Genomic DNA, 115,343 nt, shown 5'->3' on the forward strand with positions numbered 1-115,343 from the left:
ACTCTACGCGCTGGATGCGGACTCCGGCAAGCCGTGCGAGACATTCGCCAATAAAGGCGTACTGGACGTTAATCAGTGGAATACCCTGAACGCCAAATATCCGCTGTCGCTGCTGCAACCGCCTACCGTGGTCGGCAACCATCTGATTGTGGGCTGGGCAGGGAAAGACTGGGCCTATGCTGAAGCGCCTCCCGGCACGGTCTTTTCGATCAACGCAGAGACCGGCCAGCGTGAATGGACCTTCGATGCCATTCCGGCTGATATCCGCAAACGTACCGGCACCGCCAACGTCTGGACTCATATGTCAGCAGACGAAGCCCACGGCCTGATCTACCTGCCGGTTTCGTCGCCTTCGCCGAACTACTGGGGCGGCAACCGCGTTGACGCTATTCCGCTCGGGACATCCACCACCGCGCTGGATGTGAACACCGGTAAAGTGGTCTGGTCGCGTCAGTGGGTGCATCACGACGTGTGGGATTACGATATCAACTCCGCGCCGACGCTGATGGATATTACGGTCAATGGCAAGCAGATCCCCGCGCTTATTCAGGCAACCAAACAAGGCTTCCTGTTCGTGGTGAACCGCCTGACGGGTGAAGATGTCTGGCCAATCGAGGAACGTCCCGTACCGCAGGGCGATGGCTCAGTGCAGGGCGAGAAACTGTCTCCGACGCAGCCGTTCCCTACCAAACCCGCACCGCTGCTCGATCAGTCTAAAAAGCCTGAAATCTGGAAGCTGGCGGATATCGTTGGTGCCGGTCAGTGTTCACGCCTGTGGGATAAGCTGACCTATGAAGGTATGTATACCCCGCCGACGACCAAGGGCGAGGGCACGTTAACCTACCCGGACAGCGCCGGCGGCGTGCAGTGGGGCGGCGTAGCCTTCGATCCGCAGAACCAGATCGCGGTCGTTAACGTCTCCCATATCGTGCAGTACGTGAAGCTTTATAGCCGTGAAGACTATGACAAAGCGGATAAAGGCTCTGGCAACGAGAGTGGTTTTGCTCCGCAGGAGGGCGCGCCTTACGGCATGCGTCTTGACGTGGCGAATAACTGGCTCGGCATGCCCTGCTGGCAGCCGCCGTTTGGCGAGCTGGTGGCGCTGGATATGCACACCGGCGAGGTGAAGTGGCGTCGTCCGGTTGGCGCATCGCAGCAGTACGGCTTCTTTATGCCTGAAAGCTGGGGCTCGCCCACCATTGGCGGCCCGGCGGTGACCGCGGGCGGCGTTATCTTTATTGGCGCCTCAATGGATGCCAAAGTGCGCGCCTATTCACTGGAGAGCGGCAAAGAGCTGTGGTCCGATCAGGCTGAAGCGCCTGCCGTGGCTAACCCCTCTGTCTATGAATATAAAGGGCGTCAGTATGTGGCGTTCGTGGCAGGCGGTAATACCATCCTGAAAGATCAGGTGGGCGACCAGGTTGTGGTGTACGCGCTGCCGAAGTAAGGCCTTGAGTTGAGGCTGAGGCAGTAAACAGCAGTGGGGCAGCGATGCCCCACTTTTTTTGCTCCGTATTCAGCTACCGGATGCGCCTGCAGAGTCCATCATTTTTGACCGTAGGCCTGATTGCGTCCATTGCGCTTCGCCTGATAAAGCGCCTGATCAGCCTCACGTTTCAGCTGTTCTGCTTCTGAAGGATCGCCTTTGGATATCAGCGCAAAGTAACCCGCGCTGATGGTGACAACGCCCGGCGGCGTCTCTGTGGTTTCGTGAGCAATACCCAACTCCATAACCGACCTGACAGCCTCTTCAGCAACGATTTTCGCCTCGGAAAAGTCAGTGTTGGGCATGATAATCGCGAACTCTTCTCCGCCGTATCGCGCGACCACGTCGCCGTGGTACTGAACGCTGCCCTTAAGCGCCTGAGCAACATCCTGCAAACACTCATCCCCTGATACATGTCCATAGGTGTCGTTGTAGCGCTTGAAAAAGTCGATATCGATCATGACCAGCGCCAGCGGGTCGCCGGTTTTATGCGATCTCAGCAACGCCTGCTCCAGCAGCGCGTCAAACTGGCGGCGGTTGGCAAGCCCGGTTAAACCATCCACCAGCGCCAGCGACTGCAGCGTATGGTTAATGGTGGTCAGCTCGTCGCGGACGAAAGAGAGCTCGAGCTGGTTTCTGACGTTGGTGCCGACCTGGCGGAGCACCAGCACGCCGATGCCGTTGATAATGCCCAGCAGCGCCAGATTGAGCAGCACGTTCAGCAGATTGCCCGAGAGCCACGCCATACGAATGTTCGACAGATCGTAGCCAGCGGTCACAATCAGCGGATAACGTTCAAGCCGGGCGTAACCAAATACGCGTTCCACGCCGTCAAAGGATGAGCGCCACGTAGCATTGCCGCTGGAGGCCGCTTTAAGTTCGGTTTCGAACAGCGGACTGGTTGAGAGCATTTTGCCAATATAGGCATCGGAGAAAGGGCGGATATAAAGCGCTGAAGAGTCCGCCAGAATCAGTCCTAACGTGTCCTTTTCGCCCAGGGAAAAATAGCTGTAATACTGGCGGAAATAGTCTACCCGCACGGTCGCCAGCGCAACGCCGGCAAAGTTACCCTGCGCATCGTTAAGGCGAACGGAAACAGGGATCACCAGGTCGCCGGTCGAGCGGCTGCGTATAACGTGGCTGATCAACAAACTGGTATCGTTATGGGTGCGATGCCAGATGAAATAGTCTCGATCGGCATTGCTGGCGTTAGTCGGAATAAAATTGCCGGAAGAGGCAACCCAGTGTCCCGCCGTGTCGTAAATAAAAAGTCCGTGCAGCTGCGGCAGTTTACTTTGCTGCTCTTTGAGCTGATGCAAAAAAGCAGGCGTCGCAGCATAGTCGTTTCCGCGCTGCCTTAGCTGTCTGACCGCGTCCGCCAGCGTAATATCTACCTGTAGAATCGCATCCTCAGCCTGCTTTGCCAGAGAGACGGAAAGGTTCCGGGCGTCATCTTTTTTCTCAATGACTTTTTGCTGCCACGAGTTCCATAAAGACCAGGCATTGATGGCAATAACGAAGAGGCTCGTCAGCATTAAAAACATCACCATGCTTTTACCAAGCGACGTTCTTAACAGAGAGGAACCTGAAGTACGCAACGTATTCTTTCGCATATAAAAGGATGTGTGCCGGCAGCGATGATTAGTCAGGCATCATACAGTAATTACGCCGCTATTCTAATAGAGAGGAGGCGGGAGCGAGTTTTTATTTAAATTAGCCTGCTTCATTTAGGCGAGCGGCGCTTATCGTTGTGCGGCCCTGAATCTTATCGTCCCGCTATGTAATCGTCGCCTGCAGTCAGAATTTAATCTGATGACGCACCGACCCGCTTAAATGGCAAAAGCGGGCGCCACGCAGACTTTATTGATCTGTTACAGAATAAGCCTGACGCCCGTCGATTAAGGATTACCACTTCACGCCAAGGCCGGTTGAAAAGGTGCCTTCATTCAGATTATCGCGCGTGCCGTGCACCAGATTTTTGTGATAGCCGATATGCCATGTCGACCACGAGGTTAGCGAATAGCGCAAGCCGACCTCTGCATCCATTGTAAAAATACCGTCCTCGTCCAGCGAATGTCCAATATCCCCGTTGCTGTAAAGCGTCACCTTTTTCGCCAGCAAATAACGCTGATAATTCCAGCGTATGGAGGCGCCCAGGTGATCGTCGCTGCTCCCGTCGCTGTAACCGTAGCCAAAAGCGCCCGCCAGTATTGAAACGGAAAAAGAACTCAGCTCAGTGTCCCATAGCTGATAACCGGGACCGGTACCAATCAGCGCCTGGCGGGAAACATCTTCCACCCAGTCACGTTTATATGTGCCGCGCGTTTGCCAGAAATATTGTTCACGAAAAATGTAGTCAAAGGCATAGCGCAGGCTGTAATTATCCGTATTGACACTCTCATTTTCCTGCTCACGGTTGTAGGTCGCGCCAATATCATGCCGCCAGCGTCCCTGGCTAAGCTTAGTATTCAGCGAGAAATTATAATCATCGGTTTTAGTCGAGGATTTTTTTATATTCACGCCCGCGTCTATATTTCCTGTCCAGGATAGCGTATCGGTCCGCACTTTTTCTTTCATAAAATCGTCTATGCGTTTGACCGAGACTTTCTGCTGCTGACGCTCATCGTCGCGTCTTACCCAGACGTAACCGGGATCGCCCGCGGTTAAAGTAACGTGATAGTTCTCTCCGGTCTTTTTATTTTCCACCACAAAAGGGTTATTGCTGGCAAGGGTACTGACGGCGCTCCACGTTAAAGTTAGCGTGCCGCCATACTCCATATCCAGCCCCAGTTTGCCGTCGCTCAAATAGCGAACGGTGCCCGTCAGGCGGTCGCCATTATTCAGCCAGACGGTATCCGCCCAGGCGACGCTCAGGGTCCCTGAGAGCAATGTCGTCAGCAGTGGCGGTAACGCTTTTTTTATCGCCATAGTATCCGTTAGCGTTTTATGAAAAACAGAGTGTCGGGTCTCCAGCGCGTTATTGCCAACCCAGACCCAGACTTTTCTGTAACGCTACGAAGTCGACGGTGAGTTGCGTCTGGGCATTAATCTCATCCTGCTGGGCGGTCAGCAGGGTGCGTTCGCTGTCCAGATAGTCGATCAGGCTGGCAGCGCCCGCTTTATAGCGCTGCTGTACGAGCGAACTGGCGTGCTGCGCCGACGTGCTTACGCGATAGAGATCAACCACGTTTTGCCGCTGGTGGCCGTAGCGGGAGAGTGAGGAGTTGGCATCGCGTAACGCATCCAGCACCGTCTTACGCCACTGCGCTTCCGCTTCGTCGCGCTCCGCCTGAGCCTTATCGACCTGGGCGCGTACCCGGCCGAAATCCAGGAAGTTCCACTGCAGAAATGGGATCAGCATCCATGACATATTCTGCTTCTCAAGCAGTGCGCCCTCGGCCGTGCTGAACCCCAGGGTCCCGACAAGATTAATTTTGGGGAAGTAGTCCGCCTTATGTTCGCCAATCTCCGCCGTTTTCGCAGCAAGCTGGCGTTCTGCGCTGCGCACGTCCGGCCGGCGTTTTAACAGCGAGCCCGGATCGGAAACGTTAATGTCAGAGGGGAGCTGCGGCAGAGTGTCAATATTTGACAGCATGCCATCAAGCTCGCCGGGCGTTTTCCCAACCAGGAAAGCGAGCGTATCCAGATACGCATCGATATCCGCCTGCAAAGGCGACAGCTGAGACTGGGTTGTTTCAAGCTGCGTAACAAGGCGCTCTACATCGCTGTCGCTGGCTGTTCCCTGACGTCGTCTTTGCTGAGTAAGGGTGAGCATTTGCTGCTGCACCTCTACGGAACGCTTCAGTAACGCCAGCTGCTGTCGCGCACCGGCCAGCATCAGATAATTTCTGGCGACCTCTGCCGTGATGGAAACCTGCGCATCCGCAATGTTCGCCATGTTCGCCTGTTCCATGGCGCGGGACGCTTCAATCGCCCGGCGCGTACCGCCAAAGAGATCTACCTCCCAGCTGGCGTCAAAACTGGTGGTGTACAACGACAGCGGATTTTTTTCGCCTGTCGCCACGCTGTCGGGAAGATGCGCCCGAACCGCGGCGCCTGACGCCGACAACGAAGGATATTCATTGGCTTCATTGCCGCTCAGCGTCGCCCGCGCCTGACGTAGCCGTGCGCGTACGATGCCGATATCGGGGTTATTTTTTAACGCCTCGTCAATGAGCTGATTCAGCAGCGGAGCGTTTAGCGTTGTCCACCATGCTGACGCCGTCGGCGAGGTGGCGAAGCCTGTATCAGGAAGCCGGGCATATTTAGTGGCTTTAACCGGACTGGCGGGCGCATGGTAATCCGGGCCGACCGTACAGCCTGTCAGCACAGGCAGCAACATCAGCATGGTATAGGAGAGTTTATTGAATTTATTCATCATTTTTTCATCGAGCTGGAAGCGGCGCCGGGCTTATGCGGCGAGCGCAACAGGAAAGTAAGAGGTATACAGCAGATCAGGGCAAACCCCATCAGATAGAAGGTTTCTGAATAGGTCAGCACCAGCGCCTGTTGTTGAATCTGTTGCGCCAGCTGCGCCAGCGCCTGTGATGCTGAATAGGCCGCATCGCCGGTCTGGCTGAAAAATCCGGCGCTGCTTGCCGCCATTCTGTCAGTGACCAGCGGCGAATTTGCGCTGATAGATTCGCGGATAACATCGTTGTGGAGCTTGCTTTGCCGGTCGATAAATATGCCAACCAGCGCGAGTCCGACCGAGCCGCCGAGGTTGCGCATCATATTGTAAAGACCGGCAGCATCGGCCGCTTCTTCGGTGCGCACCGCCGCCATTGACGCCTGATTCAGCGGCATCATCGCCAGGATCTGTCCTGCGCCGCGCAAAATTTGCGACCAGAAAAAATCGTCGCCGTTGCTCTGCACGGTAAGCGTCGTGTCCAGGAAACAGCTCCACGCAAAGAAGCCGATACCGCATATGACCAGTAATTTAATATCGATTTTGGTCAATAGTCTGGGCAGAAAGGGCATAAGCAACAGGCTGGGTATGCCTGAAATCAGCAACACCATTCCGGACTGCTGGGCGTTATAGTCAGCTATGCCGCTCAGAAACTGCGGCAGCAGATATAAGATGCAGTAGAGAGCGATGCCGAGGATAAAAACGATGACGATGACGCTGAGAAAGCGAAAGTTAAACAGTAGCGACAGACGAATGACCGGCCTGCGTGCGGTAACCTGAGAGATCAGCAGCAGAACAAACCCGATCGCGCATACCACGCTAAGCCAGCAGATTTCGGTAGACTCAAACCAGCGCTCGCGCTGACCCTCTTCCAGCACCACCGTCAGTGAGCTAAGCGCCGCGCTGAGTCCCAGCACGCCAGTCCAGTCCGCGCGAATAAATTCAGTCCAGTTGGTTTCTTCTTTATTCAGGCCGTTTAACAGCAGAAACACCAGCGCCACGCTCACCGGCACGTTAATAAAAAAGCACCAGTGCCAGCTGATATTTTCTGCCAGCCAGCCGCCCATAACCGGGCCGAGTACCGGCCCCAGAATGACGATAAGACCAAATATCGACATGCCCAGCGGCAGCTGAGAGCGGGGCAGGCGGGTACGAATAATCATCTGCGCGGTCGGTATCATCGCACCGCCGGTAAAACCCTGCCCAATACGCCCTAACACCATCTGCGGCAGGCTTTCTGACAGACCGCAGATAACGGAAAACAGCGTAAAGAATACCGCCATCGAGATGAGGAAGTTTCGTAAGCCAAACACCCGGGTAAGCCAGCCTGCCAGCGGGATCATGACGATCTCGGACATCAGGTAACCCGTAGAGATCCAGGTTCCCTCGGTGCCGGTTGCGCCAAGCTCCCCCTGAATTTGCGGCAATGCCGAGTTGGTGATAGAGATATCAAGGGTGGCCAGCAACGCCCCCAGCGCACCGGCGATTACCGCTATCCAGTCCGACAGTGAGGCTTTCTCCGCCTCTTGCGACGTGACGCCAGCCGCACTCATTTTCCTGCACCCTGTTCATGGGTATCGACGTCGACCGTCACTGACATCCCGGGTAAGAGCCGCTTACGTTCCTCTGGCGAGGCGTTAATGCGGATTTTCACCGGTACACGCTGGACGATTTTAGTAAAGTTGCCCGTCGCATTTTCCGGCGGCAGCAGCGCGAACTGCGATCCGGTACCGGGCGAGAAGCTGTCAACCACGCCTTTGATGTTCAGATCCGGCAGCGCATCAACGTGCAGCGTAGCAGGCTGTCCAGGACGCATATTGGTCAGCTGCGTTTCTTTGAAATTAGCGGTCAGATAAATGTCGTTGAGCGGCACCACCGTCAGCATACGGGTACCCGGCTGCACATACTGGCCCACCCGGACGGTGCGGTTGCCGATCACGCCGTCTATCGGGCTGCTCACAAGCGTATTTTTAAGATCGATATCGGACTGCGCCAGACTGGCTCTTGATGACGCCAGTTCCGCTTCACTTTGCACGATTTGCGCTTTCAGCGTAGCAATCTGGGCGGAAGCGGCTTTTACCGCCGCGGCATTGGCGGCGACATCCGCTTGCGCGGCATCGCGGCTGCGCTTTAAGTCGGCCAGATGTTCGCTCGCTTCGGCACCGCTGGCGGCCAGCGGGCGATAGCGATCGTATTCATGCGAGGCATAACGTAACTGCACCTGGGCAGAGGCGTACTGAGCCTGAGCCTGTTCAATCTCAGCCTGCTGACGGGTGATATCCGCTCTTGCGCGTTCGATTGCCGCCTCACGGGCTTTAATCGTGGCCTGCATCTCATTGACCCGCGCCTGGTACTGGTCGTTTTCGATGCGAACCAGCGGATCGCCTGCTTTGACTAACTGATTGTCATTAACCAGAACGGCCACGATATTTCCAGATACCTTCGGTGCCAGCGTCACGCTGTCAGCCTGAAGATAAGCATCATTGGTCGATTCGGTATAACGCGTCAAAAAATACCAGACGGCGCAAACCAGCGCGATAACCACGATGGCAATCAGCAGGAGTAAACGCATCCGCTTGCTTTTAGGTTTGGGTCTGGTTACTGAACTGGAGGCATCACTGTGAGCGGGTGATGCTGAAGTGGCTACTGAAAGGTACAGCAAGGTAAACCTCTGTAAAGAAAATTATATCGCGTGATATAAATTGTCTGTGAGCTGAATTTATGTCAAGCGATATATTTTAAAACCCCGCAGATAACTGCGTATAATGCGCGTTCAGGCGACAGGAGGAGAGGCGTGTCGGGAAAAAATCTAAAGCCCTTAAGGCATTCAACAGAAAGCGGATATCACCGTGGTGAAGAGACGCGCCAGCGCATAATTGATGCTGCCATCGAGATTTTTGGCGAGCGGGGATTTAAGACGGCAACAACCCGGCAGATAGCGACGGCAGCCGGGGTGAACACACCTGCGTTACAGTATTACTTTGAGAACAAAGATGGGCTTTACCTCGCCTGCGTCGATTCACTGGCTAACGAGAGTTACGCTTTCTTCCAGCCGCTGCTGGAGCGCATTGAAAGCCCGGACGAGGATATGGATGTGGAGGAGTGCAAGACGCTTTTTTGCGCATTGCTCGATACCATGTTTGACCGCATCACCGGCAGCCAGAGCTCGCCCGGCAAGCGGCTATTTCATGCCCGTTTACAGATGGGCGATGGGCCGGAACAGGCGTTTGCGCTGATGCAGAAGTTAATCGGGAACAAAATCTTCCAGGCAGGTTTTCAGCTTATCGGACGTATTACCCAACAGCCTGTCAGCGCAGAAATCACTCGCCTGCGGACGGTTTCGCTTATCGGCCAGGTCGCGATGATACACGCTATGCAAAACACCGTGCTGACGCAGCTTAAATGGACACAATTTGATGACGCGCGCCTGACGATGCTGAAAGCGATCACCCGTGAACACAGCATGACGATGCTGACGAAGTGGCATCGGGAATCAGGCTCCTCCGAGGATGGGAAGAGGGATACTCTCTAAAACAGGGTGAGTGATTCGGAACGGCAAAGCGTGCGCCTGCGGTTCGCGGCGTGGTTTTGGTTGGCTTGATTGCAGATAAGTGTTCAGAGGCTGCGCGTCTCGCCTTTTTAGGACAACTGACGCATATTGGGTGCTCCTCAAGCCGGGCAGCATACCAGGATGTGAGGGACTTAACCTGCTAGCTGGCGCATGAAGACCTTGCTGCACATGCTGCTAATCGAGGCGAGGGGAAATAACCAAAAACCTAGTTGCCACGGCGCCGTTGCTTCTCTGCCAGCGCTTTTCAGTGACGATGATTATCAATTGTCAGACTTACGCGGTTTGCCCGACAGAAAAGCTCCGAATAGTGCACCGGTTTGTCGTTCTGGTCGTAAGCGATCTTGCTGATGCGAAAGAGCGGCTCGCCCAGTTCGCACTGAAGCCTGAGCGCTTCCGCTTTGGTGGCGGTAAAAATGTCGATGGTTTTTTTGTCGCTGACCACGCGGATATCATATTTTTCCTGAAACAGTTTATAGGTTGAAGCACCGACACTATAAACCTCATCAAAGCCAGGATAACGCGAGAGGGGAATCCACGAACAGTCGATAAACAGCGGCTCGTTATCAAGATACATTACCCGCAGCAAGCGAAACATCTCGCCGTTGCCAGGGATATTAAGCCTTTCGCAGAAGGGATCACTGCTGACAAGTTCCTGTTCAATGACCTCTTCACGCGTCGGTTTTCCCTGCGAGACGCCGAAATCGGTGAAACCACTTACCGTAAGCAGCGCGTTTTCAACCTTCTTGCTCTGCACAAAGGTTCCTTTTCCCTGCCAGCGGATCAACACGCCATCTTTTACCAGCTCAGTTATCGCTTTACGAATCGTAATGCGGCTGACGTTATACAACGTGCATAAATCGCTTTCGGTCGGGATTTGTTGACCCGGCAGGTAAAGGCCCTGCGCAATATCATCCAGCAAGCGCTGACGTACCGTGGCATAGAGCAATTGATGTGAATATCGCGCCGTCGCTGGCATGAATTGACCCTGACTGTTGAAAACAATGGAGATGATTATAGGAGGCTTTATGGCTGAGTCATAGGGGTTGGCGCGCGCAGCGTCACGCCAACGCAGGTATTACCAGGCGCCATGATAGCGCAGTGTCTGGGCGGCACATTGCGATCCCTGCTTCATGGCACGTGCGATTGGCAGGCCAGCAGCAATAGCGCAGAGAAAGCCAGCAATGTAGGAATCACCGGCACCCATCGTATCAACTACGTTCACCGGTTCGGGCGGCATGCGCCAGAACTGCTTACCATCCCAGGCGAGACTGCCATTTTCGCCCAGCGTGGCAATCGCGACGCCCGTGCCACACTCCACCACGGTTTGCAGTCGGTCACGCAGCCAGGCCGATTCGACATGCGCCGACGCAAACAGGTAGTCAAGATGCGGCGGTAAGCTCTGCCACAGCGGGCTTTCCCATTTATCGGCGAAGTCGAAGGAGACGATCCTGCCCGCCGCTTTTAGCGTCGGCAGCACCGACTCAGCGTGCCCCCAGATAGCGGAGTGGATCATCTCAAAGCCGTTGAGCCATGCTATATCTTCATTACTCACCGTAAAATCCGCCATTACGCCTTCGGTGTAATCGCCCAAAATGCGGTCGTTGTCGCGCAGTTCGACCTGGGTTTGCGCGGTCACGCCAGCTTTAGTGTGCAGATGAGAGATATCGACGCCCTGTTGCAGCAGGTCACGCTTCAGCAGCGCGCCATACGCATCGTCACCCACCCAGCTCACGCAGGCAGATTGCATGGCATAACGTCTGCTGTAGACCGCGACATTAACGGCGTTGCCGCCGGAAAAGGCTTTGTTGAGTTGAGGATAGATATCCACGCAGTTATCGCCGACCGTCGCCAACCGCATCATCCCGTCAGGCTGTGTCGTTTCACCTGCAGCCGCATCATCCTTTTTCATCTCGCTTCTCCTGATAGAAACGCCCGGCCTTCTTCAGGCCGGGCAAAAGGATTAATACTCAACCAATCCGCCGTAATAACGGCGATCGTCTGGGTTGTGATCTTTATAAATAGAGAGGTAATAGCAGAGCCACTCCATCGGGACGAACATCAGGAAAGGGGCCAGCCACGGATGTAACCCCTGAGAAATCTCCGCGTAATCAATCACAATCACGTTATTGGTGCGCTCGCGCACGAAGCGAATAGCACGTTCGGTAGTATGGCGACTCTCATCGCTGCCAAGCAAAAACAGGAAAGGCACGCCGGGCTCGACGACCTCCAGCGGCCCGTGACGAAACTCGCCGCTCTCAATCACAGAACCGTGCGTCCAGGTAAACTCCATTAAGGTGACAATGCCCTCTTTATAGCCAAGTGGGCGCAGCGGACCGGCCGATACGGTATAGATCATCGGCCACTGACTCGCCTGTTCGCCAAGTTGACGACCTTTGTCTTCCCATGTGCGCACCAGATGCCCCAGCGCCTGCGGCAACTTACGCAGGTCATTTTTGATTTTGCCGATCTCGGTATGTGGCGAGAGACGAGTAATCATCTCGATCACTACGCTGTAGCAGAGCAGCAGGTGAATCTCCCAGATGCAGTCCGCTTCATAGGCCAATACATGTTCAGCCGCCTGGGTTATCGGACTGTCGTGATGTTTGGTGAAGGCAGCCGTCAGCGCACCGCAGGCCGCGCCCAGCTCCAGCGCCTTAATCACCTCCTCAGTTTTACCGTAATCAGAGACGCCAATCACCGCGCAACGCGCATCGAGACGATGCGGCGTGTTATCGCAAAACTCCCAGCCGGAAAGCGCATAAACTTGCAGGCTTGAGAAGCGATCGGCAAGGTGCTTTGCCGTCTGGGCGGCATTGAGCGGTGAGCCGCAGGCGACGAAATAGATGCGGTCGATATCGCGCTGCACCATCTCATCAACGATAGCGTGAACGCGCGGCACATCCTGTGCCAGGATCTTTTCCACCTCCGGCACCATATTTTCAGTTACCAGAAAATCCACACTGCGTTTATCAATATTCAACATGAAACAACTCTCCAGGCAGGGTTAAGAAACGTGAGCCAGACGGCGATTGCGCTTTTCCCAGAAGGCGTAAGCGGGCAGACCGGTAGCGATTACAATCAGGGCGCAGATAAGCCCAGGAACAGGCGCCCATACGAATGTTGACGCCACAAGAATCAGGCTGGAGGCGATAGCGGCGAAGGTCATCAGACCGAAGGCGGGCGTGCGCCAGAGCGGTTTGTAATCTTCACGTTTGCGACACCAGATGATGGAACTGAAGGTGAGGGTGTTCTTAAAACACATCACCAGCGTGAAATAGCCGAGCAAGCTGGTGAGATCGGAGACAAAGATAAAGAAAATGCCGAGCGCGCACTGCAAAATGATCGAGACATCCGGCGTGTTGTACTTAGGATGAACGTGGGCGAAGCTTTTGAAAAAAAGTTTGTCTTTCGCCATCGCATATTCCAGCCGGGGCTGATACATCACACAGCTGGAGAGCGATCCGAGGATCACAATAATGGCCGTTACGGCGACAAAAATGCCCGCTATGCTGCCGAGACCCGGGATATAGGTGAGGGCATCGGAAATGGGCGTTTCGGATGCAGCCAGCTTGTCGAACGGCATGATCCCTGAAATCACCAGCGCTAACAGCGAGTAGAGCACCAGTACCAGCAGGCAGGAACCAATCAATGCGCGCGGCATCGTTTTGCCCGGGTTTTTAATTTCGCCGGTCATGTAACAGATCGACGCCATGCCGGTATAGGACCAGCTTGTGGCTGAAATCCCCGCCAGCAGTGCCATAAAGCCCGCCGTAGCACTGGTGGTTACCCTACTCTCCGCAACGACAAAGTTGTCACCTTTTAGCCAGAAGATGCCAATGCCGATCACGATTGCGAATGGAATGATTTTGGCGATGGTGATCAACGTCTGAAAGGTGGCTCCGCCTTCTACCGAACGCAGATGCAGCAGCATAAAAGCCAGTATCAGCCCGGTCGCAACCAGCTTGCCGCTCAGCGGGTCGAGTGGAATCAGAAAGCCCAGATTACTGACAATCGCCAGCGCCATGATAGAGAGTGACGGCGCATCATTCGCCCAGAAGCTGGCCCAGCCAGAAAGAAATGCCAGCGGACGGCTGCCAGCGTTTTTCAGGTAAATATAATCGGCGCCGTTTTCAGGATAGGCTGTGGAGAGTTCCGCATAGACACACATCTGTGGAATGACGATAAGCCCGCCAATTACAAATGCCAGCACGGTAAGCCACGGCGTGCCCGCCGCTTTTGCTACTTCTCCAACCGAAACGAAGATACCGGAACCGACGGTGGTTCCGACGGAAATTGCCAGCACGGCCCAGAAGCCGAGCTTGCGTTGCAGATCCTGGCCTTCCATATCGTTACCTTTTTTAATTTTCAGGGTTGTAGGGTTAAGAGCAGCTCGTCGAAATTACGCCAGCAGAAAGCCGCATGTCCCTGAACGGCTCGGGTCATGGAAAATCAGCCAAATGATTTAATAACGAGATGACTCATAACCAATATAACAACACATGATGAATAGGATTGGCGAGAGAGATCACAAATTCATCATAAGCAGAGATTGCGGAAGGTTATTACCAATTAACTTATTGATTAATGACTATATTAATTTCATTAAGAATGAAAGGGAGAGAGGGAAAGGCGAAGTCCGTATAAGCACTGAGGCACGCCTGACAGGCACGCATGCGCACCACACAGCGCGCGGATATCATAAAATATTTAACAGGGGCATGATGCTGCCCCTGTTCTTTTAATGCAGAACAACGTTAATTGCTGGCGCACTGATGCTGCCAGGGTCAGCATGCGAGGCGGTGAGGTAACCTCGCCAGAATGCTTCCCGTTGCTGAAGCGTTTTGCCCGATCGGTAGATATTCTCTGATCCATATCGATAAGTCCTGCGCTGGCAACAAAGATTTTTGAGCCTCAGAAATCAGTCAACAGAATGTGTTGTTTTACCCGCTGCAAAACCTTCTTATCGGAGAGCAGCCGCATCGCATTACTACGCCAGAAGCTGTTGAATGCGCTCTTTTCTGGGTAGTGGCGGCGTTGATGGCGCAATCATCGCGCAGGCGGACCGACGATTCTGGCTGAGTGTCAGGCAATCCGCGAACGTCAGGGGGGCTGCAAAGTCGGTTATGCCATCATTTTTAACAGCGTTAAAAGTGGCGCGGACAGGTCAGAAAGAAGCCCTGCCGCGGCCAGTTTGCGCTGACCGCAGCAGGCAGAACGATGACTATCAGTAACGATCCGGGACAATCATATTTTCCGGTACCGGATGGCGGGCATAATCTGCACGATGAATACGGGAGGGCAGCGTGATCCTGTCACTCTCTTCCGCTTCATACGGTACCTGCTTCAGCAAATGCGCAATACAGTTGAGTCGCGCTTTGCGCTTGTCTACCCCTTGCACCACCCACCAGCGCGCTTCCTCAATGTTGGTGCGCTCCAGCATAACCTCCTTCGCGACAGTGTAATCCTCCCAGCGGCGACGGCTCTCGAGATCCATCGGACTGAGTTTCCACTGCTTCAGCGGATCGTGAATACGGCTGAGGAAGCGGGTCTCCTGCTCTTCATCGGTAATGGAAATCCAGTATTTAACAATTTAAATGCCGCTGCGCACCAGCTGGCGCTCAAACTCCGGCGCGCTGCGGAAGAATTCCTGGTACTCCTCATCGCTGCAGAAGCCCATTACCTTTTCCACGCCGGCACGGTTGTACCAGCTACGGTCGAACAAGACGATCTCTCCGGCCGCAGGCAGATGCGCAACGTAGCGCTGGAAATACCACTGCGTGCGTTCGCGCTCGTTTGGCGCAGGCAGCGCGGCCACCCGGCAATAGCGTGGGTTGAGTCGCTGCATGATGCGTTTGATTACACCGCCTTTGCCAGCGGCGTCGCGCCCCTCGAAAATCACCACTAAGCGGTGGCCGGTGCGCACTACCCAGTTTTGCAGCTTAACCAGCTCGCCCTGCAAATGCAGCAGTTCGGAAAAGTAGCGACGCCGCCAGGCTTTCTGTTCCGCATCATCGCTGTTAGCCGCCGCGATATCTTCCAGTTCCAGCTCAAATGACTCGTCATAGCTGTCATAAAATTCCTGCAAAAGACGCGCGTCAAACATGTCGTTGTAATCAATTTGATGAGTAGCCATCGTTTATTATCCCTGTCGCGCAAAAATTACAGTGAAATCAAAAGCCAGTAGAGGACGGCGGAGAGCAGGGCAGCCGCAGGCAGCGTCAGCACCCAGGCCAGCGCCATATTGCGCAGGGTGCTCAGCTGTAAGCCGCTGCGGTTGGCCGCCATGGTCCCGGCAATGCCCGATGAGAGCACATGGGTGGTTGAAACCGGCATGCCGAACGCATCTGCCGCGCCAATGGTGCCCATCGCCACCAGCTGCGCGCTGACGCCCTGCGCATAATTAAGCGGATGCTTGCCGATCTTTTCCCCCAGCGTGGCGACGATGCGACGCCAGCCGACCATGGTGCCCAGACCCAGCGCCAGAGCGACGGCAATCTTGACCCATGCGGGAATAAATTGTGTCGCGGCATCCAGCGCGCTGCGCAGCGACTGCAGGTTTTGCCGGGTCGCAGCGGGCAAGGCCAGGGTAGCGTCGGCCTGCAGATGTTTAATGGTTTCTGCCGCCAGATACATCTCATTACGCAGCGCGGGAACCTGCCCGGCAGGCAGGTTCGCCATCGATCCAGAATGATTAAGCGTCGCGCCGATATTGCCTGCTACCTGCGCCAGCGCCGGCAGGACGTTAACGTTGCGCTCGCCGGTGCGCAGATAAGCAGTCAGCACAGCGTGCGGCTGACCGGCTGGTGCCAGCGGCGACAGCTGCTGCAGTTGCTGCTGGCTGCTCTGCGCCAGGGTAATGATATGCGGCACGCTCGACTGCGGTTCGGCGCGATTCAGGGAATAAGTTACCGGCAGCGCGGCGACCAGAATCAGCATAATCAGACCCATGCCTTTCTGTCCGTCGTTAGAGCCATGCGCGAAAGAGACGCCGGTACAGGAGAGCACCATCAGGCTGCGGATCCATAACGGCGGCGCGCCGTGGTTTTTCGGCGCCTGGTAAAGCGCCGGTTTTTTGATCAGCTGCTTCATGATCACCAGCAGCAGCGCGGCGCAGGCGAAGCCCACTACCGGCGAGAGGAGCAGCGCCTTACCGATATTCATCGCCTGTCCCCAGTTCACGCCGCTCAGCGCGCTACGGCCATGCATCATCGCATTGGCCACGCCGACGCCGATAATAGCCCCGATAAGCGTATGCGAAGAGGAGGCGGGCAGCCCCAGCCACCAGGTCGCCAGGTTCCAGATAATGGCGGCGAAGAGCAGGGCGTAGATCATGGCAAAGCTTTCGCTGCTTCCTGCCTGCAGAATAAGCTCTACCGGCAGCAGGGAAATAATGCCAAAGGCGACTGCGCCTGAAGAGAAGAGCACGCCAAGAAAGTTGAACACCCCGGACAAGACTACGGCCGTTGTGGGCGACAGCGAGCGGGTATAGATGACCGTTGCCACGGCATTCGCCGTATCGTGAAAACCGTTTACAAATTCAAAACCAAGCGCCGCCAGCAAAGCAATTGCTAACAGGATCAGCGGCAGCGAACCGCTAAAGCTCAGACCGGACTGCTGAATATCGCCAGCGAGATGGGTACCCGTAAAGAGCACGCCGAAAATGAGCGACACGATAAACAGCAACCGCGGTTTGTTACTCTGTTTTTTTGTGTGGGGTTCATCTGGCGAAAAGGGCGTTGCGGCGCCATTCAATGCCTGGGGTGTTACGTAATCACTCATCAGAAAAGATATCCTGTAGATCGCGAAAGCAGCTTAAAGCACAACGATTAGTGTGACTAACATATAAAGACTTTATGAAAGATTTATGACAGCGCTGTCAAAAAAGCGTCACATGAATGAAATCTTTTGCTATCGGGGATAAAAGAAGAGACCAGGGAAGCGCCCGAAATTCAGTTGCATAGGTATTTTTAAGCCAGACCATGGCCTTTATCCTAAAACTGCCACAGGCATCAAAGCCCTTTCAGAATGTCACGCTGCGTTACCTTACAGCTGTGTGCGTAATAATTAATTTTTTTTACCCATTTGCCAGAGCGTGCTGTCTTACCGGCGCCACTTATATTGGGTGATATCCACGCACCCTTAATAACGCTCTGCAAATTTTCGCCGGAGAGCGGCCACGACTTTGCGCTCACCGCTGGCCACTACCCACCCCTGAAACAGCCTGCACGCCTCAGACGGACGTGTTCGCTGTCTCTCCAGACCAACTCATCGGCATTAACCAGCAGTACGTACTGATACTTATGAACTGGATCAATATTGTTCAGACAGGCACCAGCGATCATAAGGATAACAAAGGACCTGATTTTAAAGCTTAACCGTGAATTTACATTATCTTTACAAAATTTAACAAATTATTAATCTCTGCATTCAATAAAATAGATTACTTTAGCAGCATATTAATTCCTAGAAGAACTATTAGCGTGCTTAACATAGTGCCACTGGCACCTGTTGAGCAGGCAATTTGGCAAACACCAACTGGAAGGCAAAATGAGCAAAAAACTTAACGGGGATAGCGCCTCGCGGCGAAGCTTTCTGCAAAAAACCCTGTCACTTATACCTCTGTCAGTTGTCGGCGGCAGTATTGCGCCTGTTAGCGTTCTCGCAGCAGACACCGACACAAAATCGGCTGGCGTTTCAGATCACTACGTGCCGACTTTTTTCAACAATGAAGAATGGCGTTTCATTCTGGCGGCCACCGATCGATTGATTCCCGGCGACAGTAATGGTCCCGGTGCTGTCAGCGAAGGCGTACCGGTTTTTATTGATAAACAGATGGAGCTCCCTTACGGGCATGGCCAGCTGTGGTATATGCAGGCTCCCTTCGCGAGCGCCGCGCCGGAACTGGGCTATCAGTCAAATCTTGTGCCACGCGAAACCTATCGCCGCGGTATTAAAGCCGTTAACGAACACTGCCAGCAGAAGTTTCAAAAAGTCTTCGCCGACCTCAGCCACGAACAGCAGGAAGATATTCTGCATCAGCTCGAAGCGGGCAAACTCATTTTTGAAGCCGTTCCCGGGAAGTTGTTTTTCCAACAGTTGCTGGAGAATACCCAGGAGGGTTATCTCGCCGATCCGATGCATGGTGGTAACCAGACGCTCGCCTCATGGAAACTGATCGGTTTTCCCGGTGCCCGTGCCGACTACCAGCAGGTGATGGATAACCCGAACAAGCCTTATCCATTGGGTCCGGTAAGCATCTCAGGGAAAAGGAGCGTTTAATCATGGCGATCAAAAAAGATCCGGTTGATGTGGTTATCGTCGGCTTTGGCTGGACAGGCTCGCTGATGGCGATGGAGCTTGCCGATACGGGACTAAAAATTCTTGCGCTGGAGCGCGGTGAACAGCGCGATACGTATCCTGATTTTGCCTATCCGCGCATCGTTGATGAACTGACCTATGGCGTACGCCTCAAGCTGTTTCAGAACGCCTCTAAAGAAACCGTTACCGTACGCCACACCTCCAGCGAAACGGCTTTGCCATATCGCCGCTTTGGTTCTTTTCTACCCGGAGATGGGGTAGGCGGAGCGGGCGTACACTGGAACGGCATGTTATGGCGGCCGCTGGAAGCGGACCTCAAAATGCGCAGCACTGTGATTGAAAAGTACGGCGCGGATTTCATTCCTGCCGATATGACCGTGCAGGATTACCCCTTTACTTATGAAGAGATGGAGCCTTATTTCGATAAGTTCGAAAAAATATGCGGCACCGCGGGTCAGGCCGGAAATCTCAACGGCGAAAAAGTCGAAGGGGGGAATCCATTCGAGGCACCGCGAAACAACCCTTATCCCACCAGAGCGCTCAAGCAGCAATATTCAGGCATTCTGTTCAGCAAAGCGGCTAAAGAGCTGGGATATGATCCCTTTCCGGTGCCAGCAGCCAACTGTTCCGAACCTTATACCAACCCCTACGGCGTGCAGTTAGGTGTTTGTAACTACTGCGGTTTTTGCGAACGCTTCGGCTGTTACAACTACTCCAAAGCCTCCCCGCAGTCCTGCGTACTGCCGGCGCTCTATCAGTACAAAAACTTTGAGCTACGCACACAGGCGCATGTCTTACGGGTCAATACCGACTCAACCGGAAAGCAAGCCACAGGTGTGACTTATATTGATGCTAACGGCCAGGAGGTCGAGCAGCCCGCCAGCCTGGTCGTACTAAGCGCCTTCCAGTTACATAACGTGCGGCTGTTGCTGCTTTCGCAAATCGGCAAGCCTTACAACCCTGTCACAGGCGAAGGCGTCGTGGGCCGTAATTATGCTTATCAGATGAACGGCGGGGTGAAACTCTTCTTTGACAACGAGACGCGGTTTAACCCCTTTGCCGCGACGGGCGCCACCGGGATGTTTATCGACAATTTTAACGCCGAAAACTTCGACCACTCTGCGCTGGGTTTCGTTGGCGGCGCGACGATCTCTGCCACCATTACCGGCGGGCGTCCGATTCAGCAGCTGGGCATTTCTGCTCATGCGCCTAAGTGGGGTTCCGGCTGGAAACAGGCCATCAAAGACGCTTATCTGCACACCATGAACGTCGGCTCCTCAGGCTCTGTGATGCCTTACAAACAGTGCTATCTCGATCTCGATCCAACCTATAAAGATCTTCACGGCCAGCCCCTGCTGCGCATGACATTCGACTGGCAGGAAAATGAGCTGAAGATGACGCATTTTGTCGGCACTAAGGCAGAAGAAATTACCAAGCAGATTGGGCCGAAGTCTTACGAAATGGGCTTCAAAAGCATGAAAGCGCATTACGATGTGCGTCCCTATCAGTCCACCCACACGACTGGCGGCGCCGTGATGGGCGACAACCCCAAAAACAGCGTGGTGAACAAGTACCTGCAGAGCTGGGATGTACCTAATCTGTTCGTGTTAGGCGCCTGCTGTTTCCCGCAGAACCTGGCGTACAACCCGACCGGCATCGTAGGCGCGACGGCGCTTTTCGCCGCGCACGCGATTCGTACACGGTATCTGGCCAACCCCGGACCTTTGGTTCAGGCATAACAAGGAGGGAAGATAATGAACATGCGTTTAAAAAAATTGATCCCTTTGTTATCCCTGACCCTGTTACCTCTTGTCAGCCATGCAGCAGACAGCAACGGTAACGTCAGCAAAGGAGAATATCTGGCAACGGCTGGGGACTGTGTTGCCTGTCATACGGCAGCAGGAGCAGAACCTTTCAGCGGCGGGCTGAAGATGTCGACACCGGTGGGGGCGATTTACAGCACCAATATTACGCCCGATAAAGCCACCGGAATCGGCGAATACAGTTATGCTGACTTTGCTAAAGCACTGCGTGAGGGGATAGCGAAAGATGGTCATCATCTTTATCCGGCAATGCCCTATACCGCTTTTGCCAAAATCAATGACGCAGATATGCACGCGCTGTATGACTACTTTATGCGGGAAGTTAAGCCCGTCAGGCAGGCCAACCGCGACAGCGATATTCCCTGGCCGCTCAACATGCGCTGGCCGCTGGCAGCCTGGAATATCGTTTTTCATGACGATAAGGTATTTCAGCCAGACAGTGGGCAGAGCGCTGAATGGAACCGTGGCGCTTATCTGGTGCAGGGGCTTGAGCACTGCGGCACCTGCCATACTCCGCGCGGTATCGCTTTCCAGGAGAAGGCGCTGGATCAAAAAGAGGCCGCTTATCTTACTGGCGGCACGCTGGAAGGATGGCACGCGCCGGACCTTACCGGCAGCCTGAAAAGTGGCCTCGGCAACTGGCAGCCGGCAGAGATCGTCACCTTCCTGCGAACCGGGCGTACCGATACCACTGCCGCTTTCGGCTCAATGACGGATGTGATTGAACACAGCACTCAGCATCTTAGCGATGCCGATCTGAAAGCGATGGCTACCTATCTGAAGTCGCTGAAAGCGGCCAGAGCGGATTCAGCCACGCCAGCTGCGGACGATAACACCACGGCAGCGCTGATAAAAGGCGATATGAGCCATCGCGGCGCGCAGGAGTATATGGATAATTGCTCAGCCTGCCACCGCATCGATGGCAAAGGCTATGCGAAGACGTTCCCGGCGCTGGCGCATAATAGCGCGGTGCTGAGCGACGATCCTGCTTCGCTAATCAGTATTGTGCTGCGTGGCGGCAAAATGGCGGTGACAAAAGAGGCCGTGACCGGTCTGACTATGCCGGATTTCGCCTGGCGTCTGGATGATCAGCAGGTGGCTGATCTGCTGACCTTTGTGCGTGAAAGCTGGGGCAACCAGGCGCCAGCGGTGACGGCAGAACAGGTTCAAAAGCTACGTAAGAATATCTCTACCGTTGAGAGAAAAGATCCGAACAAGGAGAACGAGCCAAATACCGGCCAGCCGCATCAGTAGGGGCTTACGTTTCGGTCCCAATGATTTTTATGTTAACGCCGGCAATGACCGGCGTTTCTTTCCTGATTTGTCATCGACGTTACGCCCGTTACTTTTGCTTTAATCGGCCGGTTTTCTTCATCCATCATGCGCAATTTAACATAACAATGATTAAACGAACTTTAAGCACCTGTAAGATGCCGAATCCGTTCAAAAGCCTGTGGCAAGCGTCATGCCTTTTAAGCAAGAAGCATGCAGGAAGGCTACGGGCTTCGAAAGGCAAAGCAGAAAGCGGCTGTAGGCTCGTAAAAAAACGCCCCTGTAAGAGCTGATGCCTCTGTATGGAGTTCATACAGATATGACATTTTCTGAGTGACAGGCTGGAGCCATACCGATAAAACTGATTTATTCACCAGCCGTCGATACGGCTATGACTTCAGCCCCTGCGGTCTCTTCTCTGTCTGTGGTCTGTTCAGCCGCCCAGCTTACTGAGAATGAAGGCGGCAAGGAAACCGCAGACGGTAATGAGCCCGGCATAGTCATGGGTCACTTCAAAGGCTTCAGGGATCATCGTATCTACCAGCATGGCAAGAATAGCTCCGGCTGCGACGGCTGTGGTAGCAGCCACCACGTCGGCTGAAAAACCCTGGAAAACGGTATAACCTGCCAGCGCGGCGAAGCCTGATATAACGGCAATTCCTGCCCATACGCCAAAAATATAACGCGCTGAGCGCCCCGCTTTCTTCATGCCAGCCGCGCTGGAGAGCCCTTCGGGTATGTTTGAAAGAAAAATGGCAATGACTGCAACCACGCTCACGGCTCCGCCATGAAGCATAGAGAGACCAATCACTATTGATTCCGGGATGCCGTCCAGCAAAGCCCCGACCGCGATCGCCATTCCGCTGCCATCCTGCTCCTGCTCAGAGGGCTGCTTACCGCCTGAACGTTTGCGGTGTCGTCCTCCCCGCTTTGCAACTATATAGCTGGCCAGCGTGTATACTGCCGCGCCCCCTATGAAGCCAGCTGCGGTAGAGTCAAACCCACCGGTTTTATATGCTTCATCCATTAATTCAAATGACAGAGCGGAAATCAGTACCCCACTGCCAAAAGCCATAATGCTGGCAATCATACGTTGCGGAACTGCAATAAAATAAGCCACTGCCGCCCCGATAACCAGTGCAAAACCTGAAACAAACCCCCAGAACCCGGCCTGAACCCATAATGGTATAGACTGCATGCCTCTCTCCCCTTAAATCATAAGATCCGTTCAGTGAAGGCCTTTGCTTATTCAGTGGTATTAAGCGCCTTTATTTATGCGCCTGCCGCACGCACATAATGAGTGTGGCACAGTCATAAGAAGTGGCTATGCATGTGACAAATATCACATTTATGCCAGACTTAAACGTGCTTAAGAGAGGTTCAGTTCTGTTTTAAAAAACCAGACAAAGGACGCAACACATTGAGTTGAAAGGCTGAAGCTCGCAAATTAAATAAGGAGAGCCTGTGCAAAGACGTGAATTTATTGTCGGCGGAGTAGCGGCAATGTGTATGGCAAAGTCCGCGATTGCCGCTGCCGATGCTCTGCTGAAACCCGGTTTAGAAGTGGTAGCAACCTCTCCCTGGCTGGCGAATGGAATAGCTGTTTCATCAAACGACGATTATTTCCTTAATTTCCCCCGCTTACAGGGACATATTGCATCTCCTGCCCTGGCGCGCGTGACAAAATCGGGTCCAGTTCCGTTTCCAGGTAATCAGTGGAATAAATGGCAGCCTGGTGAGGATGGGCTTAATAGTCTGGTTAACGTCAATGCCTGCCATATATTTGCAGACAATCTCTTGTGGGTGGTTGACCAGGGTGCGCCACAGGGAGAAAAAGCGGCCAAAGGCGCAGCAAAGCTGGTCGCTTTTGATATTCACAGTGGCGAACAGCAACAGCTAATACGTTTTGATGAACAGGCCCTGCCGCAAGGCGGCGCGCCAAACGATTTGCGTATACACCAGCATTTTATTTACGTCACCGATTCCGGCCTCGGCGGTATCATTATTCATGATTTGCAGAATGGCCGCACGCTGCGCAGGCTGTCGAAATCGACGCTATTGCGCAAGCCCGACGACCTGGATCAGAAAGGATTCAGGGGGAGAGTATTGCAGGATAAAAGCGGAACCCGTCCAGCCGTTCACAGCGATGTTATCGAGGTTTCAGCAGACGGCATGTGGCTCTATTTTGCCACCCCTACCGGGCCCCTTTATCGCGTAAGCACTGCGGCGCTGCGGGATGCATCTCTGGACGACGCTACGCTGGAGCGCCAGATCCAAAAAGTGGCAGATATTCCCTCAACAGGTGGCTCAGCAATAGATGCGCTGGGCAATATTTATCTTTCTAACGTTGAAAACCGATCGGTTGATGTTCTGAGGCCTGACGGCAAAAAAGAAGTATTGATTCAGGACGATCGTTTACTCTCTCCTGACGCTCTGGTCATTGAGAAAGGCTGGGTCTATGTCCCTGCTCCGCAGATGGAATTAACCAGCAGTAATAACGGCGGCAAAGACGCCACCAAAGCGCCATGGATGATTTACCGGTTCCGTTTGCATGTGTAATGTCAGGACGCAAACAGAGCAGGCTTAATAGCTAAAGCTTCACCGATATAAAATTTTAGCCAGCCATAAATAAGGCTGGCTAAAAGGTTAGCGGAATAGGGATGCAGGACAACTCAAATTAATGCTAATCACTTAATATAATGATTCATGTTATCAATAACCTGTTTTGCCAGTTCTGCATGATCCATTTCCCAGCGAGCCGGACTAAATAGCTCAGCGGACCAAACGCCATCAAAACCGGTAGCTTTAACGGCATCAGTCCATGCCTGAACATCAATATCGCCTTCGCCTGGCATATACGCCCGTAGCACTGTTTCCTCCCACGCTTCACCGGGATTAGGCTTGCGGCCGTCGCAGAAGTGCACGCCAAATATCAGAGAAGGATCGAGCTGACGAATATCATCCGGCGTAGTTTGCCCGGTGGCAAAGAGATGCCAGAAATCAATGACGACGCCCACGTTAGGCTTATCAATGCGGCGGATCACTTCCAGCGCCTGGTTCAGCGTATTGAATTTTGTATGAGCAATTACCTCTATCTGATAGCGCACGCCATAGCGCTGACCGATAGTGGCGATCTCTGAAATGTTTTCGGTCATGATATCGAGGATCTGCGATTCCGGGAGATGATCAATGCCGTGCTGGGCGAGGATCTGGATGGTCGGACACTCCAGATCGGCGGCAATCTGCGTTAAGCGCGTTGCTTCAGCCAGTAACTGCTGCTTTTCACCCTCCTGATGTCGCTCAATATCAATCAGCGCATTCAGGCAAGATGTTTGCAAACCATAACCCTTGACCAGCTTATTAAGCGCCGCAGTAGTGCCGCCATTATCAAGATAGCGCAACAGCTTATAGTGCAAAAACTCCAGTCCATCATAGCCAGTTTCAGCCGCAATGCGGGTTTCCGTGACCACGTTGCAATAATGCGTAGAGATGCCGTGCAGGGCCTTAATCATGATTTACCTTCCATATTGTTGGTAGCTGTCGATGCCATCGGGACAGTTGAGGAAGCGCTGACAGGGTTCATACGGCTGGCCAGCAGCTGCTCTATATCATCCAGCGCGACACCTCGCGTTTCCGGTACGAAGCGCAGCAGGAATATCAGGCAGAACAGATTGATGGCGGCGAAAATCCAGAAAGAGAATGCGCCGTGAAATGCCTGTTGTAACGCCGGGATTTCATTCAGAACCGGGAAAAACTGCGTGACCAGGAAGTTGAAGATCCACATTAAACTCACCGCCAGCCCCATCGCATAGCTTTTGATCCGTGGTGGGAAGATTTCTGAAATCAGCACCCAGCATCCTGCCCCCCAGCTGATGGCGAACATCATCATAAACAGCAGGGCCGATATAATGGCAAGGTATCCGCTCTGCCGAGTGTACATACTCCATGAGAGCAGCAGCAGAGCGATGATTGCGCCGACGGTGCCCAGCTTCATGACCGGTAAACGCCCAAAGCGGTCATAAAGATTCATGGCGATAAACGCCCCCATCGCGTTGAGCAGACCGATAAAAATAGTCTGGAACAGCAGCGTATCTTTGGCCATCTCGCCCGTGTTGAGGATCAGAGGGGCATAATACATCACAATGCTGGCCCCCGTGAGTTGCTGCAGGACGGCAATAGTACAGCCCACAATAAGTGCGTAGCGCAGTACCGGCATTTGCCAGATATACCGCAGCGAGCCGCTGCCTTTCCCGGCGTTTTTCGATTCGCTGCGCACGGAGATGATCTGCCGGGCTTCTTCTTTGTTGAGATCGGGGTAGATTTTTTCAAGCACACGTAGCGCTCGTTCACCCTGCTGATGGTTGATACACCACTGCGGCGATTCCGGCAGGATAAGGGTACAGAACAGCATCATTGCTACCGGCACAAACTGCGCCCCCATCATCCAGCGCCAGCCCTCATCAATCAGCCAGGCCTCAGACATGCCACGGCCAATCAGGTAGTTAACCAGGAATACCAGCGTTTGTGACCCTACCAGTGAAAGGTTGAATATTCCCGAGGCTTTACCGCGAATGCTGGCCGGAGCAATTTCACCCATATACATGGGGGCCACGGTTCCGGCGAGACCGATGCCTAAACCCGCGACAATGCGCGCCGCAGAGAAAAGCGTAAAAGAGTCCGCAAAGGTTGAACCGACAGCAGAAAGCGCAAAAGCAATCGTCGCCAGCATCAGCACGGGCTTTCGCCCTAGCTTTTCCGCCAGTTTTCCCGCCGCTAAAGATCCAATGATGCAGCCAACGAAAATGCTGGATACTACCCAGCCGGTTTGTGACGGATCGAGCTGGAAATGAGCCTGAATGGAATCTACGGTGCCCGAGATTACGCCGGTGGAATAGCCGAACATTACGCCACCTAGCGTGGCGATACAGCACAGCGAATAAACATAGCGGGCATTACAGCGGCGATTATTTTGCATCATCGCCTCCAGATAAAGTCACCAACATCATAGAGGGTTCCTTGATTGAGGAAAACGTTATTCTGCAGGCTTATCGCAACAAGCCTGAACAGAGACCAGTGGTCGGGTGGCTTAAATAACTATGCCGCTATTCTTACACGTGATTTTAAGTACGTAGTCATCATTATTGCTTTATAATAAATAATAACTTATTGATTAATAATCATAAATTCATTTCACTGACTTTGATAAATGAAGAATATTGTTTTTTGTAAAACGTCAAAATTTTAAATTTGATCCTTGTCACACTTTTGGATTTGTCTAAAATTCAACCCTTCATCGTGGTTTAATTAAGCAGTTTTTTGCCATTACCTGCGTTTTAATCTTAAAAATTGAAAAACAGCAATATCTGCTATGCAGCTTAACGCGGTATCAATTAACGACAACGCAGTTACGTTTCGATGCGTTATTTTACAGCAGGAGTCATACCGAATTTAGCAGGCTTAACTTAAATGAATCCCACCCACCTGATGATTCAGCGTTCCTGGTGTATTCCGCGCAGTCAGAAAATATGGCAACCCTGTTGGCAGAAAGCCGCATTGTGAAGCGGGAGGAAAATTGAAGAGCACTGATGCGGAGAAAGCGATGCAAATAGCAACCGCTTCGGTAAGGGGAATGACACAGTGTGCCGGGCATTAACTGGGCAGCCGCATGGCTGCCCACAGAGACTGATTACTTAATCGCAGGCGCTTTCAGCTTATCACCTGCTTCGGTAGCTTTTCGTAGCATAGTGACGTCGCTTGCTTTGACCTCCGCGGCTTTATTACCCCATGAATTGCGGACGTAGTTGAGTACATCAGCCATCTCCTGATCGTTCAGCTTCCAGGAGAATGCAGGCATACCGGCAGACGTTGGACGCCCTTCGGTATATGGCGCGCGAGCACCTTGCAGCAAAGCATGGATCATATTGGTAGGATCGTTCTGCATCGCGGTATTACCGGCAAAGGCTGGCACCATGCCGGTGATACCTTCTCCTGACAAGCCGTGACAGGCAGAGCAGTCCACTTCATAGCGCAGTGCCGCCTGATCGTGACGTGCTTTATCCATCACGAACGCAACGGGTTTAGCCGTGGCGGAGGCAGGCAGGCTACGCAGATAGGTGGCGATGGCTTTGAGATCCTGATCGTTGAAATACTGCGTCGAGTGTTCAACGGCTTCTGCCATCGGTCCTGCAGCGACGCTTTCACCGTTGGAGCCGGTTTTCAGATAATCCGTAATCTGTTCATCGCTCCACTGACCAATGCCCGCATGGGGATTTGGCGAGATATCCGGTGCGTACCACGTGCCCAGCTTGCCGCCCTGCAGATAGTGGCTGCTGATCTCTCCACCCAGTGCATTACGCGCGGTGTGGCAAACGCTACAGTGCGCTGGTCCGTCAACGATATATTTGCCGCGATTCCAGACGTCGTTCTGCCCGCTCTGCGGTTCAAAGGCTTTATTATCAAAGAACAACAGATTCCAGCCTGCCATCGCCAGACGAATATTATAGGGAAAGTTCATGCCCGCATTTTCGTCGACGGCCTTTTTCACCGGCTTCTGCGTGGAGAAATAGGCCCAGAGATCGTGCATGTCTGCATCGCTCATCTGCGTATAAGCGGTGTAAGGCATCGCCGGGTAGAGGAAACCGTGTTGGCCACGTCCCTGGCGGACCGCATTGAAGAAGTCGCGTTCGGTCATGTTACCGATACCGGTTTCAGGATCAGGCGAAATGTTAGAGGTTTGCAACGCACCAAACGGCGTATCGATCTTGTAGCCGCCCGAGAAATCGGGATTGTGGCACGCAGCACAGTCCGCCAGGCGCATAACATATTCGCCACGCTTGATGGCATCTGCATCATTGCTGTGGAAATCGGCCAGTCTGACCTTATCATCCGCCACATGCGAGCGTGCGCTGTCCATCACCATCCACATTCTGCCGGTTACGCCAATGGCCGCGACTACGGCTAACGCGGCGAGGGTATAGGTCAGTTTCTTTGCCTTCGCCATGATTATGCTCCCACCAGCGGTGCCGGATTATGGATGTACTTCTGGTGGATAGCTTGCGCGGCACGCACCGCCAGCGCTCCCACGGTTACCGTTGGGTTATAGCCACCATTGTTAGGGAAGGCTGAAGCGCCGACCACAAACAGGTTGTGCGCATCCCAGCTTTGCAGATAGGGATTGAGCGCAGAGGTACTGGGATCCGCCCCCATCACCGCGCCGCCTATGGTGTGTGAACTGTGCTGCATGTAGGGGTTCCAGCTCTTTTCTGCCTGGTTGTCGACCACCAGATGCTGTCCGCCTACTTCTTTCATGATAGTGATGGCGCGATCGGTCACATATTTCGCCATGCGCTTGTCATTTTGATTCCAGTCAAATGTCAGGCGCAGCAGCGGCTGACCGTGGCGGTCTTTGTAGTTAGGATCGAGATCGAGATAGGCTTCGCGCATCGGCATTGAAGTGCCCTGGCAGAAGATGGTACCCGCCGTCTGGTAATCACGCGCATAACCCGCTTTCCATTCGCTTCCCCAGCGTTTAGTACCGGGACGCAGACTGTTCATGTTCTGAATCGGACGACCATTGGTCGAGAAGCCCATAATGCCCGCTCCGCCAATGAAATCGAGGTCGCTGTGATCGAAATTATCACCGTTAAAATCATCGATCTGCACGGCTAATGCCCCACCACCAATAAACGGATTCATGTATTCGTTATCGAAGAAACCCGTCACGCTCGAACAGGTCTGGTAGCTGTAGTTGCGACCGACTGTGCCACGACCGGTGAGCGGATCGTATTTCTCACCCACACCTGAAAGCAGCATTAAGCGCACGTTATCCATCTGGTAGGCGGTGATACAGACGATGTCGGCAGGCTGGAAGCCTTCTACGCCATCCTGCGTAATAAACTTCACGCCTTTTACCGTTTTGCCATCTGCATGTTTCACTGCATGCAGGACTTCTGTCTCGGTCAGCAGCGTGAAGTTTGGACGGCGCATCAGCACCGGCAGAATACATGCCTGCGGAGACGATTTGGAGAAGTTACCGCAGCCGTGAAAATCACAGAAACCGCAATAAGTACAAGGCCCCATGCTGACGCCCAGCGGATTGACATACGCCTGAGACAGATTACCGGCGGGCACGGTGAAAGGGTGATAACCCATGTTCTCGGTGGTTTTGCGGTACTTGCTCATCCAGTGCGTATCTTTCAGCGGCGGCGTGGGATAGTCACGTCGACGTGCGCCTTCAAAGACGTTGCCTCCCGCGCGTTTTTCACCGTTAAGGTTACCGGCGTAACCCGAGGTTCCAGCAATGCGCTCGAAGCGATCGTAGAACGGTTCCATTTCGTCGTAGGTCACGCCCCAGTCTTGCAACTGCAAGCCGGCCATGCGCTTCGCGCCGTAACGTTCACGCGTCTGCGTCGCGACTTCAAAATCCCACGGCGTGAAACGCCATGACATTCCTGCCCAGTGTGTACCTGCGCCCCCCACGTTCCAGCCAAATTGATAGGCGGACCAGTTGCGCACAGGTGCGGCAAGTTGGTCGCTGCGGTTGCGGAAAGTGGTCGTTTCCACACTCATCGGCTGCAGAATTTTGCGGCGCGTATGGAAACGTAGTTCATCGGGATCAATCGCCACCGGGAAATCGGTGGAGGTGTCACGCCACGCGCCACGCTCAATACCAACGACATTCAGCCCGGCGCGTGTTAACTCTTCCGCCATGACCGAACCAGCCCAACCCATACCAACGATAACGACGTCAGCCTTGTTTCTTACTAATGACATTGACTCAGCTCCGTCTAATTAATCGTTGGGGATCAGACTGACAGGTATAAGCGCCAGGTTTTCATTACGGCGTTCGATATAAGGGCGATAGTCATAGCGCGCGCCAGGAAAACCGATCATTTTCCATCCCGCCATGTTTTTATTACCCCCATAAATCGGATCAGCCAGATATCCTTCACGCACGTTTTGCAGCATTAATTCAAAAAAGGCCTGGCTATTAACCCCTGCGCCCAAATCAATTTTGCCGTCTTCCATTTTCGTGAGGAAATCATCGATCTGCTCAGCAGTTAACGCGTGAAATGAGGACCGATGAGTCCTTTGCGACCAGCTTTCAAGCGCCTGTAAACCGGTTAAATAGCGTTCTTTAGGCGCAGAGAGAAATTGCGGGCTTCCCATAATTTTCTCTTCATTTTCCGGATGTAGCGGCGCTTGCAAATAGAGCGCTGCACCTGAACCGTAATCACCGGCTAGCTGGTTATCGAGGAACTCAATACAGCCCGCTTCACTTGCTGACGGGCCCAATTTATCGGCAGGGATCAAACGATCAAAAATGGCTTGCAGATTCTGACGATCCAGCGGACTGGTGAGTACCTGGTAACCGTTTTGCCACGCGGGTTGTGGCAGATGGTCGGCACTGAGTTTGGTTTCAGGCGGCACATTGTGCAGCTCTCTGGCACGCAGTTGTGGTGCCACGGCAAGTGACGCGACAATACCGCTGAGTGAAAAGAGCGCTTCTCTTCGGTTCATACTTCTTTCCCTAAATCATTCCATCATCTGATGGATGTGGCGTGTTAATATTCACAGAGCATGACGTTCCGGGTATTCAGACGTTACAAACCCTGTGCTAAATAGCACGCAGGTATGCATGACGAATCCGCGTTCGTTATTATTTATTTTTCAGAAGGTATTGAATAAAGTGCACGTGCGCCTTTTATTGGCGCACGATTCCTTTGGCTGAAGTTTTCAGCTATTAAAATCCGATCATGAACGCGCTCCTTACCGACACGCTCTGTATTATTTAACTAATAATTATTTTTCTTTTATGATTTAAATATAAACGGCTGCTGACTACTCACCCACTCAATGACGCAGGATTAATCATTTCTTATGCGTCCCCTGTTTTTCATCAAAAAGCCTCAGGTGAGAACGCCTGATACGCAATTCTCCCTGAGACCAGACGCCATCAGGGGTGGCCTTTCCATCAATCAGTCGATTCAGGGCTTCAGTAATTATCAAGTCAATACGCTGACTAAAGGTTGTCAGCTGCCAGGTTGGTAAACTGGCTTCCTCAATATCATCGAAGCCCACCACAGATATAACGTGATCGCTCGCACGATCGCGTAGGGCTGCCAGTGCGCCAAGCGCCAGAATATCGTTTTCGCAAAACAGCGCATCCATGAGCAGATGGGGCGCCTGGGTGTTGAGATACTCACTCATCACCTCATAACTACGCTCCCGCGAATAAACGCCGGTACAGAGCAACACATCCAAATCCAGTCCCGCCTCATTGAGCGCCAGCTTTAAGCCGTCCAGCCGCTGAGTATGATGAGAGCTGGTTTCCGGACCCATCATGTAACCAATGCGAGTACATCCCTGCGCCAGCAAAAGTTCACCGAGTTTTTTACCCGCCCGCAAACCATCAATATTCACCACATCGATGTCAGGCTCATCATTGTTACGGCACACCTGTACTAAGGGAACCTTATGCGTTTCTTTTGCCACCCTGACAAGATCATCGGTTAACACTGTGCCAAGGAATAGCAAACCATCGATTTGCAACTGATCGGCCAGTAACATCACCGAGCTGTAGTTATCACCACTACCAATGTTGAGCAGTAATGCCATATATCCACGCTGTTGCAGCTGATGGGTGACGGTATCCAGCATTAACATTGAGTGCGGATTTTTCAGCTCGTCGATTACCACACCAATAATCTGTGTTTTTTTCTGAGAAAGACTACGGGCCAGCAAATTAGGGCGATAGCCCAGCTTCTCCGCAATCTTTAACACTTTTTCACGGGCTTGTTCTGAGATCGATGCACCTGGCGTAAAAGCACGAGATACGGTCCACTTCGATACCCCAGCAAGGCGTGCAACGTCACTTGCCGTGACTTTATGTAATTTTGTGTGTGGTTTACTCATAACACCTGCGTACGAAAAAAACGGAAATCCCAGCAACGAACGTGAAAGCTAACTGAAAATAAATTCCTAAGCAAAGATGAACAACGTAGATGATAATGAATAACCCTGTTTTTATGATGTTGCAATTATGTTTGACACATGCACCCGATTGCAACGATTTTTGCAATCGGGTGCACGATCGGCGTTTTTTTGTTCAGTTCGACGTGTCACAGGCAGAAATATGCATCACGTAAATATTATTTATATGTTACGCGCAGGTATGAATCCTGAGGTCAGATAAAGCATGCAGCGCGGAAAAATTAAATCACTACTCAGTGTTAATGAATCGTGTAAATAGTTGAAGGATGTCTTTTCTTCATAAAAATTAATTTTAATAGTTACAAATTTAAACCATCTGACTTGTCTATCAACGTGCCACCACAGGCATCAGGTGCCTGATCTTCATCTATAAAGAAAGATTCTCTTATGGCCAGTTTATTGGCTGTAATAAAGTCGGATGCGGCGGTTCTGCATTTTGCTGAGAAGGCGTTTGATGCGGCGCATAAAATTATGGAGCAGATTTAGCGAGCATCAGAAAAGCCACCATCGCTTCCCATCCATAAATAAAGGTAAGCTATTTACTCATGTTTTCCATGAAGCCATGCTTATTGAAAGGAATTTTTCTTCAAAGCGTTAAGTGAAGGCGAGGTCTGCTTGTCGCAGCTAGCGCAGGGTTATTAACAGTCCGAATAATTATGTTTAATACTGGCAGGTCAGACACGTGATCCAGCGGCCACGGGCGAGTGCATCCATGACAATATCCATCGGCTGGATCAGGCTCGGCGTATTCGGGTGCAGAAGCGGAAGCCGCTCAGTCTCCAGCCCTTTACGGCGCCGTCTGCGTTTTACACCCCATCTGTTAAGGGGCCATTCAGACGGCCCCTTATTAATCTCAGCGATCTGTTCCGCGTACCCTTTTCTTTTTATGCGGCTTATTCAAGGCATCCCTACCGGGGTATCGGCGGTAGCGCTCCTCCAGCACCTTTCCCGGTCGGTCGCTGAGTATACGTTTTACTGCAGGAAGGCCTGATATTCACTTCTTATGCTTTCGTACAAACGATAAATCAGCTCTCCGCCCTGCTCGGAGAGGTTGCTTTCGGACTCGGCCGCAGCAAGCGCGTCAAACAGGCGATGTTTGATATGAAAGCGCCAGATGACCGGCACGTGCGAAAGAATGTCCGTCAGGGCTTGATAACGCTCCCGCGTCCAGCTCTGCTCGAAGCGAGTGCGCCATGAACCATAATCAAAGTGAGCAGCCGGTGCCGCATTAACGGCTAACCGCTCGCGCATTGTTTGCGTGGCACCGTAGTCCAGCTCGCCGTTGCGTATCACAACGCCATAATCCTGTTCGGCGCGCGCGGCTGAAACGTAGCCGCTTCTGACATCGCTTAACACCGCTTCGGGAGCGCGTGCCAGCGGCGAGCCATAGCCGCCGCCTCCAGCGCCGGTCAGACGAATAACATCTCCCGCCTGACAGCGGATCACATCGCTGTTGCCAAGAAGCTCCGGCGACGGCGTGTCGGGGTTTTTAATAAAGATCGCGGTGCTGCCCGCTTTGCCGCCCAGCACGCCCCAGGACGCGAAATGCGTGCGGTCTCGGTTGCGCGCGGTAACGGTGGTGTCCGGCGCAAAGACCTGAAACTCCATCATCAGGCCCGAGCCGCCGCGATACGTGCCTGCCCCACCCGAATCTGGCACCAGACAATAACGGGTGATACGGATGGGCACTTCAGCCTCATTAATTTCCACAGGCGTGTTACGCAAAAAGGCCACGTTGGCACCAGACCCCTCCTCCCCGTCGCCAAAGGGCATCCCGCCAGCCCCGCCGCCTACCGGGCCGATCGAAGCGATAACGGCGCGACCAGCAGCGCTTGTGGTCTTGACGTTAAGGATCGCCAGCCCACAAGCGGCACAGGCGGGCAGTCGATCGGGTACCGCCTGCGAAAAGGCGCCGAAGGTCAGCACGTGCGTCAGTTTACAGGTAAGGCTGCGCATACCCACCGCAGCGGGGTAAACCGCATTCATCACGCTACCTTGGGGTAACACGCACTCCACGACGCGGTCCAGCCCGGCATTCAGCAAAATATCAGGATTAAGCGTATAGAGGACGTAGTGGTATCCCACCAGCGCCAGCGCGTGACGCGTCATGCCACCGGTCGGCATATTCAGTGACGAAAGTAGCTGCGGATCGCTGCCGGTGTAATCCAGGATGGCTCTACCGCCGCGAATCTTCAGCGTCATCGCTACCCGCATCGGTTTACCGTTCACACTGTCTTCGTCGGCATACTCCGCGAAAAAATATTCGCCATCCGGCACGCTTTCCAGAATGCGCTCCGCCTGTTGCGCCGCATAATCGAGCAGCGCAACCATGCCCTGCTGAAAATCCTCTACGCCAAAGTGCGCAATCATTTCATGTACGCGCTTCTCGCCGTTAGCCAGCATGGCCAGCTGGGCATGCAGATCGCCCATGTTCTGCTCTGGCGCGCGTACGTTGGTTTTTATTAATGTGAGCAGCGACTCGTCAAGGACACCCTCTCGCACAATTTTCGTAGGGGGAAGACGGATCCCCTCTTGATGGATTTCCGTCAGGGTGCGCGAGAGTGAGGCCGGCACGGCGCCGCCGACATCGGTATTGTGAATATGACCGCCGACAAAGCACACCAGCTTTTCCTGCCAAAATACAGGTTTCCACATCACCATATCCGGGCTGTGGGTCGCCACATTGCCGCTGTAGGCATCATTAGTCATCGCCACATCGCCCGGTCGGTAGTCATCAATCATGCCGAGGACCGGGCCGTAATCCAGACCGATATACCAGGTGGCGCCCAGCGTTTTCGGCGAGGCAAAAGCAAGACCTTCGGGTGTCAGCAGCGCACAGGAGAAATCTTCCGTCTCTTTTACAAAGGTAGAGTGCGCAGTGCGTACCAGCGTATGCGCCATGCTCTCCGCCGCCGCCACACAGTAGTTCGCCAGAATTTGCAAACCAGATTGATCAAAAGCCATATGACTGCTCCTTTATTTCGCTGTGCGGGTAAGATCGGTAAGGATGAGATTGCCCAGCGCATCAACCCGAACATGGAATTCGGGTAGCACTGTCACCGTAGTATCAGACTGCGCGATAACCGCCGGACCGGTAAATTGCTGGCCGCCCGCCAGCTGTTCACGCTGGTAAAGCGGTACGTTGTGATAGCGACCAGACATCCATACGTCAATCTGTCCAGCGGGCGTGGGCGCGACCTCGCTGTACGGCAGCGGCTGCAGCTGCGGTTTTGGCGTAGGCATGCTCACCACCAGCCTCAGCGAAACGACCTGAATCTGTGCATCACGGTCGCTGTAGCCATACAGATGCGCGTGACGCGCATGGAAAGCGTCGCGCAACGGTTCAAGGTTGCCTTCCGCCAGTTGCTGACGTGGCAGCGGCGTTTCGATCTCGAACGATTGTCCTTTGTAGCGCATTTCGGCGGACAGGCTGAACTGACCGCGGCTGACATCGCTCACCTCATGCGCCAGCCAGGCGCGCGCCCTGTCCTCAAGCCACTGATACTCCGTCTCCAGCTGCGGCAGACTTTCTGCGGTAAGATCGCTGTAAATGATGCGCACAAAATCGTTTTTCACATCGGCTACGAGGCCCCCCAGCGCGCTAAGCACGCCTGGCGTTAACGGCACCAGAACTTCGCGCATGTGCATCGCGCGCGCCAGATAACAGGCCAACATGGGACCGGCGCCGCCAAAAGGCATCAGAGAAAAAACGCGCGGATCGATACCAAAGCGAGAAACCAGGCGACTGATACCGGCATACATCCCGGAAACCGACACCTGTATAATCGCCTCAGCGGTGGCTTCAATGGATTGTCCGAGGTGAGACGCTAACGTATCCACGGCCTTTTTAGCCGCGGCCACATCAATATTGACGGCGTTATAGCCGAGCTTTGCCTGCCCCAGGATCCCCAGCGTGACGAAGGCATCGGTAATCGTCGGCTGTACGCCGCCGCGCCCGTAACAAACCGGTCCTGGCGTCGATCCCGCGCTCTCCGGGCCAACCTTCAGTACGCCAAACTCATCGACACGCGCGATCGAGCCGCCGCCGTCGCCAATTGAGGTAACGGAAACAGAGGGAATGTGGATCTGGTAGTCACCAATATATTCACCGGTATCGTACTGCGCCGCGCCGTCGACAATCAGCGCCACATCGGCGGTGGTGCCGCCAATATCCAGGCTCATGACATTTTCACGCCCGCACTGACGCGCCACCCATGCAGCACCCATAACGCCGGAGGCGGTACCAGAGAGGATCATCTGCACGCACTCTGCTTTGCCGCTTTCGGCACTCATGACGCCCCCATTAGATTTGGTGACCTTAAGCTCAGCCGTGACGCCCGCCTGAGCCAGCGCCTGTTGCAGCGCACCGAGATAGTGCGACACGCGCGGCTGTACATAGGCCCCGATTACCGCCGTTTGCGTGCGCTCAAACTCGCGGATAACTGGCCAGACATCGCTGGAGCAACAGGTGAAAAAGCCCGGCATCTCGCGCTCAATCAGCGCCTGTACCTGCTTTTCATGCACCGGATTGCGGTAGGCGTGCAGCAGAGCAATGACGACGCCTTCACACCCAGCGCGCTGCAATCCTTCAATAGCAGCCGCCACGCTCTTTTCATCAACCGGGTTCAGCTCATTGCCGCTGGCATCCAGACGCCCCTCAATGCCGAAAACATGTTCGCGCGCGACCAGCGGCGTCGGTCGTAAAGAATGCAGGCTGTACATATCGGGCGTTTTCAGTCTGCCAAGCGCCAGCACATCCTCAAAGTAGCGGTTAGTGATCAGCCCCAGCCGAGCCCCTTTTTTCTGTACTACGGCGTTCACACCCACTGTCGTCCCGTGAGTAAAGTAGTGAATGTCTGCCGGATTGATACCGTAGCGCTTCACCAGCTCCCTGATGCCGTGCAACACTTCCTGGCCAGGCTCATCCGGCCGTGAAAAAACCTTCAGGCTGTGAAGCACGCCTGATGCTTCATTGAATACGGCGAAGTCGGTAAACGAGCCGCCAATATCTACCCCAATGCGCAATCCCATTACTCCCCCTCAGTTCTTTTGTGAGTGTGCAGACTTGTCTATCCGGTCACGTAGCTGGTAATAGCTGCCCAGCAACGGCATAAACCAGGTGTTACCGGTGTAAAGCGGATGGCCAGGCAAAGGCGAGACGCCATATGGGCTGCTGTGCAACGGCGTTTGCTCGATAAGGTGACGCGCCAGCCTGTGGCCGAGCCAGCTCATCATGGTGACGCCGCTGCCGTTGCAGCCTGTGGCATAAAAGCAGCCCTGCGGTGTTTGTCCGATATGCGGCAGATAGTCGAGCGTCACCGCCACTTTGCCGCCCCAGCTGTGGCTGATTTTGATGTCGCGCAGCTGAGGAAAGCGCTGCGTCAGATGCTGATAGAGTACGCGAGCCGACTGCCGCCGGTTGAGGGGGTAAAAGCGCGCGCGGCCGCCAAACAGTAGTCGCGTGCCATCGGGCGAATACCGGAAATAGTGCGTGACCCGCTGCGTTTCAGCGACCCCGCGCTGCCCGGGGATCAGGCTCTTACGCAACGCGTCGGGTAACGGTTCGGTGGCAATTTGATGGCTGGTGACTGGCACAACGCGCGCGTGCAGATGCGCCATCTCTGGGCCGGTATAGCCATTGGTGGCGATGATGACGTGGCGGGCTCTGACGCTGCCGCGGCCGGAAATTACACGGTAATGTGCATCCTGCTTTTCGATCTGACTTACCGCTGAACCGCTGCACACCGTTACACCCGCGTTACGGACCGCAGCAAGCAAGCCGGCATAATAGCGTGCGGGATTAAGCAGGCCGGCGCGCTGGATCAGGATACCGCCATGATAGGCCGGACTGTCGAGTTCGGCGCGAAGCTCTTCGCGTGACAGCAGACGCGCGTTAACCTGGCTGACCTCATTGAGCAGCGGCAGCCGCTTTTTCCAGCTTTCCAGATGTTCAGGGATCCAGGCAGCAGCGAGGCGCCCGGTCTGGCGATAATCACAGACGATATGATGTTGCTCAATCAGCTGCTCAAGAAAGCGGTAACCTTCCGCAGCCTCCCGCAGCATGTCACGCTGGTGCTGGTCGCTGCGCTGCCGGATGCCTTTTTTCGACGCCATGGTCTTCCCGACATTGATCCCACCGGTCACCTGACCGCCGCTCAACGTGCTGGCGCCGCTGCCGGGCAGCCCGGCCTCGAGCACGACAACCTGTTTGCCATGTTGCGCCAGCTCAAGGGCGCAGCACAGGCCTGCATAACCCGCGCCCACGATGGCATATTCCACTTCGCGCGGAACGGGAAGCGGCGCATCGTCATGCGGTTGCCATTGTGACCACCAGTAGGGTTGCTCCTGAAAATCTTCGCTAAAAATTGACTCGGTTCCCCGCATCGCTTTGCCTCGCACAGGTCGTTAAACACACTCGCTATCGTTCCACAATGAGGAATGGCATTCCATTTTTATAACCTGGCACGATTTAAACCTGGCTGCAAGGGCAAAATTTAAGCAAAAGGGGCACGTTGTCATGGCATCCAGGGGAAAGGCGAGGCAGGGTAAAGCAGGCTGTGCCATATTACGGCACAGCTATCGATGACATTAAAAATAAAAAACGGACGGTTTATTTATGCAAAGTCTGATTAAGAGTTTGAAAGTGCTGGAGATGGTAGCGGAGAAGCAACCCGTCAGCGTTGGAGAACTGGCAAAGATGATGTCAATGCCGAAAACGACGGTGCAACGCATTCTCTGGACCTTTCATGAGGCAGGCTGGCTACGTCTGATTGAAGGCGATATGCCACGCTGGGCGATTAGCCCGCGCGTGCTCAGCGTGCGGCCTGATGAACTGACTGGCGGTGGCCTGGCGTCTGCTATACAAGAGCCAATGGCTGAACTGCGCAATGCCACTCAGGAAACCGTTTATGTGTCGGTCTATGATGGCAGCAGCGCGGTAGTAGTTATTGACCGGCTGGAAAGCCCCCATCCGGTGCGCGCGGTCAGTCCTGTCGGCGATATCGCCCCTATTCATTCAACTGCCAATGGCATGGCGATCCTGGCCTTTCTGCCCGAGTTGCAGATTGAAAAGATCATCAATGGCGAACTTAACTCTTTTAATCCGTCGACCATTACCCAGCCTGAACAGTTACGTGATGAGCTAAACCGGGTGCGCGAACGAGGATATTCCATTAACCGGGGTTACTATCGCGCTGGCATATTTGCAGTAGGGGCCCCTGTTTTCGACGCTATGCATCAGCCGGTCGCCAGCATTTGTATTTCCATGCCGGATTCCCGCTATCGCGAAGACAAAATCGCTGAATGGGGGGCGCTGACGATGCAGGCTGCCCAATCAATTGGCCTGCAAAAAAACGCCAGAAGCTAACACGATGATGTTCTGGCAATTACATTGCCAGAACAAGCCCAGCAGCTGTCATTGACCCCGTTCTCCTTCGATCTGCCCTCATCCTCGCGCTTGCGTGTCGCCTTGTGATCCATATTGAAATCCTCTCGCTATTGCATTGACGGCTATTTCTCGCTCATCTAACGTAAATAACGGAATGGCATACCGCAATGTGGAATGAGCAATCATTCTGACTCACGTTCAATTGACCGTGCAGTTTGACGGTGAAGATGGAGTTAACCATGAGCACGTCCGCCACGCTTCCTGAGGTGACAACCGAAATGCAACGCAAAACGTTGATTGGTGCTGTCGCTGGCAATCTGGTCGAGTTTCTCGACTTTGCCGTTTATGGCCTGCTCGCCCCAGTCATTTCCCGGATTTTTTTCCCGCAGGATGCGCCGCTGTCTGCGCTGCTTTCTGTGCTGCTGCTTTACGCCTCAAGCTTTTTAGTCAGGCCGATTGGAGGCATTGTGCTGGGGCTGGCAGGCGACCGCTGGGGCAGACGTTTTGTCCTGATGGTGACCATCACCGGTATGAGCGTCGTGACCGGGCTAACGGCTCTCCTTCCCACATGGTCGCAAGCGGGTACAACGGCGACGGTGCTGTTAGTGATTTGCCGTCTGATTCAGGGCTTTTTTGCCGGCGGAGAATACGCGACGGCAACAGACTATATTGTTGAAAACAGTAATCAGAAACGTCGTGCATTCCGCGCCTCGTTTTCTCCGATTGGCGCCTATATCGGTACAGCCATCGCCATAGGGCTCTACACACTGCTGTCTTCGTGGATTACTGCGGCTCAAATGGAGGAATGGGGCTGGCGCGTACTGTTTGCTGTCGGGTTCCCGCTGGGGCTGGTGGGTCTGATCATTCGCCGCAAGCTTGACGAAAGCCCGGAATTCCGTGCGGTTGAGCGCGCACGCCAGGAGAAACAAATTACGCCCCCGACGGTGACGCAGGTTATCCGCTCGCAGTGGAAAAACATGCTGGTCTTCATGTCTATCCTGATGAGTCATACCCTGCCGAACTATCTGATTTTGGGGTTCTTCTCAACCTATCTTACAACGTTTGTCGGTCTGACCAGGCCTGACGCTGCCAGGGCCGTGCTGGTTTCCCAGTTTGTTCTGATCTTCAGTACCCTTCTGCATGGTTATCTGAGCGATGTCATTGGACGTAAACTCTGGCTAATGTTGGGCTGCGCGCTGCTCATTCCGGCAATGTTCTTTGCCTTTACCTGGGCTGAGCACGGCACGCTGAGTAGCGCGATTATCGCGGCGATCGTGCCGGTCATGATTTTTCCTATGGTGACGAGCGGTATGACCATCAGCCTGGTCGATATGTTTCCGGCTGAGATGCGAGCCTCTGCTGGGGCTATGGCTTACAACATGGGGACAGCGCTTTTTGGCGGCACAGCGCCGCTTATCGGCGCAGCGCTGATTAGCTGGTCAGGCAGCGCATTTACGCTGGTCTATTATATTGCTGCGGTAGCAATTGCCTCGTTTATATCAATAGGATTATTTTTCCACTATCCACGCCAGCGAGTCTGTGATCCCTACTCCGCGACGGCAGCAGCCGTGACGCCAGCAGCAAATCGCGTCAGAAGATAACCAAAGCGCATCCTGTACAGGGATAAAAAAACGGGCAGTTCATCGCCGCCCGTTTTTCTTTGTCACTTCCCTGCTATAAGGATCGCTGGCGGTGCCCGCATGTGGGCACCATAAAATAATAAATAACATACCTGCTTAATGCCGATACGTGACAGTGAAGCCGGCTGCGCAGGTGTGGATTTCAGCCGGGAAAATTTTATGGGAATACCTACTACAGCACCTGCGCGCTTCAAATGCAGAGCGCACAGATGCTGAACATAAGATCTTCACCTTATATTATGCGTTTTCCAGGCTCGCTCTGACGGCCTCAAATACCATTTCAGGACGAATACGCTGCATCGGATGTTCGTCATTGCTTTCTGGCGGCTGGTGGATAATCCGATGAAGATCAGGATCTTGAAAAGGGCCCGAATACAGTGGATTTGCTGTGCCAAACAAGCTGACGGTTTTAACCCGGGCGGCAACGGCGATATGCATAGGGCCAGTGTCGCCGGTGACCAAAACATCAAGGCTCATAATCAGTGTTGTCAGGTCATCAAGCTGCGTTTTACCTGCATACCTTCTGATACAACTACGCATGTCAGGAGGCACAGCGTTGTAAAACTCTGCTTCAAGATTTTGTTCAGACTTTGCGCCGGTTATGACAATTTCTATATCTGGATAGTATTCAAATAAGGCTACAGCCAGCTGGTTAAAGCAAGCCACCGGCCATCGGCGTTCATCCCTCGAAGCCCCTAACTGAAAACCCACTCTTAATGGCCTGGGCTCTGCTGCTGGCTTTGTATACGTCTTTGGTAAATGCATGGTGCTTAAAGTTGAATCGGCACCCAGAACACGGATAAGCTCAAGTTTCCTTGCAATAGTATGTCCGGTAAATTCTCCAGAGCACGCGTGTAGATACTGATTAAGATCCACAGGATCATATCTGTAATTATCCCGCAAAATAATTTTACAGCCTGAGACTAACGCAGCCAGTACATCATAAGGATAATGTGAATGAAGAATGACGCACAAATCAGGTTTTAAACGGCGCATTTCCCTGATTAAAGGAAGAACATGCTTTATCTTGTTGTCCCATTCGATAATATTATCGAACCAGTCATACTTATTAACAAGAGACATGTTTTTTCCGCTACTCACTAGCGTAAATGATGCATCAGGGAATCTTTTTTTGAGGGAATATATTGCAGGCGTGTTCATAAGAAAATCACCAAGCGCGGTAGTGGAAAACACAACTACAGAACGAGGCATGATACTATCCAGACCCTCTGTCTCAGGCTTTGGCCTGTTAGTAAGGTACACATACCCTTTCAAAAATAAACCAACAAGTTTTCTCTTAAAAGGTTTCATTTAGACACCTGTCGAATTTATAAAGTTATTTTGTGAATTTTGCCATACTTCTCAACTTTTTGCATAGCAAATTAAAGAGAACCCAAAGAGGAAAAAGGTTATACAGAACTCTTTATTTTTATAAGATTACCTTATGATGTTCAAAGGTTAAAAGTACCACATTTATTATAACAGAAAGACCATAAACGATTTATAAACATCATTAATTAACCATCAAATTATGCAGGAAGACAGCTTAATAGTCATGTCTGGATAGCAACAAAAGCAAGGCGCGCTCATAGTGTTGCATTTTTTCTCTCTCCTCTAAATGCAGTTTATCCTCCTGAAAAAAATGAAAGCTCTTTATCAGGCAAAGACTGGATTAGCTAATTCATTAACGCCAGAGTAAGTGTAAGTAGAGAACGCCATAATGATCCCAGTCCAGGTTTTAAAGCCTGCTGACATGCTGAGCCTGAGAAGAGCAACCTGCCGCACAGTGTATTACTACCGGGTTCCAGCAGATAAATTGCGTCTGAAACTTTTTTACCGAGCGCAAAAGGGAGGCTTACGTCTATAATTCCATTTCCGTTTTTATTCCATCTGCTTCCCTGATATTTTTAGCTTTATTATTTTTTCCTTCGTCTAAACTTCCTGCTGATTCAGATTTATTCCATTTATCAATAAAGCGCCACATGCTGCTGCGCATGAAGTTGCGATAGCGCCTCCGGTGCATGGGTTATAACTGACGGTAGCCATAAGTTATCCGCCAGCAGTACGCCTTGGATTATTCTCAAATTTTGTTTATCTGTTTACCCTATATATTACCTGCTTTATTCTAGCCGTTATCTAACCATCAGGTAGTCATGTCCTTCCATTTTCATGGGGTAAATTTTTTGAAAGAGTCACGAATGATTGATGTCTGGCAAGGCAACAGGCGGACTATTTCCTGGTTAAAGCGGAGTAAGTTATACCCATTAAGCCATTATCAGCGGCTGTTTATTCTGGTGACGTTTATCAATCTTTTGTGGCTTGATTATGCTCTGATGACCGGACGCTGGTGGCAGCCTCAACAGTTAAATTTGGCCGCAATGGCGAATATGGCGCTGGGTAATTTATTAATTACCGTGCTTATTCGTCAGCAATATCTGATTAATCTGCTGTTCCGCCTTGTCTGGAAAACCCCGCGAAACTGGCCATTAAAGGTGCGTCGACATCTGGCCAAGGTCTATCACTTTGGCGGGATACATTCAGGTTGTGCATTATTTGCCACTTTATGGACGCTGGGATTTACGGCCGGCGTTTGCTGGAACTATATGCATCATTTGCCGGGCGTTTCACTGCAACTGGTGATGCTTAATCTTATGCTGGGGCTGCTGCTGGCCTTGATCTGCCTGATGGCCCTGCCGGCGGTGCGCGCGCGTTATCATAATCAGTTTGAACACGTTCATCGCTACGTTGGCTGGCTGGCACTGTTTCTCTCATGGGCTCAGGTAAGCTGTTTTGCCCGTGACACGCACCATTCAGTGTACATGCTACCCGCCTTCTGGGGGCTGCTGACCATTACTGTCAGTGTGCTGGTGCCCTGGCTTCATCTGCGCCGGGTACCGGTGACCTTCACCCGCCCGTCGGAGCATGCGGTGCTGCTGCATTTCAACTTGCCACGCGATCCCTTTACCGGCTCGTCGTTTACCATTAGTCGTCATCCGCTGAGTGAATGGCATGCGTTTGCTAACATCCCGGTGCTGCAGGGGCGCGGCTGCCGGATGCTGGTTTCACGGGCGGGTGACTGGACCAGCGAGTTTATTGATAATCCGCCAGGCCATGTCTGGTTTCGCGGCATTCCCACGCCTGGCGTTGGCAGTGTGCATCAGCTCTTTCACTCAGTGGTGTTTGTCGCTACGGGCAGCGGTATTGGCCCTCTGCTACCCCACCTGGTGGCTAACCGGCCGCGCCGCAGTCTGATCTGGTCAACGCGTAATCCCCGTCTTACCTACGGCGATGCTTTTGTTGACGAGGTGCTGACCGTGGTGCCGGATATCATTATCTGGGACACCGATGCGAAGGGTAAACCGGATCTGCTGGAGCTTGCCTGGCAGGAAGCAGAACGCATAGAGGCGGAAGCGGTAGTGTGCATTGCAAACCGTGGGCTTACTGATTACGTGGTGGAAGGGTGTGAGGCTCGTGGCCGCGGGGCGTACGGTGCTATCTGGGACTCATAAAGCGTAAAGCTGATAGCCATTTTCGCCTTAAAAAACATGCCGGAACCGAACGGTTAAATAAATGATCGGTTGAATCGTCCGGCAGTTATATAAAAAAGCCCCAGCATTTTTTGATGGGGCTTTTTTTATGCTGTAGGGTGCGGATAAGCATTACCTTTTAAATTTAAAATTACATGGCCATGCTTTTGCCTGACCCTTAATATAAAAGCGCACTTAAAATATCTCTGTAAGCACCAGCAATAGTAACATCCCCGACGTAGCAATATTTTTTTGGTGTGGCGACGTATTTAATTCGTTACCCAGACCCAGATAATTAATGATATGAAACAGCAAAAACAACTGCCGTAAGCGAAATATTTTTTTGCTTCGTGAAAAGATCAGCATGGTAAGAACATTTTGCAGCCTCTGTCCCGGCAGGCATCCAGCGCCCAGCCGCCCTGACCAGTGTTTGACGCTGGCAAGATGAGCATAACAATGCAGCATCCTCCAGCCAGTCTGGTCACACTTCTACGAAATGATTTGGCCTCTGCGGTATTTTAACGGACAATTCGACGCCTTCTGATAAGCGTCTGGCCCGCCCCATTTCAGGTGTTTTTATGCGCTAGTGCGTCGATTTAGTTAAAGAAGAAGCCATAACGTAGCGTAATTGTTTTAACATTCAATAGATATAGTGCAGAAATGAATACTCAAGTAAAAAATAAAAACGTAGCCGCGAGCAGAACAGCATGGTCGATTAAAGATACGGTCTGGATGATGGGGGTATACGGTACGACAGTAGGTGCGGGTACGCTTTTTCTGCCAGTAGAAGTGGGCACGCGGGGAGCTGTCGTGTTGTTAATGATGTTTTTACTGGCTTTACCGCTGTCTCTGGTACCGCATCTACTGATCTGTCGCATCTTTATGCGTGATAAGCAGGCAGACAATGCCTCCCTTCCTCTCTTCGGTAAATTTTTCGGTCCGAAAGGCCGTCAGGGCATTAAGCTCTTTTTCTGCGTAGCCCACTTCCCCGTCACGCTTGTTTACGCTGTTTCACTGGTTAACGCGCTGGACAACTATTTTACCGTCCATCTGCACTTCGCCGAAGTCAGCCGCGCGCTGTTGTCATTCATCGTCGTCGCGTGCTTGTTTATTGTGTTAAGCAAAGGGCGTGACCGTGTTGTAAGCACGATGAGCACGCTGGCTATACCCTTTGCGCTCTCTCTCTTGCTGATTGCTGTGATGCAGATCCCTTCCTGGCATCTTTCAAACCTGACGTCGTCAATGCAGGAAATCACGGGGGCGTCTTCCGGTATCTCACTTAAAGCGCTCTGGTTGACGCTGCCGTTGATCACCTTCTCCTTTTGTTCTGCGCCGATGATGTCGCCTTTATCCTCTTATTATCTGGAAAAAGGAAACGGCGGCGAGGAGAAAGCCGTCAGCGTGATTCGTCTGGCTTATTACGCCATTTTTTCCAGCGTTATCTTTTTCGTCCTGAGCTGCGTGCTGAGCATGCCGCATGACGTGTTTGTGAATGCCCGAGCACAAAACCTGAATGTACTTTCCGTTATGGAAGGGAGCGGGGGGGCTGGCCTGTTATTTTTGATTGCGCCCTTTATCGCCATGGTGGCGATGACAAAATCCTTTCTTGGGGTCTGCCTGCCGGTTGCGGAAACCTTCTCAACGCTCATCGGCGATGCTGTTGGCGTAAAAGATGACGCGGGCCGTAAGCGGGCAAAAGCCATGGCGTTCGCAATCTTGTTTGCGGTGTCGTTTGCGGTCGCATACTGGAACCCTGATGTAATGGCGCTGATTGAAACGGTATGCGGGCCTCTGATTGCTATCTTTGTGTTCGCTATCCCTTCTTACCTTGTCTATACCAGAAAGGAGCTGCATGCGCTGAGAGGCGGGATGGCAATCACCGTTATTATTGGTGGCCTGCTCACTATGTCCGCGCTGCTCTACAGCATGCTGTAAATAAAATACCCCAGCCAATCTGGGGTAAAGCTCTGACGAGGGCCGCTGAGCCCACCTCTTTTCTTCTGTTCCGCAATCCTTCTGGCATGAACGGTCAGCAACGTTTATGCCATCTTCCCGGCGTACACAACCACTACGCCGACTCCCTGATGACAAGCTCCCCGCTCAGCATAATGCGCTGCGTCGGCAACGCGGGCTCCCTGATCTGACTCATCATCAGCTCTGCTGCCTGCCGCCCGGTTTCCTCGCTGGCGGATGACACGCAGGTCAAGGACGGCGAGGTAAGGTTGACGTGCAGCATATCTTCAAAGCCGATCAGCGCCACTTGCTGCGTCAGAAACAGATCCTTACCCAGCGTGCGCCCGACCTGATGAATCCCGTTAATGGCACCAATCAGCGCCGTCGGCGAATGACAAAGCAGCGCGGTCAGGGTGTGGTTTTTTTCCAGCAGATGGCGAGTGACCTGGCTTGCCGCCCAGGTATCTTCGCTGCACGCGGGCGCCGAGTCCTCTTTTTGCACAATGCCGTTTTGCTGCAGGCTGGCGCGAAAGCCCTGCAGTCGCTGCATGCGAAGCAGACAGTCGGCCTGCCCACCGATGTAACCGATATTACGGTGTCCGCGTTCCAGCAGATAGCGTGTCGCCAGCGCGGCGGCCTGTCGGTTGTCGCGCATGACCAGGTTACAGGCCTCATTAATCAATATCTGAGAGACGACAACCAATGGCAACGGGCACTGGCGAAGCTGTTCAGGCAGCGTGGCGTGCTTAGTGTCAGAGGTCAGATAAATAATGCCCGCCACGCCCTGCTGTTTGAATGAGAGAAGACAACGCTCAAGGCTGGCCCCGTTATCCTGGGGCTGGCCAAGAAACACCATAAATCCGTGTTTTTCTAATTCCTTTACCACGCTTGCCATCACTTTGATGGCATAGCTGTCGCTAAAATCGCAGAGGATCAGACCTATCAGGTTTGAAGTGCTGGCGCGCAGATTAGCCGCCGCTACGTTATGCACATAGCCCAGCTGCTCAATAGCTGCCTGCACCTTTGCAATGGTCGCGTCGGAGATCTTGCCTTTCTGCCGCAACACCAGTGAGACGGTAGAGACGGATACGCCAGCCTCTTTGGCAACATCAATGATGCTGACTTTTTTCAAACCTGCTCCTGAAGGAATCATCCTGCCTTGAAATAGCGTCTCCAGCCGGAGCCGGAGACATGAGTCACCTGTTATTTTGCCAGCATGGTCTGCATGGTTTGCGCGATAAACTGCGCGCGGGCGCCAAAAATCACCTGTATTCCCGTATCGCCGATAAAGACCACGCCGCGTGCGCCAACGCCGTTAAGGCCATCTTTATCCACCAGCTCGCTTTTCACTACGTCAAGACGCAACCGGGTGATGCAGGATCCCACAGTATTGATATTTTGTGCCCCGCCAAGCAAGCCAATGATTTCCGTTGCGACCTCGTTATCCGATTTATCGTTCACACTGGCCGTGACCAGCGTGCGGCCTGGGGTTTTAATATCCAGACGGCGGATGACATAGCGGAAGGTAAAGTAGTAAATCAGTCCCATCGGCACGCCGATGATCACGGCGTTCAGGTAGTTAGTCTGATATCCGTTAAAGGACGGCAGGATGCCAAACGACAGATAATCAATAAAGCCGGCGGAGAAGGATTTAGCGATATGCGCATGCATCAGATACATCATCATGTAGGCCAGGCCCGCCATGATGGCGTTAAAGACGTAGAGCACCGGCGCCACAAAGATAAAGGTAAACTCAACGGGCTCCGTGATCCCGGTCAAAAAGCAGGTCAGCGCGGCGGAAAACAGGATCCCGGCAGCGATCTTCTTATTGGCGGTATGCGCTTCGTGATACATGGCAAGGCAGGCGGCAGGCAGAGCAAACAGCATCAACGGGAATTCGCCCTGCATAAACTTACCGGCGTTCTGGTACGAGTCGCTGCTAAAGGATTTCACGCCCTCTTCCAGCATCTTAAACCAGATGGTCTGATCGCCATGGATCACCAGCCCGGCATGGGTGGTGTAGTCGCCAAACGAGTACCAGAAAGAGGGATACCAGATATGATGCAGTCCGAGCGGAATAAGCGCGCGCTCTACCAGACCGAAAATAAAGGTGGATGCCGCCTGGTTGTTGCCGTTTACCATCACAGAGAGCGCATCAATGCCCGACTGGATATGCTGCCAGACATAAGGCAGCAGCAGCCCCATTAAAAAGGATAAACAGGCCGTCGCGATGGCGACAAAGCGTTTGCCGGAGAAGAAACCGAGGAACTCAGGCAGCTGCAAAGTATGGAAGCGGTTATAACACCAGGCGGCGAGCACGCCGCAAATCAGGCCGCCGAACACCCCCATTTGCAGCGTGGGGATCCCCACCACCATCGCATATTTGCCCCCCTGCGACGCCATCTCTGGGGTAATGCCCATCACCGTGCCGATCGTAATATTGGTCACAAAGACCGACACCGCAGCCGACAGCGCCGCGATTCCCGACTCCGAAGCCAGCCCGACCGCAGAGCCGATAGCGAACAGCATCGGTAAATTATTGAAGATAACGCCCCCGGCATTCATCATCAGCGGCAAATGAAATTTGTCGCCGAAAGCCAGTAACAGGCCAGCGGCAGGCAGCAGCGAGATAGGCAACATCAAGGCGCGCCCTATCATCGACAATTTTGATAACGATTTAATTAATCCTGAGAACAGACTCATGCTGTTTTTCCCCGATTCAAGGCCTTGGAAGACACTTTTTAAGTGCTGTTGGAGTAGGTAGAACGTTCTACTAAAACGTTCTACTCATCATTCGATGAGCCGATGAAACAGGCAACTTAATTTTTGCCATTGCTCAGATGATTTACTGATAGTTTGAAGTGGATCGTAAAAGCGGGCCTGTATACGTCTGTCAGATGTTCTGCCAGCGTCGGAACAGGTGCAGGATCGATAAGTGCGCGCCGCATGATTTACGTCGCACCGTTGCTTTATTAGCGGGAATAACAGGAGCGGGCTGATAGCTGTTCGGGCCACCGGGGCGGTGCCAGCGTCGCTACAGCGCAAACGTCAGGCTGATACGGTGAGGGAGGTCTGCAATAAACCGACTGTTTGACTCACCCGCTGCGCCAGTTCACGCATAAAGGCCCCTGCGTCAGAGGTTTCCCCTGCCTGAAGCATAGAGTGCAAGTGATCCTCTACGAAGCTGCCGGACGCCAGCCTCCGCGTCAGCAGGTCGCCTGTCGCCAGAAGCGCGAGCGGCAGATGCAGAGCCATAAAATCGCGCGCGGTCTGCGGGTGCGAGAGGAACGGCTTGAAAACCGCCTCATGCGGCGTTGACGTGCTATTGTTCTGCATTGCGGCACCTGAACATTTTCCCTGGGCCGAGTGCTATTACAGGTGCCTCAGCCGCAACAAACGCGATAAAACTCAGGCACCTTGCTTTATCAGCCTGACATTAGCTTTTACTCCAGTAGGCCATAAAGCTGACGTTCTCACTGGCAACCTTGCGCTCACCCACCAGATAGCGCCGGATATGTTTTACGGCTGATGACTCCGCAGCCACCCAGCCATAAAAACGGTTATTTTCGCTCTCTGCGCCATGCCATAAGATCGTCTGTTCGTCCTCATACGTCTTGTTCGGGTAAGTCGTGAGCGCGTAGTCAGGAAGAGATACGTACGCCTTAACCGCCGCCAGCAGCGCCGCGCCGTGAGGCGCCCCGGTTCTGTCGCGCGGCAGCCAGAATACCTCCGCAAACGCATATTCACGCCAGTCGACGCGGTCCTCTGAGCGTGGCACCTCCTGAAAAATCTGAAGCGCAGGCGGCGATGCCATTTTCGCCACCTGTCTGAAGATCCCCTTCACCGCTGGCAGCGCTGTCTCATCGGCAACCACCAGCGCGCGCTCGACTGCGGAATGCGGTTTCCATTCATATCCGCCGCTGTCGCCGCTGTGCTGCTGGTTAGGGGCGATCATCTGCAAAGCATCGCCTGGCATGGCGCGAATGACCCAGGCCGAAGCAGGCCCGTCGGTACCGTGAATAACAAACTCGACCTCTGCCTGGCATGGGTCTGCGTTGACGCGGCGAAGCGTATAAGTGCGCGGAACGGGCCTTTGCTCTGGCGGAAGGCGTTTAAGCTGTTCCCGCCAGGGCAACTGTGCCGTTAACGAGGGAGCGTCCCCCTTCTGCGACGGAAAAAGAATTTTGATACGTTGATCGGGTCCGTCCATCTTCATCATCCTCACCTCTTCTCCCGTAAATACGCAGCGCACAAGGGAAGGCGAAAGCCATTTCTTTTGCTGCAGGGTGACGTTGAATAACCGGTAACCTGAAATGATGGTCATATTTTTTCCTGACGCTTAGCGCGTGCTTTCAGCACGTGCCGTTAATCCCAGCCAGCAGGTCATCATAAAGAACAGCATTGACGCTATCCATGCGCCCGCCAGCAGGTGGTTCTGCCCCGATAGCCATGTGATAAAGGGGATCAACAAGGCGCTCAGGCCATAGCCAAGCGTGTGGCTGGTGGCTATCAGGCCGGCCCCTTTGCCGAGGGAAAGTTTCTGGTTAAGCAGGAGCTGATAAGCAGGCGTAGCCATAGCGGCGCCGAAGGAGGTGACGGCAATCCCCGCATAAAGCGACATTAAATTGCCGATAACCATCATGCCCAGCCCTGTGCTCATCAATAGCGCCGCAGTGAAAAGAAGCGGCTGTAAGCCTAGCCGCTGCGGCCTTACGATCAGAAACTGCGCCAGCAGCGTACTGGCTGCAGCCAGGCTCAGTAGCCAGGCAATGTGACGACTGACCGCCGCCGGCGCGTCAATAATGCCCCGCAGGATGGGCGTCAGTCCGATCTGCATCAGGCTGATGCACAGGGCGAGCAGCGCGGCCAGCAGCAGACATGGCAGCAAACCTGAATGCAAACGCGCAGAGTGATGCGGAACAGCCGCCAGGGGTGGATCGCGATACTGGCCGCTAATAAGTATCAAGGCGAAGAGTGGCGCGACGGCCATCAGCCAAAGGGGGGCCATGGGGTAAACGCCAAGAGCAAGCGCGGCCAGAGGCGGCCCCAGCAATCTTCCACAGCTCAGGCCGGAGCTGATAACCGCCAGCGCAGCCATACGCTTATCCGTTCCCGCGCGCTGCATTGCCCAGGTTTGCGCGGCGGGGACCATACCCGAGACGGTCAGGCCATAAATCACGCGCGAAAGGATCAGGCCCGCAAGCCCTGCATAGATTCCCGCCTCTCTTTCGGCCATCAGCCATACCATCAACGCCATCACGCCAAAGCTCAGCAAATAGCCCGCCAGCGAAACCACCACGACAAACTTACAGCCCTTCACTTCAGAGACGCGCCCCCACCACGGAGAGGCGGGCAGAAACAACATCGAACCAAACATCAACAGGCCTGCCCAGGTCGAGAGCGTCAGGCCCGTCATATCAACCAGCTGGGGCAGCACGACCAGTAAGCCATTCTGACCAATCCCCAGTAAACCGGCACAAAAAGCCAGAGGCCAGCTCGATTTTCCTGACGCTTTCATATTAAGCAGTTTTGAGGTAACTGACGCATAAATGTAAAGACACCGTTAAAAACAGGGGTATACCTGACATGATATGTATGCAAATATTGCAAAATTAGTTGCCATTGTAAATGAAATAATTATTATAACGATAATCATTATCATTTATTCGGTGAGACTGACTAATGGATTCTCTTTCTCAGATGGCTGGCGTTGACGTGGCGGCGCAGTGTTTTCTTAATGCGCTTTTCCGGGAAACGGGCGACTGGAAGTATGTTCCAGACGCGCCGCCAGCGCAGAAACAGCATATTTACCTGCCGCTTTCGGCGTCGCACGCCCTGTGCCTGCCTCTGCGCTATTTTTCACCCACTCAGCACCATCACTATCAGTTTCCCGCCCTGTTCATCAGCCCGGCGTCGCCGGAGGGCAAAGCCGTCAGCTTTGAAACCCTGCTCTCCCTGATCCTGGCAAAGCCAGCTATTCGGGCCGAGCTGGACAGCGAGGTCATTGAACGGTTTCAACAGCGCGTCTCGCAAAGCCATGCGAACACCTGGCAGGCGATCGCTCTGCGACATCGCTGGCCTGCGTTAAGACAAAGGCCGCTCTCATTTGCTGAAGCGGAACAGGCGCTTCTGGTGGGCCACGCCTTCCACCCTGCCCCAAAATCGCACGAGCCCTTCGATGCGTCGGAAGCCCGCCGCTATCTGCCTGATTTCGGTTCAGACTTCCCGCTGCACTGGCTCTCCGTCGACTGCCAGTATGTTGCTGGCGAAAGCCTCGGCTTATCGCTGCGCGCCCGCTTATTGCGCTTTGCCGCACAGAGCGCGCCCGCGCTGCTGAGCCAGTTTACGGACACGCGCTGGCTGATCCCCATGCATCCCTGGCAGGCCCGACATCTGTTATCGCAGGGCTGGTGTCAGCAGCTGGTGACTAACGGCGCGGTGATCGATTTAGGGGAAGCCGGGAACGCCTGGCTGCCCACCAGCTCATCGCGTTCGCTTTATTCCCCCTCCAGCAACGACATGATCAAATTCTCGCTTAGCGTGCGCCTGACCAATTCCGTGCGCACCCTGTCGGTGAAAGAGGTGAAACGCGGAATGCGTCTTGCCCGTCTGGCCCAGACGCCACGCTGGCAGGCGCTGCAGATGCAATATCCAGAGATGCGCGTTATGCAGGAGGATGGCTGGGCCGGGCTGCGCTCGGTCGATGGCGCGATTCAGGAAGAGAGCCTGATGGCGTTTCGCGTGAATCTCCTCTTCGATACCCCGGAAACGCAGACTAACGTGCTGGTCAGCCTGACGCAGGCTGCGCCTGACGGCGGAGAGAGCCTGCTGGCGGCGGCGGTCAGAAGGCTCAGCGTCCGGCTTGGGCTGACGTTAAGCCAGGCGGCGCAATGCTGGCTGACCGCCTACTGCGATCGTGTACTGCTGCCGTTGTTCGGCACAGAAGCGGATTACGGTCTGGTCCTGCTGGCGCATCAGCAAAACATCCTGGTGGAAATGCAGCAGGATTTGCCGGTTGGGCTGCTCTATCGCGACTGTCAGGGAAGCGGCTTCACTGAAAACGCCGGCGACTGGCTCACTCAAATTGACGAAGCCGATGCAGAAAATCGCTTCAGCCGCGAGCAGGTTCTGCGCTACTTCCCCTATTACCTGCTGGTTAACTCGACGCTGGCCGTCACCGCTGCGCTGGGCGCGGCGGGCTTTGAAACAGAAGCGCGTCTTATGTCGCTGGTGCGCGACAGACTGGCGGAGTTGCGCAGCCGCGTCAGCGATACCCGCTGCCTCGATTACGTGCTCGACAACAGGCACTGGAACTGCAAAGGCAACTTCTTTTGTTATCTCCACGATCGCAATGAAAACACCCTTGCCGATCCGGCAGTGATCTACTTCGATTTCCAGAATCCGTTTTACAGGGAGAAGGCGTGATGCCAAAGGCGAATATCGTTCATGGCGATCAGGGTTTCCGGTGCGCGCTTACCGGACAGTCCTTGCCGCTACTGCTTGGGCTGGATAATAGCGCCTCGCTGCAGTTCATAACGGCCCTCCCGGACGGCTGGCTTGCAGAGGCGATCGATCAGCTGCTGGTCGCCACGCCGCACCTGAGCGGCATTCATCTCCCCTGGGCGCAGTGGCGGCATGAGCCTCAGGCGCAGAAGCTTTTCGATGCCGTCAACAGCGATTACTTTTCACGCGAGTCCTTCTGGCAGCTGCCGCTCTGGCGCTGCGGCGAGCAGCCGGCTGCCAGCGGGAAAATGCAGTTCGATGACGATCGTCAGCTCTATTATCCGGTGCGTCCGGCAAGACCAGACGGTGAAATATATCGACGTTACGATCCGCAGATTAAACGGACGCTCAGCTTTCGCGTCGCTGACGTGGCGGAGGACGCCGCGCGCTTTACCCGCTGGATGAACACGCCGCGCGTCAACGCCTTCTGGGAAATGGCGGCGCCGCAGCCGGAGCTGGAAAATTACCTGCGCAAACAGCTCGACGCCTCTTACTGCTACCCCGTGATTGGCTGTTTCGACGATGAGCCGTTTGGCTATTTTGAAATTTACTGGGCGGCGGAAGATCGCATCGGCCGCCACTACCGCTGGCACCCTTACGATCGCGGCCTGCATATGCTGGTTGGCGAAGAGGCGTGGCGTGGCGCGCACTTTATCCGCAGCTGGCTTCGCGGGCTGACGCACTGTTTATTCCTCGACGAACCCCGTACGCAGCGCATCGTCGCTGAACCGCGTTACGACAATCAGCGTCTGTTCCGCCATCTGCCCGTTGCTGGCTACCACACCCTTAAAGAGTTCGATTTCCCACACAAGCGCTCCCGCCTGGTGATAAGCGAGCGTAGCCGGTTCTTCACAGAGGTGGGCTTATGATGTGGGAACGCGTTAATCGCGACATGATTGCCAAAATGCTCGCCGAGCTTGAGTACGAGCAGGCGCTGCGCGCCGTGGAAAAAAAAGCAGGACGCTGGGAAATCGCCGTTGGCGCGGCACGCTGGGAATTTACGGCCAGCCGCAGCATCTGGGGCTGGCTACACATCGATGCCGGTTCTCTACGCGGCGGGCAGATGGACGCTGACGCGCTGCTGCGTCTGCTGGCCGTCGTGCTGGAGATGAGCGATGCCCAGACGGCAGAGCATCTGGAAGATCTCTACGCCACGCTGCGCGGCGATTTACAGCTGCTGGAAGCGCGCCACTCCCTGAGCGCGGACGATCTGATTGATCGTGATCCGGATGAGCTGCAGTGCCTGCTCAGCGGGCATCCAAAGTTTATCTTCAACAAAGGCCGCCGCGGCTGGGGACTGGATGCCCTGCGCGCCTATGCGCCGGAGTATGGGAACCGGTTTCGCCTGCACTGGATAGCGGTTCGACGGGATAAATTTATCTGGCGCCACGATGAGGCGTGCGACATCCCTGCCTTGATCGCCAGTGCCATGAATGACGCGGAGTTAACGCGTTTTCATCAGCGCTGGCAGTCAGCCGGACTCGACGAAAACTGGATCGCAGTGCCCGTCCACCCCTGGCAGTGGCAGCAAAAAATCGCGATTCATTTTCTGCCTTATCTGGCACGCGGAGAGATGGTTGAGCTGGGTGCCTTCGGTGACCACTATCTGGCCCAGCAGTCGCTGCGCACGCTGACCAACGTTAGCCGACCGGCGCGGTTCGATATCAAACTGCCGCTGACAATCTACAACACCTCCTGCTATCGCGGCATCCCTGGAAAGTATATCGCCGCTGGGCCGCTGGCATCCGGCTGGTTAAAGACGCAGTTCGCTCAGGATAAAACGCTACGCGCGACGGGCGCCCAGATTCTGGCGGAGCCTGCCGCAGGCTATTTATCCCACGAAGGCTATGCCGCGCTACCTGAAGCGCCGTATCGCTACCAGGAGATGCTCGGCGTTATCTGGCGCGAAAACCCTTGCTGCTATCTGCAGCCGGGCGAGCAGGCCGTGCTGATGGCGGCGCTGATGGAAACGGATAACGCCGGCCGTCCGCTGATTGACGCCTGGATCAAACGCTCGGGTCTGGATGCGGCAAGCTGGCTTAGCCGGATGTTTGAAGCGGTCGTGATCCCCTTCTATCACCTGATGTGTCGCTACGGCGTGGCGCTTATTGCGCATGGTCAGAACGTCACGCTGGTGATGAAGGACGCTATACCGCAGCGCATTCTGCTCAAGGATTTTCAGGGCGATATGCGCCTCGTTGATAAAGATTTTCCGGAAGCGGCGTCGCTGCCCGCCGCCGTTAAGGATGTCACCGCGCGCCTCAGCGCCGACTATCTTATTCACGACCTGCAGACCGGACATTTTGTCACCGTGCTGCGCTTTATCTCTCGTCTTACGCTGCAGTCGGGCATCGACGAACCCCATTTCTACCGCCTGCTCGCCAGCACGGTTCAGCAGTACATGGCGCAACACCCGGAGATGGCCGAGCGCTTCGCTATGTTTGACCTGTTCAGGCCGCAGATCATCCGCGTCATCCTCAATCCGGTAAAGCTGACTTTCTCAGAGCATGACGGCGGCAGCCGAATGCTGCCTGACTATCTCACCGATCTTGATAACCCTCTCTATCTGGTCACCCAGGAGTCTGCAAAATGAAGGTATATGATTTCATTGGCATCGGCATCGGACCGTTCAACCTCAGCGTTGCCGCTCTGGCTGAAGGACTGGAAGGTTTTAGCTCGCTGTTTCTTGAGCGTAAGCCCCACTTCGCCTGGCATCCGGGCATGATGGTGCCAGACTGCGCGATGCAAACCAGCTTTCTCAAAGATCTGGTGAGCGCAGTTGAGCCGACGAACCGCTATAGCTTTGTTAACTATCTGGTACAGCGGAAAAAATTCTACCGCTTCTTGACCACTGAACAGCGTACGGTGTCCAGAGAGGAGTTTGCGGATTACCTTGCCTGGGTGGCGAAGCGTCTCAGCAATCTGGCATTTAACCAGCCGGTAACGCAAGTAAGCTTTAACGACGAGACCCGGCTGTTCACGGTCGAAACCGCCCACGACCGTTTTCAGGCGCGGCACATTTGCCTTGGCATTGGCAAACAGGCCAGTCTGCCAGCGTGCGTCACTGAACAGAGCGATCGCTGCTTCCACGCCAGCGAGATGATGCTGCGCAAGCCAGACCTGAGAAATAAGCGCGTCACTCTTGTCGGCGGAGGACAGAGCGGAGCCGATCTTTTCCTCAATATCTTCCGCGGCGAGTGGGGCCAGCCCGCCTCACTGAACTGGGTGTCGCGCCGCAACAACTACAACGCGCTGGATGAAGCCGCCTTTGCCAATGAGTATTTCACGCCGGAATATCTGGAAAGCTTCTCGACTCTGGACGAAAGCGCACGTCAGCAGATGTTGAACGAACAGAAGATGACGTCAGACGGCATTACCAGCGAGTCGCTTCTCGCCATCTATCGGGCGATGTATCACCGGTTTGAAGTGCTGCGCGAGCAGCCGTGGGCACGTCTGATGCCGTCACGTTCGGTCATCTCTCTTCAGCAGGAACAGGATGCGCAGCGGCTGGGGCTGCGTCATCACCTCGACAGCGGAGAAGAGGAGCTGATAACGGATGTGGTGATTTTTGCTACCGGCTACCGCGCTGTGCGCCCAGCCTTCCTGGCGCCAGTCGCGCACCGCCTGCCGCTGGACCGCGACGAAAATTTCCAGATCAACACTGATTTCACCCTTAACTGGGACGGGCCGGAAAGTAATTGCCTTTTTGCCGTCAATGCCGGGATGCAGCGCCTTGGCATTGCTGAACCCCAGCTCAGCCTGATGGCCTGGCGTGCCGCCCGCATTCTCAATCGCGCGCACCCGGAAGCGCCCTTCGAGCTGACCACCACCCCTGGCGTGATCCACTGGCGTACACAGCAGCCGGAGCAGCACGAACAGGATCATCAACAATCCGTTAATTCATTTCAGTATTAAATTCATCGGAAAAAAATAACAAATGAAACAGCCGTATCTGTGGGTTTTAAATCCTTGTTTACTCGCAATGCTCTCTTCCAGCGCCTGGGCTGAAGAGCCAAAAGAAGAACAGATGGTCGTCTCCGCCAGCCGCACGCACCGCAGCGTAGCGGAGATGGCGCAAACCACCTGGATCATTGAGCAGGCTGAGATTGAGCAGCAGGTTCAGGGCGGTAAAGAGTTGAAGGAGGTGCTGGCGCAGCTTATTCCGGGCATGGACGTCAGCAGTCAGGGGCGAACGAACTACGGCATGAACATGCGCGGTCGCTCGATGATGGTGATGGTGGACGGTGTTCGCCTCAACTCATCTCGCAGCGACAGCCGTCAGCTGGACGCGATCGATCCCTTTAATATCGAACGTATTGAGGTGATCTCAGGCGCAACCTCGCTCTACGGCGGCGGCAGTACCGGCGGCTTGATTAACATCGTCACTAAAAAAGGCCAGGCGGGAACGGAAGCGGAACTGCAAACCGGGTTTAAGAGCGGGTTCAACAGCCATAACGATCGTGATGAAAATATTGCCGCTGCCGTGAGCGGCGGCGACGACAAGGCTGCGGGCCGCCTGTCGGTTGCCTATCAGCGCTATGGCGGCTGGTATGATGGCAAAGGCAATGAGGCGATCATCGATAATACCCAGACCGGGCTGCAGTACTCCGATCGCCTGGATATTATGGGCACCGGCACGCTCAATATTGATGAGAACCAGCAGCTGCAGCTGACCACGCAGTACTTCAAGAGCGAATCAGACGGCAAACACGGGCTTTATCTGGGCGAGAACTTCTCGGCCGTAACCGGCTCCGGCAATGCCCGCAATTCTGGCAGTCTCGACTCTGACCGTCTGCCTGGAACCGAGCGCCATCTGATTAACCTGCAGTATTCCAATACCGATTTTATCGGTCAGGATCTGGTGGCACAGGTTTACTATCGTGACGAAAACCTGAGCTTCTACCCTTTCCCTACCCTCAGCCGCAATCGCGTCACCAGCATCGGCGCCTCGCAGCAAAAAACCGATTTTTACGGCGGCAAACTGACCATCAACAGCAAACCGGTCGACTCTCTGTCGCTGACTTACGGTGTCGACGTCGATCATGAAACCTTTGACGCTAACCAGCAATTCTTTGACCTGAACACGGCTGCGCAAAGCGGCGGGATGACGCTGAAAAATGCCTATAATGTCGGGCGCTATCCGGGCTACAGCATTACCAACCTCGCGCCATTCCTGCAGTCCAGCTACGACATCGATGCCATCACGCTAAGCGGCGGCGTTCGCTATCAGTATACGAAAAACAAGGTAGACGACTTTGTTGGCTATGCGCAGCAGCAGGCGATCGCCACCGGCCAGGCGAGGTCGGCGGATGCAGTTCCTGGCGGTTCAACTGACTACAATAATCTGCTGTTCAATGCCGGCATTCTGGGACGCCTGACCGAGCGCCAGCAGGTATGGTTTAACTTCTCGCAGGGCTTTGAAATCCCGGACCTGGCAAAATATTACGGCTCAGGCACCTACCGGTTAGCTAACGGCCATTACAACCTCACCAACAGCGTTAACGTGAATGATTCCAGACTGGATGGGATCAAAGTTGATTCTTATGAGCTAGGCTGGCGCTTTACCGGGGATAACCTGCGCACCCAGCTCGCGGCCTATTATTCGCTCTCAGACAAAACCATCAGCATTAATAAAACCGACATGACCATTAATCTGGATGACGACAAGCGTCGCATTTATGGCGTTGAGGGACAGGTTGATTATTTCTTTGACGACAGCGAATGGAGCACCGGCTCTAACTTCAATATCATCAAATCGGAAACGCGCGTAGAGGGTAAATGGGAGAAGCTGACAATAGACAGCGCCAGCCCATCTAAAGTCAGCGCCTGGCTGAACTGGGCGCCGGGCGACTGGAATCTGCGCGTCCAGAGCACGCAAACCTTTGATCTCACCGACGCTGATGGGAAAAAAATCGATGGCTATAACACTGTTGATTTCCTGGGAAGCTACGCTCTGCCGGTCGGGAAACTCAGCTTCAGCGTAGAGAACCTGCTGGATAAGGATTACACCACGGTATGGGGTCAGCGAGCGCCGGGGCTTTACAGCCCGACCTATGGCGATGCAGGCCTTTATACCTATAAGGGCCGTGGCCGAACCTTTGGTCTCAATTATTCTGTGGTGTTCTGATTTCAGGCTGGCATCTGTTCTGCCAGCGCTTTTGTGAGGGCATTTCCGCGCGTAATCCTTCGCCGGTGTAACGGGTAAGGGGATTACGCGCTGTCTCTGGCAATCTGACCCAGCGTGGCATGCTGGCCATCAGATGAATTATCTGCCGCACAGGGGCCGCTATAACTGAAGCGTTAAAGTTAATTTTGCCGCCAGCAACGCTTATGGTATCAGGTGCCGCCGCGTAAGAAGGTAGCGCCCCGCCCAAAAGGAAACAAAGCCCTGTTCAGAAAATATCGACTGGTAGATTATCAAAAAGGCATATTTTATCCCGGCTGCGGCCCTGCGGCTTTATAGAGTGTGGACATACCCTGAATTTCCTTCATTTTGTTTGCCATGGCGAAAATTCGGACAAGCACGCTTACCGCTTTTTTTATGGCAAGATATGTGAGCGCCTGAAAAATAATGATGCGGCTAACTATAACAACGCCGAATGCCAAAGTTACTTCAAAGAAGTATACCGTCTTCAGGAAGAGCTGGAGCGTGTTATTTTAATCTACTATTAATCCCATAAGATGGCGTTTGGTTATTTTCCCGACGCAAACCTGTGCCGTCAGTTCTTTACCGCAAAACGCCTCTCTTTCCCACCCTCTTGCTGAAACGCCTTGTTAACGGCTAAAAGTTGATGCCCGCGCGTAAATTTCCTTCGGGCGAAACAGCCAATATTTAAACATCAAAAAGTTACAAAATGCTCACTATCCTCATCCGCCGCGTTACGCTTTAACGTCTCGTTTAGGGTGGGATCGATTACTACCCAGGTTCGCCTGTTTGAAATAATAACAATCCCGTTGGCTGAAAATCAGTAATTGCCACTCTCTTTCTTCTTGTCTTAGCGATCTCACGCTTAGAAATAACTGTTAGTTAAAAAAGGTATTTGTCACGCTTTATCTTGATGGTTTCATATCATTCATCCTGTCAGGCAATCCTTTCCCGCTAATAAGCGGCTAAAGCCGTTGATTTTCTGGCTCCCTACCGCCCGGCAAACGCCCTTAATTTAAAGTCTATCGCTTAGCGAAAAAGAATGAAAAAGCAGAAAAGTGACAACTGAGCCCAGAAAAAAGCTTGCTGCATTGCCAGATAGATAATTTGTTTTTGCTTTTTTGTTCTTTGCAATCGCAGGCAATAAATAAAAAAATGCAAACATGTATACAAGGAGGACAAATGACCTACCAGCTAAGCATTTTGGATAAATGCCCGCTCGATAAATCTGAAGACGCAGCGAGCGCACTGTCTCGCTCATTGCAGCTCGTTCAGATAGCGGAGCGATTAGGCTATCACCGCTACTGGTTTGCGGAGCACCATAACTCCACGGCCCTGGCCAGCCCTTCGCCGGAGTTGCTGATCGCCAGAGCGATCGGCGAGACGAAAAGCATTCGGCTCGGCTCAGGCGGGGTCATGCTCCAGCACTACAGCCCTTATAAAGTAGCGGAGAATTTTAACCTGCTTTCTGCGCTTGCGCCTGACCGTATCGATTTAGGTGTGGGTAAAGCGCCCGGCGGCCTGCCGCTTGCCACCAGGGCGCTGCAACAGGGCGTGAATCCCGCAGAAAAAGGCGACTTTGCCGCTCAGATTCGCCTGCTGGACGGCTGGCTACGGCCAGCGCGGGAGGAAAAGCAGAAGGAACTCAAGGCGACGCCCGCCCCTACTCAGCCCGCCTCGCGATTTTTACTCGGCGCCAGCCGGGAAAGCGCCCGGCTCGCCGCCGAGCTGGGGTGGGATTTTGTCTATGCGGCACACATCAACGGCGACGAACAGCTGATGCAGGACGCTTTGCTGGCCTACACGGAGCACAGCAGCGGCAAAAAAGCGCTGGTGGCGCTTCAGGTCATCGCCGCCACCACCCAGGCTGAGGCCGCCGCGCTCGCTGAGGGCCTGTGTGTTTATCACGTCATGGCCGAAGGCCAGCCGGGCGTTAACGTCTCGACTTACGAGCTGGCTGAACTCTACGTCAGGCAGGCGGGGTATCAGCATTACACCATTGAAAAGCGGATGCCGTCGCTGCTGCACGGCACCGCTGGCGATATCCACCAAAAGCTGACGCGACTGCATGAGAAATATCATATTGATGAATTCATCATTGATACGCCCGTCGCGGAAGCGCGCGCCCGGGTGAGATCGATCGAACTGCTAGCGAATAGATCGCTTAATTAACGTGACGTCAGGGATAAATAGCCGCCTCAGGTAAAAGCGGCGGCTATTCATACGTCTTATTTACCGGCATTGATTAATCTGGAATATGATGAAAAACAGGAAAATGCATCTTGGCACCATGATCCATGGCGCGATGGGAAATATGTCCGCATGGCGTCATCAAACCGCGCAGGCAGACGCCAGCATCAGCTTTGACTTCGCACGCAGCATTGCGACCAAGGCGGAAGAGGGAATTTTCGATTTTGTCTTTGTCGCCGATGGCCTCTTTATTAACGCAAAATCCGCGCCCCACTTTCTCAACCGCTTTGAGCCGATGACGCTGCTCTCCGCGCTGGCGCTGGTAACCCGCAAAATCGGACTGGTCGGCACCGTCTCGACCTCCTACAGCGAACCGTTTACCGTTGCCCGGCAATTTATGAGCCTCGATCATCTCAGTGATGGGCGGGCGGGCTGGAACGTGGTCACGACGCCGCTTGAGGGCTCGGCGAAAAACTTTTCCCGCGAGAAGCATCCCGACCATGGAGAGCGCTACCAGATAGCGCAAGAGTATATCGAAGTCGTGAAAGGCTTATGGAACTCCTGGGATGAAGATGCGTTTGTGCGTAATAAAGAGACGGGGCAGTTCTTTGACCCGGAGAAAATGCACACCCTCAATCACGAAGGTAAATATTTTCAGGTTCAGGGTCCGCTAAATATAGGACGCTCGGCGCAGGGGCAGCCGGTTATTTTCCAGGCGGGCACCTCCGATGCGGGGATCGCGCTCGCCGCCGCCCAGGCAGAGGCGGTTTTTACCCGTCAGGACAGCGTCGAAAAAGCGCAGGCCTATTATGAATCCCTGAAAGGAGAGCTGAACAACTACGGGCGCAGCGAAGCTGACTTAGCGATTTTGCAGGGCGTGACGGTGATTGTCGGTGAGTCCGCCGAGGATGCGGAAAAGCAGTATCAGTCTGTCGCCGGGCTGGTTTCCATTGAGGAGGCACTGAACTTCCTGGGTCGCTATTTTGATCACCATGATTTTTCACAGTATCCGCTCGACGAACCTTTCCCGGAGCTGGGCACGCTCGGGCAGAACAGCTTTCGCGGCTATACCGACGAAATCAAACGCAAGGCGAAAGAGCAAGGCTTTACGCTACGCCAGGCGGCGCTGGAGTCCGCGACGCCGCGTCCGGTGTTTATCGGCACGGCAGAAGAGGTAGCCGACGGACTGCAGCATTGGTTTGAGAACAGAGCAGCAGACGGTTTTATCATCATGGGCGGAACGCCCGATACGTTTCCCCGCTTCGTCGATCGGGTCGTGCCACTTCTTCAGGAAAGAGGGCTTACGCCCAAAAGCTATCGCGCAAATACCCTGCGGGAGAATTTGCTGAACAAAAAAATAACGCAACGGCAGGCGGGTCAATGAATATCAAAAAAACGCTTTCAGTCGCTCTGCTGTTATTCGCCGCCTGTCCGGTGCTGGCAGATGAGAACGCTGTCTCGCTGAACGGTCAGCCCATCAGCCTCGAAGCGAATAAACAACCTGTCGATACGCCTGAAAATCCCGCGGCGCTTGCCGCGCTGCCAAAGGACTTTCATTTTGTAAAGCCCGGCTACTTTACCGTGGCAGTACTGGCACATAACTCTCCCCCGCTTTTTGTCTATGCCGACGACAATAAAACCCTGCTCGGCAGCGAGGTCGATATGGCAAGGCTGATCGCGGATAGCCTGGGCCTGAAGCTGAATATCGTCCCGACCTCGTGGGAAGACTGGCCGCTGGGCGTTATCGCAGGGAAATATGATGCCGCTATCACCAACGTAACGGTAACGAACGCGCGCAAGGCAAAGTTTGACTTCGCCACCTATCGCCGCGATACGCTGGGCTTCTACGTGAAAAAGGATAGCCCCATTACCTCAATCTCTAAGCCAGAGGATATTGCCGGGCTGCGCATTATCGTGACCTCCGGCACCAATCAGGAAGCGGTGCTGCTGGCCTGGGACAAGCAGAATCAGGCGAAAGGGCTTAAACCCTTCACTCCGGTTTATTCCCGCGATGAAGCGATGCTCAATCTGACGCTGCAATCGGGACGCGCAGACGCCTACTTTGGCCCTAATGTGATCGGCGCCTGGAAAGCCGCCCTGACGGGCACTACGCATCGGGTCGGCAGCGTGGCAGGCGGCTGGCCGAAAACGGCACATATCGGCGCGGCCGTTAAAAAAGATTCAGGGCTGGTAAACGCCGTTAACGTCGCGCTTAACGGCGTTATTGAAAACGGCGACTACCTCAAGGTGCTGAATCGCTGGGGCGAGGGGATCGAAAAAATCGATCGCTCTGAAATTAATCCGCCAGGACTGGGAGATTAGTATGCCGCTGGAGAGCAGCTACGCTTTTCGCCTCGTCTCGCCGGCTGACGAGGCGCTCGCAGAGATTATGAAAGGGCTAATGGAAGAGTACGCCAGCCTCTACGGCGACTACTTTTCTCGTCACGCCGTGCCTGAACAAACCGAATGGTATCTGCCGCCTCAGGGTGGCTTTATCGTGCTGGAGAAGGCGGGCCAGATCCTCGCCATGGGCGGCTTTAAACGCTATGACGCGCAGACCGCCGAATTCAAGCGCATCTGGGTGCGATCCGATCTCCGCCAGCAGGGCCTGGCGGGAGAAATATTATCGGAGCTGGAGAGACTGGCGGCGAAAGCGGGCTATAGCCAGATCTACCTGACAACCGGCTTCCGGCAGCGCGGCGCCACCCGGCTCTATCTGCGCCACGGTTTTCACGCCCTGCACGATCTGAGCGGCGATCTGGAGCGCTACTCGCTGCCTCCTTACGACGGCCGACTGGGTTTCCGCAAGGCCATTGACCCTCTTGAAGTGAATTCCTGATGATGAATAAACACCACACATTAAAAGTCGTTCCGGCGCGCTATCCCGGAAGGATCGCAGGCAGTATCTTCGCGCTGGCGATTTTCGCCGGGATTATTCAGTCAGTCGCGCTGAACCCGCGCTGGGAATGGGGCGTATTTGCGCGATGGTTTTTTGATCCGGTTATTATTCACGGTTTAGGGCAGACGCTGCTGCTGACGCTGTGGGGCACCGTACTTAGCCTGCTGTTTGGCGGCCTGCTCGCGATGGCGCGTATGTCATCCTCATGGCTGCTGCGGACGCTCTCCTGGGGCTATATCTGGCTGTTTCGCTCGCTGCCGCTGATCGTGGTGCTGATCGTGCTTTATAACTTCTCCTATCTCTATGACCGGCTCTCAATAGGCATCCCCTTTACCACGCTGAGCTGGGGCAGTTTCCCGACGATCAACGTGCTCGGACAGTTTCCCGCCGCGGTGATCGGCCTGACATTAGTACAGTCCGCCTACAGCGCGGAGATCATTCGCGGCGGCTTTATGGGCGTCGATCATGGCCAGTTTGAGGCAGCCGCAGCGCTGGGGCTTTCCGCGCGGCGCAGAACCCTGCGCATTATCCTGCCGCAGGCGCTTAGAGCCATTATTCCTACTGCTTTTAATGAAATCATCAGCCTGGCGAAGGGAACCGCGATGGTTTATGTGCTGGCCATGCCGGAGCTGTTTTACACCATTCAGATGATCTACAACCGCAACCAGGAGGTCATTCCGCTGCTGATGGTGGGCGCAGCCTGGTATTTGATTATCACTACGGCACTCTCCGCCATTCAGTATTTTGTCGAACGGCATCTGGCGAAAAGCGCGCAGCGCAGCCCGCAAGGATCGCTGAAACCTTTATTCTCACGCGTAAAATCCATCCAGGCCGTAGAGGAAAATTAAATGCTTAAAGCCGTCGATTTCGATAAGCCTCTGCGCGGTGAGATCGTGATTTCATCCATCACAAAATACTTTGGACGCCATAAGGCGCTGGATGATATTTCGCTCAATATTAAACCGGGTACCGTTACCGTTATTCTGGGGCCTTCCGGCTCGGGAAAATCAACGCTGTTAAGAACCATCAACCACCTTGAGCGCGTCGATCAGGGCTTTATTCAAATAGACGGGGAATATATCGGTTACAGAAAGAAAAACGATCGGCTTCACGAGCTTAAGGAGAAGGAGATCCTTAAGCAACGCATTAACGTGGGTTACGTCTTTCAGAACTTTAACCTTTTCCCCCATATGACCGTTCTGCAGAACTTAATTGAGGCGCCGGTCGCGCATAAGCAGCTGAAGAAAGATGAGGCTATCGCGCTCGCCAGCAGGCTGCTGACCACCGTGGGACTCGCCCATAAGGCCGACGCCTGGCCGCGACATCTGTCGGGCGGTCAGCAGCAGCGTATAGCGATTGCCCGCGCGCTGATGCTCAGGCCGCGCGTGATGCTTTTTGATGAGCCAACCTCAGCGCTCGATCCCGAGCTGGTGGGCGAAGTGCTGGAGGTTATCAAAAACCTGGCCCGCTCAGGTACCACGATGGTCGTGGTGACGCACGAAATTGGGTTTGCACGCGAAGTTGCCGACAATATTGTCTTTATGGATCACGGGAAAATTATTGAAACCGGCGGTGCGGAAATTCTGGCGGATGCCAAAAATGAGCGCACCCGACAGTTCCTGTCACGGGTGCTATAAAAGTTATTGAGCGTCTTCTTGCTTTCCTCCCGCCCCAAAGAAAAGCCGTTATTTAATATAACGGCTTTGATAGCCGGAATGGTTATTAAGCAAACGCGTTAAAACAGGATATCGTTATTTCCCGCTGATACGCGAATAAAAAGATATGCACTCTCGTCATTATTAATTAAGGCCACGCCTCGGCCAGATAAGGACCGCCCGATGAACTTATTAGCAAAACTGCTTTGTTTTACCCTCTTTCTTCCTCTCACGCTCTATGCAGATGATTTTAAGCGCGTGGATATTGTCAAAAATGAACAACCGCTGACCACCCCGATTAATCCCAACGCTGTCGCAAAAATACCTGCAGATTTTCACTTTATTACGCCGGGCTATCTGACCATCGCCATTTCAACCACCCATTCACCGCCTCTCTACTTTCTCGGCTCTGACAATAAATCGCTTATCGGCAGCGATCCGGACATCGCGTCGCTGATTGCGCAGAGCCTGGGGCTGAAGCTGAGAATTATTCCGGCCGCCTGGGAGGACTGGCCGCTGGGCATTACCTCCGGCCGGTATGATGCGGCCATGTTTAATATCGCGGTCACCGAGGAGAGAAAAAAGAAGTTTGATTTCGCCACCTACCGCTCCAGCCGACAGAGCTTTTCCGCCAGGGCTGACAGCAGCCTGACCAGCATCAACTCCCCTGAGGAAGCGGCAGGCAAGCGCATCATCGTTCAGTCAGGTACCAATCAGGAGAGAATACTGCTCAGCTGGGATGAAAAAAACCGGGCAAAGGGGTTGAAGCCTGTCGACTTCATCTATCTGTCGGACGAAGCCTCCTCCATGCTCTACCTGCTTTCAGGACGCGCCGACGCAATGTTTGGTCCAGATTCTTCCGCCTCCTGGAAAGTCGCGCTGAACGGGAAAACCAAAATCATCGGCTATGGCCCTTATCGTACGCCGGTCGCCGTCACAAGCAAAAAGGGAAACGGCCTGGACATCGCGCTGCAGGAGGCGATAAACGGGCTGATTCAAAACGGGAAGTATCGTGAGGCGTTAAAGCGGTGGGGACAGTCGAGCGAAGCGGTCAGCGCGTCAGAGGTGAACCCGCCGGGAATCATCTATCAGTAGCCAGTAACAGGCGAGCCGCGAGCGTCACTCACGGCTCTCCTGAGCGCTGTTCACCTGCTACAGGCGTCTGCCATCAGGGCAAGCTGTAGGCGATAACGTCATCGCCGCGCTTGTCAGAATGTGGTGAGCCGCCGGCAAAAATAACCACGTATTGCTTGCCTGTCTTCGCCGAGCGGTAGGTGATGGGACCGCTCTGGCTGCCCACTGGCAGACGTGATTTCCACAGCTCCTCGCCCGTGTGGCTGTTATACGCGCGCAGATAGAAATCCTGCGTACCCGCAAAGAACAGCAGGCCAGAACGCGTGGCCAGCGATGGCCCCAGGGTTGGCATACCCAGCGGCATCTGCAGGCCAACCGGTATCCCTAACGGCCCGGTATCCTGGACGGTGCCTACTGGAATCTGCCATACCAGCTGATGCGTTTTCAGGTTAATCGCCGAGAGCGTGCCGAAAGGCGGCGCCTGGCAAGGCACACCCAGCGGCGACATCAGACGCTCACGCAAAGTACCAAACGGAAGCCCTTTCTGGACAATCCATCCCATCCCTTCGCTGGTGCCTTGTCCCGGTGGAATGTCTTTGGCAGCGACCATTTTGTAGTACAGACCCAGACGTAAATCATTAACAAACATCAGATTCGTCGTGGGGTCAACTGAGACGCCTCCCCAGTTAATTCCACCAAGCGATCCTGGATATTGCAGCGTCATATCCAGCCCAGGAGGAGTAAAAATTCCTTCATAGCGACTGGACTTAAAGCGAATGCGGCACAGCAGCTGATCGAACGGCGTGGCGCCCCACATATCGGACTCTTTCAGCGTCTCATTGCCGATACCCGGCATTGAGGAGTAAGGCTGCGTAGGCGAATAGCGTTCGCCCGGCAGATTGCCCTGTGGTACAGGACGCTCCTCAATCGGCGCGATCGGTTTACCGTTACGGCGATCGAGCAGGTAAATCATGCCGGTTTTAGAGGTTTCAGCCAGCGCAGGCGTGACGGTGCCGTCATCGTTTTTAATGTCATACAGCAGCGGCGTGCCCGTGACATCAAAGTCCCACAGGTCGTGATGAACGGTCTGGAAGTGCCAGACCGGACGACCGGTTGCCACATTGACCGCCACGATAGAGGAACTGTACTTGTCATCTTCCGGGGTACGTTCGCCGCCGAAGAAGTCCGGCGTGGCGTTGCCTGTTGGCAGGTAAACCTGGCCGAGATCGGCGTCATAAGACATACCGACCCAGACGTTTGGCGTGCCGCGCGTATAACCTGCCGGGGAGAGCGGCTCGCGCGTCACCGCAGGATTACCTGGATCCCACGCCCATACCAGCTTTCCGGTCACGGCATCGAAGGCGCGAACCACACCCGGCGGCTCACCGGTTTCGAAGTTATCGATAACGCGGCCGCCGACGATAACCAGGTTGCCAGCCACCAGCGGCGCGGAAGACTGCTGATAGTAGCCAGGCTTCACTTCACCCATGCCGGTCTTCAGGTCGACAACGCCGTTATCGCCAAAGTTCGCGGCGGGCTTGCCCGTGTGCGCATCAATGGCGACCAGGCGCCCGTCACCGGTCGGGAAGAACAGCCGCTGCGGACTGACGGAGGCGTCAAGCGCGCTGCCTGGCGATACCACGTTTTTAGCGCGGGTCGCATCAAAGTAGCCAATGCCCCGGCAGCGCTGATAGGTAGAGTTGCCCCGGCCCGCGGTGTAACGCCATTTTTCCTGACCACTGTCGATATCGTAGGAGATCAGCGAGGTGTAGGCGGTGCAGACAAACAGGCTGTCGCCGATCTGCAGCGGCGTGTTCTGATCTTCCGCATCACCTTTATCCGGCACCACGGCTTCGCCGGTATGCGCCGTCCAGGCGACCTTAAGATCGTTTACGTTTTCAGGGGTGATATCGCTCAGCGTTGAAAAGCGTGAGCCCCTGCTATCTCCCGACCAGGTTTGCCAGTCCTGAGGGCCGGAGTCTGGTGCGATATCGTGAGCGGACGCGTTGTTTGCTGCCACATCTCCGTTGCGGATAATTCCCTTCGGCTGGAAGGTGCTGATAAAGGCGGCAATTACGCCAACCGCAACCACGCCGCCGAAGGCCAGCGACCAGTGACGCGTTTGACGATGGCGGGAGAGCAGAGGAACGGAAAACGCAATCAGCACCGCGCCCGCAGCGGGTGCGAAGAGTCGGGAAAAGAGCGGCCAGAACTGCAGCCCAACATCCATTAACGACCAGATAATACTGAAGATCAGCGTAACGCCGAACAGCAGTGCGCCCGCCATATGACGGCGGAACAGTAAAATACCGCTGACGAGCAGCAGCACGCCAGCAATCAAAAAGTATCCGCTGCCGCCCAGCCAGACCAGCCAGCCCCCGCCGCCGATAAAATAGAGACCGGCCAAGGCGGTGACAATGCCAACCAGCCTTAGCCAGATTCGCCCGAGCTTCCCCGTTTTATTCACATCCATAAATTATTTCCCTTGTTAATTAATAAAGGCATCCACTCCGCTCTCAACTGATAAATATCCCGGTGAAAAGAGACGTCCTTTCCCGCCGACAGTTATCAGGCAAAAGGCTGCCCGCCCGTTTCAGTTACGAACAGGAACGTCATAAATTTTGCGGGGTTATTTGATGTTGCAACCTGGACTTAGCGTCCGCGCATCTTTATCAGCCTTGTGCTTTAAGCATTGCGTAATCTGCTTCAGCAGATAAATGCATACAAACCTGTACACATGGCGGCGTGAAGGATAGATCCCGGCCTTTAACAAAGTCAATGCAGCGTGTTTACATAACTTTAAATTATGATTAATAGATCGGGACGATGTGACCAAGATCACATCTTGCACAGAGAGGCAGAGAGAAGCCAGGCGATATATCCGCGTACTTACAAAGGGTTAAGCCTGGCTTAATGGATCAGGAACAGCTCAGAAAAGGCGGGCAAACGCCGAACAGAGGTTTTAAGCATGCCCGCAACGAGAGAAAACGTTAACGAACGTAGTCTGCGCCCGTAATGTCGATTGTCGAGCCGGTGGCATGGCGACATTTACCGCTGGCGAGAAAGGCGATCATCGCCGCGACGTCGGAGGGGGGCGTCACTTCCCGCAGCGGCAGATCGGCCGTGACCTTCTCTTCGCCAACGCTGGCGATATGCTCTTCCGCCATGGCGGTGCGCACCCAGCCGGGCGCCAGCGCGTAGGCCAGCACGTTCTGATGGCCATAACCGCGCGCGATACCTTTGGTCAGCGCCAGCAGACCGCCTTTAGCCGCGCCGTAGGCAAGATGATCCGGCCCATCGCCGCGATGTGAGGAGCGGCTGGCCATATTGATAATGATGCCGCCGCCGTGCGCGGCGAAGCGTTCGATAGCCAGTCGGCACAGGTCTGCCGGCGCTTTCAGATTCACCTGTAAATTAAGCTGCCAGCCGTCGTCCCAGGCCGCCGCGTCGTTCAGCGGCGTCGCGACGTAAATCCCGGCGTTGTTCACCAGCACATCAATGGTCTCGGTGAGGCTTAGCGCCTCCTGCCACAGCCGCTGTGCGCCGTCCGCCTGCGCTAAATCTGACTGAATCAACTGCAGACGTTCGGGATAGCGTGCCAGCATCTGCCCGGCGCTCTGCCTGTCGCGGCCGTAGTGACCGATAACCCTCGCGCCTTCCGCGAGCAGCGCTTTTACTATTTCGCTGCCGATACCCTTAGTCGCACCGGTTACCAGCACCGTTTTTCCTGACAGAGAACTCATCTTCACTCCTTTGGTTAAGCGACGGCTTGTGCGCCAGTGATTTCCAGCAAAGAGCCGCACAGATAGGGCGCTTCATCAGAAGCGAGAAAAGCGATCGCCGCGGCAATCTCTTCCGGCTCGCCAATACGCCCGAACGGCACCAGCGCATTAAGATCGTCCAGCGAGCGGCCGCTGCGGGCAAGATTGCTCTCCAGCATGGGCGTGCGGACCTCGCCGGGGCAGACGGCGTTAACTCGCACCTTTGCCGGCGCGTAGTCGCGGGCGAGGTTAAGGGTAAATGCCGCCACGGCGGCTTTAGAGGTATTGTAGGCGATATGACCCGGCGCCGGGTGCAGGCCCCACTGCGAGGCGGTATTGACGATGGCGCCGCCGCCCTGCGCGATCATATGCGGCAGTACGGCGCGACACATATGAAACAGCGCATCAAGGTTCACGGTAAAGGTCTCTTCCCAGTCCGTTTCGCTCAGATCAAGCAGCGCGCCGCGCCGGTTAATACCCGCATTGTTGATCAGCACATCAATGCGGCTTTCCTGCGCTTTCAGCTCAGAGACAAAGGCCGCAATCGCCTCCCGGCTGGAGAGATCCACCGCCTGCCAGCGCGCTCTGCCGCCCGCAGCGCTGATATCTTCTGCCAGCGCCGCCGCTGCCCGGGCGTTGCTGTCCAGAATCCACACCTGCGCGCCCTCGCGCGCAAAGCGGCGGCAGACGGCCTCGCCTATTCCTCCCGCGCCGCCGGTAATAATGACGTTCTTGTTCTGAAAGCGATTCATTTTTAGTCCTTTTAACGATGGTTAAATATGAAAAAGCTTAAAAAGGCGGCAGCAGTCTGCCGGAACGAATCTGCGGGTGCGACAAAATCAGCGGGCAGAATCGGAGCCGTTAATTAATAGTTCAGCTCCATATCCTTTAATAAATTGCGCTGCATAAAGGTCAGAAAGCGATTTTGAAACAGCATTGTATGTTCGTGCGCTCTGGTGTCCGCCAGATCCGCGTCGCCCGATTTAATCGCCGCGATCAGCTCATCGTGATCCCGTCCCAGCTTTGAGGGCGCGTCCTGACGCGTCATAAAATCGAACTGTAAATGCTGTATGCGCTGCCCTTCCGACAGTAATTTGTCATAGTATTTCGCCAGATAGCCGTTGCGCGCCGCAGCGGCTATCGCAAGATGAAACTCCTTGTTGCGCTCGGTCATGGCGCTAAAGTCACCTTTATAAACCATCTCCATATAGGCTTCGTTGGCCGCCTCGATACGGGCGATATCCTCATCGTTGCGATGCAGCGCCGCCAGACGGGTCACCGCGCGCTGCACTAAGTCCAGCGCCGTGATGTAGTTAGGAAACTCTTCAATCTCAAACGGCGTCACGATCGCCGTCCGGTTGGGCAGAATAGTCACCAGCCCTTCACTGACCAGCCGCGCCATCGCATCGCGCACCGGCGACCGCGACAGGCCAAAGGTGGTCGCCAGCGAAATCTCATCCAGCTGCTCGCCATGCTTTAGCTGAAGCGTGAGGATCTGGCGGCGCAGCTCTTCATAGATATAACGTCCGCCGTGGCGACGTCCTGCTCCCTCTTCTTTCTCACTTTTTTTGCGCATTATCCGACTCTCTGGCTGAAGAATTTAAAGGCATGTTAGCGGTCAGCATCAGTCAGGACAATGCCGGTCCCCAGGTGTCGCTCAGCATAAAGCCGGCGGAGAGAGGATCGTCCGGATCCACCCCCAGCTGCTGAAAGCCGTAAACCCAAGCCCGTCCCGTTACGCGCGGCAGCACGGCCGACTTCTCGCCAACCTGCGTACGGCCAAGCAGCTGCACCCTGAACTCGCCGTTAATGGTAGAGCGTGAGGTCAGCTCATCGCCGATTTCAACCTCGCCCCGCGCGTCAAGCGTCGCCAGGTTTGCCGAGCTGCCGGTGCCGCAGGGTGAGCGATCGACGCGCCCCGGCGGCAGCGTAGTGCAGGTACGCCAGATTCGGCTCTCTTCGCGCTGGCGAAACATAACGTAGGCGACCTCATTGATTTGCGGCAGCAGAGGATGCGCTACCTTGATCTGCTGGTTGATGTAGTGGCGAAAATCGACGCCGTAGCTCGCCAGGGCGCGCGCGTTATCAGGCCCGATGGTCAGGCCGATCTGCTCCACGTCCACCAGCGCATAGTAGACGCCGCCAAAAGCGATATCCGCCTTCAGCTTGCCCACGCCGGGGATCTCGAACTCGCGATCCAGATGCTCAACAAAGGCGGGCACCATATCGAGCGAAACGCTGAGACAGCGGCCGTCGGAGCAGCGTGCAATGGCCGTCACGATGCCGGCCGGCGTGTCGAGGACAACCCGTGTTTCCGGCTCCTGCATGGCGACCATGCCGGTCTCAAGCAGCGCGGTCACCACGCAGATGCAGTTGCTGCCGGACATTGGATGCGCCTTGTCCGCCTGGAGCACGATAAAACCGGCATGGGCCCCCGGCACCGTCGGCGGCAGCAGCAAGTTTACCGACATCTGCAGGCAGCCGCGCGGCTCCAGCGTGACTAAACGGCGCAGACTGTCATCGACCTCGTTGATGTAATTCATCTTGTCGAGCATCGTGGCGCCCGGAATATCAATGACGCCCGACGTAATGACTTTGCCTATCTCACCTTCACAGTGCACATCAATCAGCTGTAGCGTTTTTTTCCAGCGCATCGCGTTATCTCTTATTTCAGGTACCAGCCCCAGGGCTCTTCGCTGTCGTAGCGGGTAATTTGTTTGATTTCCAGGTAGTTGTTTAATCCCCATTCGCCCAGCTCGCGGCCGATACCGCTCTGCTTATAGCCGCCCCACGGCGCCTCGGTGAAGGTAGGCTGCGAACAGTTGATCCAGATGATGCCTGCCCGTAGCCTGCGCGCTACCCGCTCCGCGCGTTCGAGATCGGCTGACATAACAGCGGCCGCCAGGCCAAAGCGCGAACGGTTGGCGGAGGCGATGGCTTCCGCTTCGTTGTCGAACGCCCGCACGCAGACCACCGGGCCGAAGATCTCTTCGCGCCAGATATCGCTCTCTTCCGTCATATCGGTAAAAATAGTCGGCTGCAGGAAAAAGCCCTTCTCATGTCCCGCCGGACGCGCGCCCCCGCTCAGCAGCGTCGCGCCCTGCTCCACGCCCTGCGCGATAGCGCGCCGGACCTTATCATACTGCGCCGCATTAACCAGCGGCCCCAGCAGCACGTCCGCCTGCATGCCGTTGCCGATGCGGATCTTCTCCGCTTCCTCCACCAGACGCGCCAGCAGAGGCTCATAGAGTCCGCGCTGTACCAGCACGCGTGACGTCGCGGAACAGACTTCGCCTTTGTTCCAGAAAATACCGAAGAGGATCCACTCCACCGCTTTTTCAATGTCGCTGTCGTCAAACACAATAAAAGCGGACTTCCCGCCCAGCTCAAGGCTGACGTTTTTAATGTCAGCGGCCGCGGTCTGCATGATTTTACGGCCGGTCGGCACGCTGCCGGTGAAGGCGAGCTTGTCGACGTCCGGGTGCTCGCTCAGCGGCGCGCCAGCCTCCGGGCCAAAGCCGGTGATAACGTTGAGCACGCCCGGCGGCAGCTCTGCCTCGCGCGCAATCTCCGCCAGCTGCAGGGCGGTAAGCGGCGTGACCTCCGAGGGTTTCAGCACGACGGTACAGCCCGCCGCCAGCGCAGGCGCTACTTTCCAGGCCGCCATCAGCATCGGGAAATTCCACGGCACGATCGCGCCGCAGACGCCTACCGGCTCTTTCCGCGCGACCGAGCTGAAGCGTTCGTCGGTGAGCGTGACCGTCTGCTCTCGCTCGCCATCCAGCTTCTCCGCCAGGTCGGCGTAAAAGTCGAAGCAGTAGGCGGTATCGCCAATATCCCACAGCGCCTCCGGCAGTGGCTTACCGTTGTCGCGCACCTCCAGCTCCGCCAGCGTCTGCTGCTTATCACGGATCAGGCTGGCGATGCGGCGCAGATAGTCAGCGCGCTGCTTTCCGCTCAGCAGAGGCCAGCCGCCGTCGTCAAAGGCGCGCCGCGCCGCCTGAACCGCCAGATCAACATCCTCTCTGGTGGCCGCCGCCACTTGCGCGATAGCGACCTCAGTTGCGGGATCGATGGTATCGAAGCTGCCGCCCCTGACCGGTGGCTTCCACTCTCCGTTGATAAACAGCGTGTTGCTAAAGCTCATGTGCGTTCTCCTTCCATAAATCGATAGGCACTAAAGGGCGTCAGGTCCTGCGCAGTCGAACGCTTCGCGGCAAGATCGGCGATCAGGCGCCCCGTAGTGGCACCCAGCGTCAGGCCGAGCTGCCCGTGACCAAAAGCCATCAGGACGTTTTGCAGGCGGCGCGAGCGATCGATGATCGGTTTGGTATCGGGTAAAAAAGGACGATGCCCTACGCCAAACTCCTTCGCCGTGTCGTTAAGCTGCGGCAGCAGTCTGCGCGCCTTTTGCAGGATAATTTCCGCGCGCCTGAAGTCAGGTCTGGCGTCGGCGCCTGCAAACTCGATGGTGCCGCCAATTTGCAGACCCCGCGTCATGGGCGTAAAGCAAAAACCGCCATCCGCATAGATGACCGAGTGACGAAACTCCACCTCTGGCTGCGGCAGGAGCGCCTGATAGCCGGAAATGCCGGTCAGCGGCACGCGCACCCCAAGCTGCGGGAAAAAGCGACGCGAACCGGTTCCCGCCGCCACCACAACATGATCGGCAGAGAGCGTACGGCCGTCTTGCAGCGTGACGCCGGTGGCTACGCCCTGCGCCTCGAGAATAGCGGCCGCTTCGGTGTCGATGCGTATGCCGCCCTGACGCACGAACGCCTCGGTGAGCGCGGCGATAAAGCCTTTGGTATCGCTGACCGCGCACCAGTCAGGAAAGAGCACGCCGTGGGAAAACTTGCCCGCCAGCACCGGCTCCAGGTCGCCAATGGCACCCGCGTCGAGCATCTCAGCCTTGAAGCCCAGCCGCTCGCGCAGTTCCAGGTGCTCGCGCTCGGCCGCCAGGCCGTGCGGCGTATCAAACACTTCAATCACCGGACGCTGACCAAGCAGCGTTTTATCCGGGCAGAGCGCCAGCAGCGCGGCAAAATCGTTGTAGACTTCACGCGTAAGCGTCGCCATCGCCTGCGAAATCGCGTTAATGCGGCTGGGACGCGCGTTGCCGACGAAGCGTAAAAACCAGGGTAAAATCGACGGCACCGCCGCCGGACGCAGCGCCAAAGGCCCGGTCTGATCCAGCAGCCAGCCGGGAATACGCTTGAGTATGCCTGGCTTAGAGAGCGGGATAATTTCGCTCACCGCCATCTGCCCGCAGCTCCATTTGGCCGTGCTGTCGCCCGGCGCGGCCGGATCGATCAGCCACACCTGATGCCCCTCCTTTTGCAGGTAGAGGGCGCAACAGACGCCAACAATACCGCCACCAATCACTACTGACTGCTGCTGTTTCGACATGTTGTTTCACTCAGTTAAGCGGCTGACAAACGGGCTATTCGCCAGCCTGCGCGCCAGTCGGTTTAGCCCTGCGACGCTTCAAAAATTTTGCGGAAATCGGCCTTCTCTTCGGCGGTCAGCGGCAGCAGCGGCATACGCGCATTGCCCGGCCTGAAGCCCGCCAGCTCGCAGCCATATTTTACCTTCTGAATAAATTTGCCCTCTTCCATGCTCGCCATCACCGGGAACAGCGCGCGCATCACGTTCTGCGCGCCAGCCAGATCGCCGCTGCTGAACTTACGGTAGAAGTCGCAGATCTGATCCGGGAAGCAGTTGGCCGGTCCGCAGATCCAGCTGCTGGCGCCCCACATAAAGAAGTCAAAGGCGACGTCGTCGGAGCCGCAGGAGAGCTGATAATGCGCTTTATAAGCGTTGCCAATCTCAACGGCGCGCAGCACGCTGCCGCTGCTCTCCTTAATGCCGACGACCCGAGGATGATCTTTGAACGCGTCCAGCACGCCAAAGCCTACCTCTACATTGGTGCGCACGGGATAGTTATAGAGAACCAGGTTAATGTCACTAAATTCATTTAAAATCGCCTGGTAATGCGCTATCAGCTCCTCTTGTGACGGCAGCGCGTAATAGGGCGGCGCGATCAGCAGGTTGTGGTAGCCCGCCTCAACCGTCTGTCTGACCTGTTCCAGCACCTCGCGGGTACAGGAGCCGTTGGCACCTGCGATCAGCGTGCCGCGATCCCCCACCACGGTTTTCACCGTTTTCAGTACCTGACGGCGCTCTTCGTTGGTGAGCGCATAGTATTCGCCGGTCGAGCCGAGCGGTACAAAACCACTTACGCCCGCCTTAAGCTGATACTCCAGAATCGCGGCCAGTTGATCGTGATCGACGTCGCCCGCATCGTTAAACGGGGTGACCAGCGCAGGTAAAATGCCTTTCATCTTCATGGTTACAGCTCCTGTGGATCGGTTATCAAAGGGCGTAGCGACGCAGCAAACGCGACTCGACGACGCCCACCAGACGCGTTAAGGGGAATGCCACGACGAAATAGATCACAGCGACGGCGGTGAGAAACTCAACCGGACGCGCCGTACTGTTGGATATGTTCTGGCCGACGAACATCAGGTCGGCGACGCCGACGGACGAGATCAGCGCGCTCTCTTTAAACAGGCTGACCACGTTCGACAGCAACGTTGGCACGGCGCGCAGCAGCGCCTGCGGGAAAATAACGTAAAGCACCCTGGCGGCAGGCGTCAGGCTGAGCGCCACGCAGGCGTCATGCTGCTCGCCAGCGATCGACTTCAGCGAGCCGCGAAAGGTTTCGCTGGTGATCGCCGCCATATACATCACCAGTGAAAGCGTGACGCAGACCCAGGGCGAAATATCGAGCCGGAAGACCACCGGAAAGCAAAAGAACACCCAGAACAGCTGGATCAGCAGCGGCGTTCCGCGAAAGAACTCCACGTAGAGCGTGAGCAGCCAGCGCAGCGGCGCAAAAGAGGAGAGGCGCAGCAGGCTGATAACAAAGCCCGCCAGGCTTCCCAGCACGGCGCAGCTCAGCGTAAAAATCAGTGTGATGCCCAGCCCCTGCAGCAGCACGTGCCAGTAAGAAAAAACCTGCGTGAAATCAAGCGTCATAATCCGCTCCTTAGCGCGCCGTCGCCGCGTCCTGACGACGCTCGATCCAGGAAACCAGCTGGGAAATCGGCAGCGATAGCGCGAAGTAGATCAGCGCGATCAGCGAGTAGGTTTCCAGCGGACGATAGCTTTCGGTGGCGATGTTCTTCCCCACGTACATCAGGTCGGAGATGGCGACAATCGCGACCAGCGCCGTCTGCTGCAGGATGGAAATGCCGTTGGTCATCAGCACCGGCAGCGCGCTGCGAAACGCCTGCGGCAGCACCACATAAAGCGTCTGCTGCAGGCCGTTCAGCCCCAGCGCCACGCCAGCGTCGTGATGTTCTCGCGGTACGGCCTGCACGCCCGCGCGGTAGGCCTCGGCGTTAAACGCGGCCAGGTTCAGCCCTAGCGCCAGAAAGCCCATATATATCGGATCGATAAACAGGTTGAACATCATCGGAACGCAGTAGTAAAACCAGACGATTTGCAGCAATACCGGCGTACAGCGAAAAAACTCAATAAATAATTTCGTTGGCCAGCGAATAACAGAAAAGCGGCTCATCGCCATCAGGCATAAAATAAATCCCAGCGTCAGGCCAAGCACGTTCGCCATCAGTGAAAGCTCAAGGGTTATTTTTAAGCCATCCCACAGCGCGTCAAAATGCCCGCTGAGAAAGTGGAAGTTGAATTGATAATCCATCGCGCCCCCTTAATTAAGGTGTAAAACTTTTTCCAGAAACTCACGGGTGCGGGTCTCTTTCGGGCAGGTAAATAACATTTCAGGATGACCCTGCTCGACGATTCTTCCGTTAGCGCAGAAAATAACGCGCGAGGCGATATTGCGCGCAAAGTGCATATCGTGGGTCACGATAATCATCGCCATTTTTTGCTCGGCAAGCTGCATCATCACGTTCTGCACTTCGGTGACCATTTCCGGGTCGAGCGCGGAGGTGACTTCGTCAAACAGCATCAGCTCCGGCTCCAGCATCAGCGCGCGCGCAATCGCCACACGCTGCTTCTGTCCGCCCGACAGCTGGCTCGGATAGGCGTTAAGCTTGCTTTCCAGCCCGAAGCGCGCCAGCAAAGCGCGCGCCTTATCGGTGGCGGTTTTTTTCGCCACCTTGTGCACCTTAACCGGCGCCAGGATCAGGTTCTGTAAAACAGAGAGATGCGGGAAAAGCGTGTAGTGCTGAAATACCATTCCTATTTTTTTCTGAATATTATTATCGACGATTTTCGCCTGTTTCTCTTTATCGCCGACGATATAGTGTTGCTTCTGAAAATTAATGGTTCCGCGCTGAATCCCTTCCAGCCCCATTAATACGCGCAGCAAAGAACTTTTACCGCTGCCGCTAGGCCCAATAATCACCAGCCGGTCGTCGTTTTTCATGCTGAGCTGGAAATTATCCATAACGACCAAATCACCATATGCCTTGCTGACGTTTTCCAGCTGAATAAATTCGCCTTTATTAAATTCATTGATAAATAACGGGCGTACGTCCTGCGGGCGAGCGGGAGCCGCCGCCAGATTGGTTGAGCCATTCATAGTTATTTCTCCGCTGCGTGCGGAATGCACGCGACTCTGTGAAATTCAATCAGCTGTTATTTGGCGGCGTTTGCCTGAATGGACGCCTGGTTAACCAGCCTGTCGATATCGCCCGTGGCGCGACGCTGGCTCAGGTAAATGTTAAGTACATCCAGATCGGCCGCGGAGACAGCGCGCGGCAGGCCGAAGGAGACGCCCTGCTTCGCCAGCGCCGGGGTGGGCAGGATCTCTTTCGCCCAGTCCGGGTTCGCCACGGCGAACAGGTGGTTGGTGTCGCTGGCGTCAACCAGTACGTCCGCGCGCCGCGCCATCAGGGCCATGCGGCTTTCGTCGTTACCCGGCAGACGCATAATTTTGGCTTTTTTGATCGCGGCGCTGATCGCTTTATCCTGCGCCGTGCCCGACATTACCGCGAAGGTCACCTCTTCCTTATCGTAATCCGCCAGTTTATTGCCCAGGCCGTTTACCTTCGGGTTCTGCTTATTGACCAGGAAAGAGATTTGATAATCCTGCGCCGGTACTGAGAAGCCCACCGCCAGCGCGCGCTCCGGCGTCTGATTCAGCGCCATCGCCAAATCCCATTTGTCGCTCTGCAGGCCCGCGACCAGCGTGTCCCAGCTGGCGTCAACGAACTGCACCTTCACCTTCAGCACGTTCTGCGCAAAGTCGCGGCACAGTTCGGCAAAGTAGCCGCTGTACTGCTGCGTTTTTGGATCGCGCATGACGTAAGGCGCCGCTGGTGCCGCGCCGCAGCGCAGCACGCCTTTTTGCTGAATTGTCTGCCAGAAGTTGTCGGCAGCCAGGGCGGAAGATGCCGGGGCGCACAGCGCGCTGCCCAGCGCCAGACAGCAGGCGAGCTTTTTAAAAGCGGATAAACGAACACTGACCATAACGACCTCGTCCAAACGTTAGATGTTGCGAACAGGAACAGTTGGGTGTGTTACTTCCTTAATTTGTGTGCATCCTTGTATGCATTACCACTCGGAGAATAGAAGCACAAAATTAACAAAGTCAACCAATATGGTTTACTTATGGTCAAACTTTGACGCCGATCGCCAGATGGGTGTGACCGGCGTCATAAAGCAGAAGAGAGGCGGGTTTTAGAGATCGAGTGACTGGATGAATTTTTCCAGAATGGCATTTGCACGGCGGCCGGTGCGGGTGGCGATACCGATTTTACTGCTGAAGTGCAGGCGCGCTGGCGCAACGGCGCGCATCTGCGCTTTTTCCACCCACTGCGCGGCATAGTGATCGGGCAGGAAGCCGATAAAGCGTCCGGTCAGGATCAGAAACGCGATGCCTTCACGATCAGAGGCGGTCGCCGTGCAGTGCAGCTTCTGATGCATGCCAATCGCCTCGGCCGTCATGCGAAAGCCCGGCGCAACGGCGTCAAACTGCATCAGCTGTGCGTCGTCAGGCGGCGTTTCCTGAGAGAAGAGCGGGTGCTTGCTGCTACAGTAAAGGTTTGATTTCTCATCATAAAGCTGCATGTAGTCCAGTCCCGAAATCGGCGACGTCAGCGGCAGCGCGCCGACATGCAGCCGGCCGTCCATCAGCCCGCGTTCGATATCAGAAGCGGTCATCATGCTGATATTCAGCCGAATATCCGGGCCGCTGGCGCGCAGCGAATCCAGCGCATGGGTGATTTTCATACGCGGCTGCGTCACCAGATTATTAATAATCCCGATATTGAACTCGCCGCGCAGCTGCTTGTGCATCTGGTTAACCTGCTGCCGGAAGTTCTCAATCGCCGCCATCATGCTGTCGCTGTGCCTGAGAATCTCGCGCCCTTCATCCGTCAGCGCAAAGCCCGATCGTCCGCGCTGGCACAGACGCATACCCAGCCGCTTTTCCAGGTCGCTCATGTTAAGGCTGATGGCGGAGCGCGTAATGCCCAGCAGGCTTTCTGCGGCTGAGAAACTTCCGCACTCGCTCACCGTTTTAAATATGCGCAGCAGCTTCAGGTCAAAATCGGTGACCTGGGCCAGAGATTTGCTTTTCATAAGGTGAGATTTTCCATAAGTGAAGGTGAGTTTATATGCATTTAACTTACCTGAGACTTGATTGCAAACTCTCCTGACACCCGTCTGGAGGAAAAATCATGTCCGAATCCGTTAATACCGCCTCGCTCAATTTACAGGCGCACTGGATGCCATTCAGCGCCAACCGTAATTTCCAGCGCGATCCGCGCTTTATCGTTGCCGCTGAGGGACGCTGGCTAACGGATGATAAGGGGCGGCAGATATTCGACAGCCTCTCCGGACTCTGGACCTGCGGCGCTGGCCATACCCGCAGCGCGATCCAGCAGGCCGTGGCGAAGCAGCTCAGCACGCTCGATTACTCGCCCGGCTTCCAGTACGGTCATCCGCTCTCGTTTCAGCTGGCCGACAAGATCGCGCGCCGCATGCCAGGCGAGTTAAATCACGTCTTTTTTACCGGTTCAGGCTCCGAGTCAGCCGATACGGCAGTGAAGATGGCGCGTGCCTACTGGCGCGCCAAAGGCCAGCCGGCGAAAACCAAACTGATTGGCCGGGCGCGTGGCTACCACGGCGTGAATATCGCCGGGACCAGCCTGGGCGGCATCGGCGGCAACCGCAAGATGTTCGGCCAGTTTATGGATGTCGATCATCTCCCGCACACGCTACAGGCCGATCTTCCTTTTACCCGAGGACAGGCTGAAACCGGCGGCGAAGCGCTGGCGAATGAGATGCTCAGGCTGATTGAGCTGCATGACGCCTCGAACATTGCCGCGCTGATCGTCGAGCCGCTCTCGGGATCCGCCGGTGCCATTATCCCGCCGCGCGGCTATCTGCAGCGCCTGCGTGAAATCTGTACCCAGCACAATATCCTGCTGATATTCGATGAGGTCATTACCGGCTTTGGCCGCATGGGGCGCTGGAGCGGCGCGGAGTATTTTGGCGTCACGCCAGATATGCTCAATTTCGCCAAACAGGTCACTAATGGCGCTATTCCACTCGGCGGCGTGGTCGCCAGCAGCGAAATCTATAACACCTTTATGTCGCAGTCGCTGCCCGAGCACGCCGTTGAGTTTGCCCACGGCTACACCTACTCAGCGCACCCGGTCGCCTGCGCGGCGGGGCTTGCGACCCTCGACCTGCTGGAGAGCGAGTCGCTGATTGCCCAGTCTGCCGAACTGGCGCCCTGCTTTGAGCGCACCCTTCACGCCCTTGCCCGCTGTCCAAACGTCGTCGATATCCGTAACTGCGGTCTGGTGGGCGCTATTCAGCTGGCGCCGCGGGACGGCGATGCCACCGTTCGGCCTTTCGATGCCGGGATGGCGCTATGGAAAGCGGGTTTTTACGTGCGTTTTGGCGGCGACACGCTGCAGTTCGGCCCGATGTTCAACACGCAGCCCGCGGAACTGGATCGCCTGTTCGACGCGGTGGGCGAAGCCCTGCATCACATCAGTTAAGCGAGGCAAGCAACATGACCATTATTACCCATCTGATAAACGGCGAAATGCGCAAGCCCGACGGCCGTACAGCCAGCGTGTTCAACCCCGCTACCGGCGAAGTGATTCGTCAGGTTGAGCTGGCGAGCGCCACCACGGTACAGGAGGCGATTGCTGCCGCCAGCGCCGCGCTGCCCGCCTGGCGCAGCATGCCCCCGGCGAAGCGGGCGCAGGTGCTGTTTCGCTTTAAACAGCTACTGGAGGCCAATGAAAAAGCGATCGTTCAGCTTATCAGCGAAGAGCATGGCAAGACCCTGGAGGACGCGGCGGGCGAGCTGAAGCGCGGAATAGAGAACGTGGAATACGCCAGCGCGGCGCCTGAATTGCTTAAAGGCGAATACAGCCGCAATGCGGGACCGGATATCGACTCATGGAGTGACTTTCATGCGGTAGGCGTGGTGGCTGGCATTACGCCCTTTAACTTTCCAGCCATGGTGCCGCTGTGGATGTATCCGCTGGCGATCGCCTGCGGCAACACCTTTGTGCTCAAGCCGTCTGAGCGCGATCCCAGCTCCACGCTGCTTATCGCCTCGCTGTTCCAGCAGGCTGGCTTACCCGCAGGCGTGCTGAACGTGGTGAACGGCGATAAAGAGGCGGTCGATGCGCTGATCGAAAGCGACGAGGTGAAGGCGATCAGCTTTGTCGGCTCTACGCCGGTTGCCGAGTATATCTACCGCGAAGGCACCCGGCGCGGCAAACGCGTGCAGGCGCTGGGCGGAGCGAAAAATCATGCGGTCGTCATGCCGGACGCCGATCTTGATAACGCGGTCAGCGCGCTGATGGGGGCTGCCTACGGCTCCTGCGGCGAGCGCTGCATGGCAATCTCTGTCGCGGTATGTGTCGGCGATGCGGTGGCTGATGCGCTCATCGCCCGGCTCTCGCCCAAAATCACTGCGCTGAAGGTCGGGGCGGGCACCGCCTGCGGCCTGGATATGGGCCCGCTGGTGACCGCCGCGCACAAGGAAAAGGTGACCGGCTACATCGATGACGGGGTCGCCGCGGGCGCTGAGCTGGTCATTGACGGCCGCACGCTGCGCGTAGCAGGTCACGAGAACGGCTACTTCCTCGGGGGATGCCTGTTCGATCGCGTCACGCCGGAGATGCGTATCTATAAAGAGGAGATATTCGGACCCGTTCTCTGCGTGGTGCGCGTCAGCTCGCTTGGCGAAGCCATCGCGCTGATCAACCGTCATGAATATGGCAACGGCACCTGTATTTTTACGCGTGACGGCGAAGCGGCGCGCACCTTCGGCAACGAAATCGAAGCGGGCATGGTCGGCGTTAACGTGCCGCTGCCGGTGCCGGTCGCCTTTCACAGCTTTGGCGGCTGGAAACGCTCACTGTTCGGCGATCTGCATGCTTACGGTCCTGACGGCGTGCGCTTCTATACGCGTCGTAAAACCATCACTCAGCGCTGGCCCCGGCAGAAATCGCAGGAAGCGGCGCAGTTTGCCTTCCCCAGCAACAGCTAACCCTGAAACGGCTGCCTGGCAGCCGCTACGCTCAAGGAGTTCGCCAGATGAAAGTATTAATTTTGGGTAGCGGCGTGGTCGGCGTGACCAGCGCGTGGTATCTCGCCAAAGCCGGACACGAAGTGACTGTGGTGGATCGTCAGCCAGCCGCCGCGGAGGAGACCAGCGCGGGCAACGCGGGACAGATCTCGCCCGGCTACGCGACGCCCTGGGCTGCGCCGGGCATCCCGTTAAAAGCCATCAAATGGATGTTTCAGAAGCACGCGCCGCTGGCGCTTCGCCCGGATGGCTCGCTGTTTCAGCTGCAGTGGATGTGGCAGATGCTGAAAAACTGCAACGCGGAGCAGTATGCCGTTAACAAAGCGCGTATGGTGCGCATCGCCGAATACAGCCGCGACTGTCTGCGTGAACTGCGCCGCGACACCGGGATGCATTACCACGAGCGTCAGGGTGGCACCTTACAGCTGTTTCGCACCGACGCGCAGTTCGCTCATGCGGCGCAGGATATTGCTGTATTAGAGGAGGCTGGCGTGCCCTATGAGCTGCTGGAGCCGCATCAGCTGCGGCTCTCGGAGCCAGCGCTTGCCGCCTCGGCGCACAAGCTGACGGGAGGATTGCGCCTGCCTAACGATGAAACGGGCGACTGCCAGATGTTTACTAAAAAGCTGGCGCAGCGGGCCGCGGCGGCTGGCGTGACCTTTGTCTATGACCTTGACGTCGAGCGTTTGATCGCAGAGGGCGACCGTATTATCGGCGTGAAGTGCGGAGAGCGTCTGATGACCGCCGATCGCTATATCGTGGCGCTTGGCTCCTTTTCGACCCGGCTGTTAAAGGGGCTGGTCTCCCTTCCTGTTTACCCGCTGAAAGGCTACTCGCTGACGATTCCCATTGCCGACGCCGCTAAGGCGCCCGCCTCCACCATCCTTGATGAAACCTATAAGGTCGCGGTGACGCGCTTTGACGATCGCATTCGCGTCGGCGGCATGGCGGAAATCGTCGGCTTTAATACCCGCCTGAAAAATGCGCGGCGAGAAACGCTGAAAATGGTAGTAGAGGATCTTTATCCCGGCGGCGGCGATCTCGCCAGCGCGACGTTCTGGACCGGGCTGCGGCCCATGACCCCGGATGGCACCCCGATCGTTGGCGCCACCCGCTTTAAAAACCTCTATCTCAATACCGGTCACGGCACGCTGGGATGGACGATGGCCTGCGGTTCGGGGCAGCTGATAGCCGACCTGATTTCTGGCACCACGCCCGCTATCCCTTTCAGCGATCTGTCCGTTGCGCGCTATCACGGCATGACCGGAGAACGTTTCAACGATACGGCTGTAGAAGCCCATTAACCGATAGCTGGAGGAGCGCCTGTGCCACGTCCTGTTCGGGCTGAAATCTCGCCTGCCGCCCTGCGGCATAATCTTGCTCTTATTCGTCAGAAAGCGGGCCAGGCAAAAATCTGGTCCGTGGTAAAAGCGAACGCGTACGGACACGGTATCGATCATGTCTGGCGGGCTTTGCAAAGCAGCGATGGTTTTGCCCTGCTCGATCTTAATGAAGCGATCCGGCTGCGGGAGCTGGGCTGGACGGGTCCGATCCTGCTGCTGGAGGGGTTTTTCGAGCCTGACGATCTGCTGCTTATCGACCGCTATCAGCTGACAACCGCCGTGCACAGCTTCTGGCAGCTGGCCGCTATAGCCGCCGCTCGCGTACAGCGCCCCATTCCTGTTTACCTGAAGGTGAATTCCGGTATGAACCGTCTCGGCTTTGCGCCGGAGCGCCTCCATGCCGCCTGGCGTGAGGCCAGCGCCACGCCTCAGATCGGGGAAATCACCCTTATGTCCCACTTCGCCAGCGCCGACGACGAAGCGGGCGTCGCGGAGCCGATGGCGCTGATCGGGTCGCTGACGGCAGCGTTGCGGCTGCCGCATTGCCTGGCTAACTCTGCGGCAACCTTATGGCATCCGCAAACCCATGCGGACTGGGTGCGTCCCGGGATCGTGCTTTATGGCGCATCGCCCAGCGGTCGCTGGCAGGATATTGCCGATACCGGCCTTATGCCGGTGATGCGCTTAACCAGCCAGATTATCGCCGTGCAGCATTTACAGGCAGGCGCCCGCGTTGGCTACGGTGGCAGGTTTAGCGCAGCGGGGCCGCAGCGTATCGGGATTGTGGCCTGCGGCTATGCGGACGGCTATCCCAGGCAGGCTCCCAGCGGGACGCCAGTGCTGGTGAATGGCGTGAAAACAGGCATCGTCGGCACCGTCTCTATGGACATGATCGCCGTTGACCTGACCCCCTGCCCTGATGCGCAGGCAGGCAGCCCGGTGGAGCTGTGGGGGCCCGCGCTGCCGGTGGATGACGTTGCGCACGCGGCCGGCACCCTGGGTTATGAGTTACTCAGCGCGCTGGCCCCCAGAGTGCCCGTCGTTACAGGTTAAGGAGGCTTAAAGATGAACCGGTTCGATGTTGAAGATAAAGCGCACTTTTATTATTGCGCGCTAGTCGCCCTTAAGTTCGCCGCTAAATATCAGGCTGCGCGATCCCCCACGGCACACATTATTTTCCTGAGCCGCTGGCTCAGACGCGCCAGCGACAGGCGTCTGTTCCCCCGAGGCGTGGAGTCTGAGATTGTCTGGCTGCGCCAGACAATCAGCGCCGGAGGCCCGTTTATGAATATTGAACAGCTCCTGCTGACTGTTTATAAACAGGCGCACGCGCTGGCGAAGTGATTTCGCCAGCGCGTATCACTCTTACCAGACGCGGTAAACTTTGCCGTTATCAATGCCCTCCAGGCTCCGGCGATAGGCCAGAGCGACGCGGCTGGCTGCGGCGCTTTCAAAACCGGGGAAAAAGGGGCCATATTTTTCCAGCGCTTCAGTAAGAACCGTTGGGCTGACCGCATTAATACGCTGCCCCTGCAACTCGTTGGCCGCGGCAAGCACGAACCCTTCCAGCGCGCCGTTTACCGCCGTCGCGTTAACGCCGGTGCGGATAGGGTGCTGGGTCAGAATTCCGGTGGTGAGCGTAAAGACGCCGCCGGGCTTCAGATAGTGCTGTCCGATCAGCACAAGCCTGACCTGCCCCATCAGCTTATCCTGCAGCCCTTTATTGAACTGCTCGCTGCTCATCTCATTTAGGGGGCCGAAGTGAACGCTGCCGGTCGCCGCGATAATAGCGTCCAGCTCGCCGCTTTGCTCAAACAGCCGCTTAACGCTGGACTCATCCGTCAGGTCAACCTGCAGATCGCCCTGGGTTTTACCCACCCGAATAATGTCGTGATCCGGGGCAAGGTTATCCACTACCGCCCGGCCGATGGTGCCGCTGGCGCCAATTACCATGACTTTCATTGCCATTCCTCATTAATAAAACCTGATTCCATATTGATAGATTGCAATCAGCAGAAAAACAGGCCAAAAATTAAAACATCACAAACTAAAAGTTAGTAATCATGAATAAACTACGCGGCATGGAGGTTTTTGTTGCGGTGGTCGAGAGCGGCAGCTTTAGCGAAGCGGCAAAGCGGCTCGATATCTCTTCAGTGATGGTGGGAAAAACCGTCGCGCAGATGGAGACGCAGCTACAGGCGAGGCTGCTGCAGCGCAATACCCGTCGCCAGACCCTGACGGAAGCGGGTAAGGCCTGGTATGAAGAGTGCCTTCACGTGCTTGATGCGCTCCACTCAGCCGAAAACCGTATAGAAAGCCTGCGTCGTTTTCCTGCCGGCAGCCTTCGCATCAGCGCCGCGACAACGCTGGGCAGCACGCTTGTTGCGCCCTTATGCAGTGAATTTCAGCAGCAGTTTCCCGACGTGCATATTGAGCTTGATCTCAGCGATCGTTTTGTCGATGTCGTTGCCGAAGGGTTTGATTTTGTTTTCCGTATCGGCGAGCTGCCCACTGATACGCCGCTGGTCGCTCAGCGTCTGGGCGACTACCGTATGGTCATCGCGGGCGCTCCTGCCTACCTGGCGCGCTATGGTGCGCCGCAAAGTACGGACGCGCTGAAAACGCATCGCTGTCTGCGCTACAGCAACTGGAACAGCCTTAACGGCTGGCGCAGCGGCGACAGTCTGCTGTGGCCGGGGAACGCAACCTTCAGCTGTAACGACGGACAGGCTTTACGCCGCGCCGCGCTGGCAGGCGCGGGGCTGATTTTACAGCCGCGGTTTTTGTTAGCTGATGATATCGCGGCCGGGCGGCTGGTTCCGCTGCTGGAGGATGCACTGCCTGCGCCGCGCCCCATTCATCTGCTCTGGCGGCAGGATGTGCATTACGTGGCCAAACATCGCAGCTTTGTCGAATGGATAAGTTTACGTGCGCCGCACGAGATTGCGCGCTATGAGAAAAAATAACGGCGCGCGCCTGGCTGCTAGTTGAAAAGCGAAACGGTCATGGTGAAGAACCTTCAGTTAAAAACTGGACTTCTCGCATTTTTTTACCAGGATTTTACGGCAAAGAAAACCAGACAACCTCAGGAGAGGACAATGAGCTTACCCGAGCGGAAAGATCCCCGGCGGTCACTGATGGCAACGATCCCGCTTGGGGTGGGGATGATGGCTGCGCTGGATGAAGTTGTGTTTCACCAGATCCTTGCCTGGCACCATTTTTTTGACTGGGGCACGCCAGCGTTCAGCCTGCTGTCCGACGGGATACTGCACTCCGGCGAGCTGATCTTTTTTGTCGCGGGATTCTATTTATTTGCCGATTTACGTCGCCGTCAGGCGATAGATCGCCTGCCCGCCTGGGCGGGGTTCTTTTTTGGCCTCGGTGGATTCCAGCTGTTTGATGGCATCGTCGATCATAAACTTCTCCGACTGCATCAGGTCCGATACGTAGATAACCTGCTGCTGTACGATCTGACCTGGAATGCAGCAGGGTTGCTACTGCTGCTTATCGGCTGGATGTTGCTGCGCCGGTCGGCAGGGAAACGCTGATGGATCACGCCATGCATCATGGCTCGTCGAGCGCCACGGCGCTGCTGCTTTTGCTGCTGGTTGTGCTGCCCGCGCTGATACTCTGCGTTTATCTCTTTTACGCTTATCGACTGCGGCGCTCGCCCCGCTCGCGCTGGAGCGGCTGGCGAACGGCGAGCTTTTCCGCCGGGATCCTGATGATTATGGCGGCGATGCTGCCGCCGATAGCAGACTGGGCCCACCGGGATATGCGCGGTCATATGGTTCAGCATCTGCTGCTGGGCATGTTTGGCCCGCTCGGCCTGGTATTTGGCGCGCCGGGGATACTTTTGCTGCGTAACGCATCGCGCGAAATGTCACGCAGGCTGATGGCGTTCCTTAACGCTCGACCCGTTCGTGTGCTTATTCATCCTGTCACTGCGGCGGTGCTCGACATCGGCGGCATGTACCTGCTCTACCTGACGCCGTTTTATCTGTTTAGCATGACCCATCCCGCGGCGTTTGTTTTCCTGCACCTCCATTTTGTCCTCTCCGGCTATCTGTTCACCTGGTCGATTGCGGGCCCCGATCCTGCGCCGCGTCGTCCCGGCAGGGCGATGCGCCTCGCCGTTCTGTTTCTGGCGACGGCGGCCCATGGCATTCTTGCAAAGATCATGTATGGCTACGGTTATCCACGCGCGACCATGAGCCCGTTAAGTGAAATAGAGGCGGCGGCGGAATGGATGTATTACGGCGGGGATGCCGCAGAACTGGTGCTGATTTTTGCCTTCTTCTCCCTGTGCTATAAACACCGCAGCGCCCTTCCCGACTCCTGTCTGCCTTTGCGTTAGGGCTGCTGGATAACAGCAGAAGCGGGGGCCGGGCGACTTTCCGCTAATTACTCAACCGCACGCGGCGATTTTAAAAGCCGCCTGCGCCCTCTTTCTGCGGGATCTCTTATAAATAAAACGCCAGCGTCAGCGACATTTTTTAAACCAGAATTAACGGTGAAAAAAGGGTCTTAAAAAAGCTGCGGCTATAAATAACCAACCAGAAACGCGACATAAACCCTGCAAGCGGAATAGTCTGTAAGTTCTGCGACAGAATTATTACAGACGCTGGATTAACTGCCTTAATATATAGACTAACATGCTAAAACTTGCCTGGTGATAAGGACGAGGCATAAACAGAAAATGATGTATTGCCTGATAAAATATCAATATGATTTTCCTCTGTGCCGTTAAAACCTGCACAATATCAGCCGGGTAAGCGACGCATGACGCTGTTAGCCATTACAATGGATGATTCCATTCATACTGCGTTCAGGATATATTGACTCGCCTGCAAACACAGAAAGAATAAAAGCCAGAATGCATCCTTATGGATAAAACAATTTATATCGTTGATGATGAAGAATCGGTCATCGCCTCGCTGCAGAACCTTCTCAGTTCCGAAGGTTACCAGGTTTCGACTTTTCTCTCTCCGTCTGCCTTTCTTGACCAGGCCGATTACAGTACGCCCTGCTGCCTGATAGTGGATCTGAACATGCCGGGGCTTGATGGTTTTGATGTCTCGCTTCATCTGACGGAGCGGGGCTATTCGATTCCGACCATCTTTCTGACCGGGTATGGCACCATCCCGCTTACCGTCAGGGCGATGAAGGCGGGTGCATTTGAGTTCCTCACCAAGCCCGTTATGCCGGACGCATTGCTGAGGGTGGTTTCAGAAGCACTGGCGCTGTCGGAAAAATGCGCGCTGGCGTCGCAGGAGAAGCGAGCAATGACCGCGCGCTTTAGTTCGCTGACGCCGCGCGAGAAAGAGCTTATGCAGTATGTTATTCGCGGCCTGCTGAACAAGCAGGTTGCGGCTGAAATGGGGATCAGCGAAATAACGGCTAAGGTGCATAAGCGCAGGGTAATGGAAAAAATGGCGGTCCGGTCAGTCTCGGACCTCGTCAGGGCGGCGGAAAAGCTGGGTCTGCCTGAGCAAAGCTAACCGCGCCCCGTTGCTGCCTGGATCGCCCTGCTTCAGGCTTGAGATGCGGGCGCCAAAGGCAGCGTAAACCAGAAAACGCTCCCGCCTTCCGGGCGGTTTTCCGCCCGTAATTCTCCACCATGTCGTTTGATGATTTCATTGCTGATCGTCAGCCCCATGCCCATTCCCTCCGCTTTGGTGGTGTAGAACGAATCGAACACTTTTCCGATCATCTCATCGGAAAGGCCCGTACCGTTATCAGCGACCTCCATACGGATAAGGTTGTCGCCCGGCTGGGAGGAGGAAATACGCAGGATGCTCATACCCGCGTTGTCGGTCATGGCTTCGATGGCGTTGATAACAAGGTTAAGCAGCACCTGCTGAATCTGTACGCTCTCACAAAAAATTTCATCACTCTCAGCGGCCAGGTTCAGCTCAAGGGAGACGAACCGGCGCTCCAGCTCAAGCCGCGACAGGTTTAATATATCCCGCGCGATAGGGTGCAGCCTTGCCGGAGCGAACTCCGCCGCCTGGTTACGGGTCAGCGCCTGAAGCCCGCGAATAATATCGCCCGCGCGGCGACCTTCCCGGATAATCTCCTCCATGCTCTGGCTGACATTTTCCAGCTGCGGCGGTTCGCGCTTCAGCCATCTCAGACCCGCGCCAGCGTTCGCTACAATCGACATCAGCGGCTGGTTGATCTCATGAGCGATGGAAGAGGTAAGCTGGCCCACCGTGGTCGCGCGGGCGACGCGAGCCAGATCCGCCTGCGCGATCCTGACCGCATCCTCAGACTGGCGTTGCGCGGTGATATCCGTCAGGGTGCCGAAATACTCCGCCACTTCAGGCCAGTTATCGTTTGGTTCGCCAATGCCTTTAATGTACCGACACTCGCCGTCATCGCGGATAATGCGAAACTCCGCCTGCATAACGACGCCTTTCTCAACGCTGGTCTCAATCAGCTCCCGCAGAGAGAGGATATCGTCCGGGTGAACGCGACGCTGAAACTCCGCCATTGAGGTGGTGATCTGCGTGTCCGGCAGCCCCATGATGCGTTTATATTCGTCGGAGATGTACTGGATGTCGGGCTCAACGTGCCAGTGCCAGGTGCCGGTATGGCTTATTTTCTCCCCCAGCATCAGCGACGTCTGACTGGCGCGCAGCTGCTTTTCGATTTTGCGGCGCTGGTTGTTCTCATCGACCAGTTCGGCATAGAGGCGAGCGGTCTCAAGAGAGACGGCGGCCTGCGCCCCGAGCATTGATACGATCCTGGAGTGATCGGCGGTGAAGACGTCAGGCATCAGCCGGTTTTCCAGATAGAGCACGCCGACCATCTGCGCCTGTCGGAACATCGGCACGCACATGACCGCCGCGCCAGACGCCACCAGATAATTATCCTGGCTGAAGGGGCTGAACACCTCCGGCTTACCGGTGCGAATCTCCTGGCCGGTGCGGATCACCGCAGATAAAACCGAAAGCGGGAGATCGGTCGCGGTGGGGAGTTCGCGCACAATTTTGACCTTCACCCCTTCGACGGTAGTGGACGCCCTCGCCTGAATTTCCGGTATATTGCCCTCGGTCAGCCGTATCAGCATGCAGTGCTGCGCCCCTGCCCGCTCGACCAGCATCATCATCAGAATATGAATAAGGCGATCCAGATTGATCTCCTCGGTGAGCGCGCGCATCACCGTCACCATGCTCTGCAGATCGCTACTCACCGCGCTTTGCTCAAAGGAGACGGTGCTCAGCGCGGTCTGCGTGTGATGTCCGGTAACAGAGGGATACTGCATCTCCAGCTGGCGCACCTTCGCGCCCGCGCCCCAGCGATCCCAGGCGGATATCGCCCCTTTGATATAGGCATCGCCCGAGAACCCCATATTTCTGGCATACGCCATACGCGCTGCCAGCTCGCACGCCAGCCCGTTGATATGATGGAACTGCCCTTCGCGCGACAAAGCGATGGCTTTTTCAAACTGTTCGGACGCCAGCGCAGCCTCTCCGTCAAGGCGCAGCAGCTCAGCGCGCAGCAGCGCCTCTTTGTCTGAAAAGGTTTTTGCGTTTACATTCGCCCAGGTGACGAGTTTGTCGAGATGCTGCTGCAGCTGCTGGCGTAACGGGCCGCTGAGGGGACCAGGCTTCAGCGGTATCGTCAGCGCCAGCGCGCTGTAGAGATGGAAATCCAGCATGTGCACATGGCCGGGAATATGGTCGGTAAAGGGCGCTGCATCGGCGAAGTACTGCGCGGCGCAGGCATATTCAGCGGCGAAAAAGTGCGCCATGCCTTTATAGAGCCGCGTCCAGAACTGGATCAGATACATAGGCTCAACGGCATTTTCAACTTTCACCGCCTCCAGCGTCGGAGGCAGGAAATCGCGGCCTGAAAATTCGCTTCCGCGCGGCTTACGCAGGAACTGAATATAATCCAGCTGCATGCTCAGAACGACCTCTACGTCCCGATACTGCGCCTTACGGACAAACAGCATGCCGCGCGTGACAGAGGTATGGACAGCCTCCAGATGGTCGCCGCGGGCAAGATAGTTCATCACCATATGGCGCAGCGCCAGGCAGGCTGACGTCCTGTCGCCGGTCTCAACCCCGACGTCAAAGGCGGCTTTTGCGCGTTCAATGGCATAGGTCAGCGGCATCGTCCAGACGCTGACCTGATCAAGCGGAAGAAGCGTACGCGCTTTAAAACTCACAAAATCATGTTTATACACCAGCTCGCGCGCCAGAAGCGTACTGGCGAATCCCCGGCTGTATTCAGCATATTGATCGCCGCACACCACGCCATACCAGGATAAGGCGAGAGTCGATGCGCCGCTCAGGCCGCGCGCCATCGTCAGATGCAGGAGCTGGCACAGGATCATAAAGTGCAGCCGCGGATTGCTGAAGGCGGCAAAGGTGCTGGCGCTGGCCATCAGGTTCATGACCGCTTCTGTTTTTTTACAGTTGAGGAGCGGCAGCGCGCGGAACCGGGAATAGGGGTTTTTACCGACCGCCTCTTTGAGGAGGATCCGTGCCGCATCGCACTCTTTGCTGTCCGGGTAGCGGTTGAGCTGAATGCCGAACACCGCCAGCCAGGCAAGCGCAGTCTCCAGCGCGAGTTTGCTGTCTGACTGGCGCATATGAATTTCGGCGATCAGACAGGCCGCTTCAGCTTTCTCCGTTATCTCGCCGGGCGAGGCCGCGATTTCCGAGCACAACGCCAGCGCGACAGCGAGGTTGCCGTTAAGGAATTCGCACTCGGCCTCCTCAAGTAAAAACTCCCCCTGATCGGCGCTGCCCGTGCTGTCATGAAGCAAGCGCGCGGTTCGCAGGTATCGCAGTGCCGAGAAATAATCGCCGCTATCTTTCGCTCGCCTGCTCGCTTTCAGCAGCAGCTGACCGAAGGTATGCGCATCATGCGCCAGCAGCCCGCTATTTTTAATCGTCAGCAGGTGGTGCGCGGCCCTGAAAAGAACGGCACTGGTGATGTCGACGTTCGACTTATGCATATAGTGCAGCGCGGCCAGATAATGGAAGGCATCCTGTTCGGCGGGTTCCAGCAGATTAAGCGCCGCCTCATGCATACTGTCATGCATGAAAGCGTACTCCCTGCCGTTCAGCGAAATCAGCTTTGCCACTACCGCTGGCAGAAGCGTCCGTTCAATCTCCGCCACGGCGAGATCGAGGATGCTGCTCATGGTATCCAGCTCACCTGCGCTGCCCAGAGAGGCGAACTTCCCCAGCAGATGGCGGGTCGGCAGCGGCAGCGTGGTCAGATGCTGCAACACGCTGGCCGCGACGTTTGCCGCATAGTGGCAGTTTTTGATCGCCTGCGCGTCGTAGGCCCAGCGAAATGGCGCGTTATGGGATATAAAGCCGTCGCGCAGCGCCTGGCGAAAAAAATCATGCGTTGCGAGCGGGTTGCCTGCGGTTTTTTCGTGAATAAGCTGCGCCAGCTCTGCCGTCTCGCCGCTGCGGGTATGAAAAAGCCCGGCCAGCCAGTTTGTTATCTTTTTTACTGAAAAGGGCTCGGGCGTGATATCCGTAATGCGGGCCGCGCAGGCCCGGACAGCTTTCAGATTCTCGGCTATCGCGGCGCAAGGTAACGAAACGCTGTCACGATGTGCAATCGCCAGCAGCAGAGGGATCTCCTCGCTCTGAGTCAGCAGGTTTTGCAGCAGCAGCAGCGTGGCGCGGTCGGCCCAGTGAACATCGTCGATAAGAATAACCAGCGGACGGCCCGGCGCCGTAAAGGCTTTAACCAGGCTGCATGCCACCAGGTTAAAGCGATTTCTGGCGTCAAGAGAGTGCGTATGCGTATGAACAGCCGCTTTCTGATTGAGCAATACGCCCAGCTCAGGCACCAGGTTGACCGCCAGCCCGGCATAGTCGCCCAGCAGGCAGGCGATGTGCGCCTTCCAGCGCGTCATCTCTTCGGTGGGAAGACCCAGCACATGCAGCGTCAGCGTTCTGAAGGCGGCGGTAAAAACAGCGTAGGGTAAAACGGGAGAGTGGCGGTCCGCCTTAACGACGGTCATCAGGGCGTTCTTATTCCGCAGCAGCTTAAACGACGAGGCGATCAACGAAGATTTGCCCGCGCCCGGCGCGCCGCTTATCACCACCAGACTGTGTTTGCCGCTTCTGCTGACCTCGTCGAAAGCCGCCAGAATATCGGTCGCCTGAGGATGATCCGAACAGAGCGCGTCGGATGATAAATTCGCAGCCTGAGAATCCTGCATGCCGAGAGCAAAAGTCTCTATCTTTCCATCCGGCCTCAGCGTCGATGCGCAACGCCGCAGATCGGCCAGTACCCCTTCCGCCGTCTGGTAACGGTACTCCGGCGATTTCGCCAGCAGCCGTAAGATGATGGCGGAGAGAACAGCCGGGATCTCCTGTCGTATCAGATGAGGCGGCAGCGCTTCTGACGCAATATGGTGGTGTACCCACTCTGCATGGCCGCCATCGGCATTGCCATAAGGGAGTCTGCCGGTCAATAACTCATACAGCACAATACCCAGACTGTACAAATCGCTCACGCGGCTCACAGGGTGCGCTGAGCGGGAAGTATGCTCAGGCGACATATAGGCGAGCGTGCCGCCCGCGACCGGCAGGCGCGGCTGCTGAAGCAGGTCGCTGTCTACCGATGCCAGTCCGAAGCCGCCAAGGTGAACGGTGCCTTCATCGCTGTAAAAAAAGTTCGCCGGTTTGATATCGCCGTGCACCAGACCCTGCTGATGCATCAGGCTCAGCGTATTGCAGAGCAGCGTTGCGCTGGCAAGAAATTCAGCGATGCCGCCAGGGGGCATACTGAGGATATCCGCCAGCGTACGGTAGTTAAAGGCGCTGTAAATCAGGGCGTAACGGCCCTGACAGAGCGTGTGGCTCAGGGGTTTTAACGCCCAGCGCTCAGAGAGTCTGGTACGCAGCGCATACTCATTTTTCAGCAGTTGCGTAACCTGAAAAACCGACTCTTCATTGCCTGCGGTAGCCAGCACAAAGGTTTCGCCGGTAACCGCATGTCGACACAGAAACCACTCAACATTGCCCTCCTGCGCCAGCGGGCTAAAGGAGATATCGTCTGACAGCGCGATTGAATCGTTTTCTGCTAAATCTGACGTTTGCGGATTGATGCTCATTGGCGAGCGGCCCTCGAGGAGAACGCCTGACGGATATGTTCAAACAACGTATCAATCTCGATAGGTTTTGGCAAAAAAGCGACTGCGCCAAGATCGATGGCGTACCGCAGCATGCTGTCATCTCCGTTGCCGGAAACGAGAATACCCGGCGGACTGGAGAGCCGCCGGGTAAGATTGATGAAAAGCTCGAAACCATTCATGCCTTTCAGTTGCACATCAATGATAAACAGCGCGGCATTCGCCATCGCGCCTTCATCACAGAGAAGCGATTCTGCCGATTCAAAAGCCTGGGTGAGATAACCTTCAGACTGAAGCAAGTTGGTAAGCCCATTGCGGACAGAACGTTCATCATCGACGACGACGACGATGCGCTGCGACAGCTGCATGCTGTTTTCCTTACGTGAAACTCAGGCCTGCGTGAGGCGCTTCCTTAGGAGGCTTTGTCACCTGAGGGCGGGGGTGTGTCGCCGATTTTATGTTGATATTCATGGCGAAACCAGCGCAGGTTAACCGGCTGACGGCGACGCACGCTTTTAACCAGCGGAATAAGGTGTTCGCCCACCTGCATGCCAAACAGCCCCAGCAGTGCAACGATTGGCGGCGCTGGTGAATGCACGCCCAGCGCGGCGTAAATCAGACCGGCCAGCATGCCAGCCGCCAGCGAAACAGAATAGGTTTTCAGCATCATCAGTTCGCCTGTTTCGCGGTCAGTGGAGGGGATACCGCGCGTTTATCCGCGGCACCCTGCGTCTGCTCCTTTACCGGAACGACAGCGGATGCCTCGCGGTGAAACAGCCCGCCGCCCAGGGAGCTGCCGACGATCATACCCAGCAGGCCAACCAGCGCGACCGCCGGCGGAGCGGGCGACTGAACCTTGAGCAGCGCGTACACCAGGCCGATTAACACGCCCGCGCCCAGAGAGATCAATAAAGGAGTCACAGGTTTTCCTTTCCAGCATGGCTGGCCGGCCACAGGAACCACCGGCCAGCTGGCGAGATTAACGAACGTTCGCAGGAACCGGCGCCAGCGTACGGTGTTCGCTCTTCTGGCGAGAAGGCGCTTTGTGAACCATGGTGTAGGCGTAATCGACGCCGATGCCGTAAGCGCCTGAGTGCTCTTTCGCAATGTCCATAACGGCGTTATAGGTCTCTTTATGGGCCCAGTCGCGCTGCCATTCCAGCATCACCTGCTGCCAGGTCACCGGGATCACGCCAGCCTGAACCATGCGCTGCATCGCGTAGTCGTGCGCCTCTTTAGTGGTGCCGCCTGATGCGTCAGCCACCATATAGATTTCATAATCGCCTTCCAGCATGGCGCACAGCGCGAAGGAGTTATTGCACACCTCGGTCCAGAGGCCTGAAACCACCACCTTTTTCTTGCCGTTTGCCGCCAGAGCGTCGCGCACTTTCTGATCGTCCCAGGAGTTCATTGAGGTGCGCTCAAGAATGTCCTGGCCCGGGAACACGTCCAGCAGCTCCGGGAAAGTGTTGCCAGAGAAGCTCTCTGTCTCAACGGTAGTCAGTACGGTCGGAATGTTGAAGACTTTCGCCGCTTTCGCCAGCGCCACGACGTTGTTTTTCAGCACCTGGCGATCCATTGACTGAACGCCAAAAGCCATCTGCGGCTGCTGGTCGATAAAGATGATCTGGCAGTTTTGCGGCGTCAGTACTTCAAGTTTGCGATTGGTCATGTCTTTGCCCATTGAGGTTAGTATGGCTACATACCGTGGAAAAATTTAACGGCAGTAAATAACAGTTTTCCTGTTAACCCAGTGGCGTGATGTCGCGCTACCGGTGGGTCACTGTCTGAGCGCAGTGTAAGAACCTTTTCTTTTTCAAACTATTATCCTTAGGTATACCTATACGAACGTATACCTATCCTTTTGTATAACTAGACGCTTTCCAGACCTCCCGATCATAATCCCGCCATCCCAGTCACCTGCACTTACGGCAGGACAATGCGCTGTCCACGGCCGATCTTGCCGCTTCGGACGCCTTCATTCAGGAGTTTCTATGGTTACCCTTGGTAAAGCAGACGTCATTCTCACTAATGGCCGGTTTCATACGGTCGATCGCGGCAACCCAATCGCCGATGCCGTTGCCATCCGCGACGGCAAATTTCTGGAAGTGGGCAGCCTGGCTGACGTCATGCAGCACCACTGCGAAGGCACCAAAGTCATCGACCTGAAGGGCCATACTGCCGTGCCGGGCCTTAACGACTCGCACCTGCACCTGATCCGCGGCGGCCTGAACTACAATCTGGAGCTGCGCTGGGAAGGCGTGCCCTCGGTCGCCGATGCGCTGCGCATGCTGAAAGAGCAGGCGCTACGCACCCCGTCGCCGCAGTGGGTGCGCGTGGTGGGCGGCTGGACCGAGTTTCAGTTCGCCGAGCGCCGCATGCCGACGCTGGACGAGATCAACGAAGCCGCGCCGGATACCCCGGTGTTCGTCCTCCACCTCTATGACCGCGCCCTGCTCAACCGCGCCGCGCTGAAAGTGGTGGGTTACACCCGAGATACGCCGAACCCGCCGGGCGGCGAAATTCAGCGCGACAGCAACGGCAACCCGACCGGCATGCTGATCGCGCGTCCTAACGCCATGATCCTTTACGCCACGCTGGCGAAAGGGCCGAAGCTGCCGCTGGAGCAGCAGGTCAACTCCACCCGCCAGTTTATGCGCGAGCTGAACCGTCTCGGCCTCACCAGCGCCATCGACGCGGGCGGCGGCTTTCAAAACTACCCGGAAGACTATGAGGTCATCGCCGAACTGCATGAGAAGAAGCAGATGACGATCCGCATCGCCTATAACCTCTTTACTCAGCGGCCGGGACACGAGCTGGAAGATTTTGAAAAGTGGACCGATATGCTGACGCCGGGCCAGGGCAGCGACTACTTCCGCCACAACGGCGCGGGAGAGATGCTGGTCTTCTCCGCTGCCGACTTTGAAGATTTCCTCGAGCCGCGTCCCGATCTGGCGCCGGGCATGGAGGATGAGCTGGAGCGCGTGGTGCGCCATCTGGTGGAGCATCGCTGGCCGTTCCGCCTGCACGCTACCTATGACGAATCGATCGACCGCATGCTCAACGTATTTGAAAAGGTTAACCGCGAGATCCCGTTCAACGGCCTGCACTGGTTCTTCGACCATGCGGAGACCGTCACCCAGCGCAATATCGACCGTATCAAAGAGCTGGGCGGCGGCATTGCGGTGCAGCACCGCATGGCATTCCAGGGCGAATATTTTGCCGAGCGTTACGGTATTGAAGCGACCCGCCATACGCCGCCGGTGGCGCGTATGCTGGAGACCGGCGTACCGGTTGGCCTGGGCACCGACGCCACGCGCGTCGCCAGCTATAACCCCTGGACCGCGCTCTACTGGCTGGTCTCCGGCCGTACCGTCGGCGGCATGCAGATGTATGACGTCAACGCGCGTCTCGATCGCGATACCGCGCTGATGTTGTGGACGCAGGGCAGCGCCTGGTTCTCCAGCGAGCAGGGTAAAAAAGGTCAAATCAAAGCGGGCCAGCTGGCTGATATGGTGGTGCTGAGCAAAGACTACTTCAGCGTGCCGGAAGAGGAGATCAAAGGCATCGAGTCGGTGCTGACCCTGGTGGACGGCAACATCGTCTACGCCGCCGGCGCGTTTAACAGTGAAGCGCCGCCCTCTATTCCGGTTCTGCCGGAGTGGTCGCCGGTCGTCAAGGTGCCGGGTCACTACCGCAGCGCGCCGCCGACCGCAGCAACTCGCGTAGGGATGCAGCAGATGCCTCATCAGTGCAGTGGTCCGTGCGGCGTGCACAGCCACTCGCATGATATCGCGCGCGGCGCCAGCCTGCCGGTGTCCGAGGAGAACGCCTTCTGGGGCGCGCTCGGCTGCAGCTGCTTCGCGTTTTAATCGCCATGACGACGCGATTTTCTCAGCCGCCCCGCATTAATGCGGGGCTGTTCTTCCTGCGCCTGACCGGCTGCCTGCTGTTGCTCTACGTGCATGGCCTGCCGAAGGTGTTTCACTTCAGTGAAGAACTGACGCGGATCGAGGATCCCTTTGGCCTCGGTCCTTATATGAGCCTGATCCCGGCTATATTTGCCGAAGTTATCTGCCCGATTTTTATCCTGTTCGGCCTGTTTACCCGGCTCGCCTGCCTGCCGATTATCGGCGTGCTGCTGGTCGCCATGACCGTTGTCCACCCCGGCTGGAGCATTGCCGAAGGCCAGTTTGGCTGGCTGCTACTGATTATCTTTACCACGCTGGCCATTACCGGTCCGGGTCAGTGGCGCATCGGCTCCGACGCGCGCAGAGAGGTACGCTATGGCGCAGGTTAACGATATCAATGCCGTCACCCCGGACGAGGCGATCGCGCCCGTCCCGACGGCCGCATCGCCCTGGCAGCCGCTGCGCCAGCCTCTGTTCCGCATGCTGTGGATAGCGACGGTCGTCTCCAATATTGGCTCCTGGATGAACGACGTCGGCGTCAACTGGACCATGCTGACGCTCAGCGCCGATCCGCTGAACGTGGCGCTGGTGCAGGCGGCCAGCAGCCTGCCGATGTTCCTGTTCGCGCTGCCCTCCGGCGTGCTGGCGGATATTATCGATCGCCGCAAATACCTGCTCTTTTCGCAGCTGTGGGTGTTTATTGCCGCAACCGGTCTGACTTTACTCTCTTTCACCGGGCACGTTACGCCGCTGGTGTTGCTGATTGCCGCCTTTCTGATGAGCGCTGGCGCAGCAATGAGTTCGCCGCCCTTTCAGGCCATCGTGCCGGATCTGGTCAGCAAAGAGGAGCTGGGTCCCGCTATCGCGCTGAACTCGCTCGGCATCAACATCAGCCGCGCCATCGGCCCGGCGCTCGGCGGTCTGATTCTGTCGTTCGCGGGGCCGTGGATGGTCTTTATGCTAAACGCCCTCTCCGTGCTCGGCGTGGCCTGGGTGCTCTACCGCTGGAAAGAAGCGCCCAGCGTGCAACGGCTGCCGCCGGAGCACTTCTTTTCGGCGGTGCGCGCGGGTCTGCGTTATGTGCACGCCGCGCCGGTGCTGCGCAACGTGCTGGTGCGTACCGTCGCCTTCTTTGTCTTTGGTAGCGCTGGCTGGGCCCTGCTGCCGCTGGTGGCGCGTCGCGAGCTGGGGCTGGGCCCGGGTGGTTACGGCATTATGCTCGCCTGTATCGGCGTAGGCGCCATCAGCGGCGCGGTGCTGCTGCCGCGGCTGCGTAAACGGTTCAATCCCGATCGGCTGATGGTGCTGGCGAGCCTGATGTTTGCCGCGACCATGCTGGCGCTCGCCTTTATCAGGCACTTCTGGCTGCTGAACGCCTTTGAGTTTTTTACCGGCTTTGCGTGGATCGCCGTGCTCTCGACGCTGAACCTGGGTGCACAGCGCAGCGCTGCCCGCTGGGTTAAAGCGCGCGCGCTGGCGGTCTATCTCACCGTTTTCTTCGGCTCGATGACGCTGGGCAGCGCCGTCTGGGGGCAGCTCGCGTCCCGCTACGGTATCCCGGTCTCGCTCTGCGTCGCCACGCTGGGTATGGCGCTAGCCAGCCTTACCGTGCTGCGCTGGCGTCTTGATAAAGATCCCGACCTCAACCTTGATGTCAGCGAAATCAGCGAGCCGGTTCCGGCGCTCGATATTCATCACGATCGCGGACCGGTGCGGGTGAGCTACGAGTATCAGATCCGCCAGGCCGACGCGCACGCCTTTACCCTCTGCATGCAGGATATGAGACGTGTCCGTCGGCGCGGCGGCGCCATCAACTGGGCGGTCTATGAAGATATCCTTCAGCCGGGCCTTTTCGTTGAGACCTTTGTGGTGGGTTCCTGGATGGAGCATCTGCGCCAGCTTGAGCGCTACACCATGAACGACCAGAAAATTCAAAACCGCGTTTATGCATTCCATCAGGCCGAACAGATGCCGGTTGCGCGTTATCTGGTTGCGCCTGAATAACAGCTGCTTTTCATTCAACATCACAAGGAAAAGACAATGAGCACGATTAACACTGCTGACGGTACGCAAATCTATTTTAAAGACTGGGGCAACGGGAAGCCCGTTCTGTTCAGCCACGGCTGGCCGCTGGACGCTGATATGTGGGACAACCAGCTGAACCTGCTGGCGGAAAACGGCTACCGCGTCATCGCGTTCGATCGTCGTGGTTTCGGCCGCTCCGATCAGCCGTGGACCGGCTATGACTACGATACGTTCGCATCCGATATCAACGATCTGATTACCCATCTCGACCTGCAGAACGTCACGCTGGTGGGTTTCTCCATGGGCGGCGGCGACGTGACGCGCTACATCAACAACTACGGCTCGGCGCGCGTAGATGGCCTGGTGCTGCTGGGCGCGGTCACCCCAGCTTTCGGCAAAAGGGAAGATTTCCCGCAGGGCGTGGATCAGTCGGTATTCGACGGCATTCTGGCCGGGCTGCGCAACGATCGCGCGCAGTTTATCAGCGACTTCGCCGTTCCTTTTTATGGCACCAATGCCGGACAGACCGTCTCTGAAGGCGTGCTGACGCAGACCCTGAATATCGCGCTGCTGGCGTCGCTCAAGGGTACGCTGGAGTGCGTTAAGGCGTTTTCCACCACCGATTTCCGTCCCGATATGGCGAAAATCGACGTGCCTACGCTGGTTATTCACGGCAGCAACGACCAGGTGGTGCCGTTCGAAACCACCGGCAAGCTGGCCGCAGAGATGATTGAAGGCGCGCAGCTGAAGGTGTACGACAATGCGCCGCACGGCTTTGCGGTAACGCATACCGAGCAGCTGAACACCGATCTGCTGGCGTTCCTCAAGACCCTTTCATAACGCGTTCCATTTCCACGCCGACAACAACAGCCATACGTCGCCGTATGGCTGTTTTAAAACGTCGCTGAATACGTCACTGCTAAAAACATCTCATTTATTGATATCTTTCAGGGCAAACGCCGTCATCACCAGCAGCGTTGACGTAAATGAAGCGTTTACCAGTAAGGCGGTCAGCATCTTTTTTCCCCTCTTTCCACTGTTGAGTTAAAAGCGCGTAGTAAATTTTAAAGCGCTGCCGCAAAAGACGCCTGACCAGCTTCTTTCTCTATCAGCCGCATCAGAAGCGAGATCCGGCGATCGGTCCGTTCAGGGGTATCCGGCGGCAGATGATATTGCAGGCTATAGAGTTTCCCTTTCTCGTTGAAAAAATCGACGGCGATAACCGGCATAATGCCGCCTGGCACTCGGCGGTAATTGACCTGGAGCCGTGAATTACCCAGTTTCATCCTGACCGCCATCACGCTCTCATCCGCTACTGACGGGTAAAGCCGCCGGTCTGCCGGTACGATAATGCTGTTCATGACAGTCCTCCTGATTTCCAGATGCATGTATAGCGGGAGGATGCCGATAGCGGCACCCTCCACCGATGGTCAGGCTGATGGCTTAAGCCTGATGTTCAATTACATCCGACGCATGGTGCGCAATGGGTATGCGGCGCGGTTTCTCGCTTTCCGGGATCTCCAGATGCAGGCCAACGCTGAGCAGCCCGTCCTGCAGTCTCGCCTCCGTCACCTTCATATGCTCCGGCACGCTGTAGCTCAGACGGAAATCGGTGCGGCTGATGCCGCGGTGCAGCCAGCTTCCATCGCTGCGATCGCTGTCAGATGACGCCTCGTTTTCGGTACGCTCCTCTTTTCGACCGGTCACCGTCAGGCGACCGCCCGCCACTTCGATTTCCAGCTCGCTCTCTTTCCAGCCGGGCACGCTGAGGGTGAGCGTATAGCGCTCGTCGTCGAGCTGTTTGAGGTTATAAGGGGGCGCGACGGCAACAGGCGTATCGCCGGTCAGCTGGCTAAAAAGGCGGTCAATGCGGCTGAAGCGATCGGAAAAAAGCGAATCGCTGATTAAAGGAAACACCGGGAAATTACGTAAAGACATAGTGATAACCTCCTGAATTAGTCGTTCATTCAAAAGCTCATCGGGAACAGGCGTCTCCCCTGTCCAGTGACAGTTATAGATGCATCCGGAGAGTTTTCAAGCCTCGCCGTGGCGATTTTTTTTATGCGGTAAAAACAACGCGCGCTTCACGGCCGCAAGCATCAGGCCGTGCGCAAACAGGCTGTTCAGGAGGCGTCGCGGGCGGCGAACTTCTGCAGCGCGGGGCCGTCCAGCCGGTAGCGAACCCACTCGCTCAGGGGCAGCGCATCGATGCTGTGGTAAAACTCTTTGGCGCAGTTATCCCACTCGAGGACGTTCCATTCAATACGGCTGCACTGCCGACTGACCGCCAGTTGCGCGATATATTGCAGCATCGCCTTGCCCGCGCCTCGCCCGCGATAGTCGGGGGTAAAATATAAATCTTCCATATTCAGGCTGCGGCGGCCTAACCATGCCGCATGGCTCATCGAAATGACTGAATAGCCAGCGATTATCCCGTCAATTTCACAAATACAGGCTTCAGCCGTGGTTTCTGGTGAAAACAGCGACTTTCGCACCTCTTCGATATCGGGAACAGACTCCAGCGGCGCGTCCCGGTAAACGGCTAAACCGTTGATCATATTATAAATAGCGTCAGCATCTTCCAGGCGGGCCGGTCGGATCATAACACTCATAAACTTTCCCTTAACCAAACAGTTTGATGCCGGTAAGGATAATCGGTATCTTTCAATGAATTAAGTGCAATAAAATCAATTACAGGTGAATTTCATGCATCATGTGCTGCGGCGGCTCGATCTGAACCTGCTCCCTGTTTTCGATGCGGTCTACCGGCATCGTTCCGTCCGGCTGGCAGCAGCTGAACTCTCTATGAGCACCTCTGCGCTGAGCCATGCCTTAACCCGGCTGCGTGAATTTCTTAAAGATCCGCTCTTCTATCGCGAAGGGCATAAAATGTGTCCCAGCGTTTACGCCTCCCAGCTGGCGCCTTATATCGCGGCGTCCTTATCCGCTCTGAATCAGCACCTTAATCCGGTGCAGCCGTTCGATCCTCTGAAGAGCAAAGAGGCGTTTCGTCTTGCCGTAACCGACTACACCGCTTTCAGCGTCTTTCCTGGGTTGATGAACAGCGTGCAGAGAACGGCGCCGGGCATTGATTTTGAGCTTTGCTATTTGCCTCATAAACCGGCGCTGAATGAATTACTGGCGGGAGAAGTGGATTTGGCGCTAAGTTTCAGCGAACCGGATGAGGTCATACACCCGGATCTGGAGGAGATCGATCTCTTCAGCGACGAATTTGTCGTGCTCAGCCATAGCGCACGATCGAGCCTGACGCTGGAGGAGTATCTCGCCGCCGGGCATCTGGTGGTGACCCCCTGGAACGAAAAGAAGGGATTGCTGGATACCCACCTTGCGCGTCTCGGACTGGCGCGCCGTATCACGCTAAAAACGCCTTCGATGCTGAGCTCGCCGTTTATCGTGGCGGAGAGCGAACTGCTTATGGCGATCCCCTCTTCCGTTGCGAACCGTCTGCAACCGCTCGCCAGCGTGAAGATCTTCCGCCTGCCTTTCGCCGTGCCCCGCTTCACCGTAAAAATCTACTCTCATAAGCGAAGCGGGAAAAAATCCTCTACGCAATGGCTTAAAACCACCATCTGCCAGAGTATTCAGCAAAAAAACGGCCAGTAGCGGCAGAAGGCTTACCCACGCGCCGCTACTCTGATTCGCCGCTGATTTTACCTCGACGAGAGAAAGTGCTGTTCTCCAGGGTCGCTTTTTCTCTTTTTGCCGCCGCAGTACTGTGCTCCTGAATTCAGCGCGCCGGAGCGAGCAACTCCTCTCTGACGCCTGCCTTTTTTCTCAATGAATACAGGAGTCTTTTATGAGCCGTTTAGCGAGCATTACTGAAAACGAAGCCGCGGGCAAAGCCGCCCAGTTGTTCAGCGCCATCAAAAGCAGCATGGGCAAAGTGCCGAACGCTTATCTGACCATCGGCGGCAATTCGCCGGAGGTTCTCGGCCAGATGCTGCAGCTCAACGCCACGCTGCACAAGGGCAGCCTGAGCGCGCGGGAACTGGAAGCGATTAACCTGGCGATAAGCGAAGAGTCAGGCTGTGATTACTGTCTGGCCGCGCACACGCTGATGGCGAAGAAAGCGGGCTACAGCGATGAGCAGGCGAAGGAACTGCGTGAGGCTCGCTTTAGCGAAGACGCGCGTATCAACGCGCTGGTGCAGTTTGTTCAGTATGTTGTCTCTTCGCGCGGCACCGTTCCGGCCGAGCGCGTTGAGGCTTTTCGCCAGGCGGGCTTCACCGTTCGGCAGGTGGTGGAAACCCTCGGCGCCGTCAGCGCCATCCTGTTTACCAATATGGTTAACCGGGTAAACGATACGGTAGTCGATTTTCCCAACGTGAACTGATCGCGCCAGGCGGCCGACGCGATCCGCAGGCCGCCTGAGCTGACCTACTCTTTTTAAGGAGAGCCGCCATGGCCGAATTGTCATCACAAAAATCCGCACGCTTCAGACCCGCCGAGATCGCCGCACAACTGCCCGCGACGGCGACTACCCTGCTGGCGGATATCTATCTGACCGATCGACCTGAGGCCAGCAGCCGCGTATTTCGCGCCTACCGGGGCGTTCCTCCCCACTATCATCGCGAGTGTGATGAATATCTGTATGTGCTCTCAGGCAGAGGCACATTCTGGATGGAAGATGCGGCGACCGAAGCTGAGTTCGGCCCCGGCGATATGCTCTTTTTTGAGCGCAACGTCGTGCACGCCCTGCCCGTGCTGCTGGAAGAGCCCGTGATCTTTCTTACGCTGGACACGCCGCGCCGCTCGCCCGACGACGTGGTGTTTATCGATTCGAGTTCCGACAGCGCCGCGACCTTTATGGCGCGATCCGCAGCGCACCACCGCTGAGCCTGGGCGCGCTGCCGCATGATGTCAGTAGCGCGCCTGCGCGCTTTCTGTTACAAAAACAGCCAGATGACAGGCAGAACGCTGTCTGTCGCGCCTTTTGCGCATCCCGCATTCACCCGCCGCTTTCTGATCTCTTCAGCGCGAGGTCGCCCCACCCGCCGACGCGCCGGGCTTATTGCAGGCTGCCTCAAGGCGCATCAATCAATGACCGCGAAGCCTGAGCGGCGATTCAGGTAAATCTTCTCCAGGGAAGCCTGCATGATACGTCTTGAAGATGTCACGTTGTTCGTCCGTTCTGCCGCACTTGGCAGCTTTTCCAGCGCGGCCCGCGAGGCCGATATCCTTCCCGGCCAGGTCAGCGCCGCGGTCAACCGTCTGGAGCGCGACCTGAACAAACGCCTGTTTGCGCGATCCACCCGCAGCCTGCGCCTCACCGCCGACGGTGAAGCCTGGCTCCCCTACGCTCAGGAGATGCTGGCGATTCTGCAGGCTGGCACCGAACAGCTGCAGGGCAGCGAAGATGAAATGCAGGGCGAGCTGAAAATAGCCGTTCCCTCTGATATCGGGCGCAACGTCGTTCTGCCGGTTATCACCGCCTTTTGCGAAAAGCATCCCAAAATATCGCTGCGCATTTCCCTCTCCGATCACGTCAGCGACGTCTTTCGCGATCCGGTGGACGTGGCCATTCGCTACGGCGTGCTGGAAAACAGCAGCTATGTCGCCCTGCCGCTGGCGGAAGATAACCGTCGCGTGCTGGCCGCGTCGCCCGCCTATCTGCAAAAACATGGCCGGCCGCAGCAGCTTGAAGATTTGCTGCGCCATCACTGCCTGCTCTATACCCTGAATGGACACGTGTATGACAAATGGTCCTTTCCGGAAAATGGCGTCAGGCGGCAGCTGACGGTAAGCAGCCGCATGCTGTGCGATGACGCCGACGTGGCGCGCCGCTGGGCGGTCGCAGGCATGGGAATTACCTATAAATCCTGGATCGACGTCAGCGCGGACGTGCTGGCAGGCAGGCTTGAGATAGTGCTGCCGGAACGGCCCGGCGAGGCGGTGCCGCTCAACCTTATCTGCCCGCATCGCAAGCAGTTTTCCCCGGCGATCCGCGAACTGCACCGGTTGCTGCGCGAACAGCTCAAGTCGATTACGGCGCTGATGCATACTCACCCCGTTTTCGGACATGGCGAAGCGGCCCTGCTGTCGGCGAATCAACGCATATAGAGGATAAAAGGATGCATCGGGTAGGCTTACTGATTTCTGATTACTTTCAGGTTTTAGGGCTCTCCACGCTGAGTATTTTTGAGTTCGCCAACCAGGTAGCTGGCGAGCCGTTTTATGCCTGTACGGTCTATTCAGAACGGGGCGGCCCGGTTAAATCCTCATACGGCTTTGGGGTCGACAGCCAGCGGCTGGATGCCGACGCGCAGATCGACACCTGGCTGGTTGCCGGGGTGCTGACGCCGCTGGAGCTGCCCGCAACGGCAGGCGTGGTCGACTTTTTACAGACGCACGCCCTGAAAGCGCGACGCGTGGCGGGCATCTGCACCGGCGCGTTCGTGCTGGGCCAGGCCGGGCTGCTGTCGGAACGCCGCGCCACGACCCACTGGGTGCATGCGCAGAGCCTGAAGGCTTTGCATCCCACCACGCGGGTGGAGGAGGATCGCATATTCATTATCGACGAGCATGTCTGGACCTCCGCCGGGCTTACGGCCGGGCTGGATATGGCGCTCGGCATGGTGGAGAAAGATCTGGGCGCGGAGGTGGCGCGCAGCGTGGCGCACCTGCTGGTGATGCACCACCGCCGCTCAGGCGGCCAGACGCAGCACTCGGAAATGCTGATGCTGTCGCCGCGCAGCGATCGCCTGCAGTCTGCGCTGGAATATGCCCGTAAAAACCTCAGCAAATCCCTCAGTATTGAAGAGCTGGCCGATGCGGTGCACGTCAGCGCCCGTCAGCTCAGCCGCCTTTTTCGCTCCGAAACCGGTAAGTCGCCTGCTAAAGCGATTGAAGGCCTGCGGCTCGAAAACGCCAGGCTGTTGATTGAACAGAGTCGGCTGTCGATGGAGGTTATCGCGCGTGAATCGGGCTTCCGCGACCGCCGTCATATGCGGGAAGTGTTTATCCGCGGCTATGGTATTCCTCCGCAGGCGCTGCGTACCGGCAAAGCCTGATCGCTTCTCCCCCTCCGTTTTCCGCTTCTCTTTCTTCCGCATGATGGCCGGTTTTCCGGTCATCATGATGTCCGAAATCACTACCCTCTGCGTCAGTCGCGACATCGCCTGAATGCGTATTCTGAATTCACCCGCCCGATAACTGACAAGGTGAACAGTATGACGCAGCAAAAAGAGATCCACCGCGGCACGGCCGTCGTAACAGGTGCCTCAACCGGCATGGGCGCGCTCTACGCGGGCCGCCTGGCGCGCATGGGTTACGACCTGATTATGGTGGCGCGCAACCATAACCGCCTGAACCAGCTGGCGGAGCATATCACCACCGACAGCGGCCGCAGCGTCGAGGTCGTGGCGGCTGATTTAGGCGATGCCGCGCAGCTCGCCGCGCTGGAAGAGAAGCTGCGGCAGGACGCCAGTATCACCCTGCTGGTGAATAACGCTGGCATCGGCACGCATACCCCGCTGCTGCAGAGCAATGCCGAACAGATGACCGCGATGATCAACCTTAACGTCACGGCGCTGACCCGCCTGACCTACGCCGTGGTGCCGGGATTCGTCGCCAGAGGCCGTGGCGCCATCATCAATATCGCCTCCATCGTCAGTATCGCGCCGGAGCTGCTGAACGGCGTCTACGGCGGCAGCAAGGCCTACGTGCTGGCGTTTTCCCAGTCGCTGCATCACGAACTGGCAGATAAAGGCGTTCAGGTGCAGGCGGTCCTGCCCGGTGCCACCGCTACGCCGTTCTGGGACAACGGCGGCCTGCCGGTTAGCCAGCTTGACCCAAAAATCGTTATGAGCGCGCAGGAGATGGTTGACGCCGCACTCACAGGATTTGCCCGCGGCGAGCTGATCACTATCCCCTCTCTGCAAAACGAAAAGCTGTGGAGGGACTACGAACAGGCGCGCCAGGCGATGATCCCGCATCTTGGCAGCGACGCGCCCGCTGAACGCTATCAGCTCGTTTCTTTGCACTGACTGACCCTGACAACTTCACGACTCCACCACGTTTATCTGAAGGAATATGACCATGAAACTGACTAACAACACTGTTTTCATCACCGGCGGCACCTCTGGCATTGGCCGCGCGATGGCCGAGAAGTTTCATCAGCTGGGCAACCAGGTGATTATTTCCGGCCGCCGCGAAGCGCTACTGAAAGAGGTCACCGCCGCCAGCCTAGGCATGGATTACATGGTGCTGGACGTGACGAACGCCGACAGCATCAAAGCCGCCGCGCAGAGCGTCCTGACGCGCTACCCGGCGCTGAACGTGGTGATTAACAACGCCGGCATCATGCCCTTTGATAATGCCGCAGGCGAGCTGGATGACGAACAGGCGGTGACCCTGCTCAATACCAATATTCTCGGCCCGGTACGCGTCAGTGCCGCCTTTATTGAACATCTGAAACAGCAGCCGGACGCGGTGCTGATCAACAACAGCTCGGTGCTCGCCTTCCTGCCGCTGGCGACCAATGCGCTCTACTCCGCCACCAAAGCGGCCATTCACTCGTACACCCTGTCGCAGCGCTTCCTGCTGCGCGATAGCGGCGTTCAGGTGATTGAAATCTCCCCGCCGTGGGTCGATACCGACCTGATTTACAAGAGCGGCGATCCGCGCGCCATGCCGCTGGAAGACTTTATCCGTGAAACGTTCGACAAGCTGGGCACCGACACCATTGAAGCTATCGTTGACCGCGTGCTGCCGGTGCGGGATAACCCAGGCGCGAACGAGCACGCGCTGGTGAATCAGTTTAACCAGTCCGTCGCTGATAACCCGATTCCCGTCCAGTAACACCCTCAGGGGCGATAAGCCCCTGCTTTAGCCGGAGCTGAATCATGAACGCTGCTGTTTCGTCTTCCCAGCGCCGCGCCTTGCGCGCGCTGAGCATCGCCTACTTCGTGCAGGCAACCGGCGCGCTCTCGGTCGCTGGCAGCCTGCCCGCGATTTCTGCCGCCTGGCACTTAACGGATCCGCAGAGCGCGCGTCTGCTGAGTATTTTCGGCCTGACCTTTGCGCTGGCCGCACCGCTGGCGCAGGTGTTTTTTGGTCATTTTCGCCGCCGCCAGCTGGTGTTGTCGGGGATGTTGCTGTTTGGCCTGGGCGCATTCGCCTTTGCGCTCTCGCCCGGCTACTCCGCGCTGGTGGCATCACGGGTGCTGATGGGGATCGGGGCGGGTTTTATCGGCCCGGTGCTGGTGGCGCTCGGTTCGGAACTGGTGCATGAGCAGCAGCGCGGTCGGGCTATCGGCATGGTGCTGCTGGGCGTCTCGATGGCGAGCCTTGCCGGTATCCCGCTCGCGGCCTGGGTGGCCGCTCTGTGGGGCGCGAAAGCGCTGTTTGCCCTGATCGGGCTGGCCAGCCTGCTGAGCGGACTGAACATCTTGCTGAGCGTGCCGAATGAGAGCGTGGGCGTGCGTATACGTCTTGCCGAGGTGGCTGGCGTGCTGGCCGAGGGTAAGTTGCTCTCTGCCTTTCTGGTGGTGTTTTTTATTACCTCAGGCGTCTACAGCTTTTATGCGTTTATCGCGCCGCTGATCCGCGATACCTATGCCGGTGGCCCTCATACCGTTTCCGCCGCGCTGGCGGTGCTGGGCGTGGCGGGCGTGCTGGGAAACCTTTACGTTACGCGCGTGGCGTCCCGGCTGCGCGCCGAACAGCTGCTGATGAGGGGCATGGCTCTGCTTATCTTCGATACCCTGCTTATCGCCCTTCTGCCTAAGCTGTCAGCCCTGCTGCTGCTGGCGCTGATCTTCTGGGCGTTCGCCACCGATCTGCTCTGGCCCAGCCAGCAGCGTCGGATCGTGGAGCTGTCGTCGGCCCGTCATCGCGGTATCGCGCTGGCGCTCACCAGCGCCTTTATGTTCGGCGGCATGGGTTTCGGCTCGGCGGTCGCCTCCTGGATCTATCCCTCAGCCGGTTTTTATGGGCTGGTGGTGTTTTCCGTCGGCTTTATCCTGCTTGCGCTTCTCAGCCTGAGAATTTCAGAGCGGCTGCGAAAGCGCGCCTTTACGCCAGCCAGAGCCGCCTCTCTCTGCGAAAGCGATTAACCGTTTTAGTGCGCTTCTGTCGCCCCTTTTTCGATCGGGGCGCTGTCAGCTTCTACGCTTACACATGCAAAAGGCGACAAGCTTCCTTTCATTAAAACCAGACGGAGAGATCTATGCATAACAGGCATGTACTTTTGGTGGGCGCGAGCGGCGTAGTCGGCTTTGCCGCTCACGATGCCTTTCATCACGCTGGCTGGCGCATCACCACGCTGGGAAGATCGCCGCAGAGCCCTCACGCCTCTCCCCACCTCAGCGCAGATCTGAGCTCCGCAGAGGATCTCAGCAAACACCGCCAGGCGTTCGAATCGGTTACCCATATCTTTTATGCCGCCCTGCGCCAGGACCCTAATCCTGGTGTAGAAGCGGATATCAACGCGCTGATGTTTGAAAATCTGATTGAGGCGGTTCGTTCCGCCGGGTCGGCGTTGCAGCACATTATTTTCGTTCAGGGCGGAAAGGTTTACGGCGCACATCTGGGCGTTTACCGCACGCCGGCGCGGGAAGAGGACAGCCGTCATTTTCCGCCTAACCTCTATTTCCGCCACGAAGACTACGCCAGGAAAGTGGGCGATGAAGCGGGGATCGGCTGGACGGCGCTGCGTCCGGATATCGTTATCGGCCACTCCTTTGGCTCGCCGATGAACCTGGGCAATCTGATCGGCGTCTATGGCACGCTGTGCCGTGAAACCGGCACTGCCCTGCACTTCCCCGGC

The 115,343-nt window shown here is 55.8% G+C and carries 94 protein-coding genes and 2 pseudogenes (2 of these 96 only partly in view); 45 read left to right on the plus strand and 51 right to left on the minus strand.

Annotated elements, in window-relative coordinates; all coding sequences use genetic code 11:
• On the plus strand, positions 1–1,447 hold the 3' portion of the coding sequence (locus D7S44_RS16625; protein ID WP_120456990.1) for a pyrroloquinoline quinone-dependent dehydrogenase. The gene continues 608 nt to the left of window position 1, outside the view; 1,447 of the gene's 2,055 nt are visible here — the last part of the coding sequence; its start codon lies off the left edge, out of view; its stop codon occupies positions 1,445–1,447.
• Between the two features lie 98 nt (positions 1,448–1,545).
• Here D7S44_RS16625 and D7S44_RS16630 read toward each other — a convergent pair whose 3' ends face one another.
• The 5 genes from D7S44_RS16630 to D7S44_RS16650 form a co-directional block, all read right to left on the minus strand.
• Positions 1,546–3,021 (minus strand): GGDEF domain-containing protein, encoded by a 1,476-nt coding sequence (locus tag D7S44_RS16630; RefSeq protein ID WP_240629483.1) that lies wholly within the window; start codon positions 3,019–3,021, stop codon positions 1,546–1,548.
• 370 nt (positions 3,022–3,391) lie between these two features.
• Positions 3,392–4,414, minus strand: a complete 1,023-nt coding sequence (locus D7S44_RS16635) for a DUF481 domain-containing protein (RefSeq protein WP_120456717.1) — start codon at positions 4,412–4,414, stop codon at positions 3,392–3,394.
• Between the two features lie 49 nt (positions 4,415–4,463).
• Positions 4,464–5,864 carry an efflux transporter outer membrane subunit gene (locus D7S44_RS16640; protein ID WP_205685239.1) on the minus strand — a complete coding sequence of 467 codons (1,401 nt, stop codon included), beginning with the start codon at positions 5,862–5,864 and terminating at the stop codon, positions 4,464–4,466.
• Complete coding sequence (locus tag D7S44_RS16645) at positions 5,864–7,447, minus strand: MDR family MFS transporter (RefSeq protein ID WP_120456721.1); 1,584 nt, start codon at positions 7,445–7,447, stop codon at positions 5,864–5,866. Before D7S44_RS16645 ends, D7S44_RS16640 begins: the two co-directional genes overlap by 1 nt.
• Complete coding sequence (locus D7S44_RS16650) at positions 7,444–8,466, minus strand: HlyD family secretion protein (protein WP_120456722.1); 1,023 nt, start codon at positions 8,464–8,466, stop codon at positions 7,444–7,446. Before D7S44_RS16650 ends, D7S44_RS16645 begins: the two co-directional genes overlap by 4 nt.
• Positions 8,467–8,688: 222 nt before the next feature.
• Between D7S44_RS16650 and D7S44_RS16655 the strand changes: the two genes are divergently transcribed.
• Complete coding sequence (locus D7S44_RS16655) at positions 8,689–9,426, plus strand: CerR family C-terminal domain-containing protein (protein WP_120456724.1); 738 nt, start codon at positions 8,689–8,691, stop codon at positions 9,424–9,426.
• Positions 9,427–9,709: 283 nt separating this feature from the next.
• On the opposite strand, the gene D7S44_RS16660 is transcribed toward D7S44_RS16655, so the two are convergent.
• From D7S44_RS16660 to frlA, 4 genes are all read right to left on the minus strand, one after another.
• Entirely contained in the window at positions 9,710–10,441 is a 732-nt protein-coding gene (locus D7S44_RS16660) for a GntR family transcriptional regulator (protein WP_120456726.1), read from the minus strand.
• 99 nt (positions 10,442–10,540) lie between these two features.
• Positions 10,541–11,326 carry a fructoselysine 6-kinase gene (gene frlD / locus D7S44_RS16665; RefSeq protein ID WP_120456992.1) on the minus strand — a complete coding sequence of 262 codons (786 nt, stop codon included), beginning with the start codon at positions 11,324–11,326 and terminating at the stop codon, positions 10,541–10,543.
• 99 nt (positions 11,327–11,425) lie between these two features.
• Positions 11,426–12,448, minus strand: coding sequence for a fructoselysine 6-phosphate deglycase (gene frlB, locus D7S44_RS16670; RefSeq protein ID WP_120456727.1), 1,023 nt, complete (start codon positions 12,446–12,448; stop codon positions 11,426–11,428).
• 21 nt (positions 12,449–12,469) lie between these two features.
• Positions 12,470–13,810 carry a fructoselysine/psicoselysine transporter FrlA gene (gene frlA / locus D7S44_RS16675; protein ID WP_120456729.1) on the minus strand — a complete coding sequence of 447 codons (1,341 nt, stop codon included), beginning with the start codon at positions 13,808–13,810 and terminating at the stop codon, positions 12,470–12,472.
• Positions 13,811–14,554: 744 nt separating this feature from the next.
• Here frlA and D7S44_RS24125 point away from each other — a divergent pair.
• Positions 14,555–14,665, plus strand: coding sequence for a hypothetical protein (locus D7S44_RS24125; RefSeq protein WP_371315512.1), 111 nt, complete (start codon positions 14,555–14,557; stop codon positions 14,663–14,665).
• Between the two features lie 24 nt (positions 14,666–14,689).
• Here the strand turns inward: D7S44_RS24125 and ppk2 are convergent.
• Together ppk2 and D7S44_RS16695 are read right to left on the minus strand one after the other, a co-directional pair.
• Positions 14,690–15,598: pseudogene (ppk2, locus tag D7S44_RS16690) on the minus strand (polyphosphate kinase 2).
• A gap of 26 nt (positions 15,599–15,624) precedes the next feature.
• On the minus strand, positions 15,625–17,244 hold the full coding sequence (locus tag D7S44_RS16695; RefSeq protein WP_120456732.1) for an inorganic phosphate transporter: 1,620 nt from the start codon (positions 17,242–17,244) through the stop codon (positions 15,625–15,627).
• Positions 17,245–18,012: 768 nt separating this feature from the next.
• On the opposite strand from D7S44_RS16695, the gene D7S44_RS16700 reads away from it, so the two are divergent.
• From D7S44_RS16700 to D7S44_RS16710, 3 genes are read left to right on the plus strand one after another with little or no spacing between them, the layout of a single operon-like run.
• Positions 18,013–18,744, plus strand: coding sequence for a gluconate 2-dehydrogenase subunit 3 family protein (locus D7S44_RS16700; protein ID WP_120456734.1), 732 nt, complete (start codon positions 18,013–18,015; stop codon positions 18,742–18,744).
• Between the two features lie 2 nt (positions 18,745–18,746).
• Positions 18,747–20,522 (plus strand): GMC family oxidoreductase, encoded by a 1,776-nt coding sequence (locus D7S44_RS16705; protein WP_120456736.1) that lies wholly within the window; start codon positions 18,747–18,749, stop codon positions 20,520–20,522.
• Between the two features lie 21 nt (positions 20,523–20,543).
• Positions 20,544–21,860 (plus strand): c-type cytochrome, encoded by a 1,317-nt coding sequence (locus D7S44_RS16710; RefSeq protein WP_371315513.1) that lies wholly within the window; start codon positions 20,544–20,546, stop codon positions 21,858–21,860.
• A 451-nt stretch (positions 21,861–22,311) separates the two neighbouring features.
• Here the strand turns inward: D7S44_RS16710 and D7S44_RS16715 are convergent, their stop codons facing one another.
• Positions 22,312–23,076 (minus strand): ZIP family metal transporter, encoded by a 765-nt coding sequence (locus D7S44_RS16715; protein WP_120456739.1) that lies wholly within the window; start codon positions 23,074–23,076, stop codon positions 22,312–22,314.
• 266 nt (positions 23,077–23,342) lie between these two features.
• On the opposite strand from D7S44_RS16715, the gene D7S44_RS16720 reads away from it, so the two are divergent.
• Positions 23,343–24,437, plus strand: coding sequence for an SMP-30/gluconolactonase/LRE family protein (locus D7S44_RS16720; RefSeq protein WP_126689455.1), 1,095 nt, complete (start codon positions 23,343–23,345; stop codon positions 24,435–24,437).
• Between the two features lie 128 nt (positions 24,438–24,565).
• Here the strand turns inward: D7S44_RS16720 and D7S44_RS16725 are convergent, their stop codons facing one another.
• From D7S44_RS16725 to D7S44_RS16770, 10 genes and pseudogenes are all read right to left on the minus strand, one after another.
• Positions 24,566–25,390, minus strand: coding sequence for a sugar phosphate isomerase/epimerase family protein (locus tag D7S44_RS16725; protein WP_120456742.1), 825 nt, complete (start codon positions 25,388–25,390; stop codon positions 24,566–24,568).
• A complete protein-coding gene (locus D7S44_RS16730) occupies positions 25,387–26,853 on the minus strand; it encodes a sugar porter family MFS transporter (protein WP_120456744.1) in 1,467 nt (488 codons plus the stop codon). The genes D7S44_RS16725 and D7S44_RS16730 overlap by 4 nt, the downstream gene beginning before the upstream one ends.
• A 711-nt stretch (positions 26,854–27,564) precedes the next feature.
• Positions 27,565–28,878 (minus strand): cytochrome c, encoded by a 1,314-nt coding sequence (locus tag D7S44_RS16735; protein WP_120456746.1) that lies wholly within the window; start codon positions 28,876–28,878, stop codon positions 27,565–27,567.
• A gap of 2 nt (positions 28,879–28,880) precedes the next feature.
• On the minus strand, positions 28,881–30,650 hold the full coding sequence (locus D7S44_RS16740; RefSeq protein ID WP_120456748.1) for a GMC family oxidoreductase: 1,770 nt from the start codon (positions 30,648–30,650) through the stop codon (positions 28,881–28,883).
• Positions 30,651–30,668: 18 nt separating this feature from the next.
• A complete protein-coding gene (locus D7S44_RS16745; protein WP_120456750.1) occupies positions 30,669–31,397 on the minus strand; it encodes a gluconate 2-dehydrogenase subunit 3 family protein in 729 nt (242 codons plus the stop codon).
• Positions 31,398–31,748: 351 nt separating this feature from the next.
• Complete coding sequence (locus D7S44_RS16750) at positions 31,749–32,792, minus strand: LacI family DNA-binding transcriptional regulator (RefSeq protein WP_120456751.1); 1,044 nt, start codon at positions 32,790–32,792, stop codon at positions 31,749–31,751.
• Positions 32,793–33,539: 747 nt separating this feature from the next.
• Positions 33,540–33,695: pseudogene (locus D7S44_RS16755) on the minus strand (IS3 family transposase); the annotation flags it as partial.
• 147 nt (positions 33,696–33,842) lie between these two features.
• Entirely contained in the window at positions 33,843–35,834 is a 1,992-nt protein-coding gene (locus D7S44_RS16760; RefSeq protein WP_120456753.1) for a hydantoinase B/oxoprolinase family protein, read from the minus strand.
• Positions 35,835–35,846: 12 nt separating this feature from the next.
• Positions 35,847–37,901 (minus strand): hydantoinase/oxoprolinase family protein, encoded by a 2,055-nt coding sequence (locus D7S44_RS16765; protein WP_120456754.1) that lies wholly within the window; start codon positions 37,899–37,901, stop codon positions 35,847–35,849.
• A 9-nt stretch (positions 37,902–37,910) separates the two neighbouring features.
• A complete protein-coding gene (locus D7S44_RS16770; RefSeq protein ID WP_120456756.1) occupies positions 37,911–39,254 on the minus strand; it encodes an NAD(P)/FAD-dependent oxidoreductase in 1,344 nt (447 codons plus the stop codon).
• Between the two features lie 232 nt (positions 39,255–39,486).
• On the opposite strand from D7S44_RS16770, the gene D7S44_RS16775 reads away from it, so the two are divergent.
• Entirely contained in the window at positions 39,487–40,236 is a 750-nt protein-coding gene (locus tag D7S44_RS16775; protein WP_120456757.1) for an IclR family transcriptional regulator, read from the plus strand.
• A gap of 260 nt (positions 40,237–40,496) precedes the next feature.
• Positions 40,497–41,858: an MFS transporter gene (locus D7S44_RS16780; RefSeq protein WP_158591275.1), complete on the plus strand. Its 1,362-nt coding sequence runs from the start codon at positions 40,497–40,499 to the stop codon at positions 41,856–41,858.
• Positions 41,859–42,134: 276 nt separating this feature from the next.
• On the opposite strand, the gene D7S44_RS16785 is transcribed toward D7S44_RS16780, so the two are convergent.
• Positions 42,135–43,208 carry a glycosyltransferase family 9 protein gene (locus D7S44_RS16785; RefSeq protein ID WP_120456761.1) on the minus strand — a complete coding sequence of 358 codons (1,074 nt, stop codon included), beginning with the start codon at positions 43,206–43,208 and terminating at the stop codon, positions 42,135–42,137.
• 550 nt (positions 43,209–43,758) lie between these two features.
• The gene (locus D7S44_RS24025) at positions 43,759–43,893 is read right to left on the minus strand and encodes a hypothetical protein (RefSeq protein ID WP_257026030.1); all 135 of its coding nucleotides are present in this window, start codon (positions 43,891–43,893) and stop codon (positions 43,759–43,761) included.
• A gap of 298 nt (positions 43,894–44,191) precedes the next feature.
• Here D7S44_RS24025 and D7S44_RS16790 point away from each other — a divergent pair, with 298 nt between their 5' ends.
• Positions 44,192–45,406, plus strand: coding sequence for a ferredoxin reductase domain-containing protein (locus D7S44_RS16790; protein ID WP_205685240.1), 1,215 nt, complete (start codon positions 44,192–44,194; stop codon positions 45,404–45,406).
• A 750-nt stretch (positions 45,407–46,156) separates the two neighbouring features.
• Entirely contained in the window at positions 46,157–47,359 is a 1,203-nt protein-coding gene (locus tag D7S44_RS16795; protein ID WP_120456765.1) for an amino acid permease, read from the plus strand.
• 133 nt (positions 47,360–47,492) lie between these two features.
• On the opposite strand, the gene D7S44_RS16800 is transcribed toward D7S44_RS16795, so the two are convergent.
• The 5 genes from D7S44_RS16800 to D7S44_RS16820 all read right to left on the minus strand — a co-directional run bounded on the left by D7S44_RS16800 (position 47,493) and on the right by D7S44_RS16820 (position 52,895).
• A complete protein-coding gene (locus tag D7S44_RS16800; RefSeq protein WP_120456767.1) occupies positions 47,493–48,509 on the minus strand; it encodes a LacI family DNA-binding transcriptional regulator in 1,017 nt (338 codons plus the stop codon).
• A 71-nt stretch (positions 48,510–48,580) separates the two neighbouring features.
• Entirely contained in the window at positions 48,581–50,080 is a 1,500-nt protein-coding gene (locus tag D7S44_RS16805; protein WP_120456768.1) for a PTS transporter subunit EIIC, read from the minus strand.
• Between the two features lie 345 nt (positions 50,081–50,425).
• Positions 50,426–50,713 (minus strand): Rpn family recombination-promoting nuclease/putative transposase, encoded by a 288-nt coding sequence (locus tag D7S44_RS24130; protein ID WP_120456770.1) that lies wholly within the window; start codon positions 50,711–50,713, stop codon positions 50,426–50,428.
• 100 nt (positions 50,714–50,813) lie between these two features.
• Entirely contained in the window at positions 50,814–51,701 is an 888-nt protein-coding gene (locus D7S44_RS16815; RefSeq protein WP_120456772.1) for a siderophore-interacting protein, read from the minus strand.
• Between the two features lie 15 nt (positions 51,702–51,716).
• Positions 51,717–52,895, minus strand: a complete 1,179-nt coding sequence (locus D7S44_RS16820; RefSeq protein WP_120456773.1) for an MFS transporter — start codon at positions 52,893–52,895, stop codon at positions 51,717–51,719.
• A gap of 164 nt (positions 52,896–53,059) precedes the next feature.
• Here D7S44_RS16820 and D7S44_RS16825 point away from each other — a divergent pair, with 164 nt between their 5' ends.
• The 12 genes from D7S44_RS16825 to D7S44_RS16880 all read left to right on the plus strand — a co-directional run bounded on the left by D7S44_RS16825 (position 53,060) and on the right by D7S44_RS16880 (position 68,864).
• Positions 53,060–54,802 (plus strand): IucA/IucC family protein, encoded by a 1,743-nt coding sequence (locus tag D7S44_RS16825; RefSeq protein ID WP_120456775.1) that lies wholly within the window; start codon positions 53,060–53,062, stop codon positions 54,800–54,802.
• Positions 54,802–55,749 (plus strand): GNAT family N-acetyltransferase, encoded by a 948-nt coding sequence (locus tag D7S44_RS16830; protein ID WP_120456776.1) that lies wholly within the window; start codon positions 54,802–54,804, stop codon positions 55,747–55,749. The genes D7S44_RS16825 and D7S44_RS16830 overlap by 1 nt, the downstream gene beginning before the upstream one ends.
• Positions 55,746–57,473, plus strand: a complete 1,728-nt coding sequence (iucC, locus tag D7S44_RS16835; RefSeq protein ID WP_120456778.1) for an IucA/IucC family protein — start codon at positions 55,746–55,748, stop codon at positions 57,471–57,473. The genes D7S44_RS16830 and iucC overlap by 4 nt, the downstream gene beginning before the upstream one ends.
• The gene (locus D7S44_RS16840; protein WP_120456780.1) at positions 57,470–58,795 is read left to right on the plus strand and encodes a lysine N(6)-hydroxylase/L-ornithine N(5)-oxygenase family protein; all 1,326 of its coding nucleotides are present in this window, start codon (positions 57,470–57,472) and stop codon (positions 58,793–58,795) included. Before iucC ends, D7S44_RS16840 begins: the two co-directional genes overlap by 4 nt.
• 22 nt (positions 58,796–58,817) lie before the next feature.
• Positions 58,818–61,007 (plus strand): TonB-dependent siderophore receptor, encoded by a 2,190-nt coding sequence (locus D7S44_RS16845; protein WP_120456782.1) that lies wholly within the window; start codon positions 58,818–58,820, stop codon positions 61,005–61,007.
• 1,200 nt (positions 61,008–62,207) lie between these two features.
• Complete coding sequence (locus D7S44_RS16850) at positions 62,208–63,197, plus strand: MsnO8 family LLM class oxidoreductase (protein ID WP_120456784.1); 990 nt, start codon at positions 62,208–62,210, stop codon at positions 63,195–63,197.
• Positions 63,198–63,282: 85 nt separating this feature from the next.
• Positions 63,283–64,599, plus strand: coding sequence for an LLM class flavin-dependent oxidoreductase (locus tag D7S44_RS16855; protein ID WP_120456785.1), 1,317 nt, complete (start codon positions 63,283–63,285; stop codon positions 64,597–64,599).
• A gap of 2 nt (positions 64,600–64,601) precedes the next feature.
• Complete coding sequence (locus tag D7S44_RS16860; protein WP_240629491.1) at positions 64,602–65,537, plus strand: ABC transporter substrate-binding protein; 936 nt, start codon at positions 64,602–64,604, stop codon at positions 65,535–65,537.
• A 1-nt stretch (position 65,538) separates the two neighbouring features.
• Positions 65,539–66,054 carry a GNAT family N-acetyltransferase gene (locus tag D7S44_RS16865; RefSeq protein ID WP_120456789.1) on the plus strand — a complete coding sequence of 172 codons (516 nt, stop codon included), beginning with the start codon at positions 65,539–65,541 and terminating at the stop codon, positions 66,052–66,054.
• Positions 66,055–66,056: 2 nt separating this feature from the next.
• Positions 66,057–66,962 carry an amino acid ABC transporter permease gene (locus D7S44_RS16870; RefSeq protein WP_120456994.1) on the plus strand — a complete coding sequence of 302 codons (906 nt, stop codon included), beginning with the start codon at positions 66,057–66,059 and terminating at the stop codon, positions 66,960–66,962.
• Complete coding sequence (locus D7S44_RS16875; protein ID WP_120456791.1) at positions 66,963–67,751, plus strand: amino acid ABC transporter ATP-binding protein; 789 nt, start codon at positions 66,963–66,965, stop codon at positions 67,749–67,751.
• Positions 67,752–67,952: 201 nt separating this feature from the next.
• Positions 67,953–68,864, plus strand: a complete 912-nt coding sequence (locus tag D7S44_RS16880) for an ABC transporter substrate-binding protein (RefSeq protein ID WP_120456792.1) — start codon at positions 67,953–67,955, stop codon at positions 68,862–68,864.
• 73 nt (positions 68,865–68,937) lie between these two features.
• Here the strand turns inward: D7S44_RS16880 and D7S44_RS16885 are convergent, their stop codons facing one another.
• The 13 genes from D7S44_RS16885 to D7S44_RS16945 all read right to left on the minus strand — a co-directional run bounded on the left by D7S44_RS16885 (position 68,938) and on the right by D7S44_RS16945 (position 83,176).
• Positions 68,938–71,316, minus strand: a complete 2,379-nt coding sequence (locus D7S44_RS16885) for a membrane-bound PQQ-dependent dehydrogenase, glucose/quinate/shikimate family (protein WP_120456794.1) — start codon at positions 71,314–71,316, stop codon at positions 68,938–68,940.
• Positions 71,317–71,833: 517 nt separating this feature from the next.
• A complete protein-coding gene (locus D7S44_RS16890; RefSeq protein ID WP_120456796.1) occupies positions 71,834–72,586 on the minus strand; it encodes an SDR family NAD(P)-dependent oxidoreductase in 753 nt (250 codons plus the stop codon).
• A 14-nt stretch (positions 72,587–72,600) separates the two neighbouring features.
• Positions 72,601–73,356, minus strand: coding sequence for an SDR family NAD(P)-dependent oxidoreductase (locus tag D7S44_RS16895; protein WP_120456798.1), 756 nt, complete (start codon positions 73,354–73,356; stop codon positions 72,601–72,603).
• Positions 73,357–73,469: 113 nt separating this feature from the next.
• Positions 73,470–74,180 carry a GntR family transcriptional regulator gene (locus D7S44_RS16900; protein ID WP_120456800.1) on the minus strand — a complete coding sequence of 237 codons (711 nt, stop codon included), beginning with the start codon at positions 74,178–74,180 and terminating at the stop codon, positions 73,470–73,472.
• Positions 74,181–74,232: 52 nt separating this feature from the next.
• Positions 74,233–75,258 (minus strand): proline racemase family protein, encoded by a 1,026-nt coding sequence (locus D7S44_RS16905; protein WP_120456802.1) that lies wholly within the window; start codon positions 75,256–75,258, stop codon positions 74,233–74,235.
• A gap of 11 nt (positions 75,259–75,269) precedes the next feature.
• Positions 75,270–76,751, minus strand: a complete 1,482-nt coding sequence (locus tag D7S44_RS16910; protein WP_120456804.1) for an aldehyde dehydrogenase family protein — start codon at positions 76,749–76,751, stop codon at positions 75,270–75,272.
• Positions 76,748–78,013: an NAD(P)/FAD-dependent oxidoreductase gene (locus D7S44_RS16915; protein ID WP_120456805.1), complete on the minus strand. Its 1,266-nt coding sequence runs from the start codon at positions 78,011–78,013 to the stop codon at positions 76,748–76,750. Before D7S44_RS16915 ends, D7S44_RS16910 begins: the two co-directional genes overlap by 4 nt.
• 62 nt (positions 78,014–78,075) lie before the next feature.
• On the minus strand, positions 78,076–78,954 hold the full coding sequence (locus tag D7S44_RS16920) for a dihydrodipicolinate synthase family protein (protein ID WP_120456807.1): 879 nt from the start codon (positions 78,952–78,954) through the stop codon (positions 78,076–78,078).
• 25 nt (positions 78,955–78,979) lie between these two features.
• Positions 78,980–79,645, minus strand: coding sequence for an amino acid ABC transporter permease (locus tag D7S44_RS16925; protein ID WP_120456808.1), 666 nt, complete (start codon positions 79,643–79,645; stop codon positions 78,980–78,982).
• A gap of 10 nt (positions 79,646–79,655) precedes the next feature.
• Positions 79,656–80,327 carry an amino acid ABC transporter permease gene (locus tag D7S44_RS16930; protein WP_120456810.1) on the minus strand — a complete coding sequence of 224 codons (672 nt, stop codon included), beginning with the start codon at positions 80,325–80,327 and terminating at the stop codon, positions 79,656–79,658.
• 9 nt (positions 80,328–80,336) lie between these two features.
• The gene (locus tag D7S44_RS16935) at positions 80,337–81,038 is read right to left on the minus strand and encodes an amino acid ABC transporter ATP-binding protein (RefSeq protein WP_240629495.1); all 702 of its coding nucleotides are present in this window, start codon (positions 81,036–81,038) and stop codon (positions 80,337–80,339) included.
• Between the two features lie 191 nt (positions 81,039–81,229).
• Positions 81,230–82,063 carry a transporter substrate-binding domain-containing protein gene (locus D7S44_RS16940; protein ID WP_120456814.1) on the minus strand — a complete coding sequence of 278 codons (834 nt, stop codon included), beginning with the start codon at positions 82,061–82,063 and terminating at the stop codon, positions 81,230–81,232.
• 210 nt (positions 82,064–82,273) lie between these two features.
• Positions 82,274–83,176: a LysR family transcriptional regulator gene (locus tag D7S44_RS16945; protein WP_120456816.1), complete on the minus strand. Its 903-nt coding sequence runs from the start codon at positions 83,174–83,176 to the stop codon at positions 82,274–82,276.
• 98 nt (positions 83,177–83,274) lie between these two features.
• On the opposite strand from D7S44_RS16945, the gene aptA reads away from it, so the two are divergent.
• Genes aptA through D7S44_RS16970 form a run of 5 tightly spaced genes read left to right on the plus strand, consistent with a single transcriptional unit; the run spans position 83,275 to position 88,843 of the window.
• A complete protein-coding gene (aptA, locus tag D7S44_RS16950; protein ID WP_120456817.1) occupies positions 83,275–84,606 on the plus strand; it encodes an omega-aminotransferase AptA in 1,332 nt (443 codons plus the stop codon).
• A gap of 14 nt (positions 84,607–84,620) precedes the next feature.
• Positions 84,621–86,117, plus strand: coding sequence for a CoA-acylating methylmalonate-semialdehyde dehydrogenase (locus D7S44_RS16955; protein ID WP_120456819.1), 1,497 nt, complete (start codon positions 84,621–84,623; stop codon positions 86,115–86,117).
• 11 nt (positions 86,118–86,128) lie between these two features.
• On the plus strand, positions 86,129–87,460 hold the full coding sequence (locus D7S44_RS16960; RefSeq protein ID WP_257026044.1) for a D-amino acid dehydrogenase: 1,332 nt from the start codon (positions 86,129–86,131) through the stop codon (positions 87,458–87,460).
• A 21-nt stretch (positions 87,461–87,481) separates the two neighbouring features.
• Entirely contained in the window at positions 87,482–88,552 is a 1,071-nt protein-coding gene (gene dadX / locus D7S44_RS16965; RefSeq protein ID WP_120456822.1) for a catabolic alanine racemase DadX, read from the plus strand.
• 12 nt (positions 88,553–88,564) lie between these two features.
• The gene (locus D7S44_RS16970; RefSeq protein WP_120456823.1) at positions 88,565–88,843 is read left to right on the plus strand and encodes a hypothetical protein; all 279 of its coding nucleotides are present in this window, start codon (positions 88,565–88,567) and stop codon (positions 88,841–88,843) included.
• Between the two features lie 21 nt (positions 88,844–88,864).
• Here the strand turns inward: D7S44_RS16970 and D7S44_RS16975 are convergent, their stop codons facing one another.
• Positions 88,865–89,461: a short chain dehydrogenase gene (locus D7S44_RS16975; RefSeq protein WP_120456825.1), complete on the minus strand. Its 597-nt coding sequence runs from the start codon at positions 89,459–89,461 to the stop codon at positions 88,865–88,867.
• Between the two features lie 101 nt (positions 89,462–89,562).
• On the opposite strand from D7S44_RS16975, the gene D7S44_RS16980 reads away from it, so the two are divergent.
• The 4 genes from D7S44_RS16980 (at position 89,563) to D7S44_RS16995 (ending at position 93,000) form a co-directional block, all read left to right on the plus strand.
• Positions 89,563–90,465, plus strand: a complete 903-nt coding sequence (locus tag D7S44_RS16980; RefSeq protein ID WP_167456979.1) for a LysR substrate-binding domain-containing protein — start codon at positions 89,563–89,565, stop codon at positions 90,463–90,465.
• Between the two features lie 21 nt (positions 90,466–90,486).
• Complete coding sequence (locus D7S44_RS16985; protein WP_240629484.1) at positions 90,487–91,047, plus strand: DUF2243 domain-containing protein; 561 nt, start codon at positions 90,487–90,489, stop codon at positions 91,045–91,047.
• Positions 91,047–91,856 carry a cytochrome c oxidase assembly protein gene (locus D7S44_RS16990; RefSeq protein WP_120456830.1) on the plus strand — a complete coding sequence of 270 codons (810 nt, stop codon included), beginning with the start codon at positions 91,047–91,049 and terminating at the stop codon, positions 91,854–91,856. The genes D7S44_RS16985 and D7S44_RS16990 overlap by 1 nt, the downstream gene beginning before the upstream one ends.
• Before the next feature lie 529 nt (positions 91,857–92,385).
• Complete coding sequence (locus D7S44_RS16995; RefSeq protein ID WP_120456832.1) at positions 92,386–93,000, plus strand: response regulator transcription factor; 615 nt, start codon at positions 92,386–92,388, stop codon at positions 92,998–93,000.
• Positions 93,001–93,032: 32 nt separating this feature from the next.
• Here the strand turns inward: D7S44_RS16995 and D7S44_RS17000 are convergent, their stop codons facing one another.
• The 5 genes from D7S44_RS17000 to D7S44_RS17020 are packed head-to-tail and all read right to left on the minus strand — an operon-like array spanning position 93,033 to position 100,290.
• Positions 93,033–98,600, minus strand: coding sequence for an ATP-binding sensor histidine kinase (locus D7S44_RS17000; protein ID WP_120456834.1), 5,568 nt, complete (start codon positions 98,598–98,600; stop codon positions 93,033–93,035).
• A complete protein-coding gene (locus D7S44_RS17005; protein WP_120456835.1) occupies positions 98,597–98,986 on the minus strand; it encodes a response regulator transcription factor in 390 nt (129 codons plus the stop codon). The genes D7S44_RS17000 and D7S44_RS17005 overlap by 4 nt, the downstream gene beginning before the upstream one ends.
• A 44-nt stretch (positions 98,987–99,030) precedes the next feature.
• Complete coding sequence (locus D7S44_RS17010) at positions 99,031–99,285, minus strand: DUF1427 family protein (RefSeq protein ID WP_120456996.1); 255 nt, start codon at positions 99,283–99,285, stop codon at positions 99,031–99,033.
• 2 nt (positions 99,286–99,287) lie between these two features.
• Positions 99,288–99,539: a DUF1427 family protein gene (locus D7S44_RS17015; protein WP_120456837.1), complete on the minus strand. Its 252-nt coding sequence runs from the start codon at positions 99,537–99,539 to the stop codon at positions 99,288–99,290.
• Positions 99,540–99,597: 58 nt separating this feature from the next.
• Positions 99,598–100,290: a hydrolase gene (locus tag D7S44_RS17020; RefSeq protein ID WP_120456998.1), complete on the minus strand. Its 693-nt coding sequence runs from the start codon at positions 100,288–100,290 to the stop codon at positions 99,598–99,600.
• Positions 100,291–100,612: 322 nt separating this feature from the next.
• Here D7S44_RS17020 and D7S44_RS17025 point away from each other — a divergent pair, with 322 nt between their 5' ends.
• Genes D7S44_RS17025 through D7S44_RS17040 form a run of 4 tightly spaced genes read left to right on the plus strand, consistent with a single transcriptional unit; the run spans position 100,613 to position 105,394 of the window.
• Positions 100,613–102,490, plus strand: a complete 1,878-nt coding sequence (locus D7S44_RS17025) for an amidohydrolase (protein ID WP_120456838.1) — start codon at positions 100,613–100,615, stop codon at positions 102,488–102,490.
• Positions 102,491–102,495: 5 nt separating this feature from the next.
• Entirely contained in the window at positions 102,496–102,918 is a 423-nt protein-coding gene (locus tag D7S44_RS17030) for a DoxX family protein (RefSeq protein ID WP_120456840.1), read from the plus strand.
• A complete protein-coding gene (locus tag D7S44_RS17035) occupies positions 102,905–104,533 on the plus strand; it encodes an MFS transporter (protein WP_120456841.1) in 1,629 nt (542 codons plus the stop codon). The genes D7S44_RS17030 and D7S44_RS17035 overlap by 14 nt, the downstream gene beginning before the upstream one ends.
• Positions 104,534–104,569: 36 nt before the next feature.
• A complete protein-coding gene (locus tag D7S44_RS17040) occupies positions 104,570–105,394 on the plus strand; it encodes an alpha/beta fold hydrolase (RefSeq protein WP_120456843.1) in 825 nt (274 codons plus the stop codon).
• Between the two features lie 224 nt (positions 105,395–105,618).
• On the opposite strand, the gene D7S44_RS17045 is transcribed toward D7S44_RS17040, so the two are convergent.
• The 3 genes from D7S44_RS17045 to D7S44_RS17055 form a co-directional block, all read right to left on the minus strand.
• On the minus strand, positions 105,619–105,915 hold the full coding sequence (locus tag D7S44_RS17045; protein ID WP_120456845.1) for a hypothetical protein: 297 nt from the start codon (positions 105,913–105,915) through the stop codon (positions 105,619–105,621).
• 82 nt (positions 105,916–105,997) lie between these two features.
• Positions 105,998–106,492 (minus strand): Hsp20 family protein, encoded by a 495-nt coding sequence (locus D7S44_RS17050; protein WP_120456846.1) that lies wholly within the window; start codon positions 106,490–106,492, stop codon positions 105,998–106,000.
• Positions 106,493–106,677: 185 nt separating this feature from the next.
• Positions 106,678–107,166 (minus strand): GNAT family N-acetyltransferase, encoded by a 489-nt coding sequence (locus D7S44_RS17055; RefSeq protein WP_120456848.1) that lies wholly within the window; start codon positions 107,164–107,166, stop codon positions 106,678–106,680.
• A gap of 94 nt (positions 107,167–107,260) precedes the next feature.
• Between D7S44_RS17055 and D7S44_RS17060 the strand changes: the two genes are divergently transcribed.
• The 9 genes from D7S44_RS17060 to D7S44_RS17100 all read left to right on the plus strand — a co-directional run.
• Positions 107,261–108,178, plus strand: coding sequence for a LysR family transcriptional regulator (locus D7S44_RS17060; RefSeq protein WP_120456850.1), 918 nt, complete (start codon positions 107,261–107,263; stop codon positions 108,176–108,178).
• Positions 108,179–108,371: 193 nt separating this feature from the next.
• A complete protein-coding gene (locus tag D7S44_RS17065; RefSeq protein WP_120456852.1) occupies positions 108,372–108,908 on the plus strand; it encodes a carboxymuconolactone decarboxylase family protein in 537 nt (178 codons plus the stop codon).
• 68 nt (positions 108,909–108,976) lie between these two features.
• Positions 108,977–109,411 (plus strand): cupin domain-containing protein, encoded by a 435-nt coding sequence (locus tag D7S44_RS17070; RefSeq protein ID WP_120456854.1) that lies wholly within the window; start codon positions 108,977–108,979, stop codon positions 109,409–109,411.
• A gap of 258 nt (positions 109,412–109,669) precedes the next feature.
• A complete protein-coding gene (locus tag D7S44_RS17075) occupies positions 109,670–110,635 on the plus strand; it encodes a LysR family transcriptional regulator (protein WP_120456856.1) in 966 nt (321 codons plus the stop codon).
• An 11-nt stretch (positions 110,636–110,646) separates the two neighbouring features.
• The gene (locus D7S44_RS17080; RefSeq protein ID WP_120456857.1) at positions 110,647–111,585 is read left to right on the plus strand and encodes a GlxA family transcriptional regulator; all 939 of its coding nucleotides are present in this window, start codon (positions 110,647–110,649) and stop codon (positions 111,583–111,585) included.
• 159 nt (positions 111,586–111,744) lie between these two features.
• Complete coding sequence (locus tag D7S44_RS17085) at positions 111,745–112,560, plus strand: SDR family NAD(P)-dependent oxidoreductase (protein ID WP_120456859.1); 816 nt, start codon at positions 111,745–111,747, stop codon at positions 112,558–112,560.
• 52 nt (positions 112,561–112,612) lie between these two features.
• Complete coding sequence (locus D7S44_RS17090) at positions 112,613–113,374, plus strand: SDR family oxidoreductase (RefSeq protein ID WP_120456861.1); 762 nt, start codon at positions 112,613–112,615, stop codon at positions 113,372–113,374.
• Between the two features lie 44 nt (positions 113,375–113,418).
• Entirely contained in the window at positions 113,419–114,630 is a 1,212-nt protein-coding gene (locus D7S44_RS17095; protein ID WP_120456863.1) for an MFS transporter, read from the plus strand.
• 113 nt (positions 114,631–114,743) lie between these two features.
• A protein-coding gene (locus D7S44_RS17100) for an SDR family oxidoreductase (RefSeq protein WP_120456865.1) crosses the window boundary here: on the plus strand, positions 114,744–115,343 show its 5' portion. 447 nt of this gene lie beyond the right edge of the window; only the first 600 of its 1,047 coding nucleotides appear in the window; it begins with the start codon at positions 114,744–114,746; its stop codon lies off the right edge, out of view.

It is taken from the genome of Pantoea piersonii, from assembly GCF_003612015.1.
In the GTDB taxonomy this organism is placed as follows: Bacteria; Pseudomonadota; Gammaproteobacteria; order Enterobacterales; family Enterobacteriaceae; genus Pantoea; species Pantoea piersonii.

Bases quoted from the DNA above. Each gene is read 5' to 3' on its own strand.
- D7S44_RS16630 (WP_240629483.1), bottom strand. From the start codon at position 3,021: ATGCTGACGAGCCTCTTCGTTATTGCCATCAATGCCTGGTCTTTATGG.
- D7S44_RS16635 (WP_120456717.1), bottom strand. From the start codon at position 4,414: ATGGCGATAAAAAAAGCGTTACCGCCACTGCTGACGACATTGCTCTCA.
- D7S44_RS16640 (WP_205685239.1), bottom strand. From the start codon at position 5,864: ATGAATAAATTCAATAAACTCTCCTATACCATGCTGATGTTGCTGCCT.
- D7S44_RS16645 (WP_120456721.1), bottom strand. From the start codon at position 7,447: ATGAGTGCGGCTGGCGTCACGTCGCAAGAGGCGGAGAAAGCCTCACTG.
- D7S44_RS16650 (WP_120456722.1), bottom strand. From the start codon at position 8,466: ATGCGTTTACTCCTGCTGATTGCCATCGTGGTTATCGCGCTGGTTTGC.
- D7S44_RS16660 (WP_120456726.1), bottom strand. From the start codon at position 10,441: ATGCCAGCGACGGCGCGATATTCACATCAATTGCTCTATGCCACGGTA.
- frlD (WP_120456992.1), bottom strand. From the start codon at position 11,326: ATGATGCGGTTGGCGACGGTCGGCGATAACTGCGTGGATATCTATCCT.
- frlB (WP_120456727.1), bottom strand. From the start codon at position 12,448: ATGTTGAATATTGATAAACGCAGTGTGGATTTTCTGGTAACTGAAAAT.
- frlA (WP_120456729.1), bottom strand. From the start codon at position 13,810: ATGGAAGGCCAGGATCTGCAACGCAAGCTCGGCTTCTGGGCCGTGCTG.
- D7S44_RS16695 (WP_120456732.1), bottom strand. From the start codon at position 17,244: ATGAGTGATTACGTAACACCCCAGGCATTGAATGGCGCCGCAACGCCC.
- D7S44_RS16700 (WP_120456734.1), top strand. From the start codon at position 18,013: ATGAGCAAAAAACTTAACGGGGATAGCGCCTCGCGGCGAAGCTTTCTG.
- D7S44_RS16705 (WP_120456736.1), top strand. From the start codon at position 18,747: ATGGCGATCAAAAAAGATCCGGTTGATGTGGTTATCGTCGGCTTTGGC.
- D7S44_RS16710 (WP_371315513.1), top strand. From the start codon at position 20,544: ATGCGTTTAAAAAAATTGATCCCTTTGTTATCCCTGACCCTGTTACCT.
- D7S44_RS16715 (WP_120456739.1), bottom strand. From the start codon at position 23,076: ATGCAGTCTATACCATTATGGGTTCAGGCCGGGTTCTGGGGGTTTGTT.
- D7S44_RS16725 (WP_120456742.1), bottom strand. From the start codon at position 25,390: ATGATTAAGGCCCTGCACGGCATCTCTACGCATTATTGCAACGTGGTC.
- D7S44_RS16730 (WP_120456744.1), bottom strand. From the start codon at position 26,853: ATGCAAAATAATCGCCGCTGTAATGCCCGCTATGTTTATTCGCTGTGC.
- D7S44_RS16735 (WP_120456746.1), bottom strand. From the start codon at position 28,878: ATGGCGAAGGCAAAGAAACTGACCTATACCCTCGCCGCGTTAGCCGTA.
- D7S44_RS16740 (WP_120456748.1), bottom strand. From the start codon at position 30,650: ATGTCATTAGTAAGAAACAAGGCTGACGTCGTTATCGTTGGTATGGGT.
- D7S44_RS16745 (WP_120456750.1), bottom strand. From the start codon at position 31,397: ATGAACCGAAGAGAAGCGCTCTTTTCACTCAGCGGTATTGTCGCGTCA.
- D7S44_RS16750 (WP_120456751.1), bottom strand. From the start codon at position 32,792: ATGAGTAAACCACACACAAAATTACATAAAGTCACGGCAAGTGACGTT.
- D7S44_RS16760 (WP_120456753.1), bottom strand. From the start codon at position 35,834: ATGGCTTTTGATCAATCTGGTTTGCAAATTCTGGCGAACTACTGTGTG.
- D7S44_RS16765 (WP_120456754.1), bottom strand. From the start codon at position 37,901: ATGGGATTGCGCATTGGGGTAGATATTGGCGGCTCGTTTACCGACTTC.
- D7S44_RS16770 (WP_120456756.1), bottom strand. From the start codon at position 39,254: ATGCGGGGAACCGAGTCAATTTTTAGCGAAGATTTTCAGGAGCAACCC.
- D7S44_RS16775 (WP_120456757.1), top strand. From the start codon at position 39,487: ATGCAAAGTCTGATTAAGAGTTTGAAAGTGCTGGAGATGGTAGCGGAG.
- D7S44_RS16780 (WP_158591275.1), top strand. From the start codon at position 40,497: ATGAGCACGTCCGCCACGCTTCCTGAGGTGACAACCGAAATGCAACGC.
- D7S44_RS16785 (WP_120456761.1), bottom strand. From the start codon at position 43,208: ATGAAACCTTTTAAGAGAAAACTTGTTGGTTTATTTTTGAAAGGGTAT.
- D7S44_RS24025 (WP_257026030.1), bottom strand. From the start codon at position 43,893: ATGCGCAGCAGCATGTGGCGCTTTATTGATAAATGGAATAAATCTGAA.
- D7S44_RS16795 (WP_120456765.1), top strand. From the start codon at position 46,157: ATGATGGGGGTATACGGTACGACAGTAGGTGCGGGTACGCTTTTTCTG.
- D7S44_RS16805 (WP_120456768.1), bottom strand. From the start codon at position 50,080: ATGAGTCTGTTCTCAGGATTAATTAAATCGTTATCAAAATTGTCGATG.
- D7S44_RS24130 (WP_120456770.1), bottom strand. From the start codon at position 50,713: ATGCAGAACAATAGCACGTCAACGCCGCATGAGGCGGTTTTCAAGCCG.
- D7S44_RS16815 (WP_120456772.1), bottom strand. From the start codon at position 51,701: ATGACCATCATTTCAGGTTACCGGTTATTCAACGTCACCCTGCAGCAA.
- D7S44_RS16820 (WP_120456773.1), bottom strand. From the start codon at position 52,895: ATGAAAGCGTCAGGAAAATCGAGCTGGCCTCTGGCTTTTTGTGCCGGT.
- D7S44_RS16825 (WP_120456775.1), top strand. From the start codon at position 53,060: ATGGATTCTCTTTCTCAGATGGCTGGCGTTGACGTGGCGGCGCAGTGT.
- D7S44_RS16830 (WP_120456776.1), top strand. From the start codon at position 54,802: ATGCCAAAGGCGAATATCGTTCATGGCGATCAGGGTTTCCGGTGCGCG.
- iucC (WP_120456778.1), top strand. From the start codon at position 55,746: ATGATGTGGGAACGCGTTAATCGCGACATGATTGCCAAAATGCTCGCC.
- D7S44_RS16840 (WP_120456780.1), top strand. From the start codon at position 57,470: ATGAAGGTATATGATTTCATTGGCATCGGCATCGGACCGTTCAACCTC.
- D7S44_RS16845 (WP_120456782.1), top strand. From the start codon at position 58,818: ATGAAACAGCCGTATCTGTGGGTTTTAAATCCTTGTTTACTCGCAATG.
- D7S44_RS16850 (WP_120456784.1), top strand. From the start codon at position 62,208: ATGACCTACCAGCTAAGCATTTTGGATAAATGCCCGCTCGATAAATCT.
- D7S44_RS16855 (WP_120456785.1), top strand. From the start codon at position 63,283: ATGATGAAAAACAGGAAAATGCATCTTGGCACCATGATCCATGGCGCG.
- D7S44_RS16865 (WP_120456789.1), top strand. From the start codon at position 65,539: ATGCCGCTGGAGAGCAGCTACGCTTTTCGCCTCGTCTCGCCGGCTGAC.
- D7S44_RS16870 (WP_120456994.1), top strand. From the start codon at position 66,057: ATGAATAAACACCACACATTAAAAGTCGTTCCGGCGCGCTATCCCGGA.
- D7S44_RS16875 (WP_120456791.1), top strand. From the start codon at position 66,963: ATGCTTAAAGCCGTCGATTTCGATAAGCCTCTGCGCGGTGAGATCGTG.
- D7S44_RS16880 (WP_120456792.1), top strand. From the start codon at position 67,953: ATGAACTTATTAGCAAAACTGCTTTGTTTTACCCTCTTTCTTCCTCTC.
- D7S44_RS16885 (WP_120456794.1), bottom strand. From the start codon at position 71,316: ATGGATGTGAATAAAACGGGGAAGCTCGGGCGAATCTGGCTAAGGCTG.
- D7S44_RS16890 (WP_120456796.1), bottom strand. From the start codon at position 72,586: ATGAGTTCTCTGTCAGGAAAAACGGTGCTGGTAACCGGTGCGACTAAG.
- D7S44_RS16895 (WP_120456798.1), bottom strand. From the start codon at position 73,356: ATGAATCGCTTTCAGAACAAGAACGTCATTATTACCGGCGGCGCGGGA.
- D7S44_RS16900 (WP_120456800.1), bottom strand. From the start codon at position 74,180: ATGCGCAAAAAAAGTGAGAAAGAAGAGGGAGCAGGACGTCGCCACGGC.
- D7S44_RS16905 (WP_120456802.1), bottom strand. From the start codon at position 75,258: ATGCGCTGGAAAAAAACGCTACAGCTGATTGATGTGCACTGTGAAGGT.
- D7S44_RS16910 (WP_120456804.1), bottom strand. From the start codon at position 76,751: ATGAGCTTTAGCAACACGCTGTTTATCAACGGAGAGTGGAAGCCACCG.
- D7S44_RS16915 (WP_120456805.1), bottom strand. From the start codon at position 78,013: ATGTCGAAACAGCAGCAGTCAGTAGTGATTGGTGGCGGTATTGTTGGC.
- D7S44_RS16920 (WP_120456807.1), bottom strand. From the start codon at position 78,954: ATGAAGATGAAAGGCATTTTACCTGCGCTGGTCACCCCGTTTAACGAT.
- D7S44_RS16925 (WP_120456808.1), bottom strand. From the start codon at position 79,645: ATGACGCTTGATTTCACGCAGGTTTTTTCTTACTGGCACGTGCTGCTG.
- D7S44_RS16930 (WP_120456810.1), bottom strand. From the start codon at position 80,327: ATGGATTATCAATTCAACTTCCACTTTCTCAGCGGGCATTTTGACGCG.
- D7S44_RS16935 (WP_240629495.1), bottom strand. From the start codon at position 81,038: ATGGATAATTTCCAGCTCAGCATGAAAAACGACGACCGGCTGGTGATT.
- D7S44_RS16940 (WP_120456814.1), bottom strand. From the start codon at position 82,063: ATGGTCAGTGTTCGTTTATCCGCTTTTAAAAAGCTCGCCTGCTGTCTG.
- D7S44_RS16945 (WP_120456816.1), bottom strand. From the start codon at position 83,176: ATGAAAAGCAAATCTCTGGCCCAGGTCACCGATTTTGACCTGAAGCTG.
- aptA (WP_120456817.1), top strand. From the start codon at position 83,275: ATGTCCGAATCCGTTAATACCGCCTCGCTCAATTTACAGGCGCACTGG.
- D7S44_RS16955 (WP_120456819.1), top strand. From the start codon at position 84,621: ATGACCATTATTACCCATCTGATAAACGGCGAAATGCGCAAGCCCGAC.
- D7S44_RS16970 (WP_120456823.1), top strand. From the start codon at position 88,565: ATGAACCGGTTCGATGTTGAAGATAAAGCGCACTTTTATTATTGCGCG.
- D7S44_RS16975 (WP_120456825.1), bottom strand. From the start codon at position 89,461: ATGAAAGTCATGGTAATTGGCGCCAGCGGCACCATCGGCCGGGCGGTA.
- D7S44_RS16980 (WP_167456979.1), top strand. From the start codon at position 89,563: ATGAATAAACTACGCGGCATGGAGGTTTTTGTTGCGGTGGTCGAGAGC.
- D7S44_RS16990 (WP_120456830.1), top strand. From the start codon at position 91,047: ATGGATCACGCCATGCATCATGGCTCGTCGAGCGCCACGGCGCTGCTG.
- D7S44_RS16995 (WP_120456832.1), top strand. From the start codon at position 92,386: ATGGATAAAACAATTTATATCGTTGATGATGAAGAATCGGTCATCGCC.
- D7S44_RS17000 (WP_120456834.1), bottom strand. From the start codon at position 98,600: ATGAGCATCAATCCGCAAACGTCAGATTTAGCAGAAAACGATTCAATC.
- D7S44_RS17005 (WP_120456835.1), bottom strand. From the start codon at position 98,986: ATGCAGCTGTCGCAGCGCATCGTCGTCGTCGTCGATGATGAACGTTCT.
- D7S44_RS17010 (WP_120456996.1), bottom strand. From the start codon at position 99,285: ATGCTGAAAACCTATTCTGTTTCGCTGGCGGCTGGCATGCTGGCCGGT.
- D7S44_RS17020 (WP_120456998.1), bottom strand. From the start codon at position 100,290: ATGACCAATCGCAAACTTGAAGTACTGACGCCGCAAAACTGCCAGATC.
- D7S44_RS17025 (WP_120456838.1), top strand. From the start codon at position 100,613: ATGGTTACCCTTGGTAAAGCAGACGTCATTCTCACTAATGGCCGGTTT.
- D7S44_RS17030 (WP_120456840.1), top strand. From the start codon at position 102,496: ATGACGACGCGATTTTCTCAGCCGCCCCGCATTAATGCGGGGCTGTTC.
- D7S44_RS17035 (WP_120456841.1), top strand. From the start codon at position 102,905: ATGGCGCAGGTTAACGATATCAATGCCGTCACCCCGGACGAGGCGATC.
- D7S44_RS17040 (WP_120456843.1), top strand. From the start codon at position 104,570: ATGAGCACGATTAACACTGCTGACGGTACGCAAATCTATTTTAAAGAC.
- D7S44_RS17045 (WP_120456845.1), bottom strand. From the start codon at position 105,915: ATGAACAGCATTATCGTACCGGCAGACCGGCGGCTTTACCCGTCAGTA.
- D7S44_RS17050 (WP_120456846.1), bottom strand. From the start codon at position 106,492: ATGTCTTTACGTAATTTCCCGGTGTTTCCTTTAATCAGCGATTCGCTT.
- D7S44_RS17055 (WP_120456848.1), bottom strand. From the start codon at position 107,166: ATGAGTGTTATGATCCGACCGGCCCGCCTGGAAGATGCTGACGCTATT.
- D7S44_RS17060 (WP_120456850.1), top strand. From the start codon at position 107,261: ATGCATCATGTGCTGCGGCGGCTCGATCTGAACCTGCTCCCTGTTTTC.
- D7S44_RS17065 (WP_120456852.1), top strand. From the start codon at position 108,372: ATGAGCCGTTTAGCGAGCATTACTGAAAACGAAGCCGCGGGCAAAGCC.
- D7S44_RS17070 (WP_120456854.1), top strand. From the start codon at position 108,977: ATGGCCGAATTGTCATCACAAAAATCCGCACGCTTCAGACCCGCCGAG.
- D7S44_RS17075 (WP_120456856.1), top strand. From the start codon at position 109,670: ATGATACGTCTTGAAGATGTCACGTTGTTCGTCCGTTCTGCCGCACTT.
- D7S44_RS17080 (WP_120456857.1), top strand. From the start codon at position 110,647: ATGCATCGGGTAGGCTTACTGATTTCTGATTACTTTCAGGTTTTAGGG.
- D7S44_RS17085 (WP_120456859.1), top strand. From the start codon at position 111,745: ATGACGCAGCAAAAAGAGATCCACCGCGGCACGGCCGTCGTAACAGGT.
- D7S44_RS17090 (WP_120456861.1), top strand. From the start codon at position 112,613: ATGAAACTGACTAACAACACTGTTTTCATCACCGGCGGCACCTCTGGC.
- D7S44_RS17095 (WP_120456863.1), top strand. From the start codon at position 113,419: ATGAACGCTGCTGTTTCGTCTTCCCAGCGCCGCGCCTTGCGCGCGCTG.